At 44.7% G+C, this 115343-nt stretch carries 114 protein-coding genes, 2 pseudogenes, 1 riboswitch and 1 other annotated feature (2 of these 118 running past the window's edge); of the genes and pseudogenes, 85 read left to right on the top strand and 31 right to left on the bottom strand.

Translation table 11 applies throughout. From position 1 onward, the window contains the following. Together glgA and glgP are read left to right on the top strand one after the other, a co-directional pair. On the top strand, positions 1-536 hold the 3' end of the coding sequence (gene glgA / locus ACFVP7_RS16965; protein WP_396582547.1) for a glycogen synthase GlgA. Its footprint begins 919 nt before the window's first position; only the last 536 of its 1455 coding nucleotides appear in the window; its start codon lies off the left edge, out of view; its stop codon occupies positions 534-536. Further along, positions 523-2919, top strand: a complete 2397-nt coding sequence (glgP, locus tag ACFVP7_RS16960; protein WP_283933697.1) for a glycogen phosphorylase GlgP — start codon at positions 523-525, stop codon at positions 2917-2919. Before glgA ends, glgP begins: the two co-directional genes overlap by 14 nt. 30 nt (positions 2920-2949) lie before the next feature. Here the strand turns inward: glgP and ACFVP7_RS16955 are convergent, their stop codons facing one another. Together ACFVP7_RS16955 and ACFVP7_RS16950 are read right to left on the bottom strand one after the other, a co-directional pair. Beyond that, the gene (locus ACFVP7_RS16955; RefSeq protein WP_070547679.1) at positions 2950-3417 is read right to left on the bottom strand and encodes a TspO/MBR family protein; all 468 of its coding nucleotides are present in this window, start codon (positions 3415-3417) and stop codon (positions 2950-2952) included. Positions 3418-3496: 79 nt separating this feature from the next. After that, positions 3497-3691, bottom strand: a pseudogene (locus tag ACFVP7_RS16950) (CotS family spore coat protein); the annotation flags it as partial. Between the two features lie 43 nt (positions 3692-3734). On the opposite strand from ACFVP7_RS16950, the pseudogene ACFVP7_RS16945 reads away from it, so the two are divergent. Then, a pseudogene (locus ACFVP7_RS16945) lies at positions 3735-4554 on the top strand (UTP--glucose-1-phosphate uridylyltransferase). A gap of 8 nt (positions 4555-4562) precedes the next feature. Here the strand turns inward: ACFVP7_RS16945 and ACFVP7_RS16940 are convergent. Then, positions 4563-5282, bottom strand: coding sequence for a yteA family sporulation protein (locus tag ACFVP7_RS16940; RefSeq protein WP_003229046.1), 720 nt, complete (start codon positions 5280-5282; stop codon positions 4563-4565). A gap of 289 nt (positions 5283-5571) precedes the next feature. On the opposite strand from ACFVP7_RS16940, the gene ACFVP7_RS16935 reads away from it, so the two are divergent. The 10 genes from ACFVP7_RS16935 (at position 5572) to mntD (ending at position 17212) form a co-directional block, all read left to right on the top strand. Further along, entirely contained in the window at positions 5572-6987 is a 1416-nt protein-coding gene (locus tag ACFVP7_RS16935; RefSeq protein ID WP_338730727.1) for an isochorismate synthase MenF, read from the top strand. Beyond that, on the top strand, positions 6984-8726 hold the full coding sequence (gene menD / locus ACFVP7_RS16930) for a 2-succinyl-5-enolpyruvyl-6-hydroxy-3-cyclohexene-1-carboxylic-acid synthase (protein ID WP_338730726.1): 1743 nt from the start codon (positions 6984-6986) through the stop codon (positions 8724-8726). The genes ACFVP7_RS16935 and menD overlap by 4 nt, the downstream gene beginning before the upstream one ends. After that, a complete protein-coding gene (gene menH / locus ACFVP7_RS16925) occupies positions 8714-9538 on the top strand; it encodes a 2-succinyl-6-hydroxy-2,4-cyclohexadiene-1-carboxylate synthase (RefSeq protein WP_396582543.1) in 825 nt (274 codons plus the stop codon). Before menD ends, menH begins: the two co-directional genes overlap by 13 nt. Before the next feature lie 34 nt (positions 9539-9572). Then, positions 9573-10388: a 1,4-dihydroxy-2-naphthoyl-CoA synthase gene (gene menB / locus ACFVP7_RS16920; protein WP_396582541.1), complete on the top strand. Its 816-nt coding sequence runs from the start codon at positions 9573-9575 to the stop codon at positions 10386-10388. Positions 10389-10478: 90 nt separating this feature from the next. Further along, complete coding sequence (locus ACFVP7_RS16915; protein ID WP_396582539.1) at positions 10479-11939, top strand: o-succinylbenzoate--CoA ligase; 1461 nt, start codon at positions 10479-10481, stop codon at positions 11937-11939. Next, positions 11936-13051 carry an o-succinylbenzoate synthase gene (gene menC, locus ACFVP7_RS16910; RefSeq protein WP_338730724.1) on the top strand — a complete coding sequence of 372 codons (1116 nt, stop codon included), beginning with the start codon at positions 11936-11938 and terminating at the stop codon, positions 13049-13051. The genes ACFVP7_RS16915 and menC overlap by 4 nt, the downstream gene beginning before the upstream one ends. Before the next feature lie 279 nt (positions 13052-13330). Beyond that, positions 13331-14251 carry a manganese ABC transporter substrate-binding protein/adhesin MntA gene (gene mntA, locus ACFVP7_RS16905; RefSeq protein WP_024572069.1) on the top strand — a complete coding sequence of 307 codons (921 nt, stop codon included), beginning with the start codon at positions 13331-13333 and terminating at the stop codon, positions 14249-14251. Positions 14252-14269: 18 nt separating this feature from the next. Continuing rightward, positions 14270-15022, top strand: a complete 753-nt coding sequence (gene mntB, locus ACFVP7_RS16900; protein WP_014480635.1) for a manganese ABC transporter ATP-binding protein MntB — start codon at positions 14270-14272, stop codon at positions 15020-15022. Between the two features lie 5 nt (positions 15023-15027). Beyond that, complete coding sequence (mntC, locus tag ACFVP7_RS16895; RefSeq protein WP_338730723.1) at positions 15028-16335, top strand: manganese ABC transporter permease MntC; 1308 nt, start codon at positions 15028-15030, stop codon at positions 16333-16335. Then, positions 16325-17212, top strand: coding sequence for a manganese ABC transporter permease MntD (mntD, locus tag ACFVP7_RS16890; RefSeq protein WP_338730722.1), 888 nt, complete (start codon positions 16325-16327; stop codon positions 17210-17212). Before mntC ends, mntD begins: the two co-directional genes overlap by 11 nt. A gap of 18 nt (positions 17213-17230) precedes the next feature. On the opposite strand, the gene ACFVP7_RS16885 is transcribed toward mntD, so the two are convergent. The 3 genes from ACFVP7_RS16885 to ACFVP7_RS16875 are packed head-to-tail and all read right to left on the bottom strand — an operon-like array spanning position 17231 to position 19858. Further along, positions 17231-17389 carry a DUF1540 domain-containing protein gene (locus ACFVP7_RS16885; RefSeq protein WP_003229069.1) on the bottom strand — a complete coding sequence of 53 codons (159 nt, stop codon included), beginning with the start codon at positions 17387-17389 and terminating at the stop codon, positions 17231-17233. Between the two features lie 53 nt (positions 17390-17442). After that, positions 17443-18483, bottom strand: coding sequence for a cytochrome d ubiquinol oxidase subunit II (locus ACFVP7_RS16880; protein WP_014480631.1), 1041 nt, complete (start codon positions 18481-18483; stop codon positions 17443-17445). 43 nt (positions 18484-18526) lie between these two features. Next, the gene (locus tag ACFVP7_RS16875) at positions 18527-19858 is read right to left on the bottom strand and encodes a cytochrome ubiquinol oxidase subunit I (RefSeq protein ID WP_187953827.1); all 1332 of its coding nucleotides are present in this window, start codon (positions 19856-19858) and stop codon (positions 18527-18529) included. 205 nt (positions 19859-20063) lie between these two features. On the opposite strand from ACFVP7_RS16875, the gene ACFVP7_RS16870 reads away from it, so the two are divergent. Continuing rightward, the gene (locus ACFVP7_RS16870; protein WP_003219346.1) at positions 20064-20312 is read left to right on the top strand and encodes a type B 50S ribosomal protein L31; all 249 of its coding nucleotides are present in this window, start codon (positions 20064-20066) and stop codon (positions 20310-20312) included. Positions 20313-20405: 93 nt separating this feature from the next. Beyond that, entirely contained in the window at positions 20406-20969 is a 564-nt protein-coding gene (locus ACFVP7_RS16865) for a carbonic anhydrase (protein WP_014477744.1), read from the top strand. Here the strand turns inward: ACFVP7_RS16865 and yidD are convergent. Continuing rightward, positions 20966-21193, bottom strand: a complete 228-nt coding sequence (gene yidD / locus ACFVP7_RS16860) for a membrane protein insertion efficiency factor YidD (protein WP_003229076.1) — start codon at positions 21191-21193, stop codon at positions 20966-20968. The genes ACFVP7_RS16865 and yidD overlap by 4 nt on opposite strands. A gap of 128 nt (positions 21194-21321) precedes the next feature. On the opposite strand from yidD, the gene ACFVP7_RS16855 reads away from it, so the two are divergent. Next, positions 21322-21795 carry an S-ribosylhomocysteine lyase gene (locus ACFVP7_RS16855; protein ID WP_003219361.1) on the top strand — a complete coding sequence of 158 codons (474 nt, stop codon included), beginning with the start codon at positions 21322-21324 and terminating at the stop codon, positions 21793-21795. Between the two features lie 119 nt (positions 21796-21914). After that, complete coding sequence (locus tag ACFVP7_RS16850) at positions 21915-22352, top strand: FixH family protein (RefSeq protein WP_014477743.1); 438 nt, start codon at positions 21915-21917, stop codon at positions 22350-22352. Here the strand turns inward: ACFVP7_RS16850 and ytzI are convergent. Continuing rightward, on the bottom strand, positions 22346-22486 hold the full coding sequence (ytzI, locus tag ACFVP7_RS16845) for a YtzI protein (RefSeq protein WP_003229081.1): 141 nt from the start codon (positions 22484-22486) through the stop codon (positions 22346-22348). The genes ACFVP7_RS16850 and ytzI overlap by 7 nt on opposite strands. 128 nt (positions 22487-22614) lie before the next feature. Between ytzI and ACFVP7_RS16840 the strand changes: the two genes are divergently transcribed. The 3 genes from ACFVP7_RS16840 to ytkD all read left to right on the top strand — a co-directional run bounded on the left by ACFVP7_RS16840 (position 22615) and on the right by ytkD (position 24307). Next, positions 22615-23052 carry a Dps family protein gene (locus ACFVP7_RS16840; protein WP_003229083.1) on the top strand — a complete coding sequence of 146 codons (438 nt, stop codon included), beginning with the start codon at positions 22615-22617 and terminating at the stop codon, positions 23050-23052. Between the two features lie 165 nt (positions 23053-23217). Then, complete coding sequence (locus ACFVP7_RS16835; RefSeq protein ID WP_128738150.1) at positions 23218-23622, top strand: holin family protein; 405 nt, start codon at positions 23218-23220, stop codon at positions 23620-23622. 208 nt (positions 23623-23830) lie between these two features. Then, positions 23831-24307, top strand: coding sequence for an RNA deprotection pyrophosphohydrolase (gene ytkD / locus ACFVP7_RS16830; protein WP_003229087.1), 477 nt, complete (start codon positions 23831-23833; stop codon positions 24305-24307). Positions 24308-24333: 26 nt separating this feature from the next. On the opposite strand, the gene ACFVP7_RS16825 is transcribed toward ytkD, so the two are convergent. The 3 genes from ACFVP7_RS16825 to ACFVP7_RS16815 are packed head-to-tail and all read right to left on the bottom strand — an operon-like array spanning position 24334 to position 26920. Beyond that, positions 24334-25146, bottom strand: coding sequence for an ABC transporter permease (locus ACFVP7_RS16825; RefSeq protein WP_014477740.1), 813 nt, complete (start codon positions 25144-25146; stop codon positions 24334-24336). Beyond that, complete coding sequence (locus tag ACFVP7_RS16820; protein WP_003229092.1) at positions 25121-25903, bottom strand: ABC transporter ATP-binding protein; 783 nt, start codon at positions 25901-25903, stop codon at positions 25121-25123. The genes ACFVP7_RS16825 and ACFVP7_RS16820 overlap by 26 nt, the downstream gene beginning before the upstream one ends. Before the next feature lie 12 nt (positions 25904-25915). Beyond that, a complete protein-coding gene (locus ACFVP7_RS16815; protein WP_338730721.1) occupies positions 25916-26920 on the bottom strand; it encodes an ABC transporter substrate-binding protein in 1005 nt (334 codons plus the stop codon). Positions 26921-27071: 151 nt separating this feature from the next. Between ACFVP7_RS16815 and ACFVP7_RS16810 the strand changes: the two genes are divergently transcribed. Beyond that, the gene (locus ACFVP7_RS16810; RefSeq protein WP_029318292.1) at positions 27072-27845 is read left to right on the top strand and encodes a S9 family peptidase; all 774 of its coding nucleotides are present in this window, start codon (positions 27072-27074) and stop codon (positions 27843-27845) included. Between the two features lie 51 nt (positions 27846-27896). After that, entirely contained in the window at positions 27897-28139 is a 243-nt protein-coding gene (locus ACFVP7_RS16805) for a DUF2584 domain-containing protein (RefSeq protein WP_004398611.1), read from the top strand. A 38-nt stretch (positions 28140-28177) separates the two neighbouring features. On the opposite strand, the gene pckA is transcribed toward ACFVP7_RS16805, so the two are convergent. After that, positions 28178-29761 carry a phosphoenolpyruvate carboxykinase (ATP) gene (gene pckA, locus ACFVP7_RS16800; protein WP_014480627.1) on the bottom strand — a complete coding sequence of 528 codons (1584 nt, stop codon included), beginning with the start codon at positions 29759-29761 and terminating at the stop codon, positions 28178-28180. A 196-nt stretch (positions 29762-29957) separates the two neighbouring features. Next, positions 29958-30096, top strand: a riboswitch (SAM riboswitch). A 167-nt stretch (positions 30097-30263) separates the two neighbouring features. Here pckA and metK point away from each other — a divergent pair. From metK to alaP, 3 genes are all read left to right on the top strand, one after another. Further along, positions 30264-31466 (top strand): methionine adenosyltransferase, encoded by a 1203-nt coding sequence (gene metK / locus ACFVP7_RS16795; protein WP_041352286.1) that lies wholly within the window; start codon positions 30264-30266, stop codon positions 31464-31466. A gap of 149 nt (positions 31467-31615) precedes the next feature. Next, positions 31616-33514, top strand: a complete 1899-nt coding sequence (gene asnB, locus ACFVP7_RS16790) for an asparagine synthase (glutamine-hydrolyzing) (RefSeq protein WP_338730720.1) — start codon at positions 31616-31618, stop codon at positions 33512-33514. Positions 33515-33649: 135 nt separating this feature from the next. Next, a complete protein-coding gene (gene alaP / locus ACFVP7_RS16785; RefSeq protein ID WP_003229105.1) occupies positions 33650-35041 on the top strand; it encodes an alanine permease AlaP in 1392 nt (463 codons plus the stop codon). Between the two features lie 246 nt (positions 35042-35287). Here the strand turns inward: alaP and ACFVP7_RS16780 are convergent, their stop codons facing one another. Further along, on the bottom strand, positions 35288-35803 hold the full coding sequence (locus tag ACFVP7_RS16780; RefSeq protein ID WP_338730719.1) for a gamma carbonic anhydrase family protein: 516 nt from the start codon (positions 35801-35803) through the stop codon (positions 35288-35290). A 48-nt stretch (positions 35804-35851) separates the two neighbouring features. Here ACFVP7_RS16780 and ytpA point away from each other — a divergent pair, with 48 nt between their 5' ends. Further along, positions 35852-36631 (top strand): phospholipase YtpA, encoded by a 780-nt coding sequence (gene ytpA, locus ACFVP7_RS16775; protein ID WP_088326802.1) that lies wholly within the window; start codon positions 35852-35854, stop codon positions 36629-36631. A 20-nt stretch (positions 36632-36651) separates the two neighbouring features. Further along, entirely contained in the window at positions 36652-37755 is a 1104-nt protein-coding gene (gene tbcS / locus ACFVP7_RS16770) for a tetraprenyl-beta-curcumene synthase (protein WP_338730718.1), read from the top strand. Here the strand turns inward: tbcS and ACFVP7_RS16765 are convergent. Together ACFVP7_RS16765 and ACFVP7_RS16760 are read right to left on the bottom strand one after the other, a co-directional pair. After that, a complete protein-coding gene (locus ACFVP7_RS16765) occupies positions 37745-38329 on the bottom strand; it encodes a class I SAM-dependent methyltransferase (RefSeq protein ID WP_014480625.1) in 585 nt (194 codons plus the stop codon). The genes tbcS and ACFVP7_RS16765 overlap by 11 nt on opposite strands. Beyond that, entirely contained in the window at positions 38326-39294 is a 969-nt protein-coding gene (locus ACFVP7_RS16760; protein WP_024572829.1) for a TIGR01212 family radical SAM protein, read from the bottom strand. Before ACFVP7_RS16760 ends, ACFVP7_RS16765 begins: the two co-directional genes overlap by 4 nt. Positions 39295-39455: 161 nt before the next feature. Between ACFVP7_RS16760 and ACFVP7_RS16755 the strand changes: the two genes are divergently transcribed. The 12 genes from ACFVP7_RS16755 to bceB all read left to right on the top strand — a co-directional run bounded on the left by ACFVP7_RS16755 (position 39456) and on the right by bceB (position 49900). After that, a complete protein-coding gene (locus tag ACFVP7_RS16755; protein ID WP_003229117.1) occupies positions 39456-39728 on the top strand; it encodes a YtzC family protein in 273 nt (90 codons plus the stop codon). Between the two features lie 155 nt (positions 39729-39883). Next, positions 39884-40021 (top strand): hypothetical protein, encoded by a 138-nt coding sequence (locus ACFVP7_RS16750; RefSeq protein WP_338730717.1) that lies wholly within the window; start codon positions 39884-39886, stop codon positions 40019-40021. 33 nt (positions 40022-40054) lie between these two features. Next, complete coding sequence (gene ytrA, locus ACFVP7_RS16745) at positions 40055-40444, top strand: GntR family transcriptional regulator YtrA (protein WP_100506420.1); 390 nt, start codon at positions 40055-40057, stop codon at positions 40442-40444. Next, a complete protein-coding gene (gene ytrB / locus ACFVP7_RS16740; protein WP_003229123.1) occupies positions 40441-41319 on the top strand; it encodes an ABC transporter ATP-binding protein YtrB in 879 nt (292 codons plus the stop codon). Before ytrA ends, ytrB begins: the two co-directional genes overlap by 4 nt. Then, positions 41313-42299, top strand: coding sequence for an ABC transporter permease subunit (locus tag ACFVP7_RS16735; RefSeq protein ID WP_338730716.1), 987 nt, complete (start codon positions 41313-41315; stop codon positions 42297-42299). The genes ytrB and ACFVP7_RS16735 overlap by 7 nt, the downstream gene beginning before the upstream one ends. Before the next feature lie 31 nt (positions 42300-42330). After that, the gene (gene ytrD, locus ACFVP7_RS16730; protein ID WP_338730715.1) at positions 42331-43308 is read left to right on the top strand and encodes an ABC transporter permease YtrD; all 978 of its coding nucleotides are present in this window, start codon (positions 42331-42333) and stop codon (positions 43306-43308) included. A 14-nt stretch (positions 43309-43322) separates the two neighbouring features. After that, positions 43323-44018, top strand: coding sequence for an ABC transporter ATP-binding protein YtrE (gene ytrE, locus ACFVP7_RS16725; RefSeq protein WP_014477726.1), 696 nt, complete (start codon positions 43323-43325; stop codon positions 44016-44018). Next, a complete protein-coding gene (gene ytrF, locus ACFVP7_RS16720; RefSeq protein WP_338730714.1) occupies positions 44008-45318 on the top strand; it encodes an ABC transporter permease YtrF in 1311 nt (436 codons plus the stop codon). Before ytrE ends, ytrF begins: the two co-directional genes overlap by 11 nt. Positions 45319-45414: 96 nt before the next feature. Beyond that, positions 45415-46110 carry a two-component response regulator BceR gene (gene bceR / locus ACFVP7_RS16715; protein ID WP_015483587.1) on the top strand — a complete coding sequence of 232 codons (696 nt, stop codon included), beginning with the start codon at positions 45415-45417 and terminating at the stop codon, positions 46108-46110. Then, positions 46103-47107, top strand: coding sequence for a two-component sensor histidine kinase BceS (bceS, locus tag ACFVP7_RS16710; RefSeq protein ID WP_123372868.1), 1005 nt, complete (start codon positions 46103-46105; stop codon positions 47105-47107). The genes bceR and bceS overlap by 8 nt, the downstream gene beginning before the upstream one ends. A gap of 101 nt (positions 47108-47208) precedes the next feature. Continuing rightward, complete coding sequence (bceA, locus tag ACFVP7_RS16705) at positions 47209-47970, top strand: bacitracin ABC transporter ATP-binding protein BceA (protein WP_003229137.1); 762 nt, start codon at positions 47209-47211, stop codon at positions 47968-47970. After that, positions 47960-49900 (top strand): bacitracin ABC transporter permease BceB, encoded by a 1941-nt coding sequence (gene bceB / locus ACFVP7_RS16700; protein WP_338730713.1) that lies wholly within the window; start codon positions 47960-47962, stop codon positions 49898-49900. Before bceA ends, bceB begins: the two co-directional genes overlap by 11 nt. 36 nt (positions 49901-49936) lie before the next feature. Here the strand turns inward: bceB and ACFVP7_RS16695 are convergent, their stop codons facing one another. Continuing rightward, a complete protein-coding gene (locus ACFVP7_RS16695) occupies positions 49937-50683 on the bottom strand; it encodes an LMBR1 domain-containing protein (RefSeq protein WP_326132425.1) in 747 nt (248 codons plus the stop codon). A 188-nt stretch (positions 50684-50871) separates the two neighbouring features. On the opposite strand from ACFVP7_RS16695, the gene ACFVP7_RS16690 reads away from it, so the two are divergent. After that, positions 50872-52065, top strand: a complete 1194-nt coding sequence (locus ACFVP7_RS16690; RefSeq protein WP_338730712.1) for an MFS transporter — start codon at positions 50872-50874, stop codon at positions 52063-52065. A 292-nt stretch (positions 52066-52357) separates the two neighbouring features. Here the strand turns inward: ACFVP7_RS16690 and ACFVP7_RS16685 are convergent, their stop codons facing one another. After that, positions 52358-53143 (bottom strand): blue-light photoreceptor, encoded by a 786-nt coding sequence (locus ACFVP7_RS16685; protein ID WP_338730711.1) that lies wholly within the window; start codon positions 53141-53143, stop codon positions 52358-52360. Positions 53144-53547: 404 nt separating this feature from the next. On the opposite strand from ACFVP7_RS16685, the gene ACFVP7_RS16680 reads away from it, so the two are divergent. From ACFVP7_RS16680 to ACFVP7_RS16670, 3 genes are all read left to right on the top strand, one after another. After that, on the top strand, positions 53548-53883 hold the full coding sequence (locus tag ACFVP7_RS16680) for a DUF4257 domain-containing protein (RefSeq protein ID WP_003246114.1): 336 nt from the start codon (positions 53548-53550) through the stop codon (positions 53881-53883). A gap of 102 nt (positions 53884-53985) precedes the next feature. After that, positions 53986-54200, top strand: a binding site (T-box leader). A gap of 109 nt (positions 54201-54309) precedes the next feature. Then, complete coding sequence (leuS, locus tag ACFVP7_RS16675) at positions 54310-56724, top strand: leucine--tRNA ligase (RefSeq protein WP_017695459.1); 2415 nt, start codon at positions 54310-54312, stop codon at positions 56722-56724. Positions 56725-56839: 115 nt separating this feature from the next. Next, entirely contained in the window at positions 56840-57151 is a 312-nt protein-coding gene (locus tag ACFVP7_RS16670) for a rhodanese-like domain-containing protein (protein WP_004398993.1), read from the top strand. Positions 57152-57172: 21 nt separating this feature from the next. Here the strand turns inward: ACFVP7_RS16670 and melA are convergent, their stop codons facing one another. Genes melA through ACFVP7_RS16645 form a run of 5 tightly spaced genes read right to left on the bottom strand, consistent with a single transcriptional unit; the run spans position 57173 to position 62570 of the window. Continuing rightward, positions 57173-58471, bottom strand: a complete 1299-nt coding sequence (gene melA, locus ACFVP7_RS16665; protein WP_339232285.1) for an alpha-galactosidase MelA — start codon at positions 58469-58471, stop codon at positions 57173-57175. 19 nt (positions 58472-58490) lie between these two features. Further along, the gene (locus tag ACFVP7_RS16660) at positions 58491-59321 is read right to left on the bottom strand and encodes a carbohydrate ABC transporter permease (RefSeq protein WP_014480612.1); all 831 of its coding nucleotides are present in this window, start codon (positions 59319-59321) and stop codon (positions 58491-58493) included. After that, complete coding sequence (locus ACFVP7_RS16655) at positions 59318-60229, bottom strand: sugar ABC transporter permease (RefSeq protein ID WP_338730708.1); 912 nt, start codon at positions 60227-60229, stop codon at positions 59318-59320. Before ACFVP7_RS16655 ends, ACFVP7_RS16660 begins: the two co-directional genes overlap by 4 nt. After that, positions 60222-61502 (bottom strand): ABC transporter substrate-binding protein, encoded by a 1281-nt coding sequence (locus tag ACFVP7_RS16650; RefSeq protein ID WP_396582525.1) that lies wholly within the window; start codon positions 61500-61502, stop codon positions 60222-60224. Before ACFVP7_RS16650 ends, ACFVP7_RS16655 begins: the two co-directional genes overlap by 8 nt. A 33-nt stretch (positions 61503-61535) precedes the next feature. After that, positions 61536-62570 (bottom strand): LacI family DNA-binding transcriptional regulator, encoded by a 1035-nt coding sequence (locus tag ACFVP7_RS16645; protein WP_029318278.1) that lies wholly within the window; start codon positions 62568-62570, stop codon positions 61536-61538. Positions 62571-62787: 217 nt separating this feature from the next. On the opposite strand from ACFVP7_RS16645, the gene ACFVP7_RS16640 reads away from it, so the two are divergent. The 10 genes from ACFVP7_RS16640 to ACFVP7_RS16595 all read left to right on the top strand — a co-directional run bounded on the left by ACFVP7_RS16640 (position 62788) and on the right by ACFVP7_RS16595 (position 73552). Then, a complete protein-coding gene (locus tag ACFVP7_RS16640; protein ID WP_088467343.1) occupies positions 62788-63687 on the top strand; it encodes a dienelactone hydrolase family protein in 900 nt (299 codons plus the stop codon). 209 nt (positions 63688-63896) lie between these two features. Then, a complete protein-coding gene (gene bioW / locus ACFVP7_RS16635) occupies positions 63897-64673 on the top strand; it encodes a 6-carboxyhexanoate--CoA ligase (RefSeq protein WP_015714551.1) in 777 nt (258 codons plus the stop codon). Further along, a complete protein-coding gene (bioA, locus tag ACFVP7_RS16630; protein ID WP_396582522.1) occupies positions 64663-66009 on the top strand; it encodes an adenosylmethionine--8-amino-7-oxononanoate transaminase in 1347 nt (448 codons plus the stop codon). The genes bioW and bioA overlap by 11 nt, the downstream gene beginning before the upstream one ends. Then, positions 65999-67168, top strand: coding sequence for an 8-amino-7-oxononanoate synthase (bioF, locus tag ACFVP7_RS16625; protein WP_338730703.1), 1170 nt, complete (start codon positions 65999-66001; stop codon positions 67166-67168). The genes bioA and bioF overlap by 11 nt, the downstream gene beginning before the upstream one ends. Continuing rightward, a complete protein-coding gene (gene bioD, locus ACFVP7_RS16620) occupies positions 67165-67860 on the top strand; it encodes a dethiobiotin synthase (RefSeq protein WP_396582520.1) in 696 nt (231 codons plus the stop codon). Before bioF ends, bioD begins: the two co-directional genes overlap by 4 nt. Before the next feature lie 2 nt (positions 67861-67862). Next, the gene (gene bioB / locus ACFVP7_RS16615) at positions 67863-68870 is read left to right on the top strand and encodes a biotin synthase BioB (protein ID WP_024572241.1); all 1008 of its coding nucleotides are present in this window, start codon (positions 67863-67865) and stop codon (positions 68868-68870) included. Between the two features lie 68 nt (positions 68871-68938). Next, positions 68939-70126 (top strand): biotin biosynthesis cytochrome P450, encoded by a 1188-nt coding sequence (gene bioI, locus ACFVP7_RS16610; RefSeq protein ID WP_396582518.1) that lies wholly within the window; start codon positions 68939-68941, stop codon positions 70124-70126. A 76-nt stretch (positions 70127-70202) separates the two neighbouring features. Continuing rightward, on the top strand, positions 70203-70964 hold the full coding sequence (locus ACFVP7_RS16605) for an NAD(P)-dependent oxidoreductase (RefSeq protein ID WP_077671496.1): 762 nt from the start codon (positions 70203-70205) through the stop codon (positions 70962-70964). A 206-nt stretch (positions 70965-71170) separates the two neighbouring features. Further along, positions 71171-72031, top strand: coding sequence for a carbohydrate ABC transporter permease (locus tag ACFVP7_RS16600; protein ID WP_015251420.1), 861 nt, complete (start codon positions 71171-71173; stop codon positions 72029-72031). Between the two features lie 24 nt (positions 72032-72055). Then, positions 72056-73552, top strand: a complete 1497-nt coding sequence (locus ACFVP7_RS16595) for an extracellular solute-binding protein (RefSeq protein ID WP_396582515.1) — start codon at positions 72056-72058, stop codon at positions 73550-73552. 40 nt (positions 73553-73592) lie between these two features. Here ACFVP7_RS16595 and ACFVP7_RS16590 read toward each other — a convergent pair whose 3' ends face one another. Then, a complete protein-coding gene (locus ACFVP7_RS16590; RefSeq protein ID WP_338730698.1) occupies positions 73593-75911 on the bottom strand; it encodes a helix-turn-helix domain-containing protein in 2319 nt (772 codons plus the stop codon). A gap of 214 nt (positions 75912-76125) precedes the next feature. Here ACFVP7_RS16590 and rmgP point away from each other — a divergent pair, with 214 nt between their 5' ends. The 6 genes from rmgP to ACFVP7_RS16560 all read left to right on the top strand — a co-directional run bounded on the left by rmgP (position 76126) and on the right by ACFVP7_RS16560 (position 80949). Then, entirely contained in the window at positions 76126-77091 is a 966-nt protein-coding gene (gene rmgP / locus ACFVP7_RS16585; protein ID WP_338730697.1) for a polygalacturonan/rhamnogalacturonan ABC transporter permease, read from the top strand. 7 nt (positions 77092-77098) lie between these two features. Beyond that, a complete protein-coding gene (rmgQ, locus tag ACFVP7_RS16580) occupies positions 77099-78220 on the top strand; it encodes an unsaturated rhamnogalacturonyl hydrolase (protein WP_338734171.1) in 1122 nt (373 codons plus the stop codon). Next, entirely contained in the window at positions 78217-78720 is a 504-nt protein-coding gene (gene rmgS, locus ACFVP7_RS16575) for a rhamnogalaturonan transport/degradation protein RmgS (protein WP_338730696.1), read from the top strand. The genes rmgQ and rmgS overlap by 4 nt, the downstream gene beginning before the upstream one ends. A gap of 11 nt (positions 78721-78731) precedes the next feature. Next, a complete protein-coding gene (locus ACFVP7_RS16570) occupies positions 78732-80018 on the top strand; it encodes a Gfo/Idh/MocA family protein (RefSeq protein ID WP_128993295.1) in 1287 nt (428 codons plus the stop codon). Positions 80019-80039: 21 nt separating this feature from the next. After that, positions 80040-80699, top strand: a complete 660-nt coding sequence (locus tag ACFVP7_RS16565) for a YesL family protein (protein WP_338730695.1) — start codon at positions 80040-80042, stop codon at positions 80697-80699. A gap of 67 nt (positions 80700-80766) precedes the next feature. Continuing rightward, positions 80767-80949, top strand: coding sequence for a sporulation protein Cse60 (locus ACFVP7_RS16560; RefSeq protein ID WP_003223398.1), 183 nt, complete (start codon positions 80767-80769; stop codon positions 80947-80949). A 36-nt stretch (positions 80950-80985) separates the two neighbouring features. Here ACFVP7_RS16560 and opuD read toward each other — a convergent pair whose 3' ends face one another. After that, on the bottom strand, positions 80986-82524 hold the full coding sequence (opuD, locus tag ACFVP7_RS16555) for a glycine betaine transporter OpuD (protein ID WP_338730694.1): 1539 nt from the start codon (positions 82522-82524) through the stop codon (positions 80986-80988). Positions 82525-82712: 188 nt separating this feature from the next. Beyond that, positions 82713-83975, bottom strand: coding sequence for an NAD(P)/FAD-dependent oxidoreductase (locus ACFVP7_RS16550; protein WP_338734170.1), 1263 nt, complete (start codon positions 83973-83975; stop codon positions 82713-82715). A gap of 202 nt (positions 83976-84177) precedes the next feature. On the opposite strand from ACFVP7_RS16550, the gene murJ reads away from it, so the two are divergent. Next, positions 84178-85812, top strand: coding sequence for a lipid II flippase MurJ (gene murJ, locus ACFVP7_RS16545; protein WP_014480588.1), 1635 nt, complete (start codon positions 84178-84180; stop codon positions 85810-85812). Between the two features lie 68 nt (positions 85813-85880). Beyond that, positions 85881-86600 carry a pseudouridine synthase gene (locus tag ACFVP7_RS16540; protein WP_017695479.1) on the top strand — a complete coding sequence of 240 codons (720 nt, stop codon included), beginning with the start codon at positions 85881-85883 and terminating at the stop codon, positions 86598-86600. A 121-nt stretch (positions 86601-86721) separates the two neighbouring features. On the opposite strand, the gene ACFVP7_RS16535 is transcribed toward ACFVP7_RS16540, so the two are convergent. Then, positions 86722-86943 carry a DeoR family transcriptional regulator gene (locus ACFVP7_RS16535; protein WP_003152337.1) on the bottom strand — a complete coding sequence of 74 codons (222 nt, stop codon included), beginning with the start codon at positions 86941-86943 and terminating at the stop codon, positions 86722-86724. A 289-nt stretch (positions 86944-87232) separates the two neighbouring features. On the opposite strand from ACFVP7_RS16535, the gene ACFVP7_RS16530 reads away from it, so the two are divergent. Both ACFVP7_RS16530 and ACFVP7_RS16525 read left to right on the top strand, forming a co-directional pair. Then, entirely contained in the window at positions 87233-87943 is a 711-nt protein-coding gene (locus ACFVP7_RS16530; protein ID WP_338730693.1) for an ABC transporter ATP-binding protein, read from the top strand. Beyond that, positions 87940-89097 carry an ABC transporter permease gene (locus ACFVP7_RS16525; protein WP_338730692.1) on the top strand — a complete coding sequence of 386 codons (1158 nt, stop codon included), beginning with the start codon at positions 87940-87942 and terminating at the stop codon, positions 89095-89097. The genes ACFVP7_RS16530 and ACFVP7_RS16525 overlap by 4 nt, the downstream gene beginning before the upstream one ends. Positions 89098-89135: 38 nt before the next feature. On the opposite strand, the gene pbuO is transcribed toward ACFVP7_RS16525, so the two are convergent. Beyond that, the gene (gene pbuO, locus ACFVP7_RS16520) at positions 89136-90434 is read right to left on the bottom strand and encodes a hypoxanthine/guanine permease PbuO (RefSeq protein ID WP_014480583.1); all 1299 of its coding nucleotides are present in this window, start codon (positions 90432-90434) and stop codon (positions 89136-89138) included. Between the two features lie 96 nt (positions 90435-90530). Between pbuO and pepV the strand changes: the two genes are divergently transcribed. Continuing rightward, entirely contained in the window at positions 90531-91922 is a 1392-nt protein-coding gene (pepV, locus tag ACFVP7_RS16515; RefSeq protein ID WP_396582510.1) for a dipeptidase PepV, read from the top strand. A 33-nt stretch (positions 91923-91955) separates the two neighbouring features. Here the strand turns inward: pepV and cysK are convergent, their stop codons facing one another. Continuing rightward, positions 91956-92891 carry a cysteine synthase A gene (gene cysK / locus ACFVP7_RS16510; RefSeq protein ID WP_003229237.1) on the bottom strand — a complete coding sequence of 312 codons (936 nt, stop codon included), beginning with the start codon at positions 92889-92891 and terminating at the stop codon, positions 91956-91958. A 148-nt stretch (positions 92892-93039) separates the two neighbouring features. Between cysK and thpR the strand changes: the two genes are divergently transcribed. The 5 genes from thpR to ACFVP7_RS16485 all read left to right on the top strand — a co-directional run bounded on the left by thpR (position 93040) and on the right by ACFVP7_RS16485 (position 98668). Next, positions 93040-93591 carry an RNA 2',3'-cyclic phosphodiesterase gene (gene thpR, locus ACFVP7_RS16505; protein WP_338730690.1) on the top strand — a complete coding sequence of 184 codons (552 nt, stop codon included), beginning with the start codon at positions 93040-93042 and terminating at the stop codon, positions 93589-93591. A 25-nt stretch (positions 93592-93616) separates the two neighbouring features. After that, entirely contained in the window at positions 93617-94531 is a 915-nt protein-coding gene (locus ACFVP7_RS16500; protein ID WP_338730689.1) for a hypothetical protein, read from the top strand. A 48-nt stretch (positions 94532-94579) separates the two neighbouring features. After that, on the top strand, positions 94580-95509 hold the full coding sequence (locus ACFVP7_RS16495) for a diacylglycerol kinase family lipid kinase (RefSeq protein ID WP_003229243.1): 930 nt from the start codon (positions 94580-94582) through the stop codon (positions 95507-95509). A 25-nt stretch (positions 95510-95534) separates the two neighbouring features. Next, entirely contained in the window at positions 95535-97691 is a 2157-nt protein-coding gene (gene pulA, locus ACFVP7_RS16490) for a type I pullulanase (protein WP_396582507.1), read from the top strand. 179 nt (positions 97692-97870) lie between these two features. Beyond that, positions 97871-98668, top strand: a complete 798-nt coding sequence (locus tag ACFVP7_RS16485; protein WP_009967993.1) for a phosphotransferase family protein — start codon at positions 97871-97873, stop codon at positions 98666-98668. Here the strand turns inward: ACFVP7_RS16485 and ACFVP7_RS16480 are convergent, their stop codons facing one another. Next, positions 98669-98947 (bottom strand): YtzH-like family protein, encoded by a 279-nt coding sequence (locus ACFVP7_RS16480; RefSeq protein ID WP_003237926.1) that lies wholly within the window; start codon positions 98945-98947, stop codon positions 98669-98671. 206 nt (positions 98948-99153) lie between these two features. Between ACFVP7_RS16480 and trmB the strand changes: the two genes are divergently transcribed. The 3 genes from trmB (at position 99154) to ACFVP7_RS16465 (ending at position 102493) form a co-directional block, all read left to right on the top strand. Continuing rightward, a complete protein-coding gene (gene trmB, locus ACFVP7_RS16475) occupies positions 99154-99795 on the top strand; it encodes a tRNA (guanosine(46)-N7)-methyltransferase TrmB (protein ID WP_014477684.1) in 642 nt (213 codons plus the stop codon). A 69-nt stretch (positions 99796-99864) separates the two neighbouring features. After that, positions 99865-100710 carry an MBL fold metallo-hydrolase gene (locus ACFVP7_RS16470; protein WP_183163639.1) on the top strand — a complete coding sequence of 282 codons (846 nt, stop codon included), beginning with the start codon at positions 99865-99867 and terminating at the stop codon, positions 100708-100710. 82 nt (positions 100711-100792) lie between these two features. Next, on the top strand, positions 100793-102493 hold the full coding sequence (locus ACFVP7_RS16465) for an NAD-dependent malic enzyme (protein WP_103803267.1): 1701 nt from the start codon (positions 100793-100795) through the stop codon (positions 102491-102493). A 52-nt stretch (positions 102494-102545) separates the two neighbouring features. Here the strand turns inward: ACFVP7_RS16465 and ACFVP7_RS16460 are convergent, their stop codons facing one another. Beyond that, the gene (locus tag ACFVP7_RS16460) at positions 102546-102863 is read right to left on the bottom strand and encodes a PepSY domain-containing protein (protein WP_396582501.1); all 318 of its coding nucleotides are present in this window, start codon (positions 102861-102863) and stop codon (positions 102546-102548) included. 158 nt (positions 102864-103021) lie between these two features. Between ACFVP7_RS16460 and ACFVP7_RS16455 the strand changes: the two genes are divergently transcribed. After that, positions 103022-104095, top strand: coding sequence for a M42 family metallopeptidase (locus tag ACFVP7_RS16455; RefSeq protein WP_338730687.1), 1074 nt, complete (start codon positions 103022-103024; stop codon positions 104093-104095). Positions 104096-104149: 54 nt separating this feature from the next. On the opposite strand, the gene ACFVP7_RS16450 is transcribed toward ACFVP7_RS16455, so the two are convergent. Then, positions 104150-104596 (bottom strand): YtoQ family protein, encoded by a 447-nt coding sequence (locus tag ACFVP7_RS16450; RefSeq protein WP_003229263.1) that lies wholly within the window; start codon positions 104594-104596, stop codon positions 104150-104152. Between the two features lie 79 nt (positions 104597-104675). Between ACFVP7_RS16450 and ACFVP7_RS16445 the strand changes: the two genes are divergently transcribed. From ACFVP7_RS16445 to motP, 12 genes are all read left to right on the top strand, one after another. Continuing rightward, the gene (locus tag ACFVP7_RS16445; protein WP_004399150.1) at positions 104676-104792 is read left to right on the top strand and encodes a hypothetical protein; all 117 of its coding nucleotides are present in this window, start codon (positions 104676-104678) and stop codon (positions 104790-104792) included. Positions 104793-104830: 38 nt separating this feature from the next. After that, entirely contained in the window at positions 104831-105154 is a 324-nt protein-coding gene (locus ACFVP7_RS16440) for a thioredoxin family protein (RefSeq protein ID WP_003229265.1), read from the top strand. 14 nt (positions 105155-105168) lie between these two features. Next, complete coding sequence (locus ACFVP7_RS16435; RefSeq protein ID WP_009967991.1) at positions 105169-105978, top strand: DUF1444 domain-containing protein; 810 nt, start codon at positions 105169-105171, stop codon at positions 105976-105978. Between the two features lie 14 nt (positions 105979-105992). Then, the gene (gene ytpR, locus ACFVP7_RS16430) at positions 105993-106598 is read left to right on the top strand and encodes a YtpR family tRNA-binding protein (RefSeq protein WP_076458270.1); all 606 of its coding nucleotides are present in this window, start codon (positions 105993-105995) and stop codon (positions 106596-106598) included. 159 nt (positions 106599-106757) lie between these two features. After that, positions 106758-109616, top strand: coding sequence for a DNA translocase SftA (sftA, locus tag ACFVP7_RS16425; protein WP_338730686.1), 2859 nt, complete (start codon positions 106758-106760; stop codon positions 109614-109616). 249 nt (positions 109617-109865) lie between these two features. Continuing rightward, complete coding sequence (gene murC, locus ACFVP7_RS16420; protein ID WP_003229274.1) at positions 109866-111164, top strand: UDP-N-acetylmuramate--L-alanine ligase; 1299 nt, start codon at positions 109866-109868, stop codon at positions 111162-111164. A 161-nt stretch (positions 111165-111325) separates the two neighbouring features. Beyond that, positions 111326-111748, top strand: coding sequence for a DUF948 domain-containing protein (locus tag ACFVP7_RS16415; protein ID WP_003229276.1), 423 nt, complete (start codon positions 111326-111328; stop codon positions 111746-111748). A 30-nt stretch (positions 111749-111778) separates the two neighbouring features. Beyond that, positions 111779-112234, top strand: a complete 456-nt coding sequence (locus ACFVP7_RS16410; RefSeq protein WP_004398549.1) for a YtxH domain-containing protein — start codon at positions 111779-111781, stop codon at positions 112232-112234. 23 nt (positions 112235-112257) lie between these two features. Further along, the gene (ytxJ, locus tag ACFVP7_RS16405) at positions 112258-112584 is read left to right on the top strand and encodes a bacillithiol system redox-active protein YtxJ (protein ID WP_038429472.1); all 327 of its coding nucleotides are present in this window, start codon (positions 112258-112260) and stop codon (positions 112582-112584) included. Between the two features lie 235 nt (positions 112585-112819). After that, a complete protein-coding gene (locus ACFVP7_RS16400; RefSeq protein WP_003223454.1) occupies positions 112820-113896 on the top strand; it encodes a bifunctional 3-deoxy-7-phosphoheptulonate synthase/chorismate mutase in 1077 nt (358 codons plus the stop codon). A gap of 275 nt (positions 113897-114171) precedes the next feature. Then, positions 114172-115176: a catabolite control protein A gene (gene ccpA / locus ACFVP7_RS16395; RefSeq protein ID WP_017695488.1), complete on the top strand. Its 1005-nt coding sequence runs from the start codon at positions 114172-114174 to the stop codon at positions 115174-115176. Positions 115177-115238: 62 nt separating this feature from the next. Continuing rightward, positions 115239-115343, top strand: the 5' portion of a protein-coding gene (motP, locus tag ACFVP7_RS16390) for a flagellar motor protein MotP (protein ID WP_015714528.1). Its footprint extends 714 nt past the window's final position; the window shows 105 of its 819 coding nt (coding positions 1-105); the start codon lies at positions 115239-115241; its stop codon lies beyond the right edge, outside the window.

Raw genomic sequence — 115343 nt, 5'->3', positions numbered from 1 at the left:
GACTTGATCTTGTCCGCAGAATTATGCACGAACTTCTTGAGGAGCAAGACATACAGCTGGTTGTGCTAGGCACAGGAGAACGTGAATTTGAAGATTATTTCCGGTATGCAGAATTTGCTTTTCATGAGAAGTGCCGAGCTTATATCGGGTTTGATGAGCCGCTAGCCCATCAAATTTATGCGGGCTCTGATATGTTTTTAATGCCGTCGAAATTTGAGCCGTGCGGTTTGGGGCAGCTCATTGCTCTTCAATATGGCGCCATTCCGATTGTCAGGGAAACGGGCGGTCTTTACGACACTGTTCGTGCCTATCAGGAGGAAGAGGGAACGGGCAATGGCTTTACGTTTTCCGCCTTTAATGCGCATGATCTGAAATTTACGATAGAAAGGGCGCTGTCGTTTTATCGCCAACAGGATGTATGGAAGAGCATCGTGAAGACCGCAATGAATGCAGATTACAGCTGGGGGAAGTCGGCTAAAGAGTATCAGCGTATTTTTGAGCAGGTGACAAGGAGTGGACGGGATGTTCTCGAGTAAAGAACGCTTTGCAGACTTATTTTTAAAGCGTCTGGAAATGACGTGCGGAAAAAGCTTTAAAGATTCTGCCAAGCTGGATCAATATAAAACGTTGGGCAATATGGTCAGAGAGTATATCAGCGCTGATTGGATCGAAACGAATGAAAAAAGCAGATCAAATTCCGGGAAGCAGACATATTATTTATCAATCGAATTTCTGCTCGGTCAGCTCCTTGAGCAAAACTTAATGAATCTTGGTGTTCGTGATGTTGTAGAAGCTGGTTTAAAGGAAATCGGCATCAATTTAGAGGAGATCCTTCAGATAGAGAACGATGCAGGTCTCGGCAACGGCGGGCTTGGCCGCTTGGCCGCATGCTTTTTAGATTCTCTTGCTTCGTTGAACCTGCCGGGGCACGGGATGGGCATCCGTTATAAGCATGGCTTGTTTGAGCAAAAAATTGTAGACGGACATCAGGTGGAGCTGCCTGAGCAATGGCTGAAAAACGGGAACGTATGGGAAGTAAGGAATGCAGATCAAGCAGTGGACGTGCCGTTTTGGGGCGAGGTGCATATGACAGAAAAAAGCGGGCGCCTGCATTTTCGCCACGAACAAGCGACAATTGTTACCGCTGTTCCTTATGATATCCCGATCATCGGCTATGAAACGGGCACTGTCAATACGTTAAGGCTTTGGAACGCCGAGCCCTATGCGCATTATCACGGCGGTAATATTTTGTCTTATAAGCGAGAAACAGAAGCGGTTTCTGAATTCTTATATCCCGATGACACCCATGATGAGGGGAAAATTTTACGTCTGAAGCAGCAGTATTTTTTGGTATGCGCAAGCTTAAAAAGCATTGTGAACAATTACCGAAAAACACATAAATCGTTATCCGGCCTGCATAAAAAAGTGAGCATTCATATTAATGACACTCACCCTGCGCTAGCGGTGCCTGAGCTGATGCGTATTTTGCTCGATGAAGAGAACATGAGCTGGGAAGAAGCTTGGCATATCACTGTACATACGATTTCTTATACGAATCATACAACATTGTCAGAAGCGCTTGAGAAATGGCCGATTCATTTGTTTAGGCCGCTGCTTCCTCGCATGTATATGATTATTGAAGAGATCAATGAAAGGTTTTGCCGCGCAGTTTGGGAAAAGTATCCGGGAGACTGGAAAAGGATAGAGGACATGGCGATTACAGCGCATGGTGTTGTCAAAATGGCTCATCTGGCCATAGTAGGCAGCTACAGTGTAAATGGCGTTGCAAAAATACATTCCGATATATTAAAGGAAAGGGAGATGCGCGACTTTCACCTGCTGTTCCCGAATCGTTTTAACAATAAGACGAATGGAATTGCCCACAGGCGCTGGCTGTTAAAAGCGAATCCAGGCTTGTCTGCCATCATTACAGAGGCGATCGGTGATGAATGGGTCAAGCAGCCAGAATCGCTGATCCGTTTAGAACCGTACGCCACTGATCCTGCATTTATTGAACAGTTTCAAAACAACAAAAGCAAGAAAAAACAAGAGCTTGCCGATTTGATTTTTTGCACGGCCGGGGTGGTTGTGAACCCTGAGAGCATATTCGACGTACAGGTGAAACGGCTTCATGCATATAAACGGCAGCTGCTGAATGTTCTTCACATTATGTATTTGTATAACCGCCTCAAGGAGGATTCGGGGTTTTCAATCTACCCGCAAACCTTTATTTTCGGGGCAAAGGCTTCACCAAGCTATTATTATGCCAAGAAAATCATTAAGCTGATCCATTCTGTCGCAGAAAAAGTCAATTATGATCCAGCGGTCAAACAGCTGATCAAAGTTGTTTTTTTAGAAAATTATAGAGTTTCTATGGCTGAGCGAATTTTTCCGGCATCAGATGTAAGTGAGCAAATTTCAACCGCAAGCAAGGAAGCGTCTGGTACAGGGAATATGAAGTTTATGATGAACGGGGCTTTGACGATCGGCACGCATGACGGCGCAAATATCGAGATCCTTGAGCGGGTGGGCCCTGACTGTATTTACACGTTCGGCTTAAAGGCGGATGAGGTTCTATCGTATCAGGAAAACGGCGGCTATAGATCGAGGGAATATTATCAGCATGACAGGAGAATCAGGCAGGTAGCGGATCAGCTGATCAATGGTTTTTTTGAAGGAGAAGCAGATGAATTTGAATCGATCTTTGACTCGCTGCTTCCGCATAATGATGAGTATTTTGTGCTGAAGGATTTCAGCTCATATGCAGATGCGCAGGAGCGAATTCAAGCTGATTATCGAGAGCGAAGGAAATGGTCTGAGCGTTCGATTGTAAACATTGCTCATTCTGGATATTTCTCCAGCGACCGCACGATCCGGGAATATGCGAAGGACATTTGGGGCATCAAGCCGATGATGTGAAAAAGCCGCTGTATAAGCGGCTTTTTTTGTTCACAGATTCATTGAATTGATTGTAAAGGATAAGAACGTCGCAAATGCACTCCATAAAAAATAAGGCAAAAGAAGATAGCTTGCGGCTCTGCTGTATTTTTTGGCAATGATCAGTAATACGATTGCTGTGATGGCGACAAGCAGGCAGTCAAGCGATGCAGCCAGCAGATTTTTTTGTGTAAACTGGAAATAGCTGAAGGCTTGATTGAGCACGTAATTTATCAAAAGTGTAAACCAAAAGCTTTTCGCACCATTAAATGAAAACGCAGCATATACAATGGCTGCTGAAAGGGAGATCAGGGCAAACAGGATGGCCCAAATGATGCCGATCGCAGTTCCGCTTGGCGTCCAGTCCGGTTTTTTCAATGAATTGTACCATTCTTGGTCCACAGGAAACAGGTAGCCTGCGGCTGAAAACAGCGCATATGTAATCACAAAAACGGCTAAAGCGCCGACAATCTTTTTCATATTTGCAACCTCCGCATGTATTTATTTACCCTTTATCTTATAAAGATCAAACCCCCGATATGCGGGGGAAATGATGGTCTTAAATAAGCTGCTGCAATGCGTTTGCTTTAATGCGTTCATATTCAAAAGCTGATTCTAATTCTTCCTTCGGTAAAGCAGACTTGCGGACGTATTTTTCGCGAATGACATCGTAAAGCTCGTAAGGAAACAGCATATCAATAAACATGACTTGTTTTTGTTCTTCAGTTAATTGGGCTCTGGATTCGTATGCGCTCTTGGAATATCATGTAATAAACATGAGCTGAGGGGAAAATAACATGATAAAAAAAGCGATCATTCCTGCAGGCGGATTCGGCACGAGAAATTTGCCGGTGACGAAGGTGATTCCGAAAGAAATGTTTCCGGTAGGATCTAAGCCTGTGATTCATTATCTTGTTGAAGAATTAAAGGAGTCAGGCATTGAGGACATTTTGATGGTTGTATCGAGCCATAAAAATCTGATTGTCGACTATTTTGATTCCTCTTTGGCACTTGAGGCCTTTTTTGGCCTCTAAGAATAAACTGCATTTGCTTAGTGAGCATCCCATTCCGGATATACGGATTCACTATGTGCGCCAGCCTTATGCAAAGGGTCTTGGCGACGCCATTTCTTTCGGAAAGCAATTTGCAGGCAAAGAGCCTTTTGCCGTCGTTTTGCCTGATGATCTGATTTTTTCCGCCAGTCAGCCGGCTTTGGGGCAGCTGATTGAAGCGTATACGAAATATCAGTCCAGTGTGATCGGCTTAAAAGAAACAAAAACGGAGGATTTACATCATTACGGGGTGATAAAAGGGGAGCCTGTTGAAAAAGGGCTTTATCGCATACAGGATATTGTGGAAAAGCCTAAACAAAACCCTCCGTCTCATTTTGCCGCAGCAGGGCGTTATATTTTCACACCGGATATTTTTAATGAGCTGGAGGCATTAGAAGCTGACAGCGGAGGAGAAGTGCAGGTAACGGATGCGATAAAAGCTTCGCTCGGGGCATGTACCGTATACGGGAAATTGCTAGAGGGCGAGCGGTATGACATCGGCCTGCAAAAGGATTATCTGAAGCTGATTTACGATATGCTGAAAACGGAAAAGAACCCCCAATAATCGGGGGTTCAATCAGCGTGGAGATCGCCGAATGTGGTCATGATTCCCTCTTCGTCAAGTTCTTCTTCATAGCGCTCATGGGCTCTGCTTTGATAAACGGTAATTTCTTTTCCAGTGATATCTGTAGCGATGAAATTTTCGTAAGACTCCGTATTGCCGATATTCTCTTCGGCATTCATCGTCATATCATCATAGCTGAGCGGAGGGTTTTCCATATCCTGCGGCGTTTGTGAGTTACCATATTTTTCGACATCCTGATAGGAATCCTCACTGTCATATGGCGCTCTGATTTCTTCATCATCATCAAATTCAAATTGCCCGAATGGTGTTTCTTCTTCAATCGGACGGTCTTTGGAAACCACGTCCTGTGACGAATACTCCGCGAGGGTTGTGGCAGTCGGAAGCGCTTCAAGTCGTTCGAAAGGGATTTCCTTTCCGCTGACTTCACAAATGCCATACGTACCGTTTTCTATCGCCTTCAATGAATGCTCAATGTCCCGAAGGTGCTCTCTCTCATGCAAGTCTAGAGCGATGTCTTTCTCACGCTCGTAAAGTTCTGTCGCCTGATCGCCGGGATGGTTGTCGTATGCCGAAAGCTCACCCCACGAATCATAAGGAAAGGCTGAGTTAAGCTGAAAATGGTCATTGTCTTTGAAACGGTTTAAGATATCTTTTTTCGTTTGTTCCAGTTCATTTTTTAAATGCTGAAGCTGTTCTTTCGTAAGCAATGTGATCGCCTCGTTTCTCTGTGATGCATACCTTTAGTATGAACAGATCGCCTGAGAACTTTCATAAATGGCGGGTGGAGGAATATAGGAGGTTTTCCTTTTATGGTAAGCGGATACAACCTTTGCTATCAGTGGAGAAAGAAATTTAAGCTTTGTTTCTTTTTCATTTCTGAAATTAGGTTTATAATAGGTAAGGCAGGCCATTTGGACTGCATGATCTGTGTTTGACACAAAGGAGACACAGGTGTATGGTATTAAAAGCATTTTAAGGATTATGGAGGAATGTCTCATGGTGACAACGGTGCAGCGTACGTTCCGAAAGGAAGTTCTACATGCATTACATAAAGCCAAAGAAGTCAACCATGCTGTCTTAATAAGCTATTCGAGACAAATCGAGTCTCTTGACCCTCTATCATTTTTCAATTACGGAGCAAAAAAATATACAGGCAATCGATTTTTTTGGTCAGATCCTGAAAGTGAATTGACAATAGTCGGTCTTGGCAAAGAAGCGGTTTTCCAGACAAATCAAAAAAACAGCGAGCGGTATCGTGAGGTTTTTGAACAATGGGAGCGCTTTAAAAAGACGGCTTTTCATATTTATGAAGAAGAAAAGCTGCAGCATTCTGCAGTGGGACCTGTGTTATTCGGAGGATTTTCTTTTGACCCTTGCGAAGAAAGAGGTTCACAATGGGACCATTTCTCGGAAGGGGATTTCTTTGTGCCTGCGCTTATGCTGACGATGACTGCTGAAGGCCCGTTCTTAACAGTTAACAAATGGGTAAGCGGAGGAGAAGACGCAGAAGCTGTTTTAGAAGGCTTAAAAGCTTTTGCGGCGGAATTTATGGTTCCCGATTTCAAGCAAGAAGATCAGGCTGTGATTGCAGCAGCCGAAGAGCTGGATAAGGAAGATTGGCTGAAAGCAATCGAAACGGCCACAAGCCAAATTAAAGAGAAACAATATGATAAGGTTGTTCTTGCCCGAGAGCTGCTGCTCACGTTTGACGGTCCAATCCAAATTGAACCGGTGCTTAAGACGCTTCTGGACGATCAGCAGACAAGCTATGTTTTTGCAATTGAACAAGAAGGCAAAACTTTTGTCGGCGCGTCTCCGGAAAGACTGATCAAAAGAGACGGCGGCACTGTCATGTCTTCCTGTCTGGCAGGCTCCATTAAACGAGGCGTGAATGAAGAAGACGACCGCCGGATAGGCCTTGAATTATTAAACGATGAGAAAAACCTGCTTGAGCATGATATTGTGGTAGGTATGATTCATAATGCTTTTGTATCAAGCTGTTCAGAGGTTGAAAAGCCTGATGGACCTGTTTTGTACAAAACAAAAAGCGTTCAGCACCTGTTTACGCCGATTGTCGGACAGCTGCGCGAGTCTGCATCGATTTTTGACTTAATTGAGAAGCTGCACCCCACTCCGGCGCTCGGGGGAGCACCTCAGGAAAAAGCTGTTGACGTGATCAGGGAGATTGAACCGATGTCTCGCGGCTGGTATGCGGCCCCTATCGGCTGGATTGACAGCCAGGATAACGGGGAATTCGCGGTAGCCATTCGTTCAGGGCTTATCGAAGGAAGCACAGCAAGGCTGTTTGCCGGGTGCGGTATTGTGGAAGACTCGGAACCAATCTCGGAATATGAAGAAACACAGATTAAATTAAAGCCGATGATCTCTGCATTAGGAGGTGAGAGGCGTTGACAGTCAACCCGATTACTCATTACATCGGAAGTTTTATTGATGAATTCGCCCTTTCCGGAATTACCGACGCCGTCGTTTGTCCGGGCTCAAGATCTACACCGCTGGCTGTTCTTTGTGCCGCGCATCCCGATATCAGCGTCCATGTCCAAATTGATGAAAGATCTGCCGGATTTTTTGCCTTAGGTTTGGCAAAAGCGAAGCAGCGTCCCGTACTATTGATCTGCACATCTGGAACAGCCGCGGCCAACTTTTATCCGGCTGTGGTTGAAGCCCATTATTCAAGGGTGCCTATTATTGTGTTAACTGCTGATCGGCCTCATGAGCTGCGCGAAGTAGGCGCACCGCAGGCTATTAATCAGCACTTCTTATTCGGTAACTTTGTTAAGTTTTTCACAGACTCTGCTCTTCCTGAAGAGTCTCCGCAAATGCTGAGATACATCCGAACGCTGGCAAGCCGCGCTGCCGGAGAAGCTCAAAAGCGCCCGATGGGGCCTGTCCATGTGAATGTGCCGCTGCGCGAGCCGCTGATGCCGGATCTTTCAGATGAGCCGTTTGGAAGAATGAGAACAGGCCGTCATGTGTCTGTGAAAACGGGTACGCAGTCTGTTGACCGAGAGTCCCTGTCTGATGTGGCTGAGATGCTCGCAGAGGCTGAAAAAGGAATGATCGTCTGCGGAGAGCTCCATAGTGATGCGGATAAGGAAAACATTATTGCGCTGTCAAAAGCGCTTCAGTATCCAATTTTAGCGGATCCGCTGTCTAATCTGCGGAATGGTGTTCATGATAAAAGCACTGTTATTGATGCGTATGATTCGTTTTTAAAAGATGATGAGCTGAAGCGGAAACTTCGTCCTGATGTTGTCATTCGGTTTGGACCGATGCCTGTTTCAAAACCGGTTTTTTTATGGCTTAAGGATGATCCGGCGATTCAGCAAATCGTGATTGACGAGGATGGAGGGTGGAGAGACCCGACACAGGCAAGCGCGCATATGATTCATTGTAATGCGTCTGTTTTTGCTGAGGAGATCATGGCAGGCCTTACTGCTGCCACCAGATCCTCAGAGTGGCTGGAAAAGTGGCAGTTTGTCAATGGGCGGTTCCGCGAGCATCTGCAAACAATCAGCAGTGAAGATGTTTCGTTTGAAGGCAATCTCTATCGAATCCTTCAGCATCTTGTGCCTGAAAACAGCTCGCTGTTTGTGGGAAACAGCATGCCGATCAGGGATGTTGATACGTTTTTTGAAAAGCAGGACCGCCCTTTCCTGATTTATTCAAACCGGGGAGCAAACGGGATAGACGGTGTTGTCTCCTCTGCCATGGGGGTATGTGAAGGAACAAAAGCGCCTGTTACCCTTGTGATTGGAGATTTATCTTTTTATCACGATTTAAACGGCCTGCTGGCGGCCAAAAAGCTTGGTATTCCTCTTACTGTGATTCTTGTCAATAATGACGGAGGAGGGATTTTCTCCTTTTTGCCGCAGGCTTCTGAAAAGACACACTTTGAAGATTTGTTCGGCACACCGACAGGGCTCGATTTCAAGCATGCGGCTGCACTTTACGGCGGAACGTATTCATGCCCGGCTTCTTGGGATGAATTCAAAACAGCTTACGCGCCGCAGGCAGACAAGCCCGGACTCCATTTGATTGAAATCAAAACGGATCGCCAATCAAGAGTCCAGCTGCATCGCGATATGCTGAATGAGGCTGTGCGGGAAGTGAAAAAACAATGGGAACTGTAAACATAACGGTATCGGATGGTGTCCGATATGCAGTGGCAGACGAGGGACCGAATGCTTCCGAAGCCGTCGTCTGTCTGCATGGGTTTACCGGCAGCAAACAATCATGGACTTTTCTTGATGAGATGCTGCCTGATTCCAGCTTGATCAAAATTGATTGTTTAGGACATGGGGAAACCGATGCCCCGCTGAATGGGAAAAGATACAGCACAAGCCGGCAAGTTTCTGACCTTGCCGAGATTTTTGATCAATTAAAACTTCACAAAGTGAAATTGATTGGGTATTCTATGGGAGGAAGGCTTGCTTACTCTTTTGCGATGACATATCCCGAGCGGGTATCGGCACTTGTGCTTGAAAGCACGACGCCGGGGCTCAAAACACTTGGGGAACGGCGGGAACGAATTATGCGGGACCGGAAGCTTGCTGATTTTATTTTAAGAGACGGGCTCAAAGCGTTTGTTGCGTATTGGGAGAATATCCCTTTGTTTTCATCTCAGCAGAGGCTGGCTGAAGATATTCGGCACAGGATACGATCGGGCCGTCTGCGGAACAATAAGATTGGGCTTGCGAACAGTTTAACCGGCATGGGCACCGGTTCACAGCCTTCCTTGTGGAGCCGTGTAGAGAAAATAGATGTTCCTGTGCTTCTGATCTGCGGGGAGTGGGACGAAAAATTTTGCGCCATCAATCAAGAGGTGCATAAGATGCTTCCTTCTAGTAGAATAGAGATTGTTCCAAAAGCAGGACATACGGTCCATGTGGAACAGCCGCGATTGTTTGGTAAAATAGTGAGTGAGTTTTTGACAAGCATCTGACTCATTCACATAGAGAATAAAAGGAGGTCATCATATGGCTGAATGGAAAACAAAACGGACATACGATGAGATATTGTATGAAACGTATAATGGCATTGCAAAAATAACAATCAACCGACCTGAGGTACATAATGCGTTTACCCCTAAAACGGTTTCTGAAATGATTGATGCGTTTGCTGACGCAAGAGACGACCAAAACGTTGGGGTTATCGTGCTTGCCGGTGCAGGGGACAAGGCATTTTGTTCTGGCGGAGACCAAAAAGTGCGCGGCCACGGTGGATATGTAGGAGACGACCAGATCCCGCGTCTTAACGTATTGGATCTTCAGCGTTTAATCCGCGTCATCCCGAAACCGGTTGTTGCAATGGTGTCCGGATATGCGATCGGCGGAGGCCATGTGCTTCACATCGTATGCGACTTGACAATTGCTGCGGACAACGCAATTTTTGGACAAACAGGCCCTAAAGTGGGAAGCTTCGATGCAGGTTACGGTTCTGGCTACCTGGCTCGAATTGTAGGGCATAAAAAAGCACGTGAAATCTGGTACCTATGCCGTCAGTACAACGCACAGGAAGCACTGGACATGGGTCTTGTCAACACAGTCGTTCCTTTGGAACAGCTTGAAGAAGAAACGATTAAATGGTGTGAAGAAATGCTTGAAAAAAGCCCGACCGCACTGCGCTTTCTTAAAGCTGCGTTTAACGCGGACACAGACGGACTTGCTGGAATTCAGCAGTTTGCAGGGGATGCTACCCTTCTTTACTACACAACAGATGAAGCAAAAGAAGGCCGTGATTCCTTTAAGGAAAAACGCAAACCTGATTTCGGACAGTTCCCTCGTTTCCCGTGATCAGCAATACTTAGTAAACCAACAGCTTGAGACTTTGCGGTCCAAGCTGTTTTCTTTTCAATACAGACATTTTACCTCGGAGATGATGACATGCTGACAGAACAGCCTAACTGGCTCATGCAGCGGGCACAGCTGACACCTGAGAGAATCGCTCTCATTTATAGAGACCAAACCGTGACATTTGCAGAATTATTTGCCGCGTCTAAGCGAATGGCGGCACAGCTTGCCGCTCATTCGGTTCGGAAAGGGGATACTGCGGCTATTTTGCTCCAAAACCGTGCAGAAATGGTATACGCCGTTCACGCTTGTTTTTTGCTTGGTGTTAAGGCAGTGCTTTTGAATACGAAGCTGTCAACACATGAAAGGCTGTTTCAGCTGGAGGATTCCGGATCCGGCTTTTTACTGACAGATTCAAGCTTTGACAAGAAAGAGTATGAACACGTCGTTCAAACGATTGATGTGGATGAATTGATGAAAGAAGCAGCAGAGGAAATTGAGATCCAAGCTTATATGCAAATGGATGCAACGGCAACGCTGATGTATACGTCGGGTACGACAGGAAAGCCCAAGGGAGTTCAGCAAACGTTCGGAAACCATTATTTCAGTGCGGTGTCGTCCGCGCTTAATTTGGGTATAACAGAACAAGACCGCTGGCTTATCGCATTGCCGCTCTTTCATATCAGCGGCTTGTCCGCATTATTTAAATCTGTGATCTATGGAATGTCTGTCGTGCTTCACCAGCGTTTTTCCGTAAGCGATGTGCTGGATTCTATCAACAGGCATGAAGTGACAATGATATCTGCGGTGCAGACTATGCTGGCCAGTCTTTTGGAAGAAACAAACCGCTGCCCTGAATCCATCAGATGCATTCTTCTCGGCGGCGGTCCTGCACCGCTGCCATTGCTTGAGGAATGCCGTGAGAAAGGATTCCCTGTCTTTCAGTCATATGGAATGACAGAAACATGCTCGCAAATTGTTACCCTGTCGCCGGAATTCAGTATGGAAAAGCTCGGATCTGCGGGGAAACCGCTGTTTTCATGTGAAATCAAAATAGAGCGGGACGGACAGGTATGTGAACCGTTTGAACACGGTGAAATCATGGTCAAAGGCCCGAATGTCATGAAAAGCTATTTTAACCGGGAGAGCGCAAACGAAGCCTCCTTTCAAAATGGCTGGCTGAAAACAGGTGATCTTGGTTATTTGGACAGCGAAGGCTTTTTATATGTATTAGACAGACGTTCAGATCTGATCATATCCGGCGGAGAAAACATTTATCCGGCCGAAGTGGAGTCAGTGCTGCTTTCACACCCCGCTGTGGCCGAAGCCGGGGTTTCAGGGGCTGAGGACAAAAAATGGGGGAAAGTGCCTCACGCCTATCTTGTCCTTCACAAGCCTGTGAGCGCAGAAGAATTGACTGCCTACTGCAAAGAACGCTTGGCGAAGTATAAAATTCCGGCAAAATTCTTTGTGCTTGACCGCCTGCCGCGCAATGCGTCTAATAAGCTCTTGCGAAATCAGCTGAAGGATGCGCGTAAAGGAGAACTGCTATGATCGAAATAGAAAAAATCACGCTTTATCATTTGAGCATGAACTTAAAGAAACCGTTTAAAAACAGTATCGAAACGCTTCAAGAGCGTAAATTTCTGATCGTGGAAGCTATTGATACATCAGGTGTCACAGGCTGGGGAGAAGTTTCCGCTTTCTCTTCGCCTTGGTACACCGAGGAAACCATTGGAACATGTTTGCATATGCTAAAAGATTTTTTTATCCCAAATGTCGTCGGCCGTGAATTCAATCACCCTTCAGAAGTGCCGGACAGCCTGGCGCGTTATAAAGGAAACCGGATGGCAAAAGCGGGACTTGAATCGGCTGTATGGGATATCTATGCCAAAAAGAAGGGCGTATCCCTTGCTGAGGCATTGGGCGGAACAAGAGATAAAGTCCCTGCCGGCGTGGTAGTCGGCCTGGCGCCTCTTGACGATATGCTGCAGGAAATTGAGAGCTATCAAAAAGAAGGTTATCAAAGAATAAAAATTAAAATTCAGCCTGGGCAGGATGTGGAATTGGTCAAGGCCATCCGCAGCCGATTCCCAAACATCCCGCTTATGGCCGATGCCAATTCCTCTTACGAACTGAAGGATATCAGCCGCTTAAAGGAGCTTGATGACTACCATTTAATGATGATTGAGCAGCCCCTTCAATCCGACGATATCGTTGATCACCGCCACCTGCAGAAACATTTGAAAACGGCCATTTGCCTTGATGAGAGCATTTGTTCAGTTGATGATGCGAGACGGGCGATTGAGCTAGGAAGCTGCAAAATTATTAATATAAAACCTTCTCGTGTCGGCGGCTTAACAGAAGCCTTAAAAATTCATGATTTATGCAAAGAGCATCATATGCAGGTTTGGTGCGGCGGAATGCTGGAAACAGGCATATCAAGAGCGCAGAACGTGGCGCTTGCTTCACTGCCTCAATTCACAATACCTGGCGATATATCTTCATCCTCACGCTATTGGGATGAAGATATTGTAACTCCTGATATTCGTATTGATAATGGATTTATTTCTGTGTCAAAACAGCCTGGTTTAGGGGTTGAGGTAAACCAAGACATTATGCGAAAATATGTGACCAAAATGGATGTTTTCACACAGCATGGTTAAGAAAAAAGCATTTTGCTATTTTGAATAAATGACACTGTGCTGTTACAGTAAAAGTGTTCGTTGAATACATCCCTTCTCGTTTGGACCGGCTGCTGACCCAGCCGGTTTTTTTATGTAAATCAGCTTGACAAAAATGGCCAAACGCGATAATTTTGCACAAAGGAAACTTTTTGTCCTGTTTGAATAAAACATGCTTTTGGCTAATTAAATGTCACATGTCTAAGAACTGACAACATAAGATAAAACAATCGGACATTGATGGCAAAGAGGAGGAGAAATATGAGACGAGGGCTGATGGCAGCAGTACTTTTTGCGACCTTTGCTTTAACGGGATGCGGAACGGATTCAGCCGGGAAAAGCGCTGATCAGCAATTACAAGTGACAGCGACAACATCTCAAATTGCCGATGCAGCAGAAAACATCGGAGGTAAGCATGTAAAAGTCACCTCTTTAATGGGACCGGGAGTTGATCCGCACCTTTACAAAGCTTCCCAAGGTGACACGAAAAAATTAATGTCTGCCGATGTTGTTCTGTACAGCGGGTTGCATTTGGAAGGGAAAATGGAGGATGTCCTCCAAAAAATCGGCGAACAAAAACAATCGGCGGCAGTAGCTGAGGCCATTCCGAAAAATAAGCTTATTCCCGCGGGGGAAGGCAAGACGTTTGATCCCCACGTCTGGTTCAGCATTCCGTTATGGATCTATGCGGTGGATGAAATTGAAGCGCAATTCAGCAAAGCAATGCCTCAGCACGCAGATGCCTTTCGGAAAAATGCCAAAGAGTACAAAGAAGATTTGCAATATTTAGATAAGTGGTCGCGTAAGGAGATCGCACATATTCCGGAGAAAAGCCGTGTGCTTGTGACTGCTCATGATGCGTTTGCGTACTTTGGGAATGAGTATGGATTTAAGGTAAAAGGCCTGCAGGGACTCAGCACAGATTCGGACTATGGATTAAGGGATGTTCAGGAGCTGGTTGATCTTCTGACAGACAAACAAATAAAAGCTGTGTTCGTAGAAAGCAGTGTATCTGAAAAATCAATCAATGCAGTGGTGGAAGGCGCTAAAGAAAAAGGCCATACAGTCACAATCGGCGGTCAGCTTTATTCGGATGCCATGGGTGAAAAGGGCACAAAAGAAGGCACATACGAAGGAATGTTCCGCCACAATATCAACACGATTACTAAAGCGCTTAAATAAAGAAAAGAGGTGGAGGATATGTTCCCTGTTGAGCTTGATAATGTGACGGTTGCTTATCATAAAAAGCCTGTACTGCAGGACATTTCGCTGCAGGTGCCTGAAGGAAAACTTATTGGCATTATCGGCCCAAACGGCGCGGGAAAATCAACCTTGATCAAAACGATTCTCGGTCTTGTGCCCCGAGCTTCCGGAGACATCTCTATTTACGGCAAAGACTATAAGGATCAACGGACCAGAATCGGATATGTTCCGCAGCGCGGCTCGGTTGACTGGGATTTCCCCACAAGCGCGCTCGATGTCGTCCTAATGGGAAGATACGGGAGAATCGGTTTATTAAAGAGGCCAAAGAAAGCGGATGTGGAGATGGCGAAGGCAGCATTAGCAAAAGTCGGGATGCTTGATTATGCGAAGAGGCAAATCAGCCAGCTGTCAGGCGGACAGCAGCAGCGGGTGTTTCTTGCCCGGGCACTCTGCCAGAACGCTGACATTTATTTTATGGATGAACCGTTTGCAGGTGTCGATGCAGCGACGGAGCGCGCGATTATGACGCTGTTGGCAGAACTCAAAGAAAAAGGAAAAACCGTGCTTGTCGTCCATCATGATCTGCAGACCGCCGAGGATTATTTCGATTGGATCTTACTGCTTCATTTAAGAAAAATCGCTTTCGGACCGGCGGAAAACGTTTTTACGATCGAAAACCTGCAAAAAACATATGGAGGAAGGCTTACGTTTTTAAAAGATAAAGTGCTGGCAGAAGGACATAAGGAGTGAGCGCAATGTTTGAAAGTTTGTGGCTGCAGCTCCAGCATCCGAATACACAGTGGGTGCTGGCCGGTACGCTTTTGCTCGGGACGGCAAGCGGTGTTTTGGGCAGCTTTGTGCTGCTGAGAAAGCAAAGTTTAATCGGCGATGCGATGGCCCATTCAGCTCTGCCGGGAGTGTGTCTCGCTTTTCTGTTCACTGGGCAAAAATCACTGCCTTTCTTTTTGCTGGGTGCGGCGCTCGCCGGACTGCTCGGAACATTTTGTATTCAACTGATTCCTCGGCTTTCAAAAACAAAGGAGGACTCGGCGATCGGGATTGTTCTTTCTGTGTTTTTTGGTGTCGGGATCATTCTGCTGACATATATTCAGCAACAGGGGGCGGGAAGCCAAAGCGGGCTTGATTCTTTTTTATTCGGCCAGGCTGCTTCATTGGTCAGGCAGGATATCATCCTTATTGCAGGAATATCCGCTGCTCTGCTGCTCCTATGTATTGTTTTCTTTAAGGAATTTACATTGATTACTTTTGATCTCGCGTTTGCAAAGGGATTAGGAATGCCGGTGCGTTTTTTAAACGGGCTTTTGGCTTGTCTGATTGTCTGTGCTGTCGTCATTGGGCTTCAGACTGTTGGTGTGATACTAATGGCGGCTATGCTGATTACACCTGCCATAGCTGCGAGATATTGGACCGAACGATTAACCGGGATGATCGTCATTGCCGGGATTACAGGCGGGGTCAGCGGCGTGGCCGGAACCCTGCTTAGCACCACGATGAAGGGAATGGCGACAGGGCCATTAATGATCCTATCTGCAACGATGCTCTTTCTTTTTTCAATGATTTGCGCGCCTAAGCGGGGATTGGCTGCTAAAGCCATAAGGCTGATGAGGCTGCGGCGCAGAACAAGCAGGAAGCAAGTGCTTTTGGAGATTTATGAACAGTATGAAAAGAATAATCTTTGTGTAACTGTTGAAAGTGTAAGAAAGAAAAGACGCCTATCCCCTTCATTATGCCTTAAGGCATTAAATGACTTGGAACAAGAGAGGTGCATTGAGCGTATCGAAAATGGGATTTGGCAAATCACAAGCAAAGGGATAGAAAAAGGCTATCACACAGCTTTGAAGCAGCGGATGTATGAAGTGTATCTCATGCATGAAATGGAACTTGCCAATATAGAATCCGATCAGGACTACTTTGACCCAGACCGTTTACCGAGAGAAACGAGAGAGCGGCTTTATTCACTCTTAAAGCTGTATGGACGGATGCCTGAGCGTCGAAAAGCGTCTCATGATGCCGAGAAGGGACAGATCGCAAATGAGTTTTGAAGCATGGATTATAGCTACCGGTGTATTAGTCGGTGTAAGCTGCGGATTGATCGGCACATTTCTTGTGCTGAGAAGCATGGCGATGCTGGCCGACGCAATCAGTCATACAGTGTTGCTTGGCATTGTCGGCGCTTTTCTAGTGACGGGAAGTCTTGATGGGATTTCTATGTTTATTGGCGCAGCCGCAACCGGTCTGTTAACGGCTTTCTTGGTTCAGCTTCTTCATAGCAAGGGGGTTCAATCAGATGCTGCCATAGGAGTTGTGTTTACATCCTTATTTGCAATCGGGGTTATTTTGCTTTCTGTATATGGAGCGAATGTCCATCTCGATATTGAGCACTCGTTAATGGGAGAAATCGCTTTTGTGCCGTGGAATACGGTGACGGTATTGGGGGTTGATATTGGGCCGAAAGCGTTTTGGATGCTGGCATCTGTTCTGGTTTTAAACGTAGTGTTGATCAGTGTGTGCTATAAGGAGTTTAAAATCGCTTCGTTTGATCCTCAAATGGCCTTAGCCTTGGGAATACCGGTTTTGCTCATTCATTACGTGCAAATGGGCATGCTGTCCATGACGACTGTTGCTTCCTTTGATTCGGTGGGGGCCGTATTGGTTGTGGCCATGCTGATTGTTCCGCCGGCTGCGGCACATTTGCTGACAGACCGGCTTCTTTATATGCTGATTCTCAGCGCGTTGATTGGCGGGCTGTCGGCGGTCATGGGCTATTTCTTCGCAACATGGCTTAATGTTTCGATTTCAGGAGCGATGGCGGCCATGACAGGTGTATGTTATGCAAGCGCCTTTTTGTTTTCACCTGCAAACGGGGTCATAACTAAAAAGCTGAGAACACTCAACATGCAAAAAGAAAGAGCTGGCTGACGCAGCTCTTTCTTTTAATTACAAATCATGCGGCTTAAACGTTTTGCAGTCTGTTTCCCGGCTGTTTTCAGCCGTTTCACCAGTATGGCTGACAACATAAATGGCATCAGCGGTGCATTTGTTACCTTTGCCCCAATAAGAACAGTTGTTGACCTCACATAGAATTTTCTGCTCCATGCCATCCCCTCCTTATAAAGGTTCTGGATTAGTATAGCCGGCTGGCTTGCCCTCTATTCCTCCTGGCGGATATAGCGTTTATCTCGCATAAACATTTTCCAGAAGAAAAAGAAGCCCGGAAATAGAATGATAAATGCAACGATATACGTTGCAAACAGCGCTCTGAACGTTGCTGGCTCTGTGAAGCCTGACATGACTGTCACATCGGGATAAATCATATACGGAAGATGCGCCCGCCCGTAAGCGTAGCTTGCGAGAAAATACTGTATCCCAATCGCAACAAGTGCGAGACGCGGTTTTCCGATGTTTTGCCCAAAGCTCTTATTAGGCAGAAAAAGGGCGATTCCAGCAATGACAAATGTAATGAACGATGCAATAATCCAAGTAAAATCATTCATCATTCCGCTGTACAGCCAGTTTGCTTCATTCCGCATTGTCACCATGATGCATACAGCAAACAACAGTGAAATCGGGCCGGTAATCAGGGCGCTTTTTCTGTAGGCTCGGTACGCATCCTGTTCCTCTGCCACATTTGAAACATCTGCAAGCAGCAGCGAGGACAAAAATAAGGTGCTTAAAATCGCAAACCCGATAAATGAATAGGCGTTGGGGCTTGAAAAGATTTTAGACATATTTAAGTTATAGATTCCATCCGTTTTTTCTATAAACCCTCCGTGTGTCACAGGAAGCACCAAAATTAAAATAGCAGGAATGATAAAGCCGGAGATGCCGGAAATATATCTTAGCGTTTTCCGCTCCTTTGCTGTATTTGAAAAAACGAGAAATCCGCTTCGAATCGCTAAAAGCAGCAAAATCATGCTTCCGGGAATTAATAAAACGGTTCCGAGCACAAATGTCGCGCCGGGGAAAAAACTGAAAAGCGCCACGACGATGGCCACAATAAAGACGTTTGTGACCTCCCAAGTCGGGGACAAAAAGCGATTTGCAATATCGGTGGCCTTCATATGCTCCTTGTTTAAATAGATCATAGACCAAAATCCCGCTCCAAAATCCATTGTCGCCATGACGGCGTAAATAAACACAAAGCCCCAGATAATTGAGATGGCGATCAGAGCGTCAGTTGAAATCTCCATTTGTACGATCTTCCTTCCATTTGGTTTCCTGTTTGCGGAGCCATTACGACTCCGCTGTATTTAAATCTTCGTCAACAGGGTGCTTGCGGAAATAATAAAGAAGCACGTAGACGACAGCTGCACCTAACACGGCATAAACAAATGTGAAAAATAAGAACAGCACCCCGATCGAGCCAGTCGTTGTTACGACATCTGACGTTTTCAGCAGATGATAGATGACCCAAGGCTGCCTCCCCGTACATGCGAAAATCCAGCCGAATTCAATGCCGATGAGACTAAAAGGGCCTGCTGTCATGAAAATGACCAAAAGCCACGTTGGGAAACGGTCTTTCTTGAGCACCTTTCTCCAGACCACACCGATAATGGAATAAAGAATAAGCAGCATGCCTACACCGACCATCGCATTAAACAGCGTGTGAATGAAAAGCGGCGGCCATTCGTCTTTCGGAAATGCATTTAATCCTTTTACAACAGTGTCAAAACGGTTCGCTGCCAAAAAGCTTAAAGCCCATGGAATCTCGATTGCCCATTTTACTTTTTCTTCATTCGGGTCGGTAAAACCGCCGATAGCGAGCGGGGCGTGGGATCTTGTTTCAAACAGGCCTTCCGCACCGGCTAATTTTTCGGGCTGGTATTCGTACAGCATCTGTGCAGATTCGTGTCCGTTCAAAGCGGTCAGCAATGAAAAAATACCGCCGATCGTCAGTGCGAGCAAAAGGGCTTTCCGGTGAAAGCGATAGACCTTTTCCTTTTTCCTCGTCCGGATCATTTTATACGCCGCAACAGAAGCCACGATAAACGCACCGGTCATAAACGCGGACAGCACGACATGGCCGGCAGTGATAAAAAAGCTAGGATTAAAAAACGCAGCCCACGGGTCAACATCTGTAATTTTTCCGTTTAAAATTTTAAAACCGGCGGGTGTACCTTCAAAAGCGTGAACATTCGTAATCAGAACAGCTGATGCTGCTGCCCCGACTAACACAAAGAAAACAGCAACAATCCTCATTGCAGGTGACAAACGGTCTGCAGCGTATACATAAATCGACATGAATAGGGCTTCAACAAAAAAAGCATAGATTTCAATTTGAAATGGCAGGGACATCACCCGGCCGATGACTTCCATAAATCCCGGCCATAAAAGCGCGAGCTGAGTGCCCGCGATCGTTCCGGTCGGTATGGCGACCCCCAGCAATACGGCTTGTGCTTTCGTCCATCTTTTCGCCATGATCGCATAATGGTCATCTTTCGTTTTTTGATAGATCAATTCCGCCACTAAAATCATGAGCGGGAGACCGACTCCAAGCGTTGCGAAAATGATATGAAAGCCCATTGTCGTGCCAAAAAGGCTTCTGGCCAAAACTAAATCATCCACAATCGTAAACCACCTTTCTAAAAAGACGTTCTGTATGTATTTTGGGTTTATTATTTGCTTCCTCGGTTAGATTATTCTTCCTATTCTTAAATGTCATGAGGTTTACGATGTGAAAACAGAGGGAAGGATATAAGAAGATTGACAAAACGTTTGTAAGGTTATAAAATAAAACGTAATTATTACGATTTATTGAAAGGAGATACACATGAAAGAAGGAATTCATCCGAAGAACCACAAAGTGATATTTCAGGATGTCAACAGCGGCTACCGTTTTCTCAGCACCTCTACGAAAACATCTAATGAAACAGCAGAGTGGGAAGACGGCAACACATATCCTGTCATTAAAGTAGAGGTAAGTTCTGACACGCATCCGTTTTATACAGGCCGCCAGAAATTCAATGAAAAAGGCGGACGAGTTGAGCAGTTCAAAAAACGCTATAACATGGGGAAATAAGGCAGACCAGAGGGTTTGTCTTTTTTTATTATGACGAATAAACAAGGGTTGTGATATATTGAAGAGTAAAAAGAATAGAAAGGGACAACGAACATGAGTCTTCTAAATGATATTCTTGAATTTAACAAGACATTTACTGAACAAAGAGAGTATGAAAAGTATCAAACATCAAAATTTCCAGATAAAAAAATGGCGATTCTTTCTTGCATGGACACTCGTCTGGTTGAACTGCTGCCGCATGCGATGAATTTGCGAAACGGTGATGTGAAAATCATTAAAAGTGCCGGTGCGCTTGTGACACACCCATTCGGAAGCATCATGAGAAGTTTACTCGTCGCAGTGTACGAGCTGAATGCAGATGAGGTGTGTGTGATCGGGCATCACGATTGCGGCATGAGCAAAATCAGCAGCAAAAGCATGCTTGAAAAAATCAAAGCAAGAGGGATTCCGGAAGAACGCATCGAAACAATAAAGTACTCCGGTGTAGACTTTGATCAATGGTTTAAAAGCTTTGATTCAGTGGAAGCGAGTGTGAAAGACAGCGTAGACGTTATAAAACATCACCCGCTGTTCCCTGAAAACGTTCCGGTCCATGGCTTAGTCATTGATCCTAAAACAGGAAAACTGGATCTTATCGTAAACGGCTATAACAATTAATGTTTTTGTTTTTTTTCAGGAACGGGATCGACTCCTCCCGGATGGAACGGGTGGCATTTCAAAATCCGTTTGATTGTCAGCCATCCGCCTTTTAAAGCGCCGTGCGTTTTAATCGCTTCGATTCCATATTGGGAACAGGTCGGATAAAAGCGGCATGTTGGCGGCGTCAGGGGTGAGATGAATTTTTGATATCCTCTGATCAAAGCGATGAATAGGGTTTTCATATTTCTTCAGCAACCTTTCTGATGCAAGTATAAGAAAAAAAACACAGATTGAAAAGTTAATCAATAATTCTTATCGGAAAAGTATGTTATAATAAAATTACATTTTTAAAAAAGGGGAGAGTGCCATTATGCCTTCAGTAGAAAGTTTTGAGCTTGATCATAATGCGGTTGTTGCTCCATATGTAAGACATTGCGGCGTGCATAAAGTGGGAACAGACGGCGTTGTAAATAAATTTGACATTCGTTTTTGCCAGCCAAATAAACAGGCGATGAAGCCTGACACCATTCACACACTCGAGCATTTGCTCGCGTTTACGATTCGTTCTCACGCTGAGAAATACGATCATTTTGATATCATTGATATTTCTCCAATGGGCTGCCAGACAGGCTATTATCTAGTTGTGAGCGGAGAGCCGACATCAGCGGAAATCGTTGATCTGCTTGAAGACACAATGAAGGAAGCGGTAGAGATTACAGAAATACCAGCTGCGAATGAAAAGCAGTGCGGCCAAGCGAAGCTTCATGATCTGGAAGGCGCTAAACGTTTAATGCGTTTCTGGCTTTCACAGGATAAAGAAGAATTGCTAAAAGTATTTGGCTAAAATAGAAAGGACCTTTTTGCGCTTAAGCAAAAAGGTCTTTTTTGTGACGTCTCATATTTTGTGTACCATTTGCTGTAAGCGTTTGCTACTATTTAGGTAAACGATGAAAGGGTGATGGCATGAAAAAGATGTTGGTTGTTCTGCTTTTTTCTGCTTTATTGCTTAATGGATGCGGATCTGGTGAAAGCAAAGCAAATACAGCTGAGACGCCCGAGGTTTTGGATGTCAAGCTGACCGGGCCTGAAAAAGTAAATCCCGGAGAAAGCGCTGCTTATGAAGCAGCCGTATCATATGGTGATGAAGCTGTGACGGATGCCGATGAAGTAGAGTTTGAAGTATGGAAAGAAGGGGAAAAAGACGCAAGCCAAATGTTTAAGGCGAAACAAGAAAAAGGCGTATACCGATTGGAAACGACGTTTAAGGAAGATGGTGTATACACTGTCCAATCCCATGTCACAGCAAAAAAACAGCATAGCATGCCGACCTTAAAAGTCCAAGTCGGAGACGCCGATGCTGCCAGCAATCAGTCAGAAGAGGAGCATTCACATCATCATTGATTGTGTGAATCAGAGTGATTTTCTTGTGGTGGATCAATGGTATGCTTTACATTATAGGCTTTTACAGTCGTCCAAATGGTTACAAGCAAAACAGCCAGCACAATCAAAATACTTATCGTAATGAGAAGCGTCATGACATTCCACCTCCCGTTTTTTAACAATTGTAGCATAATAGAAGAAATCGTGACAGATAAGGGTAAAAAAGAGGTTTTAGCGTACGATATTAAGGGTATACATAGTCATATAACAAGGAGGAGATACCATGTCAGAACAATTGATTCAAGCAGTGAACAAACAAGTAGCCAACTGGACGGTCATGTATGTGAAACTACATAATTATCACTGGTATGTGAAAGGAAAAGATTTCTTCACTCTTCATGAAAAGTTTGAGGAGCTGTACAATGAAACGGCAACTTATATTGATGACTTAGCAGAGCGTCTTTTGGCGCTGAACGGAAAACCGATTGCAACAATGAAGGAATCCTTAGAAACAGCTTCTGTCAAAGAAGCGGCTGGAAATGAAACAGCTGAACAAATGGTTCAAAGCGTATATGATGATTTCACAGTCATCGCGGAAGAGCTGAAAAACGGCATGGATTTAGCTGATGAAGTCGGTGACGAAACAACAGGGGACATGCTTCTTGCGATCCATCAAAATATTGAAAAACATAACTGGATGCTAAAAGCTTACCTAGGTTAAGTTCAAAAATAGAACGGCCGGATGTCTTAAAAAAGACGTCCGGCTTTTCTTTTTGTATCTGAAAAATAGGCGACAACCAGTCCATTTTTCTGAAAAATCCAATCCGTTCGGCTTGTTTTCCATAGAATATCGTAAGGCCGTTTCTGTGAAAGGATGTTGGGATAAATGGATAGAGACTTTGGCATCTTTTCGTTTTTAGCAGTCAGCGTTTCAGCAGCGGGTTTTTTCTTTGGAGGTTTTCAGTATTCATTTCTGATTTTGCTCTCTCTTATGGCAATTGAATTTATCAGTACGACTTTGAAGGAAACGATTATTCACAAACTGTCGTTTAAGAAGATATTTGCCCGGCTTGTCAAAAAATTAGTCACGCTGGCTCTGATCTCTGTATGCCACTTTTTTGATCAGCTGCTGAATACAGAGGGATCAATTCGTGACTTGGCTATTATGTTTTATATTCTTTATGAATCTGTGCAAATTGTTGTGACAGCCAGCTCTCTTGGCATACCGGTTCCTCAGATGCTTGTCGATCTTTTAGAAACGTTAAAAAATAAATTTAAGCGCAAACCGTAACTTTTCCCTGTTCGCGGGTCATAATAAAGCCCAGAGCGTCGGTCGCACTTTTCGGCAAAAGCTATCGCAAAAAACTGTACGAGCTAGTCTGCATGCAGAACCTGACGGCGTGCTGGGTTTCCCTTATTTTTTGATAAAAGGCTTCCGAAGAAACGTAACTGTGGTATGATGTATGGAAGATAGCTAGGAACGGATTTGAGGGATAAACATGTACGAGTTTAAAGATTATTATCAGAATACTGTTCAGCTTTCCTTTGACGATCAGCCTTTCTCGGACAGCCCGAAGCATGTCTGGGTGATTTGCCGTTTTGGCGGCAAATGGCTTTTAACAGAACATGAGGACAGAGGCTATGAGTTTCCAGGCGGGAAAGTAGAGCCGATGGAGTGCGCAGAAGAGGCTGCGCTCCGGGAAGTAAAGGAAGAGACGGGCGCGAGAGTCAAAAGCCTCAAGTATCTCGGACAGTATAAAGTTCTCGGAAAAGAAAAAGTGATTGTGAAAAATATATATTTTGCAGATATAGAAAAGCTTGAAAAGCAAGCTGATTACTTTGAAACGAAAGGCCCGGTTTTGTTTCACGAGCTTCCGGAGAACCTTTCCCGCAATAAAAAATTCAGCTTTATTATGAAGGATTCCGTACTTCCGATCAGCTTGAAAAAACTGAAGGAATCTGGATGGATTGAATAAAAAACCCGGCATATATGCCGGGTTTTTTATGTCCTCCCCTTCGTCCATTTCTTTTCCAGCAGCTCGACGCCCTGATACATCAGAGTGGCGAAGATGGCGATGATCAGCAGGCTTAAGAAGACGAGTGTAAAATTGAAGACTTGGAATCCGTAAATAATCATATATCCTAATCCGACCTTCGAAACGAGGAATTCCCCTACAATGACGCCAACCCATGATAAACCGACGTTCACTTTTAGTGTTGAAATAATCGCGGGGGAGGATGCAGGCAGTATGACTTCTTTAAAAATAACCCACTTTTTTGCGCCGAATGTTTTCATGACTTTCGTATAGTTTTCGTCGACCTCTTGGAAGGCGGTGTAGACAACGATGGTTGTGATAATGACGCTGATGATGGCTCCCATCGCAATGATGCTGATAAAACTGGGACCGAGCGCGACAATCAGGATCGGGCCCAGGGCCACTTTCGGCATTGCATTCAAAATCACAAGATACGGATCTAAAATTCTGGCAAGTCGGTTAGACCACCATAACAAAGCGGCGAGGCACGTGCCCATAAACGTCCCAAGCAAAAAGCCAAGCACCGTTTCAAATAAAGTGACGCCGATGTGTGACAGTAAAGAACCGTCACCAAGTTTCTCCAGCAATAATCGCCACACAGCTGATGGAGAGCTGAAGATCAGCGGATCGATCCAGCCCTGCCTGCTGGAGGTTTCCCAGCCCGAGAAAAAGAGAATAAATATGGCAAGCTGAAAGGAATGGACCTTCCACTTTTCCTTTTTCTGTTTGAATTGATACTGCTCGTGAAGCAGATCAATGGTTTCTTTGCTGTTTCTCAAGAGAATTCAGCTCCTTCCATATCGTTTGAAACAGTGTCTGGAAGGAAGGTTCCTGACGGGCGTCAAAAGGCAACATCGCGGCCAATTCCTTAGGAATGGTAAAAATCTGATGGATGGTGCCCGGCTGATTTGAAAATAAAAAGATCGTATCGCTCATCGCTATCGCTTCCCCTATATCATGAGTGACAAGCACTGCTGTTTTTTGATATTCCTTTAATGTGCGGAATACCAGGTTTTCCAAAGACAGCTTTGTCTGAAAATCAAGCGCGGAAAATGGCTCATCCAGCAAAAGCAGACTAGGGTTAGGCGCAAGTGTTCTTGCAAGCGCAGCCCGTTGGCGCATCCCGCCTGACAGCTCTTTCGGATATTTTTTCTCCACATCTATGAGGCCGAACTCCGGCAATAGACCGAGTGCAGCGGCTTTGCTTTCTTCTGTCAGCGTGTCGGCGATTTTTAAACCGAGAAGCACATTTTCCTCGATAGATTTCCAGGGAAATAAGTAATCCTGCTGAAGCATATAGCCAATATTATGTTCTTTTTGATTCGGCTCACGGCCTTCAATCAGAACTCTGCCTTCTGATGGCTCAATCAAACCGGCAATAATGGAAAGCAGTGTTGTTTTTCCGCAGCCGCTTGGGCCGAGAAATGAGATGAAATCACCTTTTTCGGCATCGAAATGAATATCCCGCACAGCCGTTGTTTTTTCTTTAATAGAAAAATAAGTATGGGTTACATGGTCGACATGTAAGAAAGACATAGATGGCGCCTCCTATTTCTCCGAGGTGACTTTTTCAGCAATTTCTTTATTTACAAGCTGATTGTATGGAATGTGTTTCGGCAGTTCTCCAGATTGATCCATAATGGTTTGGAGAAGCTCCCATTCTTTTTTGTTAAGCAGAGGGTCTGGCGAATATGAATGCTGTTTTTTATAGCGTTCAATGGATGTTTCGATGACGTCTGGGTCGGTATCATCAAATTCATCTTTAATGGCATCTGTGATGTCCTTCGCAGAATGATTTTCAACCCACTGCTGCGCCTTATAAATGGCTTTTGTAAACTTGACGGCTGTGTCTTCATTTTTCTTCAAATAGCTTTTTTTCGCCATAAAAGTCGTATAAGGAACCTCTCCTGATTCTTCTCCGAATGAAGCCACGATATGGCCGATGCCTTTTTTCTCAAAGAGAGAAGCCTGCGGTTCAAAGAGCTGTACATACTCACCGGTTCCAGAAGCAAACGCATTGGCAATATTGGCGAAGTCTATGTTCTGGATGAGGTCTATATCCTTATGCGGGTCAATCTTATGTTTGTTCAGTACATACTCGCCGACCATTTGCGGCATGCCGCCTTTTCGCTGACCGAGAAACGTTTTTCCTTTCAGCTGATCCCAGTCGAAGTGTTCAACATCTTCTCTCGCGACAAGAAACGTTCCGTCTGTCTGAGTCAGCTGGGCGAAATTAATGACGGGATCTTTAGCCCCTTGCGCTTCGACATAAATAGATGTTTCTGACCCGACAAGCGCGATGTCAGAGCCGTTGGAAAGAAGCGATGTCATCGTTTTGTCTCCGCCCCAGGTCGTATTCACATCGACATCAAGCCCTTCTTCTTTAAAAAACCCTTTAGACTCAGCAACATATAAAGGTGCGTAAAAAATTGAATGGGTCACTTCAGCTACCTTGACTTTTGTGAGCGTTTCTTCCTGCTTGCAAGCCGCCAGGGCGAACATCAGAAAGATACTGCCGACACAGGCGAAGCCCAGCCTTAACCATCTGTTCACATAGACAACCTCCTTATTTCGCATCAAGTTAATATCCTTTTTTGCTTTACATATCGTATGATGGGTATAAAAATGTGTGAATGCCTAACCAGGTTCTCCGGATGTAATTTTGGAGTAAGGAAAGCATATAGAAAAAAAGGAGGCGGCTGTTTTGATTGTAGAGAAAAGAAGATTTCCGTCGCCAAGCCAGCATGTGCGTTTGTATACGATCTGCTATCTGTCAAATGGATTACGGGTTAAGGGGCTTCTGGCTGAGCCGGCGGAACCGGGACAATATGACGGATTTTTATATTTGCGCGGCGGGATTAAAAGCGTGGGCATGGTTCGGCCGGGCCGGATTATCCAGTTTGCATCCCAAGGGTTTGTGGTGTTTGCTCCTTTTTACAGAGGAAATCAAGGAGGAGAAGGCAATGAGGATTTTGCAGGAGAAGACAGGGAGGATGCATTTTCTGCTTTTCGCCTGCTTCAGCAGCACCCAAATGTCAAGAAGGATAGAATCCACATCTTCGGTTTTTCCCGCGGCGGAATTATGGGAATGCTCACTGCGATCGAAATGGGCGGGCAGGCAGCTTCATTTGTTTCCTGGGGAGGCGTCAGTGATATGATTCTTACATACGAGGAGCGGCAGGATTTGCGGCGAATGATGAAAAGAGTCATCGGCGGAACACCGAAAAAGGTGCCTGAGGAATATCAATGGAGGACACCGTTTGACCAAGTAAATAAAATTCAGGCACCCGTGCTGTTAATCCATGGAGAAAAAGACCAAAATGTTTCGATTCAGCATTCCTATTTATTTGAAGAGAAGCTAAAACAACTGCATAAGCCGGTGGAGACGTGGTACTACAGTACATTCACACATTATTTCCCGCCAAAAGAAAACCGGCGTATCGTGCGGCAGCTCACACAATGGATGAAAAACCGCTGACAGTGAAATATGTTATGATAAAGAAAAAAGAGAACGAAAGGGGATTTCACTTTGGGAATGCCTGTTGAATTTAATACACTGATTGTGACAAAAGGAAAAGAAGTTCGCATAGATGAAAATATATTCACGTTAGAGAAGGACGGATACCGAGTATATCCGATGGAGATTCCAATGGATGTACGCAAAACAAAGTTTGGCGAAAAGTCAGGCACAGCTGAAGTGCAGAAGCTTCAATGGGAAGAAGGCCGGACCATCATTACATACAAGCTGACTTCTTTGCATTCTGTCAATTAAAACAAGCCAAGAGCATAATTGCTCTTGGCTTTTGTTTTTTATACGAGAGGGCCGCCTGCCTGGGCGATGGCATCGGTATGTGCGAACTTTTTAAAGTTCTCTTTGAATTCATTTGCAAGGTAGACTGCCTTTTCTTTGTATTCTTCCTTGTTGGTCCACGTGTTTTCAGGCTGAAGGATATGATCAGGAACGCCAGGAACATGGGCCGGAATGTGCAGGCCGAAAATATCGTCAGTTATCATTTCAGCATCCTCTAATTTACCTTCAATCGCTGCTTTGACCATTGCTCTAGTGTAAGAAAGCTTCATTCGTTCGCCTGTGCCGTAGCCGCCCCCGGTCCAGCCGGTATTGACTAAGAAAACGTCTGCCCCGTGTTCATCGATCTTTTTGCCGAGCATTTCAGCATAGACGTGAGCAGGAAGCGGCAGGAACGGTGAGCCGAAGCATGTAGAGAACGTCGTTTCAGGAGACGTGACACCACGTTCGGTTCCGGCAAGCTTACTCGTGTAACCGCTCAAGAAATGGTACATCGCCTGCTCCTTCGTTAGTTTGCTGATCGGAGGCAGGACTCCGAAGGCATCAGCCGTCAAAAATACAATTGCTGACGGATGGCCGGCCATGCTTGGAGTCACGATGTTGTCAATCATATGAATCGGGTAAGCTGCCCGCGTGTTTTCAGTATAGAAGGAATCATCATAATTGGCTTCGCGTGTATCTTCATCAACAACGACATTTTCGAGAACAGACCCGAAGCGGATCGCGTTAAAGATTTGCGGCTCCTTTTCCTCGCTTAAATGAATACACTTAGCGTAGCATCCGCCTTCAATATTAAAGACGCCTGTATCAGACCAGCCATGTTCATCGTCACCGATCAGCTTGCGGTCAGCATCTGCCGACAGGGTGGTCTTTCCTGTTCCTGACAGTCCGAAGAAAAGGGCGACATCGCCTTTTTCACCGACATTGGCGGAGCAGTGCATAGATAAAATATCTCTTTCAGGCAGCAGGAAATTCATAATGGAGAAAATGGACTTCTTCATTTCACCGGCATACTCAGTTCCGCCGATTAAAATTGTCCGCTTTTCGAAAGAGACAATAATAAACGTTTCGGAATGAGTGCCGTCTGTTTTTGGATCCGCTTTGAAATGCGGAGCAGAAAGAATGGTGAACGGCTGCTCAACTGTTTTCTTATCATTTCCTTCCGGACGGATAAACAGCTGCCGCGCAAATAAATTGTGCCATGCGAACTCATTTACGACAGTGATCGGCAGCCTGTATTTCTCGTCTGCTCCGGCAAATCCTTCGAAAACAAACAGTTCATCTCGCTCCTTTAAATAGCTGACAACTTTCGTATACAGACGCTCAAACGCTTCTTCTGAAATCGGCTGATTCACCGGGCCCCAATCGATCTTATTTTTCGTGCTTTCTTCCTCCACGATGAATTTATCTTTAGGTGAGCGTCCTGTGTAAGCGCCTGTTGTCGCGCGAACAGCACCTGTGGATGTTAAAATGCCTTCGTTACGGGAAAGTACTTTTTCTGTTAGCTGTGCTGCTGATAAATTATGACGCACATTTGGACATGTTAATAAGGCTTGTAAATCAGCGGTCAAATCAACTGAGTTCATATGAAACCTTCCTTTATCGTTTTTTGTGTTTTGCTAATTGTGAATTAGTATAACATATATTTTCAAATAGTCTATACTATTTATTATTTTTTGTGTGTGCATTTCCATTGTTTTCCCTCAATATAGGTGCCTATTTCTTCTGAATCATATTGACATTGCAAACCCTTTTACGATAAGATATTTCATTGAGCGGATACTCTTATCCCGAGCTGGCGGAGGGACAGGCCCTATGAAGCCCAGCAACCGGTTTCTCTGTTATTTATTATGTTCAACTGAGTGAGACAACCAAGGTGCTAACCTGTTGCAAGGTTGTATGATTCCTTGAGCGATAAGAGTGAAAGGCACAAAGACCAAACCCTTTCCTCGATGGAAAAGGTTTTTTTATTTCATAAATATGCCAATTAACATTCTCTAATATAACTGTACATTGTATAAGAGGGAGCGAGTTCCGTATCATATATACAAGGTCTTTCGGGAGGCCTTGTGCAGGAGGAAGCAAATCATGAGTAAAAATCGTCGTTTATTTACATCAGAATCTGTTACGGAGGGGCATCCGGATAAAATCTGTGACCAGATTTCTGACAGCATTTTAGATGAAATTTTAAAGAAAGACCCTAACGCGCGTGTTGCTTGTGAAACATCTGTGACAACAGGTTTGGTTCTTGTAAGCGGAGAGATCACAACTTCTACGTATGTTGACATTCCGAAAACGGTTCGCCAAACCATTAAAGAAATCGGATACACACGTGCAAAATACGGATTTGATGCGGAAACTTGTGCGGTTTTAACATCAATTGATGAGCAGTCTGCTGATATCGCGATGGGCGTAGACCAAGCGCTTGAAGCCCGTGAAGGCACAATGAGCGACGAAGAAATTGAAGCGATTGGTGCGGGTGACCAAGGATTAATGTTCGGTTATGCGTGCAACGAAACGAAAGAGCTTATGCCTCTTCCAATTTCACTTGCCCATAAATTAGCCCGCCGCCTAAGTGAAGTCCGTAAAGAAGATATTCTTCCGTACCTTCGCCCTGACGGCAAAACACAGGTAACGGTTGAGTACGATGAAAATAACAAACCAGTCCGCATTGACGCGATTGTGATTTCAACTCAGCATCACCCTGAAATTACACTTGAGCAAATTCAGCGCAACATTAAAGAATATGTGATCAATCCGGTTGTTCCTAAAGAGCTGATTGATGAAGAAACAAAATATTTCATCAACCCTACAGGACGTTTCGTAATCGGAGGCCCTCAAGGCGATGCGGGACTTACAGGACGCAAAATCATCGTTGATACGTACGGCGGCTATGCACGCCACGGCGGAGGCGCGTTCTCAGGTAAGGACGCGACGAAGGTAGACCGTTCTGCAGCTTATGCGGCAAGATACGTTGCGAAAAACATCGTTGCGGCTGAGCTTGCTGATTCTTGCGAAGTACAGCTTGCTTACGCGATCGGTGTTGCACAGCCTGTGTCAATCTCAATCAACACATTCGGTTCCGGAAAAGCTTCTGAGGAAAAACTGATTGAAGTTGTTCGCAATAACTTTGATTTACGACCTGCCGGCATTATCAAAATGCTTGATTTGCGCCGTCCGATCTACAAACAAACTGCTGCGTACGGCCACTTTGGACGTCACGATGTTGACCTTCCATGGGAGCGCACAGACAAAGCGGAGCAGCTGCGTAAAGAAGCGTTAGGAGAATAATTTTATAGCCGCTTACTGGTTAAGCGGCTTTCCCTTTTTTATCGTTGTATTCATGTTTATTTTTTTACATAACTGTGAAACCAAATACTATTCACAGCGTCTATAAATAGGGGTTCAATGATGACAATTTTAATTATGGAGGCAATACTATGTGTGGATTTGTCGGGGTTTTTAACAAGCATCCGTTAGCTCAAACCGCTGATCAAGAAGAACTAATCAAACAAATGAACCAAATGATCGTTCACCGCGGTCCTGACAGTGATGGATATTTCCATGATGAGCACGTCGGCTTCGGATTCAGACGGCTCAGCATTATTGATGTAGAAAATGGCGGACAGCCTTTATCATATGAAGATGAAACATATTGGATTATCTTTAACGGAGAAATCTATAACTATATTGAACTGAGAGAAGAACTTGAAGCAAAGGGGTACACATTCAACACGGATTCGGACACAGAGGTTCTTCTTGCGACTTACCGTCACTATAAAGAAGAAGCGGCGTCCAAACTGCGCGGTATGTTTGCCTTTCTGATTTGGAATAAAAACGATCATGTGCTTTATGGGGCAAGAGATCCATTCGGCATTAAACCGTTGTACTACACAACAATCAATGATCAGGTTTATTTTGCCTCAGAGAGAAAAAGTTTAATGGTTGCTCAGAATGATATTGAAATAGATAAAGAGGCATTGCAGCAGTACATGTCTTTCCAATTTGTTCCTGAACCAAGCACGCTTGATGCCCATGTGAAAAAAGTAGAGCCGGGTTCACAGTTCACAATCCGCCCGGACGGCGATATCACATTCAAAACGTATTTCAAAGCGAACTTCAAGCCGGTTCAGACTGAAGAAGACAAGCTTGTGAAAGAAGTCCGAGACGCGATCTATGACTCTGTAAACGTTCATATGAGAAGTGACGTTCCTGTCGGTTCATTCCTGTCTGGCGGGATTGATTCTTCCTTTATTGTGTCTGTTGCGAAGGAATTTCATCCAAGCTTAAAAACATTCTCTGTCGGCTTTGAACAGCAGGGCTTCAGTGAGGTTGATGTAGCGAAAGAAACTGCAGCGGCGCTGGGCATCGAAAATATCAGCAAAGTCATTTCGCCTGAGGAATACATGAATGAGCTTCCGAAGATCGTTTGGCATTTTGATGACCCACTTGCTGATCCGGCAGCGATTCCGTTGTACTTTGTTGCAAAAGAAGCGAAAAAACATGTAACGGTTGCTTTATCAGGTGAAGGAGCGGATGAGCTCTTCGGCGGATATAACATTTACCGTGAGCCGCTTTCGCTTAAACCGTTTGAACGGATTCCGTCCGGCCTGAAAAAGATGCTTCTGCACGTTGCTGCCGTTATGCCTGAAGGTATGAGAGGGAAGAGCCTGCTTGAGCGCGGCTGTACTCCGCTTCAGGATCGTTATATCGGTAACGCGAAAATCTTTGAAGAGTCTGTCAAAAAGCAGCTGTTGAAGCATTATAATCCGAACCTTTCATATCGCGATGTGACGAAGACTTACTTTACAGAAAGCAGCTCGTACAGCGATATCAACAAAATGCAGTATGTCGATATCCACACTTGGATGCGCGGCGACATTTTGTTAAAGGCGGATAAAATGACGATGGCGAATTCTTTGGAACTGCGTGTGCCGTTCTTGGATAAAGTCGTATTCGACGTCGCTTCAAAAATTCCTGATGAGCTGAAAACGAAGAACGGCACAACGAAGTATCTTCTTCGCAAAGCCGCTGAAGGGATTGTGCCTGAGCACGTATTAAACCGCAAAAAGCTTGGTTTCCCTGTACCGATCCGTCATTGGCTGAAAAACGAAATGAACGAATGGGTGCGGAATATTATTCAGGAAAGCCAAACGGATGCTTATATCCATAAGGGTTATGTCCTTCAGCTTCTTGAAGACCATTGTGCGGACAAGGCTGATAACAGCCGTAAAATCTGGACTGTACTGATCTTTATGATCTGGCACAGCATCAATATTGAAAAACGGTATATGCCTGAAGAGCTGAGCCATCAGCCTAAAGAAGTCATCTTTGTGTAACAGACAACAAGGCTTTCGAGTAGTCGAAAGCCTTGTTGTTATCCTTTTATTTCTCCATCATCATTGATTTACCCAATCCGTACGGAATATTCAGAAAAATGATATAATGATATTTTTTTCTAGGGGAGAAGAAGCATGCAAAAACAAAAACAAGAGCTGCACCGCGGACTCGAAGAAAGGCATATTTCTTTAATGTCTTTAGGAGCTGCTATAGGAGTAGGGTTGTTCCTCGGCTCCGCATCAGCTATTCAATTAGCAGGGCCTGGTATTTTGGTAGCGTATGCCGCAAGCGGCCTGGTCATGTTTTTTATTATGAGAGCGCTTGGGGAAATGGCCATTCAAAAACCGGTCGCAGGCTCCTTCAGCAGGTATGCGCGTGATTATTTGGGACCGCTTGCAGGCTATTTAACAGGGTGGAACTACTGGTTTTTATGGGTTGTCACCTGTATGGCCGAAATTACTGCTGTCGGTATCTATATGGGGTTCTGGTTTCCTGACGTGCCAAACTGGATTTGGGCATTATCGGCGCTGGTCATTATGACGGGTGTTAATTTCCTGGCTGTCAAAGCTTACGGTGAGTTGGAATTTTGGTTCGCATTGATTAAAATTGTTGCGATCTTATCCATGATTGCTGTCGGTTTATTGATGATTATTGCAGGAGTCGGCAATGGGGGCATTGCCACTGGAATCAGCAATTTGTGGAACAACGGAGGATTTTTCCCTCATGGTTTAAAAGGGGTTCTATTGTCTCTTCAAATGGTCATGTTCGCCTATTTAGGGATTGAAATGATCGGGGTGACGGCTGGCGAAGTGAAAAACCCGCAAAAATCGTTAGCCAAAGCAATCGATACAGTATTTTGGCGGATTTTGATTTTTTATGTAGGCGCTTTATTTGTCATTATGTCTATTTATCCGTGGCAGGAAATTGGCTCTCAAGGAAGTCCATTTGTTCTCACATTTCAAAAAGTGGGCATTCCATCGGCAGCAGGTATCATTAACTTTGTCGTGTTGACTGCCGCGCTGTCTTCATGCAACAGCGGTATTTTCAGCACAGGGCGGATGCTGTTTAACTTGGCGGAACAGAAAGAGGCGCCACAAGCATACGGTCAGCTGACGAAAGGCGGCATCCCGGGTAAAGCTGTTCTGGCTTCAGCGGGGGCTTTATTAGTCGGAGTGCTGTTAAACTATGTTGTACCTGCGAAGGTATTTACTTGGGTTACAAGTATTGCGACGTTCGGAGCGATTTGGACGTGGGCAATCATTTTGCTTTCTCAAATAAAATATAGGAAAAGTTTGAAGCCGGAAGAAAAGAAACAATTAAAGTACAAAATGCCTTTATTTCCGTTTACGTCTTATGTGTCATTGGCATTTCTAGCATTCGTCGTCATTCTTATGGCTTACAGCCCTGATACAAGAGTAGCCGTGATTATCGGGCCGATATGGTTTCTAATCTTGCTGGCTGTGTACTATGGAAAAGGGTTTCATAAAAAAAATGCGGCTGCTGCCAGCGAACGAAATATCAGCTGACAAAAAGAGCTCCCAGTGGGCTCTTTTTGTGTGTGCTCATAGAAAAAAGAGAACAGGAAAGAATAGGTATGTGTGTTTGCAGAGGCTGTTTACAGTTTTGTGATAAGATAAAAGTCATACGTTTGGATGCTATATGTGAACGTTTTATGGAAAAGTCGAAACCCGAACTGTGATGACGTCCGGGTTAACGATGGTTATTGCTTTCAAATATAATTTGAAAAATGGTAAAGTAAGACGAAGCAGGTCTTATGTTTGTTGAAGAAATTTATAATATTGGCCCTTTTCTACATATTCTGACCGTATTCTTTGCATATCTTTTCGGTCTTCTTCCGTCAAAGGGCGGATGACTTTTGCAGGGCGGCCAAAGGCGAGATGGCCAGGCGGAATGATTTTTCCGGACGGGACAAGACTGCCAGCACCAATAAAAGCGCCTTCGCCAATTTCGGCTCCGTCTAAAATGATTGAGCCCATGCCGATTAAGGCGTTCTTGCGGATAACGGCGCTATGAAGTGTAACCTGATGGCCTATCGTGGCGTCATCTTCAATGAGTAGCGTCTTGTTCGGGCTTTGATGGAGGCAGCTTAAATCCTGAATATTGACTCTGTTTCCGATTCTGGTCGGCGCAACATCTCCCCTTATGACAACAGAAAACCAAATGCTGGACTGTTCTCCGATAACGACATCACCGGTAATTGTTGCATTATCAGCTATAAAGGCTGTTGGGTGGATATCTGGCTTGTGTTCCTTATAAGGGTAGATCATAAGATTCATCCTTCTTTCTCTATTTAAATTTCGTATGAGGTGAAGAACATGTGGACCTGGAAAGCAGACAGACCTGTTGCCGTGATTGTAATCATACACGGGGCAAGTGAATATCACGGACGATATAAATGGCTGATTGAAATGTGGCGGTCCTCGGGTTATCACGTTGTCATGGGCGATTTGCCTGGACAGGGAACAACGACAAGAGCGAGAGGGCATATTCGCTCGTTTCAAGAATACATTGATGAAGTAGATGCTTGGATAGATAAAGCGCGAACCTTTGATCTGCCGGTTTTTCTTCTAGGTCACAGCATGGGCGGTCTGGTCGCGATTGAATGGGTTAAACAGCAAAGAAATCCCCGGATTACGGGAATTATTTTATCATCACCGTGTCTCGGACTGCAAATTAAAGTCAATAAAGCGCTTGATCTTGCATCAAGAGGCCTGAATGTCATCGCTCCGTCACTTAAGGTTGATTCGGGATTATCAATTGATATGGCGACGCGCAATGAGGACGTCATCGAAGCTGACCAAAATGATTCGTTATACGTCAGGAAAGTTTCTGTCAGATGGTACAGAGAGCTTTTAAAGACAATTGAATCGGCAATGGTGCCGACAGAGGCATTTTTGAAAGTTCCGCTTCTTGTGATGCAAGCCGGTGATGACAAGCTTGTTGACAAAACGATGGTCATTAAGTGGTTTAATGGTGTTGCTTCTCATAATAAAGCATACAGAGAGTGGGAAGGGCTTTACCATGAGATCTTCAATGAACCCGAGAGAGAAGATGTTTTTAAAGCAGCAAGAGCGTTTACTGATCAATATATTTGAACTAGTAGGGGGTGCATGTGTTGACAGTACCGGAACATCCTTTTGGATTGATGGCAAAGGTATATCGAGATATTTTTCCGCTCGTTCATCAAGAGCTGGACATATGGAAGCAAAAATCAGAATCGATTCATAACAGTGAATTGAAAGCACAGGCAACCGCAAGTATTCGGGACAAAACGTTTCACTGTGAAGGCGGCGGCATACTGGCCTTATTGTCAGGCAGCCAAAAGCAGAAATGTGTCGAGTTTATCATCGCGTATCAAACGATTAGTGATTATTTGGACAATCTGTGTGACCGCAGCACCTCGCTGGACCCGCAGGATTTTCGGATGCTCCATGCCTCAATGCAGGACGCGCTGACAGTGGGGGCGGAACTGCAAAACTATTATCAATTCAGAGAAGAACAGGATGACAGCGGATATCTGCACGAACTGGTCAAAACGTGCCAGCGTGTCCTTGGTTCCATTGAGCACTATGACATGATTAAACCTTATCTGCTTGAACTGTGCGGCTATTATTGCGATTTGCAGGTGCATAAGCACGTTATTGAGCATGAGCGTGTTCCGCGGCTTGAAAAGTGGTTTACTCAATTTGAATCAGAGCTGCCTGAGATGGAATGGTATGAATTTTCAGCCTGTGCAGGCTCAACGTTAGGCATTTTCTGTCTGGTTGCGTATTCGTTCCAGCCTGATTTCACAGAAAGCACCGCTAAAAAAATTCGCGACAGTTATTTTCCTTACATACAGGGTCTTCATATTCTTCTTGATTATTTGATTGATCAAGAGGAGGACTTGCTGGAAGGAGACTTGAATTTCTGCTCATATTATCAGTCTCATGAAGAGATGATGAATCGGCTTGAACACTTTATCCATAAAGCCGACGAGCATTTACAAGGCATTCCGCATGAAAACTTCCATCGTTTAATCAATCGCGGCTTGCTTGGTGTTTATTTGTCAGATGATAAAGTGGCAGGCCAAAAGGAAATGGGCCGGCTCGCAAAGAAGCTGATCAAAGCCAGCGGAAAAACCTCCCTTTTCTTTTATATCAACGGCAGAGCCTACCGGAAATTTCAAAAAATGTCCTGGATGAAAAACTCAAAGAAAAAAGCTCAAATCATTTGCTGATCTGAGCTTTTTTTTCGATGGCGACAATAAATGGCGGGTCATTTTGCTGATTGATAAATCCGTATGTTAATACACGGGCTGATTGCTGGTCCAAGTCCCGGCAAAACTCAAGCACGTCGTTTTTTTCAGCTTTGCCTTCCGGATGGCCATGATAGACGACAAGAACAATCAGACCTTCGTCTTTCATGATGCTGAGAAGCTGTTCAATTGCTTTGATCGTAGAACTGCCGTTTGTCGTAATTGATTTGTCCCCGCCCGGCAAATAGCCGAGGTTAAATACCGCGGCCGCCACTTTGCCATGTGTTTCAGGCGGGAGGGATTCAGCGATTTTATCATGGCTTTTGTGAAATAACGTTGTTCGCGCTTGATACATGTCACCGAGCCGTTCCTTTGTATTGGCCACGGCTGATTCTTGGATGTCGAATGCGTACACATGGCCGTTTTCACCAACAAGCTCCGCTAAAAACTGTGTATCATGTCCGTTGCCCATTGTCGCATCTACGACAATATCTCCTTCTCCCGCGGCCATTTTCAGCAGTTCTTTGCTGTAAGGAAGAATTTTCTTCAAAATCATAGCGCTGATTCCTCCTCAAGCCGTTGAAAGAACTTTCCTTGATAGCTGCCTCGATTTTCTAGCTCTTTATTAATGGCGCCAAGCACTTCCCATTTGTTGACGCTCCACATTGGCCCGATCATCAACTCAATCGGTCCGTCACCTGTAATCCGGTGGACGATCATTTCAGGCGGAATGATCTCAAGCTGATCGCAGACGAGCTGCACATAATCATCTTGTGAAAGAAATTCCAGCTTTCCCTTTTCATATTGCTTGACCATCGGCGTGCCTTTCAGTAGGTGAAGCAGATGGATTTTAATGCCCTGGACATCCAAATCTGCGACGGCCTTTGCCGTTTCCATCATCATGTCCCGGTCTTCCAAAGGCAGCCCGTTGATAATATGCGAGCAGACACGTATGCCGTGTTTTCTTAATTTATTGACGCCTTCCACATAGCAGTTAAAATCATGTGCGCGGTTGATCAGAAGTGCAGTCCGTTCATGAACTGTTTGAAGCCCAAGCTCCACCCACAAATACGTGCGTTCATTCAGCTCTGCCAAGTAATCAACGACATCATCAGGCAGACAGTCCGGGCGTGTGGCGATCGAAATGCCGACCACATCATCTAAAGCGAGGACGGATTCGAATTTCTCACGAAGCACCTCAACCGGGGCGTGAGTGTTTGTGAAAGCCTGAAAATAAGCGATGTACTTGCCGTCCTTCCATTTTTCGTGCATGCGGTTTTTGATGTCATGGAATTGCGTAATTAAATCATCGGCCCGGTTCCCGGCAAAATCGCCGGAGCCTGCTGCGCTGCAAAACGTACAGCCTCCGTGGGCTACGGTGCCGTCCCGATTCGGACAGTCAAAACCGCCGTCAAGCGCTACTTTAAACACCTTATGGCCGAAATGTTCTCTGAGATGATAATTCAATGTATGATAGCGTTTTTCCGTATTTGAATAAGGAAAAGGATTGTTCTGCATCACAATTCATGTGCCTCCTTGCGTACGATTGCATCCTAAAATTGTAGCACGCATTTCACAAGAGAACAAATCAATATCGACCATAAATTACTTTATTGAATAAAGTCAGATGAGGCTACAATATGAATGATGGATGATTTCCATTACCAAGAGGAGGGGTTACTGTGGCAACAAGACAATCAGTAGATGAACATCTCCAGCAATGTATGCAGGCCTATGATTATGCTGAAGAACAGCTGAAAATCGCTTCTAAACAAGAGCATTATAACGATCAAGAATATAGTGATGCACAAATGCAGCTAGAAGATGCGGTAAATGCCTTGAATAAACTATGGCTGTCGTCAAATGATCAGCAGAGAGAACAGCTGTACAGAATGAGACTTCAGCTTCAATCTTTGCAAAATAATATGATCCTGCAGCACCCTCTTGATGTGTAGGAAAACGGACCCTTTTAAAAGGGTCCGTTTTTTTTGTAAAAAAAGGATTGACTTTGTGAGTCAAAGTATTTATTGTATTAAGTGTACTAATTGAAGTAATACACTATAGACACTAATATAAAATCATTTATATATTGACATTAAGGGAGGCAGTTATGAAACGTAAAAATCGAAACAAACGTAACGTGCCAATGCTGATTGCGGCATCTGTAATCGCTTGTTCTTTTTTTCTTGTTCTCGTGATGATCGGTTTTGAATGGCAAAAAAGTCTAATTGATCATTTTTATCTATAAAAGGTTCAGATCGTATAGAAAGTAGGGAAGTAAATGATTCAAATCGATCCAAGAAGCTCAACACCCATTTACGAACAAATTATTCAGCAAATGAAAGAGCTTTGTTTGAAAGGGATCATGAAGCCTGGTGATAAGCTTCCTTCTGTCAGAGAATTGGCAACGATCATTATTGCGAATCCGAACACTGTCAGCAAAGCGTATAAAGAGCTTGAGCGAGAGGGGATTATTGAGACGCTGCGGGGCAGAGGGACCTATATATCGGAGAATGCAAAAACGACACTGGTTGAAGGGAAGATGACGATGATTAAAGAGCAACTCAAACAGCTCATCATCGATGCACACTATGCAGGGGTTGAGCTGGAAAAACTGCACGAATGGATAAAGGAAATCAGCGCTGATGTGAAGGGAGGCAAAAAAAAATGATTGAACTACGGCAGCTGTCAAAAGCGATTGACGGCAATCAAGTATTAAAAGATGTTTCATTAACAATCGAAAAAGGAGAAATCTTTGGATTGCTTGGACGCAATGGATCGGGCAAAACGACGATGCTTCGCTTAATCCAGCAAATCATTTTCGCTGACAGCGGAACGATTTTATTTGACGGCGTAGAAATCAAAAAGCACCCGAAGGTCAAACAAAATATCATCTACATGCCTGTTCAAAATCCTTTTTACGACAAGTATACATACAAGCAGCTTGTCGATATCCTGAGAAGAATATATCCGAAATTTGATGTCACGTACGCGAATGAACTAATGAACAGATACGAAATTCCAGAAACGAAAAAATACCGTGAGCTGTCGACAGGCTTGAAAAAACAGCTGTCGCTCGTTCTGTCGTTTGCGGCGAGACCGGCGCTGATCCTCCTTGATGAGCCGACGGATGGAATAGACGCGGTGACAAGGCATGATGTGCTGCAGCTGATGGTCGATGAAGTGGCAGAGCGTGATACGAGTATTCTGATTACGTCCCACCGGCTTGAAGACATAGAGCGGATGTGCAACCGAATTGGCTTTCTTGAAGATAACAGGCTGACCAACGTCATGGATCTTGATGAATTAAAAGAAGAATACATCAAAATACAAATGGCGTTTGACACAGATGTCAATCTGGCGATCAGAGAGCAAAACATTCCGATGCTTGATCAGGCCGGCGTGTTTTACACAGTGCTGATTCCGAAAAGCGATGAGGAGAAAAAGAGCTTTTTGAGAGAGCTGAAGCCAAAAGTATGGAATGAGCTTCCTGTCAACCTGGAAGAAGTGTTCATTGCGAAGTTTGGAGGGAAGCGGAGATGGTAGACCGAGGTCTCCTCTATCGAGAGTGGAAACAGAATCAAGTGGTGATTTTGTTAAGTATCGCGTTTTTAGTGTTGGCAAATCCTTTAACGATTTATCACTCATATTCTTTAAACGAGGCATGCCTAGCACATTCAGATCCGAAATTTTGTACATTTTTTGTAGATTACCACATAGACAGCTTGATTCAAATCAATTGGGTGATAGGGATTATATTGGCAGTATGTTTGATCGGGCTTGAACGTTCGAGAGGTACGATGGACTTTTTGTTAGGTCTTCCATATAAAAGAAGCCAAATTTTCCAAACGAAATTTTGGTTAGGCGCCGTTGTTATTGTGTTTTCGCAATTAGTCGGATTTTTTTTGGCATGGCTGCTGATTCTTTTCTTAAAACCTGAACAAGTAAACTTTTTTGAACATGGAAGCATTGGTGTTATGATCACTAGCATTATGTTTTACTCATTAGTAATGGCCGCTGGGTCGTTAGCTGGAAACACTTTTGCTCAGTTGTTGACAGCTTTTGCAACTTCGGTATTGCCGTATTTGATTATCGTTTTGCCATTTTCTAATATAGAGATTATCTCAGGGGTTCAAATTTGGAAACTCTTCCCTAACATTGAATATTACTTCGATTTTGAAAATAATTTGATGGACTTTTCTCCAATTGCTTATGTGGATTCAAGTTGGGTGGCGGAAAGTAAATATTTATTACTTATCCCTGCAGTGATGAGTATTCTCTTTTATTTCATTGGATATATCAGTTTTATAAAACATCATAATGAGCGTAATGGATACTTTTTCTTATGGAAAACATTAGATCGGCCTATCCAAATCCTTGTCATCGTGTTAGGAATCCTGGGTTTTGGTATAGTGGGGCATTCTGCGGGTGAATCCATAGCGGGTTACATTATCGGAATGATTATCGGAGGAATTGTAGGATTTTTGATCAGTTATTTTTCCATCTTTAAAAAAGTAAGACATTAAGATAACGGTTTATAGTTCGGAGGGAAGTAAAATGCCGGATTCCGGTCTGCTTTATAAGGAGTGGAAACAAAATAAAGTCGCCTTAGTTATCACCATTTTGGTTTTTATACTAGGTAATCCTTTATCGATTTTCAATATGTATCTTACCTATCAAGGCTGTGTCACCGGAAAGGAAAATTGGGTTGGTCCCTGCGTATTCAGTGTTGATTATTTAAACGGCACATTTATCTCATTTTTTTGGATTTGGGGAGTCGTTTTAGCGGTCAGCCAGCTTGGGATTGAACGAAGCAAGGGCTACTTTGACTTTACATTAAGCCTTCCTTATACACGAGGGCAGATATTTAATGCGAAGTTCTTTACTGGTGGAATGGTGATTGTGATACCGCAACTCATAGGTTATGTTTTATCTGTTTTGCTCATTTTGTTTTTGAAGCCTGATCAGGCCGTTTATTTTCACCACTACAGCTTGGGAATGATCATTGTTAGCATGCTGGCTTATTCTTTGGTTATGGCTGGAGGGACTTTGACAGGCAATATTTTCGCACAGCTTTTAGTCTCATTTACCGTGGCCATTTCGCCGTTTTTACTCATCAGCCTGCCTGCGATTAACATCGAGATCCTTTTGGGCGTGTCAATCGATTTTATCCATGGTCCAGTACCCAAATGGGCACAGTATTTCATTCCAATAATTTATATAGACTCTAAATGGGTTGAGGATTCTCCAAATTATTTAGTGATTCCGGCCATCATGACTATCATCTTCTACGTCATCGCCTATATTAGCTTTGTCAAACTGTCTAATGAAAGAAACGGATATTTCTTCTTATGGAAGCCGCTTGACCGCCCAGTGCAGATCATCGTCATTATCATAGGAATCATGGGCTTTGGCTATTTTGGATTTTCTGCCAGCGAGAGCTTTGCAGGCTATCTCATTGGCATGGGTACAGGTGGGGTAATCGGTTTCTTAATTAGCTATTTTGCGATTTATAAAAAAATGAAACTTTTGTAAGGGAGAGAGAACATATGATAGATGTTCAGCATATCGACCATTCTTTCACGATCGGAAAAAAGGGCCGTGAGAATGAAGTTCCAGTATTGAAGGATGTTTCATTACGTGTGGCGAAAGGGGAAATCGCCTGTATTGTCGGACGAAGCGGCTCAGGGAAATCAACGCTTTTGAATTTGATTTCCGGCTACATATCGCCGACAAAAGGGCGGATTGTCATTAATGGCACTGATGTTACGGGATTTAATGAAAAGGAATGGGCGCAATTTCGGCTTGACCATTTCGGGTTTATTTTCCAAAGCTTTCAGCTCATCCCGGGTTTAACGACGTATGAGAATGTTGAAATGCCGCTGGCGTTAAAAGGAATCAAGCCATCTGAGCGGAAGCAAAAGGTGCAGGACATGCTGAAACGCGTCGGTCTGGAAAACCACGCCGCTCATTATCCGAATGAACTGTCAGGCGGCCAGCAGCAGCGTGTCAGTATTGCTCGAGCATTGATTTTAAATCCTTCGATTATCTTAGCGGATGAGCCGACGGGAAGCCTTGATTCAGAAACGGAACATGAAGTGCTGGAATTGATCCAGCAGCTGAATCGTGAGCGTGGCATTACATTTGTGATCATTACTCACGATGATGAAGTCGCTTCTATCGGACATTCAAAATTTCAGCTTCATGATGGTGTGCTAAAAGGAGGAATTACCGTTGAGGTTTAAGGATCAGGTTCATTTTATCAGAAGAAATATGAAGAAAAACAGGCTTCGCGTCTTTATGACGATTCTTGCGACAACAATGGCGTGTGCGTTTTTGGTTGTGCTGTCGTCCGTTGGATTTGGGATTCAAAAGACAATTACAGATATGACAATGAGCCAGCAGATTGTAACGAAAGTCAGTGTAATGGGCAAGGAAGGAGACAAGCCTATTAAAAAAGCTGATTTAGAGAAGTATGATCACGTAAGGTCAGTTGTAGAAAGAACGCAAGTGTATGAACCAAACAAAGCTACTTTAGGCAATCGTACAAATGAAAGCTCTAATCTCATTTTTACTAATATGAATGATGAATTAAAGGCCAATATGGAATTGGAAAAGGGAAGAGTCGCAAAGTCGGAAAATGAAATCGTAGTAGGATACGACTTCGCAAAGAGATTATTAACGAAAAAAGAATCGGAAGAATATAACAAAAAAATCGAGGAAGCAAAAGGAAATCCAGAAGATATAAAAGAACCAAAGGGCTATACGAAAGATATTCTGAACAAAACAATTGAACTAAGTGTATCGAAGACAGATCCTAAAACAGGGGATGTTACAAAAACAAAAACATATGACTTTAAAATTGTCGGTATTACAAAAAAACCATCTCAAGACTGGATGGAGGACTCAAACATTTTTATCAGTGATCAATTCAAAAAAGATTTTTCGGAATTCTTAGATTTCAAAGGCGGAAATGTTGAAACGAGCATTGGTGTTTTTGCTGATAAGTTTGAGAATGTGGAACAGCTGACAAATGATCTCACAGATGACGGGTACTATGTCACATCAGTAACTACCGAACTTGAGGGAGCCAATACCTTCTTCATGGTCTTCAAAATCGGACTGATCTTTGTCGGATGTATCGCAGTTATCATTTCAGCGATCGGCATTTTTAACACGATGACGATGGCGGTGACAGAGAGAACGCAAGAGATTGGCATTATGAAAGCGATTGGGGCGAGCCCGTCAATCATTCGCCGAATGTTCTTGATGGAAAGCGCGTATATCGGAATTTTAGGCTGTGTGATTGGGATTATCATTTCTTACGGCGTGAGCTACCTTGTCAACCTGGCCGTTCCGATGATTCTTGCGGCCACAAGCGGAGGCGATGCGGGCGATTTGAATTATACATTCTCCTACATCCCGGCGAGTCTTGTAATCATTGCCGTTGTGATTTGCGGAGGGGTCGCAGTCATTTCCGGAATGAATCCGGCGAGAAAAGCAACCAAAACCAACGTGCTGACAGCGTTGAGAAGAGAATTATAATGCGAACGAGCCGGCTGAGACAGCCGGCTTTTTCTATAGCGCATGCGGGCGTTTTGCTATACACTTGATAAAAAAGGAAAAAGTGCGGTGAGTCGATTGTTTAAACTTTTGCTGATTGAAGATGATGAATCGCTGTTTCATGAAATCAAGGATCGTTTAACGGGATGGTCCTATGATGTATACGGCATTCAGGATTTCAGTCAGGTGCTGCAGGAATTTGCGGCGGTTAATCCTGATTGTGTCATTATTGATGTACAGCTGCCTAAATTTGACGGCTTTCATTGGTGCCGGCTGATCCGCTCCCGGTCAAATGTTCCGATTCTCTTTTTATCCTCCCGGGATCATCCTGCTGATATGGTGATGTCCATGCAGCTCGGGGCAGATGACTTTATTCAAAAGCCATTTCATTTTGATGTGCTGATCGCGAAAATCCAAGCGATGTTCCGGCGTGTGCACCATTATAATACGGAGCCGAATACGATTAAAACGTGGTGCGGCGCTGCTGTAGACGCGGAGCAGAACCTCGTCAGCAATGACAAAGGATCTGTTGAACTGACCAAAAATGAAATGTTCATTCTAAAACAATTAATAGAGCAAAAAAACAAGATCGTCAGCCGGGAAGAGCTGATCAGAAGCTTGTGGAACGATGAGCGTTTTGTTAGTGATAATACGCTGACCGTCAATGTCAATCGCCTGCGAAAAAAACTGGACGTCCTGCAGCTTGGTGCATATATCGAGACAAAGGTGGGCCAGGGCTACATCGCGAAGGAAGAGGACAAGTTCTATGATTAAAGCATTCCTTATCGAAAGGCGGAGCTGGATTGCCGCGTTTTTGTTTCAGCAGGCTTTGATGCTGTTCATTGCTTTTGTCGATCCTTCCATATCATTCGGGAATGTACTTTATATGGTGTATTTGTGCATCTTGTTTTTTATCATATTCCTTTGGTTCCGCTATCGGAAAGAAACAGCGTTTTATAAAAGCTTGAAAACATGGGAGAACAATCTCGATGTGACAGCCATAAATGAACCGGAAACGCCGTTTGAAGCAATGGTTGAAAGAAGCATTGCCGGGCAAACAGAACACTTGAAGCAGACCGCAGCACGGCATCGCTTAGCATTGGAAAATGAAAAAGATGAGCTGATGGCATGGATCCATGAGGTCAAAACCCCATTAACAGCGATGCATTTAATCATTGATAGAATGGAAGAAAAAGCACTGAAATCCCAGCTGTCATATGAATGGCTGCGTATTCACCTGCTTCTTGATCAGCAGCTTCATCAAAAACGCATTTCATTTATTGAAAACGATCTGTCAGTAGAATTCATTCAGCTTCAGCCTTTAATCTTTAAAGAAATCAAAGATTTACAATCGTGGTGTATCCAAAAAGGGATCGGTTTTGACATACAGCTCGAGGCCAAAGAAGTGCTGAGCGATGCAAAATGGCTGGCGTTTATCATCAGGCAGCTGCTGACAAACGCGGTGAAATACAGCGAAGCCTCTGAAATTGAGATCAAAAGCTTTCGAAAAGGGGAACAGACGCAGCTCCAAGTGAAAGACTGTGGCAGGGGCATTGATCCAAAAGATGTACCGCGTATTTTTGATAAAGGGTTTACATCCACAACGGATCACCATGATCAAGCGTCAACTGGCATGGGCCTGTACTTGGCAAAAAAAGCAGCGGCGCCGTTATTGATCCTTATTGATGTTGAGTCGGAGTTTGGTGCGGGAACAGTTTTTACATTAACCTTTCCAATACGGAATCAATTTGAACATGTCATAAGCGTGTGACGAAAATGTCACATGCTTTTCTTTTTTGTTCGCCGTATCGAAGGAAAAGCCCGGCATTCCTTTTTATAATGAGATTATCCAATATAAAGGAGACTGCGTAAATGGTGATTTTAGAAGCGAATAAAATTCGAAAAAGTTATGGAAACAAGCTGAATAAACAGGAAGTGCTGAAGGGCATCGATATTCACATTGAAAAGGGCGAATTCGTCAGTATTATGGGTGCTTCCGGGTCGGGAAAAACCACTTTGCTCAACGTTCTTTCCTCAATCGATCAGGTCAGTCACGGAACCATTCATATTAATGGAAATGACATGACGGCTATGAAGGAAAAGCAGCTGGCTGAATTTAGAAAACAGCATTTAGGCTTTATCTTTCAGGATTACAATTTGTTAGACACATTGACAGTGAAAGAGAATATCCTTCTTCCTTTATCGATCACGAAACTATCAAAAAAGGAAGCCAATCGCAAGTTTGAGGAAGTTGCAAAGGAACTGGGAATATATGAATTACGGGATAAATACCCGAATGAAATTTCCGGCGGCCAGAAGCAGAGAACATCCGCTGGAAGAGCGTTTATTCATGACCCGAGCATTATTTTCGCTGATGAACCGACCGGCGCGCTTGATTCGAAATCGGCCTCCGATCTATTAAATAAGCTGAGCCAGCTCAATCAAAAACGCAACGCCACAATTATTATGGTTACCCATGATCCCGTCGCTGCCAGCTACTGCGGCAGAGTCATTTTTATTAAGGACGGGCAAATGTATACACAGCTGAATAAAGGGGGCCAGGACAGGCAGACGTTTTTCCAGGATATTATGAAAACGCAAGGCGTGTTAGGCGGGGTGCAGCATGAACATTAATCAGCTCATCCTGCGAAATTTGAAAAAGAATCTTCGTAATTACTATCTGTATGTGTTTGCGCTCATCTTTAGCGTGGCGCTTTATTTCGCCTTTGTCACGCTGCAGTATGATCCAGCAATTAACGAAGTGAAGGCTTCAATCAAGGGAGCTGCGGCTATTAAAACCGCTTCGATTTTGCTTGTGGCCGTGGTGGCGATCTTCATTTTATATGCCAATACGATTTTTATTAAGAGACGGAGCAAAGAAATCGGGCTGTTTCAATTAATTGGAATGACGAAGCATAAAATTTTTCGCATCTTAAGTGCAGAAAATGTCATGCTGTATTTCGGTTCATTAGCGATCGGGGTAGCGGCCGGGTTTTCGATATCGAAGCTTGTCTTGATGATTCTGTTCAAAATTGTCGATGTCAAAGCGGATGCGAAACTGCATTTTTCAGAGCAGGCCTTGGTCCAAACGGTCATTGTGTTCTGCGGCATTTACCTTTTGATCATGATCATGAATTATACGTTTATCAAAAAACAGAGTATTTTATCTTTGTTTAAAGTAACGTCCTCCACTGAAGACAAAGTGAAGAAAATATCATTTTTCCAAATGCTGATCGGCGCTTTAGGGATCGTGTTGATTTTGACAGGATACTATGTGTCCTCTGAGCTGTTTGGCGGAAAATTTAAGACCATTAATGAACTGTTTGGTGCGATGAGCTTCATTCTGGGGAGCGTCATTATCGGGACGTTTTTGTTTTATAAAGGATCAGTTACGTTTATCTCGAATATCATTCGAAAAAGCAAGGGCGGCTACTTAAATATTTCCGAGGTCCTGTCACTGTCATCGATCATGTTCAGAATGAAATCGAATGCGCTGCTGCTGACGATTATTACAACCGTTTCAGCGCTCGCCATCGGGCTGTTATCTCTTGCTTACATCTCGTATTACTCATCGGAAAAGACCGCTGAACAAAATGTGGCGGCTGATTTTTCATTCATGAATGAGAAAGATGCCACGTTATTTGAAAACAGTTTGAGGGAAAGCAACATCTCGTTTGTAAAAAAGGCAACACCTGTCCTGCAAGCAAATGTTGACATTGCAAATATTATGGATGGAACTCCGAAAGAGATGCAGGGCGATCCTAGCAATATGCAGCTTGCTGTTGTTAGCGACAAAGATGTAAAAGGAGTCGATGTGGCGGCTGGAGAAGCCGTTTTCTCAGGATACACCGACTTGCTGCAAAAAATAATGGTTTTCAAGGACTCTGGTGTTATTAAAGTAAAAAGTAAGCATGAGGCGCAGCCATTAAAATATAAAGGATTAAGAGAAGAGTTTCTTGTATCCTACACGTTTACAAGCGGGGGCATGCCCGCTGTCATTGTGGATGACAGCCTGTTTAAACAGCTGGACAAGGATAAAGACCCCCGCATTCAGCTGGCGCAATCTACATTTATCGGCGTCAATGTGAAACATGACGATCAAATGGAAAAAGCAAATGAGCTTTTTCAACAGGTGAACAAGAAAAACGAGCATTTATCAAGACTAGATACAAGCGCTGCGCAAAAATCACTGTTTGGTATGGTGATGTTCATCGTCGGCTTCTTAGGGTTAACGTTCCTGATTACATCAGGTTGTATCCTTTATTTTAAACAAATGGGTGAAAGTGAAGATGAAAAACCGAGCTATACGATTTTAAGAAAACTCGGTTTTACGCAGGGCGACCTGATAAAGGGGATACGCATCAAACAAATGTACAACTTCGGCATTCCGCTCGTTGTCGGCCTCTTCCACAGTTACTTTGCCGTCCAATCCGGCTGGTTCTTATTCGGATCAGAGGTATGGGCGCCTATGATTATGGTGATGGTGTTATATACTGCGCTCTACTCCATTTTTGGTTTTCTGTCAGTTCTTTATTATAAGAAGGTCATTAAATCGTCGTTGTGAAACAGAAAAAGCTCCAGACATTCTGGAGCTTTTTGTTTATCGTTTTGGCGCCCGATAACCGGCGGCTTCAGCTTCTTCAACTGAGCAAAACATTTCAGCCGGATCGGTTGTCCGGTCGTAGTATGTACTGCCTGGCGTGTGGTAGATGCCGTTTTTGCTTCCTTTGATATTACAGCCTTCTGCTTTGTCAGCTGTTTTGGTTTCATCACTTTTACTCGTATTGTTTGAAGAACTTCCAGTGTCTTCATGAGAACTGGCAGTTTGGCTTTCCGTCTCTTTTAATTGATTTTCAAGCTTTGTTTTATCTTGTCGGAGTGTTTCATTTTCAGCCTTTGCCGTTTTTGCATCTTCTTTGAGCTGCTTTTGATTTTCTTGAAGCTCTTTAATCTCAGCTTTTAATGATTTCTGAGTCTTTTTTAGATCGCTATTTTCGTTTTTAAGCTTTTCAAGCTTGTCTTGATCTTCTTTGTTGTCTTTTAATTTCTTTGCTTCAGAGCTGACAGATTTATATTCTTTCTCAAGTTCTTCGTGCTCTTTTGTGAGGTTTTTATATTCGGCGTTTAGCGCTGAATATTTTTTCTCGGCATTTGCTGCGGAAGTGTCAGGTTCTGCCAATGCTGCCCCGGTAAAGAGCAGTACAAGGCCTCCAATGAAAAGCGGCCAAAAAAGTCTCTTGGAGAAACGTTTTTCCTTTTTCAGTACATATCTGACAAGGTGATATAATCCATAGCCCAGTGCAATGAGACATGCCAGAAAACCTAAGAATGCTAATGCCATTTCCATAATATGACCCCTTTTTCTATTTATTTTACATTTTTCAAACAATATTTGTTAGATTTTTTCACGCTCATCAGTTGAAAAATGTGAGAGAGACAGATAGAATGAATGTGCTATGATAACTGGATTCGTACGGAGCCGTTTTAGGTTTCGTTTTTTTCATGAGCTTTTTTAGGTAAGAAAGGGGGATGAGTATGCCGCGTGCTCTTAAAATTTTAGTCATTGGAATGTTTATCAATGTGACGGGTGCTTCTTTTTTATGGCCGCTGAATACGATTTATATCCATAATCATTTAGGAAAGTCGTTAACAGTAGCCGGACTTGTCCTGATGCTGAATTCCGGCGCCAGTGTGGCTGGTAATTTATGCGGAGGTTTTTTGTTTGATAAAATCGGCGGTTTTAAATCGATTATGCTTGGGATAGCCATTACGTTAGCAAGCCTGATGGGCCTTGTCTTTTTTCATGATTGGCCGGCCTATATTGTGCTGCTGACGATTGTGGGCTTTGGCTCCGGTGTTGTTTTTCCGGCCAGCTACGCAATGGCGGGATCAGTATGGCCTGAAGGGGGAAGGAAGGCATTTAATGCGATATATGTCGCGCAAAACGCGGGTGTGGCCGTCGGTTCAGCGCTTGGTGGTGTCGTGGCATCTTTCTCGTTTTCATATGTATTTTTGGCGAATGCCGCGCTGTATCTGGTCTTTTTCTTTATTGTATATTTCGGATTTCGAAATATTCAGACGGGAGATGCGTCCCAAACGTCTGTGCTTGATTATGATGCTGTGAACAGCAAAGCAAAATTTGCAGCACTGATCATTTTAAGCGGAGGCTATGTACTCGGATGGCTGGCTTATTCTCAATGGTCCACCACAATTGCTTCATACACACAAAGCATTGGAATATCTCTTTCCTTATACAGCGTGCTCTGGACAGTTAACGGAATTCTCATTGTGCTCGGCCAGCCGCTCGTCAGTTTTGTGGTGAAAAAATGGGCCGAGTCGCTAAAAGCGCAAATGGTCATCGGCTTTATCATTTTTATTGTGTCTTTCAGCATGCTGCTGACTGCAAAGCAATTTCCGTTGTTTCTCGCTGCGATGGTGATCCTGACGATCGGAGAAATGCTTGTTTGGCCTGCTGTGCCGACAATTGCCAATCAGCTTGCCCCTAAAGGGAAAGAAGGCTTTTATCAAGGCTTTGTCAACAGTGCGGCGACAGGCGGCAGAATGATTGGTCCCCTGTTCGGAGGAGTGCTTGTCGATCATTACGGCATTAAGGCCCTTGTTTTATCTCTGTTGGTATTGCTGCTGATCAGTATTGCCACAACGCTTCTATATGACAAACGGCTAAAATCAGCTAAAGAAACAAATAAGCAGGCATCAATCTCTTCATAAATAAAAGATCCCGCTGGGTGAGCGGGATCTTTCAGCGTGTCGACAAACCCTCGCATTCGTTGTCAGGCCTGCGCTTCGGTGCTCAATGCGAAGTGGATCAACGGCTAAATTCTCAGGCGTCCTGCCTAAACGCCGTCGTCATCACATCCTGTGAATGTCCGCTCCTATGCTCGTCCTTCCTAGACTTCAAGGGTTTTCAATCACGCTGAAAAGATGACAAAATCCTAAAATGAAAACCATTTTAGGATTTTGTCAACAATCTGAAAGATCCCGCCGGATGAGCGGGATCTTTTTACATAATCGGAAGCACTTTAACGGCATCCTTTACATTTGAATATGTTTTCAGCGATGAAAAATTGGCATCCAATTTATTCATTTTCATAGCCAATTCAGGTTTAATGCCGGTAATGATTAACTCAGTTCCGGTCAATTTCAGCAAATGGCTCAGCTTGAAAATTTGGTCGGCCGTTTGTTCGTTCACTTGGGCCAATCCGGATAAATCAATGATCAAATAATCATCTTTGGATGTTGATAAGATATTCGTCAATGTGCAAACGATGGAATTAAATCGCTCCTCTGTCAGGTTTCCGACTAGCGGAAGAGCCGAAATGCCATTGCGAATCGGGACAATAGGAGTTGAAAGTGCAGTAATTTCCGTGAGGGAATCCTCGAGAAGCTTTTCATATTCTTTTTGCTTGGTGATATCATTCTGAATTCCGACAAAATACGTTTTATCCTCTATTTCCATTGGATCAATATTTAATTCATTCCAGAACATCGTTCCGTCTTTTTTGTAGTTTTGGATCTGAACGGTGACCGGTTCTTTATTTTGTAAAGCGGTTCTGATGTTGTCCACTTCAGCGGAGTCTGTGTGTCTCCCCTGTAAGAAGCGGCAATTCTTTCCTAAAATTTCCTCGGCCTCGTAGCCGGTCATTTGAACAAAACCTTGGTTTACGTAGACAATAGGATTATCTTCAAGTGCAGGATCTGTAATTACCACACCGACTCGCGCGTGATCAAGCGCTTTTTTGATGACTTCCAGCTGTCCTGGTATCCCAAATGATTGAAAACTAGCCATATAAATCCCCCTTAGGCCGTCAGCTTGCTATGCGAAAGCCTGATATTCCCCTTTTTAAAAATGAATTCTACAGTAACCGTAGCACAACACATGTTCTGATTCAAGCAAGTGCAGTTTGTTGTTTGTCATTAGGGCTTGTCCTCGTATACACTAAAAATAAGAACAGAATATGAACATATGAACGGAAAGGTTTTCTACATGCTAAATAGGTGACTAGGTCAATGTCACTGGGTGAAAAATGAATCCAATGCATCAAGCTTACCGATCATGTGTTCACATATAATGGAAGAAACAAGCTTTTTACAGATTTGCCGGTATGTAGATATCGAAAATCATCGGAATCGTTTAAGGGGGCTGGATGGCCTGAAGTCGCTTTACGAAATAAGGGCTTTAGGAAGGTGATGATGAAGATGCTGCATCAGGTACTCATTGCTTGTGTAATTGGAGGAATCATGGGGATTCTCGGTCATGTGAAAAAGAGAGGCAGGCTGGAGAAGCCCAGAATGACGAAGCGGTTTATCTACCTTGGATTTTTGGAAGATTGGTTTATCGGAATGACAGCTTCCATTTTACTTGTTTTATCCGCTGACCCCGATTCAGGAATTCAACTTGTCATCTTATCCATTATCTCAGGCTACGGCGGTGAAGCTGTTCTCAGAAGTTTTGACTTTGTGAGAGAACTGAACAGCGGCGGCGAACCGGCCGAGTCCAAACGTCAAACCAAAACTCCACCCGAATAATTGTCCTCAATCTTCGCCCGTTCAGGGTACATTCCCATTGTATACAAACCTGCTTGCACTTATGAACAGAATTCTATAAAATACAGTTAGATTACGGTTGCGATAAGAACAATGAAGAGGAGCAGTAAGAAACAGATATTGTTGCAGAGAGTTGACGGCTGGTGAAAGTCAATCAAGTTTGTTTCCGAACTCACCTCAGAGTTGCAGCGGTGAAAAGCCGCTGACGCATAACTGCGTTAAAAGTATCAAGTGAGTGCGGCGTATGCCGCGCTAACGAGGGTGGTACCGCGGGAAAACGAAAGTCTCTCGTCCCTTTTTGGGATGAGGGAGTTTTTTTTAGTTTGGGAATATTCTGAATATAATCCTCTCCTTCCCGTCAATACTTGAACCATACACGCCGTATTCAATCAGAAGGAGGTTTTTACTTTGAGTTTTCAGCACAAAGAGATAGAAAAGAAATGGCAAACATATTGGCTTGAAAACAAAACATTTGCCACTCTTGATAATAATGAAAAACAAAAATTTTACGCTCTGGACATGTTTCCTTATCCGTCTGGAGCTGGGTTGCACGTCGGCCATCCTGAAGGATACACAGCTACGGATATTCTGTCCCGCATGAAGCGCATGCAGGGCTATGATGTCCTTCATCCAATGGGCTGGGACGCATTCGGCCTGCCAGCTGAACAATACGCCCTTGACACAGGGAACGACCCTGCTGTGTTTACGAAGCAGAATATTGATAACTTCCGCCGCCAAATTCAAGCGCTTGGCTTCTCATATGACTGGGATCGCGAAATCAATACGACTGACCCTGAATACTATAAATGGACGCAATGGATTTTCTTAAAGCTATACGAAAAAGGCCTTGCTTACGTTGACGAAGTGCCTGTAAACTGGTGCCCCGCGCTCGGTACTGTTCTTGCCAACGAAGAAGTCATTGACGGCAAGAGCGAACGCGGCGGCCATCCGGTAGAGAGACGCCCAATGAAGCAGTGGATGCTGAAAATCACCGCTTATGCGGACAGGCTCCTTGAGGATTTGGAAGAGCTTGATTGGCCGGAAAGCATTAAAGATATGCAGCGCAACTGGATCGGCCGTTCGGAAGGCGCTCACGTTCATTTTGCAATAGATGGACATGATGATTCCTTTACGGTGTTTACAACAAGACCAGATACGCTGTTTGGCGCTACATACACTGTCCTTGCCCCGGAACACGCATTGGTGGAAAACATCACAACGGCTGAGCAAAAAGAAGCTGTTGAAGCTTATATCAAAGAAATTCAATCAAAGAGTGACCTTGAACGCACAGATCTTGCGAAAACAAAGACAGGCGTATTCACAGGAGCGTATGCGATCAATCCTGTAAACGGAGAAAAACTGCCGATTTGGATTGCGGATTATGTTCTTGCATCATACGGAACAGGTGCTGTCATGGCAGTTCCTGGCCACGACGAGCGTGATTTTGAATTCGCCAAAACATTTGGCCTTCCGGTGAAGGAAGTCGTAAAAGGCGGGAACGTTGAGGAAGCAGCTTATACTGGCGACGGCGAGCACGTGAACTCTGATTTCCTGAACGGCCTTCACAAACAGGAAGCGATTGAGAAAGTGATCGCTTGGCTGGAAGAAACGAAAAACGGTGAGAAGAAAGTGACGTACCGTCTTCGTGACTGGCTCTTCAGCCGCCAGCGTTATTGGGGCGAGCCGATTCCGGTCATTCATTGGGAAGACGGAACGTCAACAGCTGTCCCAGAAGAGGAGCTGCCGCTGATTTTGCCGAAAACGGATGAAATCAAACCGAGCGGAACGGGCGAATCACCGCTTGCGAACATTAAAGAGTGGGTGGAAGTCACAGACCCTGAGACAGGGAAAAAAGGAAGAAGAGAAACGAATACAATGCCGCAATGGGCGGGAAGCTGCTGGTATTTCTTGCGCTATATTGATCCGCACAATCCGGATCAGCTGGCATCACCAGAAAAATTGGAAAAATGGCTTCCGGTCGATATGTATATCGGCGGTGCAGAGCATGCCGTGCTTCACCTTCTGTATGCCCGCTTCTGGCATAAGTTCCTTTATGATATCGGCGTAGTGCCGACGAAAGAACCGTTCCAAAAGCTGTACAACCAAGGAATGATTCTCGGTGAAAATAACGAAAAAATGAGTAAATCTAAAGGAAACGTTGTCAACCCTGACGAAATCGTGTCCTCTCACGGTGCTGATACGCTGAGATTGTACGAAATGTTCATGGGACCTCTTGATGCTTCAATCGCCTGGTCTGAATCAGGATTAGACGGTGCGCGCCGTTTCCTTGACCGTGTATGGCGCCTGTTTATTGAAGACAGCGGTGAGCTTAATGGCAAAATCGTTGAAGGCGCGGGTGAAACATTGGAGCGCGTCTATCATGAAACGGTCATGAAAGTCACAGACCATTATGAAGGCCTTCGTTTCAACACGGGTATTTCCCAGCTGATGGTCTTTATTAATGAAGCGTATAAAGCAACAGAACTGCCGAAAGAATATATGGAAGGCTTCGTGAAGCTTCTTTCTCCTGTCGCGCCACACTTAGCGGAAGAGCTATGGGAGAAGCTTGGCCATTCCGGCACAATTGCCTACGAAGCTTGGCCTGTATATGATGAAACAAAACTTGTGGATGATGAAGTTGAAATCGTTGTTCAGCTGAACGGAAAAGTAAAAGCGAAATTACAGGTTCCTGCCGATGCAACGAAAGAACAGCTGGAACAGCTTGCTCAAGCAGATGAAAAGGTAAAAGAGCAGCTTGAAGGCAAAACGATTCGGAAAATCATCGCGGTGCCTGGCAAGCTTGTCAATATTGTGGCAAACTAAGCCTAGAAAAAATCCCCTTTGCCAAAAGGGGATTTTTTTCATCAGTCTCAGAATAGCAATCGTTCAGCTGACTTTGATATACTGAACATGATCACTGTGAATAGGAGTGTTTTCTTTGGAAATAAAAGAAATCAGCACAGCCGCTTTGAAAGAAAAAATTGAGGCGGACGAAGAATTATATTTAATTGATGTCAGAGAAGATGAAGAGGTAGCGGAAGGCATGATCCCGCAAGCCGTTCATATTCGCATGGGGGATATTCCTGAAAAAATGGAAACCCTTGATAAAGACAAAGAGTACGTATTTATCTGCCGCTCAGGAATGCGCAGCATGAACGTCTGCAAGTACCTGGATGAGCAAGGCTTTAAAACAGTCAATGTTGAAGGCGGCATGATGGCCTGGGAAGGCGAAACAAAACCAAAAAACTAGGGGAGAGCGGTCCCCTAGTTTTTATTTGTATTCCGGAAGCCAATCGCCGTGTGCTGCAAATAAATCGTCACACATGGAGATGATGTCCTTCAAGGAAAGCTCCGCGCTTGTATGCGGATCAAGCATTGCAGCTTGGTAAACCGCTTCTTTTTTTCGTGTGACAGCCGCTTCGATTGTCATCAGCTGTGTATTAATATTCGTCCGGTTTAAGGCTGCAAGCTGCTCAGGCAGTTCTCCGGCGAAGCACGGTGTAATTTTTTTTCTGTCGGCGACGCATGTCACTTCCACAACCGCTTTTGGAGGAAGGTTGGGAATCAGCCCTGTATTCAAGACGTTTCCTCCGAAGGTGAATGGTTCGTTTGTTTCCATTGCTTCTATAATTCTTGAACCATATTCCTTTGAGCGTTCGTGCGTAAGGTTTTTATTATTGACGATATCATCCCGCATTTTCTCCCAATTTTCAATTTGCTTGACGCACCTTCTCGGATATTCGTCGAGCGGGATTTGCAGCTCGCTGATCAGTTCAGGGTAATTCCGTTTAATAAAGTATGGGTGATACTCTGCGTTATGTTCGGACGATTCCGTGACATAATAGCCGAACTTATCCATTAATTCAAACCGCACCATATCATGATGCTTTGTTTTTTGTTTTTCTTTCGCTCTCCTTTTGATTTCTGGATATAAATCTGTGCCGTCTTTTTTGACTTCCAAAAGCCAAGCCATATGATTAATGCCCGCAATGCGTTCCTCAATTCCGTCATGCTCCATTCCGAGAGCTTTAAATAAATCCTTCGTGCACACTTGAACACTGTGGCAGAGCCCGATTGTTTTGATATTGGTATAGCGGAGCATGGCGCCTGTAAGAGTGGCCATTGGATTTGTATAGTTTAAGAACCATGCGTCAGGGCACATTTCCTCCATATCTTTTGCGATATCAAATAAGACCGGGATTGTTCTGAGAGATCTGAATATCCCGCCGATGCCGACTGTATCGGCGATCGTCTGGCGCAGCCCATACCGTTTAGGAATCTCGAAATCGATGACTGTGCTCGGTTTGTATCCTCCAACCTGAATCGCATTGATGACATAGCCTGCGTTTTGCAAGGCGAGTTTTCTGTCATCATAGCTGTTGATGGCCACACTTGGGTTATAACGGTCTCTTAGATTTTCGAGCATGAGCTGGGATTCCTGCAGGCGTTTGGGATCAATGTCATAAAGCGCGAACTCAAATCCATTCAGTGCCTCTGTTAACAGGCAGTCTCCCAAAACATTTTTGGCGAAAATCGTGCTCCCTGCACCGATAAATGTAATCTTTTTCATATTGCTTCCTCCTTTAATGTTAACCCTTTACCGCTCCGGAAGACAGGCCGGCAATAAAGTATTTTTGCAGCGCCAAAAACAGAACAACCATCGGCAGCATTGCCATAAGTGCCGCTGCGGCAACTAAATGCAGGTTGTTTGCGTTTTCTCCAAAAAAACCTGCCATGGCTACTGTTAATGTCTGAACCTTTTGATCTTGTAAAAAGAAAATGGCAAATTGATAGTCGTTCCAAATAAAGACACAAGAAATAATACAGATGGTCGCAGTGATCGGCTTCAGCAGAGGAAACACAATCGTAAAAAAGATTTTCAGCATGCCTGCGCCGTCAATTCTTGCGGCTTCTTCAAGCTCTTTTGGAATGGTCGATCGGATAAAGCCTGAATATAAGAATACGGTTAAAGGCATGTAAGCCGCTGTATTGATGAAAATGGCGATTGCGTGTGTATTGACCATTCCGGCGTCCACGACCATTCGGTACAAAGGAACCATGGACGTTAACGGAGGGATGATCATAATGGAAATCAGCAAGGCAAAAACGGCTTTATTCAGTTTCGTTTCCCGCCGGGCAAGCGGGTAGGCGGCAAGTGAGCCGAATATAATTAATAACAAGGCAGAAAAACCTGTGATGATCATGGTGTTTATAAAAGAGTTACCTAGCGAAGCGCGCTCCCAAGCCTCTGAAAAATTATGAAAGGAGATGTCGGCTGGAAATATCCATTTCGAACTGTAGTCTCCTTTTGCTTTCAATGAAGTGGTCAGCAGGATATAAAAAGGAATAAAATGCGCACAGGCCACAATGGCTGCAAGAAGCGTAATGATCCGCATGCTTTTTGTACGGGCGGCTCTCATGACATTTCCGTCTCCTTTCTTTTAAAGTACGCAAGCGCGCAAAAGCTGATGATCAAAATGACAAATGCCATAAATATGCCTTGCGTTGCGGCATAGCCGGCATCCTGCCGTTTGAAATACAAATCATACATAAACGTGGACATGGATTGTGACGCATTTCCGGGGCCGCCAGCGGTGAGTGCAATGATGACGTCAAACAGCTTTAAGCCTCCGATAATGTTGATGACCATATTAATGGTAATGGAGGGCATTAACAGCGGCAGCGTGATGGTAAAAAACTGCTGGCCTTGTTTCGCGCCATCCATTTGCGCCGCTTCATAGTAGTCTTTCGGAATGCTTTGCAGACCGGCTAAGTAGACAACCATAGCGATCCCGACATATTGATAGGTGTTAATCATGACAATGATCCATGGATTGAGCGAGGGACTGGCGAGCGCATTAATAGGGCTGATGCCGAAGACCCCGAGCAAATCGTTGAGCGCGCCTCCGTCATAGGAGAAGAAAAAGTACCAAATGTAGCCCATAATGAGCGGGCTGATCATCACCGGCAAATACACAATTGTTCTTGTTACCGCTTTCGCTTTAATGCTTTGATTTAAGAGCAGAGCGTACAGAAGCCCGACCACATTTTGAAAAAAGGTGCTGCCAAGCCCGTAAAGCAGAGTGTTTTTTAAGATATGCCAAGTGTCAGGATCAGAAAACAGCCTTTCATATTGCGCGAATCCAACCCATTGGTAAACTTGTGAAAAGCCGTTCCAGTTTGTAAAGGTAATCAATGTGCCTTTCACAAACGGGTAAATCATAAAGACCAGAACGGAGAGCAAAGCAGGAATGTACATCCACCAAAGTGAGGACTGCTTTTTTGGCTTAACCTGTTTCACATGAACGTCCCTTGCGATCTCACTCATTGTTTTCAGCTCCCTGTGTTTCCGATTGCTCCCGGAGTCGTTTATATTCTCTTCCCAGCTTCTGCGAAATGTCTTGAGGCGTCAAAATGTCAGCCGCCAGCTCCTGCCCAACCGTGCCCAGGACATCCCACATTCCGTTTGGCAAATATAAACGGTCGAAGTAAGGCTCGACTTTGACATCTTGATAATGCTCATAATCGTTTGCGTAGAAAATATCAGCTTTCACATTGGTCAGCCCTGAAGGAAGTGATGTGGCTTCAGCCATTTGTTTGGCATTGGCCGGGCGGGCCATAAATGCGATAAATTCTTTTGCCTCTTTTAATTGAGGCGAATCTTTCCATGCTGCAAGCGTGTAGCGTTCACCGCCGATCCATATCGGGTCATCACCGGGATGGATGGCAGGTGTCGGGATAATTCCGACCTTGACGTTCGGATTGATCTGGGCAACGTCTTGGCCGAGTGTGCCGCCTTGCATTGTAAAGGCGATTTTGTTTTGGGCCATTAATTCAATGAGCTGTGATTTTTTTGCCGTGACGGCGTCGATGTTAATCAATTTTTCTTTCTGCATTTGTTTGAGGATTTCTGATAAATAAGTGAATTTACTCCATTGAAAAGTGCCGTTGATGAGCTGTTTTTTTTCATTATGGGCAGGGTCTGTGATGAGAAGAGGTGTAGCGAATTGGTCGTAATATTGAGCGAATGAGCTTTTGTCATATCCGGCAAACCAGAAGGGAACAATGCTTCCCTTGCTCTTTTCTTTAATCGTTCTCAGTGCTTTGATAAAGTCATCCATGGTTTCCGGCGGAGAAATGCCGTAACGGTCTAAAATATTGCGATTATACGCCAGCCCGTCTTTTGCCTGATTGATCGGATAGGCATACACCTTTCCGCTTTTATTTTTGAGGATGCTGTTTAAATTGGGATCAAGATCTTGAGTCCATTCCATATCCCGGAGATCTGCTGTATATTCTCCGTACCTGATTTTCCCCCAGCCATGTGTATCGAATAGATCTGGCAAATCATTGGCCGCCATTCTGACACGCATCATATTTTCATAGTCATTGCCTGGGAAATGAAGGCTGACATGAATGTCACTGTGTTCCTTTTCGAATGCTGCCGCTAGTTTTCTGAACGTATCTCTTTCACTGTCGGTTGACATTGTAGAATAAATGGTTAACGTCTTTTTTGCGGTATCTGCTGAGCTTTTCTCTGCTGAACACCCGGGCAGAACAAGCAGAATAAGAGAGAGAAATAAAACAAAAGTGTGTTTCATCTTTTCCTCCTTATCATCGTGATGAATCTTTGCTTATGTCACCTCCTTTGCTGTACATCCGCAGCTTTGTCTTACGATTAATGTTGTAGGCAGGGTGACATGGTGAGGAAGCGTTCGGCCATTGAGACGGTCAAGCAGCAGTTTTACGCCTGTCCGGCCCATTTCCTCTGTGTATACCTTCACCGTCGTTAAAGGCGTGCTGGCAAATTCAGCTTCCTCAATGCCGTTAAAGCTGACGATTGCGGTATCCCGCGGCACTTGCAGTCCGGCTTCCTGCAGCGCTTTTAATGCGCCGATCGCCATAGAATCGCTGGCAATAAAGAATGCTTCCGGCAGATGGCCTTGATCGATTGCTTTCTTCATCAGGCGATAGCCCTCACGCATGCTGTATTCTCCGATCAGCACATGCTCAGGCTGGGGGGCGGCTGACTCCAAAAAAGCGGTCAGGCGTTTGTCTTCAATCGTTCTGCGAATGCTTTGGCCGTCCTTCAGCGTATGCTCTTTTTCTTGTCCGCCAATGTAGCCTAACCGTTTGTAGCCTAAGTCGAAAAGGTGATCAATCGCCTGGCGTGAAGCCGATTCAAAATCGATTCCAATCGAATCGTATGCTTGCGGATCTGGTGAATGATTGATAAATACGGCATGCTCCAGCCTCCCGCTGATATGCTTAACCGCTTCATCATGAACACGGCCGATGACAATGACACCATCCAATTCCCGAAAGATATGTTCCTGAAAGGAGCCGAGATGAATCGAATTTGTAATGAAAATTTCCTGTTCAAAGCATTCCTTTTCAATCCCTTTCCGAATGGAAGAAAAATAAGGGTCCTGCCTTTCCTGATCAGGGGACAGACAGCTCAACACACCGATCAGCGGCTGAGCCCGCTGTTTTTGCCCGCGGGATTTTCGGCGTTTGGCAACGGTTTGATAACCAAGCTCTTCAGCGATGTTGATGACTCTTTGTCTCGTTTCGCCCGCAACAGAAAGCGACTCATCTTCATTTAAAATTCTGGACACAGTTGCGCTGGAAACTTTAGCTTTCAAGGCGATATCTTTAATACGAACCATGGGTATCCCTCTCATCTATTTAGTAAAATATTAACTCATCTGTTTTTGATAAATTGATACTATCATATAAAAGTAAGCGGTTACAATAATTGTTTTCGGAATATTTCGTTATATTTACTAAATATTTAGTAAATGATGTGATTTATGTTGGAAAAATAAAGGGGAACCCAGATCTGTCTCGTAAATGTGAAGTAAGCGAATAAGGAAGGGTGATGGGATGAGAGCCGAAAGAAGAAAGCAACTGTTTCGATTGCTTGGAGATTTGCCTGATCGGAGGCCAATCAGTGTTGAGACATTACGTATTGAAGAAAGAGAAGAAAATATTGTTGAAACGCTCCTGCTCGATTTAAATGGACATGAAAAGGTGCCCGCTTATTTTGTGAAGCCGAAGAAAACAGAAGGACCGTGCCCAGCCGTATTGTTTCAGCATTCGCATGGGGGCCAGTATGATAGGGGAAAAAGTGAGCTGATTGAGGGAGCGGATTATTTGAAAACGCCTTCTTTTTCTGATGAGCTTACTTCACTCGGATACGGCGTTCTTGCGATTGATCATTGGGGATTTGGAGATCGGCGGGGAAAAGCGGAAAGCGAGATATTTAAAGAAATGCTTCTCACCGGAAAAGTGATGTGGGGGATGATGATTTATGACAGTTTAAGTGCGTTGGACTATATGCAGTCACGTTCTGATGTTCAGCCTGACAGGATCGGAACCATCGGCATGTCTATGGGAGGTTTGCTGGCGTGGTGGACAGCGGCGCTCGATGACCGGATTAAGGTGTGTGTGGATTTGTGCAGCCAGGTGGATCATCACGTGCTGATCAAAACACAGAATCTTGACAGGCACGGCTTTTATTATTACGTCCCATCGCTTGCAAAGCATTTTTCCGCATCGGAGATCCAAAGCCTGATCGCGCCGCGCCCGCACCTTAGTCTTGTTGGTGTACACGACCGGTTAACGCCGGCTGAGGGCGTGGACAAAATCGAAAAAGAATTGACAGCTGTCTATGCTGGACAGGGAGCTGCTGATTGCTACCGAGTGGTCCGTTCTGCTTCGGGACATTTCGAAACAGCAGTTATGAGGCATGAAGCTGTCCGGTTTTTGCAAAAGTGGCTGTGACTGTTAAAAGAAATCGAAAAAGACCGTTTTATGTGAAAACGGTCTTTTTGTTTCCTTTTAACCAACTGCCATAAATCGATGCTTTCTTCTATTGACAGAAACAGGAGAGAATAATATATTCTAATTGTTAACCTTAAAATATAATTGGTTAACAATTAGAATGAGAAGCACTGCACGTTCTTCAGTTATCAGTGAAAGGGCGAGAAATGATGCAAGAAGAAACTTTTTATAGTGTCAGAATGAGGGCTTCTATGAATGGATCTCATGAAGACGGCGGAAAGCATATATCCGGCGGAGAACGGCTTATTCCTTTCCATGAGATGAAGCATACAGTCAATGCTTTATTAGAAAAAGGGTTATCCCATTCAAGAGGAAAACCTGATTTTATGCAAATTCAATTTGAAGAGGTATATGAATCGATAAAAACCATTCAGCCATTGCCTGTGCATACGAATGAAGTGAGCTGCCCGGAAGAAGGGCAAAAGCTGGCCCGATTGTTATTGGAAAAAGAAGGCGTTTCACGAGACGTGATTGAAAAAGCATATGAACAAATCCCTGAATGGTCAGATGTCAGGGGTGCGGTGTTGTTTGATATTCATACAGGAAAGCGAATGGATCAAACAAAAGAAAAAGGGGTGCGGGTCTCCAGAATGGATTGGCCGGACGCTAATTTTGAAAAATGGGCGCTTCACAGTCACGTGCCAGCTCATTCAAGAATAAAAGAGGCCCTTGCGCTCGCTTCAAAGGTAAGCTGGCACCCGGCAGCCGTTGCAGAATTATGCTGGTCGGACGATCCGGATTACATAACAGGCTATGTTGCGGGTAAGAAAATGGGCTATCAGCGTATTACAGCAATGAAAGAATACGGGACTGAAGAGGGCTGCCGAGTCTTTTTTATTGATGGATCCAATGATGTAAACACGTACATACATGATCTGGAGAAGCAGCCTATTTTAATCGAGTGGGAGGAAGACCATGACTCATGATTTGATAGAAAAAAGTAAAAAGCACCTCTGGCTGCCATTTACCCAAATGAAAGATTATGATGAAAACCCCTTAATCATCGAAAGCGGGACTGGAATCAAAGTCAAAGACATAAATGGCAAGGAATACTATGACGGTTTTTCATCAGTTTGGCTTAATGTCCACGGACACCGCAAAAAAGAACTAGATAATGCCATAAAAAAACAGCTCGGAAAAATTGCGCACTCCACGTTATTGGGCATGACCAATGTTCCAGCAACCCAGCTTGCCGAAACATTAATCGACATCAGCCCAAAAAAGCTCACGCGGGTCTTTTATTCAGACAGCGGCGCAGAGGCGATGGAAATAGCCCTAAAAATGGCGTTTCAGTATTGGAAGAACATCGGGAAGCCCGAGAAACAAAAATTTATCGCAATGAAAAACGGGTATCACGGTGATACGATTGGCGCCGTCAGTGTCGGTTCAATTGAGCTTTTTCACCACGTATACGGCCCGTTGATGTTCGAGAGTTACAAGGCACCGATTCCTTATGTGTATCGCTCTGAAAGCGGTGATCCTGATGAGTGCCGTGATCAGTGCCTCCGAGAGCTTGAACAGCTGCTTGAGGAACATCATGAGGAAATTGCCGCGCTTTCCATTGAATCAATGGTACAAGGCGCGTCCGGTATGATCGTGATGCCGGAAGGATATTTGGCAGGCGTGCGCGAGCTATGTACAACATACGATGTCTTAATGATCGTTGATGAAGTCGCTACAGGCTTTGGCCGTACAGGAAAAATGTTTGCGTGCGAGCACGAGAATGTCCAGCCTGATCTGATGGCTGCCGGTAAAGGCATTACAGGAGGCTATTTGCCAATTGCCGTTACGTTTGCCACTGAAGACATCTATAAGGCATTCTATGATGATTATGAAAACCTAAAAACCTTTTTCCATGGCCATTCCTATACAGGCAATCAGCTTGGCTGTGCGGTTGCGCTTGAAAATCTGGCATTATTTGAATCTGAAAACATTGTGGAACAAGTAGCGGAAAAAAGTAAAAAGCTCCATTTTCTTCTTCAAGATCTGCACGCTCTTCCTCATATTGGGGATATTCGGCAGCTTGGCTTTATGTGCGGTGCAGAGCTTGTCCGGTCAAAGGAAACCAAAGAACCTTACCCGGCTGATCGGCGGATTGGATACAAAGTTTCCTTAAAAATGAGAGAGCTTGGAATGCTGACAAGGCCGCTTGGGGACGTGATTGCATTTCTGCCTCCTCTCGCCAGTACTGCTGAAGAGCTCACGGAAATGGTGGCCATTATGAAACAAGCGATCCACGAGGTTACGAGCCTTGAAGATTGATTCTTGGTTAAACGAGCGGTTAGACAGAGTAAAGGAAGCGGGCGTACACCGTAACCTGCGGTCAATGAATGGGGCACCGGTTCCAGAGAGGAACATTGATGGCAAGAATCAAACCGTCTGGTCTTCAAACAACTATTTAGGGCTCGCAAGCCATAGACGCTTGATCGATGCAGCCCAAACAGCATTGCAGCAATTTGGGACAGGAAGCAGCGGTTCACGTTTAACGACAGGCAATTCGGTCTGGCATGAAAAGCTAGAAAAGAAGATTGCCAGCTTTAAGCGGACAGAAGCGGCCCTGCTGTTTTCGAGCGGTTACTTGGCCAATGTCGGTGTCCTTTCATCCTTGCCAGAAAAGGAAGATGTCATTTTAAGTGACCAGCTCAATCATGCAAGTATTATCGACGGCTGCCGACTTTCTAAGGCTGATACAGTTGTTTATCGGCATATTGATATGAATGATCTTGAAAACAAGCTGAATGAAACACAGCGTTATCAGCGCCGTTTTATCGTAACAGACGGGGTATTCAGCATGGATGGCACAATCGCCCCTCTTGATCAGATCATCTCACTTGCGAAACGCTATCATGCCTTCGTGGTCGTTGATGACGCCCATGCAACAGGAGTTTTGGGTGATTCGGGACGAGGAACGAGTGAATACTTTGGTGTTTGTCCTGACATTGTGATCGGCACCTTAAGCAAGGCTGTTGGCGCGGAAGGAGGTTTTGCGGCAGGATCAGCGGTCTTCATCGACTTTTTGCTGAACCATGCCAGAACATTTATCTTTCAAACCGCTATTCCGCCAGCCAGCTGTGCGGCTGCTCACGAGGCTTTCAACATCATTGAAGCCAGCAGGGAAAAACGACAGCTTTTATTTTCTTATATCAGTATGATCAGAACCAGTCTGAAGAATATGGGTTATGTCGTGAAAGGAGATCACACACCGATTATTCCTGTAGTCATTGGCGATGCCCATAAAACGGTCCTATTTGCTGAAAAACTGCAGGGCAAGGGCATTTATGCTCCTGCCATTCGGCCGCCGACCGTTGCGCCAGGTGAAAGCCGGATTCGAATCACAATCACGTCGGATCACAGTACGGGTGATATTGATCATTTGCTGCAAACATTTCATTCAATCGGAAAGGAGCTGCACATCATTTGAGGGGTTTTTTTGTGACAGGAACAGATACAGAAGTGGGGAAAACGGTTATATCCAGCGGAATCGCCGCTTTATTGCGAGAACATAACAAAGATGTCGGGGTGTATAAACCATTTTTAAGCGGGATATCGCGTCATCATCCAGATAGTGATACAAGTCTGCTGAAAGACATGTCGCAGACCGGTCTTTCTCATGAAGACATTACGCCTTTTGCCTTCAAAGCGCCGCTTGCACCATACGTTGCAGGGAAACTTGAGGGAAAGACTGTCACCATGGAAGAGGTTTTAAGCCATTGGGGACGGATTAGAGAAAAACATGAATGCTTTATTGTAGAAGGTGCGGGCGGTATTTCTGTGCCATTGGGAGAGGATTATTTGGTCAGTCATGTCATAAAAGCGTTGCAGCTTCCCATGATTATTGTGGCACGTCCTCACCTTGGAACCATTAATCATACCTTTTTAACTGTCAAATATGCAGAAAGCATGGGGCTTCCAATCGCCGGAATTATCATCAATGGAATCAGTGACTCTCCTGATGAAGATGAAAAAACCAATCCTGAGATGATTGAACGCTTATGCGGTGTGCCGGTTTTAGGGGTTACGCCAAAGCTTGCCAACGTTACGAAAGAAACGGTTCTACATATGGTAAAAGACCATATCAATCTATCATTACTGATGAATCAAGTGGGGGTATGAGAATGAATCAATGGATGGAACTCGCAGACCGGGTGCTGGCTGGAGCAGAAGTGACTGACGAAGAGGCGCTTTCAATATTACATTGTCCTGATGAAGATATTTTGCTATTAATGCATGGAGCTTTTCACATCAGAAAACACTTTTATGGAAAAAAAGTAAAGCTCAATATGATTATGAATGCGAAATCCGGGCTCTGCCCGGAAAACTGCGGCTATTGTTCACAGTCTGCGATTTCGAAAGCGCCGATTGAGTCTTACCGGATGGTGAATAAGGAAACGCTGCTTGAAGGCGCGAAGCGGGCGCACGATCTGAATATCGGCACATATTGTATCGTGGCAAGCGGCAGAGGGCCGTCTAACAGAGAAGTGGATCAGGTCGTAGATGCGGTTCAGGAAATTAAAGAGACGTATGGACTGAAGATTTGTGCGTGTCTCGGACTGTTGAAGCCAGAGCAGGCGAAGCGGCTCAAAGATGCCGGAGTAGACCGCTATAATCATAATTTGAATACGTCACAGAGAAACCATTCAAACATCACGACCTCACATACATACGATGACAGAGTCAGTACGGTTGAAATCGCAAAAGAATCGGGGCTGTCTCCGTGTTCAGGCGCCATTATCGGGATGAAGGAGACGAAACAGGATGTCATTGACATCGCCAAAAGCTTGAAGGCTCTTGACGCGGATTCCATTCCTGTGAATTTTTTGCATGCAATTGATGGCACGCCGTTAGAAGGCGTCAACGAATTAAACCCGCTGTATTGTTTAAAAGTGCTGGCGCTGTTCCGTTTTATCAATCCATCAAAAGAAATTCGCATTTCCGGGGGAAGAGAGGTCAATCTCCGCTCGTTGCAGCCATTAGGGCTTTACGCCGCAAACTCCATTTTTGTCGGAGATTACTTAACAACTGCCGGGCAAGAGGAGACGGAGGATCATAAAATGCTGAGTGATTTAGGCTTTGAAGTTGAATCAGTCGAAGAAATGAAGGCCAGTTTAAGTGCGAAAAGCTGAAAGAATCAATAAAAGCAATCGGTATGATGTCGATTGCTTTTATTTTTGAACAGAAAGGAGAAAATCACGTGACAATTGCATCGTCAACTGCATCTTCTGAGTTTTTGAAAAACCCATATTCTTTTTACGACACATTGCGAGCTGTTCATCCTATCTATAAAGGGAGTTTCTTAAAATATCCGGGCTGGTATGTCACAGGATATGAAGAAACGGCTGCTATTTTGAAAGATGCGAGATTCAAAGTCCGCACCCCGCTGCCTGAGAGCTCAACCAAATATCAGGACCTTTCACATGTGCAAAATCAAATGATGTTGTTTCAGAACCAGCCTGATCATAGACGATTGCGGACGCTTGCCAGCGGAGCGTTTACGCCGAGAGCGACAGAGAGTTATCAGCCGTATATCATTGAAACTGTCCATCATTTGCTTGATCAAGTGCAAGGTAAAAAAAAGATGGAGGTCATTTCGGACTTTGCTTTTCCTTTAGCAAGCTTTGTCATAGCTAACATTATAGGTGTACCGGAGGAAGATAGGGAGCAATTAAAGGAGTGGGCTGCGAGTCTCATTCAAACGATTGATTTTACCCGGTCAAGAAAGGCATTAATAGAGGGCAATCATATGGCTGTGCAGGCTATGGCATATTTCAAAGAGCTGATTCAAAAGCGAAAACGCCACCCTCAACAGGATATGATCAGCATGCTCTTGAAGGGGAAAGAAAATGATAAGCTGACGGAAGAGGAGGCGGCATCTACGTGCATATTGCTGGCGATCGCCGGACATGAGACAACGGTTAATCTCATCAGCAATTCAGTCCTTTGTCTGCTGCAGCATCCAGAACAGCTTTTGAAACTGAGAGAAAATCCAGATCTTATTGGTACCGCAGTCGAGGAATGTTTACGCTATGAAAGCCCCACGCAAATGACAGCCAGAGTTGCGTCAGAGGATATTGACATCTGCGGGGTGACGATCCGTCAAGGAGAGCAAGTCTATCTTTTGTTAGGAGCGGCTAATCGAGACCCTAGCATATTCACGAACCCCGATGTCTTCGATATTACGAGAAGTCCTAATCCGCACCTTTCATTCGGGCATGGCCATCATGTTTGCTTAGGGTCCTCGCTGGCACGATTAGAAGCGCAAATTGCGATTAACACCCTTCTGCAGCGAATGCCCAGCCTTAATCTTGCGGATTTTGAATGGCGGTATCGGCCGCTTTTTGGATTTCGGGCGCTTGAGGAGCTGCCGGTGACTTTTGAATAAGCCTAAGAATGTGAGTGCCAAAAAAGTGTCAGCCCCGCCGAAAATGGGCAATCTATAAAAAAGGGGAGTGAACATAGTGAAAAAAGTGCTGATCGCCGGCGGAAATGGTGTGATTGGGAGACTGCTTGCTGAAGGGCTGATTTCAGACTATGAAGTGACTGTGCTTGATAAAGATCATTTCGATGGTAAAGCCTCTTCCATTCAGGCTGACGCGGCAAATTATGAGGAGCTGTTGAAGAAGATTCCAAAAGATACGGATGCCATCTTGAATTTACTCGCTGTTAAAATCAAATACGATATTATGGACATCGCTGAGTTTGAAAAAATGACGGATGTTTTCTATAGGGCAAGCTATTATCTGTGCCGTGCGGCAGCGGAGATCGGCATTCAAAAGCTCGTGTTCGCCAGCAGCAATCATGTCACAGATGTATACGAAAAAGACGGGCGCTCGCTCTTAGGACGGGAAATCACAACAAGCGATTATCCGCTGTCAAAAAACTTGTACGGTGTATTAAAGCTGACCTCTGAACAGATCGGCCATTTGTTTTATTTGGAAAATAAGCTATCAGTAATCAACCTTCGAATCGGAACAGTCGTGACTGATGAAATGGATACGCTGCATGAAAAAGAACGGACGAAAAAGACACTGCTTTCTCACCCCGATCTGCTGTCGATTTTCAAAGCCGCTATTGAGACCAATATCCGGTACGGCACTTATTACGCCGTCTCTGATAATCCGGGCCGGCCATGGTCCATTGAATCTGCCGTGAATGAACTTGGGTTTTCGCCACAAATCAATACGGCCGAACTTCTGAACGGGGAGGAGAACGGAGCATAATCATTTTCTAAGATTATGCTCTTTTTCTTTTGTTATCGGTCTCAATTCGCGGAAGCCCCCGCCCGGCCGGGGACTCTGTTCAAATGATTATAGACATGGCAATCACAGATTTGCTACATTTTAGACACGATATCGTCACATGCTGAGCTCGGTTTTCAAAAATATGATAACGCTTACAAAGAGAGGTGGGAGCTATCGCACATTCACTGAAAAACCGTCTGTTTGATATGTTGATTTATGGTTTCTTGCTGATGTTCGCTTTAATATGCGTACTTCCGTTCATTCATGTCATCGCAGCATCCTTTGCCACAGTAGAAGAAGTCGTGTCGAAAACATTTATTTTAATACCGACCACTTTTTCGCTAGATGCTTATCGCTACATTTTTTCAACAGATATTATTTATAAGAGTTTGCTTGTTTCTGTGTTTGTGACAGTGATAGGCACTGCGGTCAGCATGTTTCTTTCATCACTGATGGCTTACGGGTTATCCCGCCGTGATTTAATCGGCCGGCAGCCGCTCATGTTTCTCGTCGTATTTACGATGCTGTTTAGCGGCGGCATGATTCCGACTTTCCTTGTGGTCAAATCGCTTGGATTGCTCGATTCTTACTGGGCGCTTATTTTGCCGACTGCCATTAATGCCTTTAACCTGATCATTCTGAAAAACTTCTTTCAAAATATCCCGTCAAGCTTGGAAGAGTCCGCGAAAATTGACGGGTGCAATGACCTGGGCATATTCTTTAAAATTGTGCTGCCGCTGTCTCTTCCTGCGATCGCAACGATTTCACTATTTTATGCGGTCACGTATTGGAACACGTATATGACAGCGATCTTGTACTTAAATGATTCAGCAAAATGGCCGATTCAGGTGCTCCTGCGCCAAATCGTCATTGTATCAAGCGGTATGCAGGGGGATATGTCTGAAATGGGGTCGGGCAGCCCGCCGCCTGAGCAAACCATTAAAATGGCGGTCATAGTGGTGGCGACCATCCCGGTTCTGCTTGTCTATCCGTTTATACAAAAGCATTTTGCAAAAGGAGCTTTGCTGGGATCTGTCAAAGGATAAAGAAATATGAAACGGAGGGGTACGATGGGAAACAAATGGAGGGTGCTTTTGATTGTGCTTGTACTAGTACTCGGCGGAGTGCTGGCGGGCTGTAAAGGGGCTGATCAGTCTTCGGCTGAAGGCAAAGCTGGCCCGGATTCAAAGGTAAAGCTATCTTGGATGGCGATTTTGTATCACCAGCAGCCGCCGAAAGACAGGGCGATTAAAGAAATTGAAAAGCTGACAAATACAGAACTCGACATCACCTGGGTTCCAGACGCGGTGAAAGAAGACAGGCTGAATGCAGCGCTTGCAGCCGGCAATCTTCCGCAAATCGTGACCATCCAGGATATTAAAAATTCGTCAGTCATGAATGCCTTCCGGTCAGGAATGTTTTGGGAAATCGGCGATTATATCAAGGATTATCCCAACTTAAACAAAATGAACAAACTCATTAATAAAAATGTGACAATTGACGGCAAGCTCTACGGGATATACAGAGAGCGCCCGCTTTCCAGACAGGGGATCGTCATTCGGAAGGACTGGCTGGACAATTTAAATTTGAAAACCCCGAAAACGTTGGATGAACTTTATGAAGTGGCCAAAGCATTTACGGAGGACGACCCGGACAAGGATGGGGAAGATAATACGATCGGGCTGACAGACCGTAATGACTTGATTTACGGTGCGTTTAAAACGATTGGCTCGTATGAAGGCATGCCGACAGATTGGAAGGAATCGGGCGGCAAATTCACGCCTGATTTCATGACACAGGAATACAAAGACACGATGAACTATATGAAAAAGCTGCGTGATAACGGGTATATGAATAAGGATTTTCCCGTCACAAGCAAAACCCAGCAGCAGGAGCTGTTTTCGCAAGGAAAAGCCGGAATTTATATTGGCAATATGGTAGATGCGGTCAATCTGCGCGACCATGCTTCTGATAAATCGATGAAGCTCGAGATCGTCAACCGCATAAAAGGCCCAGATGGGAAAGAGCGGGTATGGGCATCAGGAGGCCATAACGGCGTGTTTGCTTTCCCGAAAACGAGTGTGAAAACGGAAGCTGAGCTTAAACGGATCTTGGCTTTTTTTGACCGAATTGCCGAAGAAGATGTCTATAGCCTGATGACTTATGGCATTGACGGCGTTCATTACAACAAAGGTGAGGACAAAACGTTCACACGCAAAGAAAGCCAGGTAAAAGACTGGCAGACTGATATTCAGCCGCTGTCCGCTTTAATTGCCATTGATAAAGCCTACTTAAAAAACACTGGAGATCCGCTTCGGACGGCGTACGAGGAGCTGACCGAGGACAATAAAAAGATTATCGTCTCAAACCCGGCTGAAAGCCTTTATTCCGCATCGGAGTCGGAACGGGGGGATGAACTGAAGAAAATCATTGACGATGCGACTTATAAATATATGATTGGAGACATCACAGAAAGCCAGTTCGATAAAGAAGTGGAAAAATGGGAGTCAAGCGGAGGAAAACAAATTATTCAGGAATACGAAGAAGCATTTAAACAAACAAAATAATGTTGGAAAAACCCAAAACGCGCAAGCGGTTTTGGGTTTTTTACATGCTTCTTTTTTGCTGGCGGTAGTTTCCCGGTGTAATCCCTTCCAGCTTTTTAAATGATCTGATAAAATTTTGCGAGTTTTTATATTTCAGCTTTTCGGCAATGTCCTTGACCGCCATGTCGGTTTCGGCAAGCCAGCTTTTCGCCATATGGTGTCGGTAGCTTGAGACATACTCGCTGAATGAAATTCCCATTTCTTTTTTGAAAATGCTGCTTAAATAATTTGGGTTGTAATGCAGTCTGCGTGCGATTTCGTCCAGTGTCAATTCGGATTCAAACTCATGATGGATGATATGAATGATGTTGTCGGAAATATTTTTGTACTGGGCATCCGCGCGGGCGTTCACTTTGTCTGTCATCGGATCAATAAACTCATTCTTTAGCCAGTTTTCGGTATCCTCGAACGTTTTCAGCTCAAAAATTTGGTCATACAGCATTTTGTTTTCTTCAAGCTCAAACAATTCGATCCCGAGCACATGCATCAGCTCAATCACATGGTTCAAAAAACGGGCGATGGCGATTTGAAATTGATACGGGTTGGTGTTCTGGGTGAAGATGGCTTGCAAAATCGCGTGCAGGCATTTATCCGCTTTCTCCTTGTCTCCTGCTTTAACGGCATCGAACAGCTCATGCTGAAGCTGCTTTGGAAAATGGGTTTTGAAGGTTTTTTTCTGGTCAAGGTCTTCGTAAAAGATGATCGACTTGTTTTCCGCTTTAAGCCGGTATTTCAACGCTTCTGAGCCTTCCGCATAGGCTGTTTTCGCTTTTGTCAGCACATCAAACGGCTGGCTGATGCCGATGCTGACAGACAGCTGCAGCTCAGCTTCCGCTTTTTCCTGAATCATCCTTGCAGTCTCATTCAGCTCAGCTATGAATTCTTCTTTTGTCCCGCTTTGGTTGATCAAAATCGTCGCCTGCTGTTTGTCAACTACGGCGGGGGCAAGATGTTTGTCCGTCGGGATGCTGCGCTCAATCAGGCTGTTGACGGCAAACAAAAGCAGATCCATATCTTTTTTCTCATAAGGCGTATGATTCAGTGTGTCAATTTGGAGCACAAGCAGGGCAAGGTGCCGCCAATTTTGCTTTAAGCCGAGGCTTTTAAAGCGGTTATCAACCTCCTCATCCGTCAGTTTTCCAAGCATAAGCCTGACCATAAAATATTGCTGCAGATGAGTGGCCTGCTGCTTCATCGTTTCCTCAAGGTCGTCATTTCGGTCCTTCAGCTGCTTAAAGCTCTGTTCAATTAACTCAAATTCATTCTGAGGAGGCTGTTGCTTCTCTTGTATGGCTCCATGTCTTGCGAATGATTCGTAAAGCACCCTGATCGGCTTGTAAAAATGGCGGGAGCCCAGCCAAGAGAACAATAATGAAAGCGTTAACAAAATAAGGCATACTGCAAAAGTGATCCAGCCGATTGATTTGGCTTCTTTTTTTAGCTCAGGCAGGGAAACGAGAGAAAAATAAGTCCATGTATTATAGTCAGATTTTTGATAGGTGACTTTATAATGAATCCGGTCAATCACTGTTTCAAACTGTCCGCTATTGGCGTTTTGCGCCAGCACTTTTTGGACAAAGCCGTCGTTATGAAGAGATTCACCAACGTCAGACATATTGTTATGAAGGATGATGCGGCCTTTTTCATCGATGATAAACAGGTTGTTGGCGTTTGAATAGCCAGGCATATTTTTGACAAGCGAACAGCTCGGAATGCTTGCGGCGGCCAATCCTTTTGTATTTGTGCTGTTCAAAGGAAGCTGCTTAATTAAATTGATATTGTAGCGGCAGTTTTCTGCTGTGCCTTCTTTGGTTGAAATCAAATGATTGTTTTCCTCAAGCGTCCAATAGGAGCGGCTCGCTTTGTGTTTCGTGTACGCTGAGGCTGCTTCATGAAGAGTGTCTGTATTCAAACGGTACAAACCGGAATTGTTCATGTACCATTTTTTCGTATAACTGACTAACGTCATGTTGGACAGATCGGTATCAAAGCTTTGCAGATAATTGAGCTCTTGGTTCACTTGGTTATAGATTTGAAATTGGTCTGAGTGCAAAGGCTCGGACAATGTGCGAAGGAGAGGCGGCGAACTCACATAGTGGGTTAAAGAGTGATCGACGGTTTTCAATATATGCTCGATGCTTTGCTGGGTCTGCTGGAGTGTGTCGAATTTTTCCTCCGAAACGTTGGAAATAGCCGTTTTCTGAGAGTGCTCGTACGAAAACAATCCGACCAAAATAACCGGAATGGTGCTGAGCAGGCAGAAAAACGTGATCAGTTTGTAGTAAAACTTGTATTGGCTTCTTTTCATAAAACCCCCCATTTCATAACATCCACTTCACCTTAATACAATTAATCCAAAGATTGATAGATATTGTCAATAATCATTTTCTAATATCGGTGTCTTTTTTTCAGGTGGACCGGCTGAACCCTTGATTATAAAGGGATAAAACAGGATGTGATCATATGATTGTAGACGGACTTTTTCCTCTGCGCTACAGTGAATGCAAGAACCCGTGAAAGGAGGCTAGGAAAAAATGAAAACAGCAGCAGCGCAAGCGCCGGCTGTTGATACAGTCATTTTTAAAAAAGAAAAAAGAAAGCGCTTACTAAGTAAGCTGATTCAGCAAAAATATTTGTACTTGATGATTTTGCCGGGGTGTATTTATTTTTTGCTTTTTAAGTATGTCCCGATGTGGGGAATTGTGATTGCGTTTCAGGATTATCAGCCGTTCCTCGGCATTTTGGGCAGTGAGTGGGTGGGGCTGAAGCATTTTATCAGGCTGTTTACTGAGCCTACATTTTTTCTCTTGTTAAAAAACACGCTCGTGTTATTTGCTTTGAACCTGGCCATATTTTTCCCGGTGCCGATACTGCTGGCGCTTCTATTGAACGAAGTGCGGATTGCTCTCTTTAAAAAATTTGTTCAGACGCTGATTTATATCCCGCATTTTATGTCTTGGGTCATTGTTGTATCGCTTTCGTTTGTGCTTTTAACGGTAGACGGAGGCTTGATTAATGAACTGATTGTGTTTTTTGGCGGTGAAAAAATCAATTTTCTGCTGAACGAAGAATGGTTCCGGCCCCTGTATATTCTGCAGGTTATCTGGAGGGAAGCGGGCTGGTCGACGATCATTTATCTGGCGGCCATTACAGCGGTTGACCCCCAGCTGTATGAAGCGGCGAAAATGGACGGAGCGGGACGGCTGCGGCAAATGTGGCATATTACGCTGCCCGCCATTAAAAGCGTTATCGTCGTTTTGCTGATTTTGAAAATCGGAGACACGCTGGAGCTTGGCTTCGAGCATGTGTATTTGCTGCTAAATGCGACAAACAGGGAAGTGGCGGAAATTTTTGATACGTACGTTTATACTGCAGGGCTGAAACAGGGACAATTCAGCTACAGTACAGCAGTCGGTGTATTTAAAGCGGCGGTCGGGCTGATTTTGGTCATGCTTGCGAATCGTTTGGCGAAGAAATTTGGCGAGGAAGGAATTTATTAGGAAAGGGATGGGATCAATGGATCAATCAATCGCTGTAAAATCACCTCTTACGTACGCGGAGGCATTGGCAAAAACCATTATGAATACGTACACAGTCGAGGAGCTGCCTCCTGCAAACCGCTGGCACTACCATCAGGGTGTTTTCTTATGCGGTGTATTGCGGCTGTGGGAAGCAACCGGGGAAAAGCGGTATTTTGAGTATGCGAAGGCCTATGCAGATCTCTTAATCGATGATTATGGCAATCTATTATTTAGAAGAGATGAACTGGACGCCATTCAAGCGGGTCTCATTCTTTTTCCATTATACGAGCAGACGAAGGATGAACGGTATGTCAAAGCGGCAAAAAGGCTGCGCGGCTTATATGGAACACTGAACCGGACGTCTGAGGGCGGTTTTTGGCACAAAGACGGTTATCCATACCAAATGTGGCTTGACGGCTTATACATGGGGGGGCCGTTTGCACTGAAATATGCCAATCTGAAGCAGGAGCCGGAGCTGTTTGATCAGGTCGTGCTGCAGGAGTCATTGATGAGAAAGCATACGAAGGATGCAAAAACCGGACTCTTTTATCACGCCTGGGATGAAGCGAAAAAAATGCCTTGGGCCAATGAAGAGACAGGCTGTTCACCGGAATTTTGGGCACGTTCCATCGGCTGGTACGTCATGTCTCTTGCTGACATGATTGAAGAGCTTCCGAAGAAGCATCCAAACCGTCATGTGTGGAAAAACACGCTGCGGGACATGATGGAAAGCATCTGCCGCTATCAAGACAAAGAGACGGGGTTATGGTATCAGATCGTTGATAAGGGAGACAGGTCCGATAACTGGCTGGAAAGCTCAGGATCCTGCCTGTACATGTACGCAATCGCAAAAGGAATCAATAAAGGCTATTTAGACAGAGCTTACGAAACAACACTACTAAAAGCGTATCAAGGCTTGATTCAGCATAAAACCGAAACATCAGAAGACGGCGCGTTTCTCGTCAAAGATATATGTGTCGGAACGTCAGCCGGTTTCTATGACTATTATGTCAGCCGCGAAAGAAGCACAAACGATCTGCACGGAGCCGGCGCGTTTATTTTAGCTATGACAGAGCTGGAGACTCTTTTTAGGTCAGCTGGGAAATGACAAGAAGGATACGTACGGCTTTGTGTGTGATCGTCTCAGTGCTCTTTTTGGCATCATGCTCAAGCAGGCCGGACGGAATGCATGTCATCCTCTTTTCTGATATGCAGGCTGGCGTACAGGAAAAAATAAAAAAGGCCGTCGAGCAGAATGCCGGGAAGGTCGATATCTTTCCAGCTTTTCAAGAAAAACTGCTGACTGAAATTACCGCCCATGAGGGAGATGTTTTCATCGTGCCTGAAGACATGTTTCAAGCTTACGATGATCCGGAAAATTTTCAGCCGTTAAACGGATTGCCTCCTAAAAAAACATCTCCTTATACAACTGTTAATAAAAAAACAGGAGAAAAAACGATCTATGCCTTTCAGATCGAAAAAGGGAAAAAACAGCTGAACGGCTATTCTTTTCGATTGAATCGCAATATGGCGGCGTTTATTCCTGTGTATGCTGAAAAAACAGAGGAAGCGCTGCAGCTGATTTCTCAACTAACTGAAGCCCGATAGAGGTGAGGATATTGAAGAACATCGTCTTTTGCGGATTGAGCAGCAGAGCATTCAGTATGTTTATCAAACCGCTGTTGGAGCGGTTTTCAACTCATTATGAGATTACGGGATTGCTGGATGCCGATCCGAAACGTTTTGCTGTTTGCAAGAAGAAATTTCCCGAGCTGGCCCACGTGCCCGAGTTTAGCGAAGATGCTTTTGACGAGATGATGCGCGTGTCAAAGCCTGATATCGTCATTGTGGCAGGCAGGGACGATACGCATGTCACATATATTGTAAAAAGCCTTCAGTGGAATACAGATGTAATTACTGAAAAACCAATGGTGACAACAGTGCAGGATGCGAATCGGGTGCTTGAAGCGGAGGCCAAAAGCGAAGGAAAAGTCACCGTCGCGTTTAACTATCGCTACAGCCCGTTTCATCGGAAAATAAAAGAAATGATTCTGGACGGAAAAATAGGCAGGGTCACCTCCGTTGATTTAAATTGGTATATTGATACGTATCATGGCGCCAGCTATTTTAAACGCTGGAACAGGTCGAGACAGTTTTCCGGGGGTCTTTCTGTCCATAAATCAACACATCACTTTGATCTCGTCAATTGGTGGCTCGGGCAAAATCCGGAAGAGGTATTTGCTTATGGCGCCTTGAATTACTATGGGCCGGACAGTGAGTGGAACCCCTTGCCGGAAGAAGACGGGCGTTTTTGCGGGACGTGCCGGGTCAAAGAAAAATGCCACTACTATTCAAGGTGGCATCCCCGTTCCTCTAAAGCCTCTATAAAGGATGATCATCTCGAAGCAGGAGACCAGTCCAGCTTATATACTGCATACAGGCCTGACGCGTGTATTTTTGACGAGGAAATTGACATCGAGGATACGTACGTGGCGGCAGTCAAATATGATGGCGGCGCACTGTTAAGCTACTCGATTATTTTTTCGGCCCCGTATGAAGGCTACCGGCTGACGATCAACGGCACAAAAGGGCGTATTGAATCAAATGAATTTCACGAACCTTCCAGAATTCCGTTTGCTTTTCCTGAGCAGACAATTGAATACTATCCGCTTTTTGAATCAAAGCAGACGATACAAGTGGTCAAAAATGAAGGGGGGCATGGCGGAGGTGATCCGCTTTTGCTTGAGGATCTTTTTTTAGGGAAAGACCCGCTGCGCCGCTATGATATTTTAGCCGGGGCTGAAGCTGGAGCCTACTCCATCGCAGTTGGTGAGGGAATGTGGCGCTCGGTTGCCGAAAAGAAGCCGATCGGCATGAAAGAGCTTTTTCAGATGCAGAATGTATAATGCAAAAAAAGGAGGGGCGCCATGGAACATGATGGCTCACTGGGACGGATGCTGCGCTTTTGCGAATGGATCATGAGATTTGCGTATACAAACTTGCTGTGGCTGTTTTTTACGTTGCTCGGTCTCGGTGTGTTTGGCATCATGCCCGCGACCGCGGCTTTATTCGCTGTCATGCGGAAGTGGATCCAGGGGCAGGACAACGTTCCGGTGCTCAAAACGTTTTGGCAGGAATACAAGGGTGAATTTTTTCGTTCAAATCTGCTCGGCGCTGTACTGGCGCTCATCGGAGTGATCATTTATATTGATTTGGCCTTCATTTATCCAAGTCATTTCCTTCTGCACATCCTGCGCTTCGCCATTATGATATTTGGCTTTTTGTTCGTATCCATGCTTTTTTATGTGTTTCCGCTGCTTGTCCATTTTGACTGGAAAAAACGTCTGTATGTGAAATTTTCGCTCTTGCTCAGTGTGGCGTATTTGCAATATACGCTTGCTATGCTTGCGCTGACTGTTGCTCTCTTTTTCTTGCTTGCTTACCTGCCCGGCATTGTCCCTTTTTTCAGCGTCAGCCTTATCAGCTACTGCCATATGCGAATTGTTTATGCCGTGCTGCTGAAAGTGGAGCAGCAAGGCGGCGAGCCACAGAGGGAATCGAAAGCCTTTTATCCGGAAACGAGATAATCATCATTTCTCTATCATAACGCTGTTCCAAACGGAATAGATTGATAGAGAAAGGAGAGCGGATAAAATGCTGAAGGTAGCGGTATTTGATGAAGAGCATGAAAAAGACTTACAGACGGAAATCAATTCATTTTTAAAAGGGATATCGGAGGAGCAGCTGATTGATATCAAATATACGGTTTCGGCAGCGTGCGACCCAGACGGCGAGCAGCTTTACTGTTTTTCCGCCCTTATTTTATATCGCAAATAAAAAGATCTTCCCGCAGGCGCGGAAAGATCTTTTTTGTTAATATGCTTTTTTCACTCTTGGACTTCTCGGTTTATCGAGTTTCTCCGCTTTTTTGATCTCTCTTCTTTCTTTTGAGAGCGATTGATAGAGAGAGGCAATCATCAGCAGGATAACGATAGAAAACGGCAGCGCTGCCAGAATCGCTGTGTTCTGCAAAGCGGCAAGCCCTCCGGAATATAGGAGCACAGCGGCCATGGCGGACTGAATGATACCCCAGCTGAGTTTCACAGAATTCGCCGGATTTAAAGAACCGTACGACGTCTGCATGCCCAGCACGAATGTAGCTGAATCAGCTGACGTGATAAAGAATACTGCGATCAGAATCAATGCAAGGATCGATGTCACCATTGTCAGCGGATAGTGATCAAGTGTTCCGAACAGCATCGTTTCAGTGGACTGCTTTGCTACATTGAACGTGCCTTTTTGCTGGAGATCCATGGCTGATACGCCGAAAATGGAGAACCATAGAAATGTCAAAATACAAGGTGTCACCAAGACGCCGATTAAAAATTCGCGGATCGTCCGGCCTCTGGATACACGGGCGATGAAAATGCCGACAAATGGAGACCAGGAAATCCACCATGCCCAATAGAAAATCGTCCAGCTATTAATCCATTCGCGTTTTTCAGGATCATTCGGTGTCAGTCTGAAGCTCATTTGAACGATATTTTGAATGTATTGTCCGATAGAATCTGTAAATGAGTTCATGATCAGCACTGTAGGCCCGACAACGAGCATAAACAACATTAACAATCCGGCCAATACCATGTTTGTGTTGCTTAAATACTTAATTCCTTTTCCGAGTCCGCTCCACGCAGAAAGTAAAAAGAGCACTGTCACAATAATGATTAAAACCAATTGGACGATAAACGCATTCGGAATGCCGAACAGGTAATTCAAACCGCCGTTAATTTGGGTTGCGCCAAGACCAAGACTTGTTGACACCCCGACAACAGTGGCGAAAACTGCAATACAGTCAATGGCCTTTCCGATCGGTCCGTTTACTTTATCCCCGAGAATCGGTGACAGTGTGCTGCTGATTAACCCGGGTGCCCCTTTGCGGAATTGAAAATAGGCAATGCATAATGCCACAATGGCATAAATGGCCCAAGCGTGCAAACCCCAGTGGAAAAACGTATAGCGGAGTGCATCTCTGAAGGCTTGGGGGGTTTCTGTTTCACCTGATGGAGAGCTAATTGCGTAATGGCTGATCGGTTCAGCCGCACCGTAGAATACTAAGCCGATTCCCATGCCTGCGCTGAACAGCATGGCAAACCATGATAATAACCCGAATTCCGGTTTTTCATCAGGCTTTCCGAGTTTGATTTTTCCGATCGGGCTGAAAATCAAAAAGAGACAAAACCCGACAAACAAAGAGACAACTAAAAGATAATACCAACCAAATGAATCGGTAATAAATGCTTGTCCCGATTGAGACACATTTTGCAGGCTGTCAGGAGAAATAACACCCCATAATACAGCTGCAGCTGTGATTGCAATCACAATCCAAAATACACTAGATATATGTTTCAACATTTCTCACCCTCTAATTTTTTGTGTACGCCTATATCTTGCTCGCAGGCTTAGTATGGTCGTACGATGGCAGCTCATTCCTCTCTTAAAATTACCCCGCAATCAGGTGAAACAAAACAAGTCTCACCCTAACATGAATGCGGGGAATGTTCAAATGTGAGTTTGGCGGCAAGAGATTTAAAGAGTAATGATTAAGAACGGGCGTATTGCCCGGCATTTAGCCCTGCAAGCCTGCCTGTGACAAGGGCGGAGGTAATGTTGTATCCGCCTGTGTAGCCGTGGATATCCAGAATTTCACCGCAAAAATAAAGCCCCTCCATTTTTTTAGAAGCCATTTTTTTCGGGTCAATTTCTTTTACAGATACCCCGCCTCCCGTGACAAATGCCTTATCAAGCGACAGTGTGCCATTTGCGAGGACAGTAAACTGCTTGCAGTCCCTTACAAATTGTCTGAAAGGATCCTTCGGCAGCTCAGAAAACGATACGTTCGGAGAGATGCCGTTTTTTTCGAGCAGGAATAGGAGATAGCGCTCCTGCATCCAAGGCTTCAGCACGTTTTTAATGGTTTTTTTCGGTGCTTCCTTCAGTTCTTTATACATCTTTTGGAAAAGCGTTTCTTCATTGATATCCGGATACAAGTCGATTCTGATCGGCACTTGAGGCTCTTTTTTCAGCTCTTTTACGACAAATTGGCTGCATCTGAGAATGGCAGGTCCTGAGAGGCCGAAATGGGTAAACAGCATGTCCATTTTATGTGTGATAATCGGTTTGCCTTTTTTATTTAACACACTGACGGCTACATCTCTTAGTGATAAGCCCTGAAGTGTTTTTTGCTTAATGAACGGTTCGCCAGAAGTGACGGGAACCTCTGTCGGAAACAGCTCTGTTATGGTATGACCCGCGGCTTCAGCCCATTCATAGCCGTCTCCCGTGCTTCCGGTATGAGGCACGCTTTTACCGCCTACAGCGATAATGACTGCCTGGCTATGGATCATTTCGCCATTATTCGTCACAATCCCTGCTGCCTGTCCATCTTCATATAAAACAGATTTAATTTTCTCGTTCGTTCTGATTGTTACGCGGAGCTGCTTCAGCCTGTTTAACAGCGCGTCAACGACACTTTGGGCTTTGTCGGTCACAGGAAACATCCGGCCGTGATCCTCTTCCTTCAATTGAATGCCGAGGTTTTCAAAAAACTTGATAATGTCCTCATTATTAAATTCAGAAAACGCGCTGTATAAAAAACGCCCGTTGCCGGGGATGTGCTTGATAATTTCTTCCACAGGAAGGCGGTTCGTCACATTACAGCGGCCGCCCCCGGAAATCGCGAGTTTCCGTCCTAATTTATTTCCTTTATCTATCAGCAACACGCCAGCGCCCTGTTCTCCTGCTGCAATCGCAGCCATCAAGCCTGAAGGGCCTCCGCCGATTACGATTACGTCATATTGTTTCATCTTTATCATCAACTTTCTTTTCATTTCGTGTGCGGACACCCCGTCCGCAGTACTATTATAGCGAAAGAAAGCCGCTCCTTAAACGTCTTTTGCCGCGGACATGAATGTTCACAGGATTGCTTTTGTATTTATTACCGTCTAAATGCCCAGTTGTGGTAAAATAGAAAAGTTGAATCTTCGTAGAAAATGGTGATGAAGAAACATGTCAAGCAAACTTTTAAGAGGCACGTTTGTATTAACGCTCGGTACATATATATCGCGGATTCTGGGGATGGTCTATTTAATTCCCTTCAGCATTATGGTCGGGGCGACAGGCGGTGCATTATTTCAATACGGATACAACCAATACACTTTATTTTTGAATATTGCTACGATGGGCTTTCCGGCCGCTGTTTCTAAATTTGTTTCCAAATATAATTCAAAAGGGGATTATGAGACAAGCAGGAAAATGCTCAAGGCGGGCATGTCGGTTATGCTCGTCACAGGAATGATAGCCTTTTTCATTCTGTATCTATCGGCTCCGATGTTTGCGGAAATATCGCTGGGAGGCAAGGATAATAACGGCCTGACAATTGATCATGTCGTTTATGTCATCCGCATGGTCAGCTTAGCGCTTTTGGTCGTACCGATTATGAGCCTTGTCCGTGGATTCTTTCAAGGACACCAAATGATGGGTCCGACAGCTGTTTCCCAAGTCGTTGAACAGATTGTCCGCATCATCTTTCTATTGAGTGCGACATTCTTGATTTTGAAGGTTTTCAACGGCGGCCTTGTCATCGCTGTGGGCTATGCAACCTTCGCAGCGCTGATCGGTGCCTTCGGAGGGCTGGTCGTGCTTTATATTTATTGGAACAAACGGAAGGGCAGCCTGCTGGCGATGATGCCGAATACGGGTCCGACAGCAAACCTAAGCTACAAAAAAATGTTTTTCGAGCTGTTCAGCTATGCTGCTCCGTACGTTTTTGTCGGACTAGCCATCCCTTTGTATAACTATATTGATACAAATACGTTTAACAAAGCGATGATTGAAGCCGGTCATCAAGCCATCAGCCAAGACATGCTTGCGATTCTAACCCTATATGTTCAGAAGCTCGTGATGATCCCGGTTTCCCTAGCAACTGCTTTCGGACTGACATTAATTCCAACGATTACTGAATCGTTTACAAGCGGAAACTATAAGCTGTTAAATCAGCAGATTAATCAAACGATGCAGACGATCCTGTTTTTAATTATTCCGGCTGTTGTCGGGATCTCTCTATTGTCAGGACCGACGTATACGTTCTTTTACGGGTCAGAGAGCCTTCACCCTGAACTGGGGGCAAACATTTTGCTATGGTATTCGCCAGTCGCAATTCTGTTCTCTTTGTTTACAGTCAACGCAGCCATTCTGCAGGGCATCAATAAGCAAAAATTTGCGGTTGTCAGCCTTGTGATCGGCGTCGTGATCAAGCTTGTGCTGAATGTTCCGCTGATCAAGCTGATGCAGGCTGACGGAGCGATTTTAGCGACGGCGCTTGGATATATCGCTTCCCTTTTATATGGGTTTATCATGATTAAGCGCCATGCAGGCTATTCGTATAAGATACTAGTTAAACGAACTGTTTTGATGCTTGTCTTATCAGCCATTATGGGTATTGCCGTGAAAATCGTGCAGTGGGTATTAGGCTTCTTTATTTCCTATCAGGATGGCCAGCTGCAAGCTGCGATTGTTGTGGTGATCGCGGCCGCTGTTGGCGGAGCTGTCTACCTGTATTGCGGCTACCGATTAGGATTTTTGCAGAAAATTTTAGGCCGCCGTTTGCCAGGTTTCTTAAGGAAAGGCAGACATGCAGGCTGATGAACTAGATATGATGAAACTGAGGGCTCGCATGCTGCGGGCTTTCTTTTATAAAGGAGAGATTGGGAATGAGACTTGATAAGCTGCTTGCCAACAGCGGGTATGGTTCCAGAAAAGAAGTCAAAGCCGTTGTGAAGGCTGGAGCCGTGATGATCGACGGCAAACCTGCCAAAGATGTAAAGGCGCACGTTGATCCTGATACGCAGGAGGTGACCGTATACGGGGAACCGGTTGATTATCGAGAGTTCATTTATCTTATGATGAATAAACCGCAGGGCGTGCTGTCAGCGACTGAGGACAGCCGGCAGCAAACAGTGGTCGACCTGCTGACGCCGGAGGAGATGAGATTTGAGCCATTTCCAGCCGGCAGGCTTGATAAAGATACAGAGGGCTTTTTGCTGCTCACAAATGACGGGCAGCTCGCACATCGGCTCCTTTCTCCTAAAAAGCATGTTCCAAAAACGTATGAAGTCCATTTAAAATCACAGATTTCTCGGGAAGACATCTCCGATTTGGAAACGGGTGTCTACATAGAGGGCGGCTATAAAACAAAGCCGGCAAAAGCGGAAATCAAAACAAACGACAGTGGCAATACCGTGATATACCTGACAATTACAGAAGGAAAATACCATCAGGTCAAGCAAATGGCAAAGGCAGTTGGCAATGAAGTGGTTTATCTGAAACGGCTTTCGATGGGACGCGTTTCCCTAGATCCCGCTCTGGCACCCGGAGAATACCGTGAGCTGACAGAGGAAGAGCTTCATTTGCTCAATGAGCCGCAAGCATGACAAAAACCCCGCATACCGAATGCGGGGTTTTATTTATAAGCACACAAAAACAAGGCTCAGTAGTTTCTTCGCCCTATTATCTATCGGGCCGCTCTCAGGCGGCCCTATGTAATTTTTCAATTTATGAGGTAATCTTTACTTTCTTTCTCGTTGTCTCCCACTTGCCACGGCTTGGACTATGAACAAGATCATTATATGCCAACACATTTAAGTCTCTTTGAATCGTTCTAGGTGTAATGCCGAATTCGTCAACCAGTTCCTGTGTTGTCACAAGACCTTTTTCTTGGATAAACATGTAAACTGATTTGATTCGAGTTAGCATACGGTTTGTTGAAGGTTTCAAAAAACCACTCCCTATCATAAGATCGGATGGACTTGACTAACCACAACTCACGACTATCAACTGCGTACGAAATAGCAACAAAGGCAGACATCTGTAATTGTTAAAATAATTCGCCCTCATTATACACGATATTGCAGTGATGAATCTAGGGATAACTCCTATTAATTTTTTCCAATTTTAGTTGGGCAGCCATCCTTGTTGGATTACTATGTATTTCGGCTCAATATTATTATGGTTAAAGAAACTTTTTTTATTCTGTTTCGTAGTAAATTTTGGAGGTGGGTGAGATTTGACAAAATTACTTGAGGCTTCGATAGAGCAGGCCGGGTATACAAGCCGAAAAAAAGTGCTCACCGATGTTTTTCTGGAAGTCAGAAAAGGGGAACTAGTTGGACTGATCGGAGCTAACGGCGCCGGAAAAAGCACCGCAATCAAGGCGATACTCGGCCTTTCAGAAGATTTTAAAGGGCGTATTGCCTGGAACGACTGTTCATTTGCATATATTCCGGAGCATCCGTCCTTCTACGAAGAACTGACGCTGTGGGAGCATTGGGATCTGATCAACACACTTCACGGCATTGAAGAGAGGGAATTTGCGCATCGGGCCCAAAGCCTGCTGCAGACGTTTTCGCTTGATCATGTCAAACATGAGCTTCCTGTCACCTTTTCGAAGGGCATGCAGCAAAAACTAATGCTTATCCAGGCCTTTCTCTCTAAGCCGGATATGTATGTGATTGATGAACCGTTTATCGGCCTTGATCCGATATCGACGAAACGCTTTGTGGACATGCTTAAGGCTGAAAAAGAACGTGGAGCCGGAATTCTTATGTGCACGCATGTACTCGATACCGCGGAAAAAATCTGTGACCGGTTTTATATGATTGAGAAAGGTTCATTATTTCTCCAAGGCACGTTAAAAGATATTCAGGACAAGACCGGATTAGAGGGGCAGTCATTGCTTGACTGTTTTTATAAGGCAGTTCAAGGTGATCGGCCATGAACGGGCGTACGCTCTTTTTTCGAAGGCTGTTTGACTATTACAAGTATCAGTTTAAAGTGTTGCATGCGGTCATTGACTGGACAGTCGCTCTCTATATTGTTTTGCCGGCGATGGCTTTTGTCATCTATCAGTATATTGATTTGATGAATGGAAGAGGCCTTCTTTATGAGTGGTCTGAAGTGGCGGAGTGGAGATGGCTGTACGCTGTGTGTGGGCTGATCATGTTTACAGGCTCGATTCGTACATTTTTAATGGAAGCGGACAAAGTGTTTTTGCTGCAAAAGAAAGAAATCATCTATGAGCTCAAACGGTACGCGCTTTTGTATTCTTTTCTGGTCACGATGGCAAAATGGCTGCTTCTCTTTTTTATTGTCCTTCCCTTGATCAGTCATTCTGTTCACATCACATTCGCAGAAAGCACTGCTCTATTGTGTTATTTGTTTGGCCTTCATATATTCTTTTTATCCTTAAAGCAAGACAGGATCAGAAAGCCGCGCTCTATTTCGAGATGGATTGGCGATATCCTTGTCAGAGCTATTCTTTTTGCTGGTTCTGCTATCCTGATTGTTTTTACTGAGCGGCATTTGCTTGCGCTTTTTGGCATTTTATTTTTGCTTTTCTCAGTTATCCGCAGTTTGAAAAAGACGGCTTCGTTCACGGCTTTTGAAGCTGAGGTGACTGAAGAGAAAAAAAACAGGCTTGCCCTTGCAGGACTTGTGATGATGATGAGTCAGGAGGCGGGAATGCCAAAAGTAAAAGACAGGATGAGAAGAAAACCGTTATTATACCGAAATTCAAAAAGGATATTTAAAAGGCGAACGATCTGCACAGGCTATAAGGAATTGTTTTTTAAAGTCATGCTGAGGAATGGCGAGTATGCGAGGCAGATGTACATGCTATTGTCAGCTTTCACCGTTCTCATATTTGTTTCCCCAATTTGGCTGAAGGTGATTGCGCTGCTGGTATATACAGGGGTTTGCCGTTATATCCTGATGCTTATTTTTGACAAGGTCATGGATGCCCCTTTTTTAATTGGCACCGATAAGGAAAGTGATGAATATTATCGGGCCAGAAAAAGCTGTATCAATATCCTGCACTATACGTTTGCCGCCTGTTGTTTTTTAGCGGCCGCTGTCTCTTTATTGTTTACATAAAAAACCCAAACGGCGACGTTTGGGTTTTTCTGTATGCATTATAAAATAAACAGCTGGATGAAAAACAGAATGGCGAAAACGATGACGAGCGGATGAATCTCTCTCCATTTTCCCCGCGCTGCTTTTACGATCGGATACGAAATAAAGCCAAGCGCGATTCCTGTAGAAATGCTCGAGGTCAAAGGCATGGCTAGAATGACGAGAAACGCAGGAAATGCCTCGTCCATCTCTTTCCAATTCATATTGGAAACTGAGCCCATCATCAGGCTGCCGACGATAATCAAAGCAGGAGAAGTGATGGCGGCTATACCGGACAAGGCGCTGACAAGCGGACTGAAAAACATTGAAGCCGCAAACATCACCGCGACAGTCAAAGCCGTAAGCCCCGTTCTTCCCCCGGCTGCGACACCGGCGGAAGATTCGATAAATGCGGTCGTCGGACTTGTGCCGAAAACAGCTCCTACTGTCGTCGCGGTTGAATCAGCAAGCAGCGCTTTTCGCACGTTCGGCAGCTTGTTGTTTTTCATCAGCCCGGCTTGCTCGGCAACTCCGATCATCGTGCCTGTCGTATCAAAAATGGTGACTAATAGAAAAGAAAAGACGACAGCGTACAGGCCGTGATGAATGACATCGCCAAAAGCGGTAAATGGATTTGAGATCATCAATCCTTCCGGCAAATGAGGAAGCGACATAAATCCCTTTGGAAAATGGAGCTGACCGGTGAAAAAGGCGATCAAAGCGGTAGCTGCCATTCCGATAAATAAAGCGCCGCTTACATTCAGCACCATCAGGACCACGCTGATCAAAAGGCCAACCAGCGTTAAGATAACACCAGGTGAATGCAGATTGCCGAGAGTGACCAGGTTTGACTCATCAGCTGCCACAATGCCCGCTTGACGCAAACCGATAAAAGCAATAAACAGCCCGATCCCTGTTGTGATCCCGTATTTTAAATTGTTTGGAATCGCTTCTATAAGTTGTTTTCTTAAAGGCGTTAACGATAGAATAATGAAGAGAACCCCTGCTGTAAATACTGCGCTGAAAGCTGTTGCGTACGTGATGCCGCCATCGCTTGCGCTTACGACATGAAAGGCTAAATAAGCGTTCAAGCCCATGCCGGGCGCAATAGCAATCGGATAATTTGCTGCCAGGGCCATCCACAGCGTTCCGACAATGGAGGCAATAATCGTTGCGGTGAACACCTGGTCGAAAGGAACCCCGGCGTTAGCCAGAATGACCGGATTGACCACGACGATATAGACCATTGTGAAAAAGGTCGTCAGCCCTGCTATGATTTCTTGCTTTATGGATGTTTGCTGCTCTTTTAGATGAAACATAGTATCCTCCAATTACGAACGTTTTAACAAAACACCATTAATATTATTCGTTTTATTTGGTTTTTGCAAGTCATTTCTTGCGGAAAGGGGATCATTATGAACTGGGAAGTTGAAGTGATCAGAAAAAAAGAGGATTTAATTCGTGATACGCAGGAATTTTTGAGAATCAACAGTGTCATGGACGAAACAACCGCCGGACCCGGTAAACCGTTTGGAGAAGGGGTAAACGCCAGCCTGACTTCATTGCTGGAGCTTGGAGAAAAAGAAGGATTTATAACAAAAAATCTTGATGGCTTCGCAGGTCATATTGAATGGGGAGAGGGCGATGACATTATCGGCGTACTTTGCCATGTTGACGTCGTGCCGCCGGGAGATGGATGGACGAGTGATCCATTTTCAGCTGAAATCCGCAACGGACGGATTTATGCAAGGGGCGCCATTGATGACAAAGGCCCGACAATGGCGGCATTCTACGCGCTGAAAATCGTGAAAGACATGAATTTGCCCCTGTCCAAGCGAGTCAGAATGATTATCGGAACAGATGAAGAAAGTGATTGGAGATGCGTAGAGCATTATTTCAAGCATGAAGAAATGCCAACAATGGGCTTTGCGCCTGACGCCGATTTTCCAATCATTAATGCGGAAAAAGGGATCATCGATGCTTCTTTACTTATACCGCACCGCCCAAATCAAGCAGAACCAAAGGCAGTGCTTGTCTCGTTTCAATCAGGCCTTCGCTTAAACATGGTGCCCGACGCTGCGGAAGCTGTCATTGAAGGGCCGAAAAAAGAAGAGATTCTGTCTTCATTTAAAGACATGCTCCGCACGACGGATCAAAAAGGGGAAGCTGCAATAGAGAACGGACAGCTCATTTTGCGTATGTACGGTCTTTCCTGCCATGCAATGGAACCGAACAATGGGATCAATGCCGGCATTTTATTGTGCGAATTTCTCCAGCAAACTGAGCTTGACGATGCAGGAAAGCAGTTTGTGCAAGTTGTGACAGATAAGTTCTCAGGTGATACAAGAGGAAAGAAACTGGACATCGACTGTGAGGATGAAATCAGCGGTGAGCTGACATTAAATGTCGGAACACTGCGCTATAAAGAAGGGCAAGGAGGCGAGCTCGGGATCAATATTCGCTATCCTGTGACAGCGGAAAGCAAAGTGATCCGCGATGCATTCGAAAGCGCATCTGAATTTGAGCTGGGAGAATTCAAAGACAGCAAGCCGCATCACGTGTCCGCAGATCATCCGTTAGTCAAAACCCTGCAAAAGGTTTACGAAGGCCAGCTGGGTAAAAAAGCTGACTTAATCTCAATCGGCGGGGGGACATATGCGAGATCCTTAAAAGCCGGTGTCGCGTTCGGCCCGCTGTTCCCCGGACGCCCTGACAGCGCACACCAAAAGGATGAATATATCGAAATTGATGACCTGCTGAGATCGACAGCGTTATATGCTCAGGCCATTTACGAGCTTGCAAAATAAAAGGACCGGCTTCTGCTGAAGCCAGTCCTATTTTTAAATAAATGACCATAAATCAGTTGATAAGTACCGTTCTCCTGTATCAGCTGTCATGCAGACCACAACTTTGTCAGGAGAGAGGCGTTTCGCTGTTTCGATTGCCGCGAAGCAGGCAGCGCCTGATGAAGGACCGACAAGAATTCCTTCTTCAGCAGCAAGCCGTCTTGTCGTTGTATACGCGTCTTCATCGGAGATTTTGATAATTTCATCATAAACGTCTTCATTTAAAATCGGCGGTATAAAGCCTGGGCTCGTTCCTACTAGTTTATGCGCGCCAGGTTTTCCGCCGGATAATACAGGCGAACCCGCTGGCTCAACAACATGAACCGTGATATCCGGAAAAAGCTCTTTGAGCGCCTCACCTGTTCCGGTAATGGTTCCGCCCGTTCCAGAGGAGGCGACAAAAGCGCCGAGCGGTTTTCCGATTTCCTCTATTGCCCGGGCGATTTCAGGCGCTGTTGTTTTCCGGTGCGCATCAGGATTGGCAGTGTTATCGAACTGCATTGGAATATAGCTGTTCGGAATTTGTTCGGCAAGCTCCTTCGCTTTTTTGATGCTGCCCGGCATTCTTTCCTCTCCGGGAGTTAATACAACCTCTGCACCGTAAGCTTTAAGCAGGTTGATCCGTTCCTTCGTCATCGTATCAGGCATCACTAAGATTGCTTTATATCCGCGTGCTGCCGCATTCATGGCGAGCCCGATTCCGGTATTTCCGCTTGTCGGCTCTATAATAACTGATCCCGGCTTGAGTAAACCGTTTTGTTCAGCTTCTATGATCATTTGATAAGCGGCTCTGTCTTTCACACTGCCGCTCGGATTGAAAAATTCAAGCTTTAAATAGACTTGTGCCGCATTTTCCGGCTGAAGCCGATTCAATCTCACTAGCGGTGTGTCTCCTATCAGATCAGCTGTGTTTGCAACGATTTTCAACATTGTCATTCCTTTCTGAATAAAACAAGTGTCATATAATATCCTAACATAATAAACGTTTGTGCGAGAGTGTTTTCATACACTGTTCCTCTATCCGCACAGCCTCTTTATTGATAAAATAATAGCTGTCAAAGAAGGGAGTGTCAGACGGATGCCAGATATACGGCCTCATTATTTCATCGGCGTTCCCATACCTGAGGGAATTGCAAATCCGATCTACCAGGCTGCGAAAAACGAACCGGTATTGACGTTTCAAAAATGGGTGCACCCGCTTGACTATCATATCACGTTAATTTTTCTCGGAGCGGCGGATGAGACACAAATAAAGAAGCTTGAAGGTTCGCTAGCAGAGATTGCTTCAGAAATTGACCCATTTTCAATTGAGTTTGGCAAGATAGATGTATTCGGCGACCGCAGAAGGCCGCGCGTTTTACATCTGGAGCCAAAGAAAAACAAAACGCTTGAAAGACTGCGGGAACATACGAAGCAGGCTGTACTTCAGGCCGGCTTTCAAGTGGAAAAAAGACCGTATCATCCTCATATGACGCTGGCAAGAAAATGGACAGGCGAAGATGGATTTCCAGCTCATGTTCCGTTTGAAAGCGGCGAGGTTTCGATGATGGCTGAACGATTTTCGCTCTTTCAAATACACTTGAACCAATCACCAAAATACGAGGAAATATTCAAATTTCAATTATCTTAATTCATTGCGGAGTGGAGAAACAAACATGGCACAAATCATCAAAATTCATGATTATATATCGAGATATGAGCTTGATCCGTACCATTATATCAACCAGTTTGTACGTCTGAAAAAAGAGCGCTGGCTTTCACTAGTAGAAGCAGCGGAGCGCCAGCATGAAGAAAGGCAAGCTAGTGCTGAAGAACCGGAACCGGTGCAGAAACGAAAAAAATTTTCATTGAAAAGAAGAAAAGAAGAGATAAAAGCCGATATACAAGAAGAGAGACACCAATGGTTTGAGGACGAAGAAGATATTCATGTAAGGCTCCCGAAGAGCAGGGTGGCGCTTGCTTCTTTTTATAAAAGACATTTATATGATTTTCAGCTCAAATGGGCAAGCTCTACTCTTTCAGAAATATCTCAACTCTCAAACCAGGTGAAGCAGGACCGCATTTTGCGTTATCTGACCCAGCAGCTGCCTGATTCTTATTTTATTATGTATAAGCCTGTGCTGAAAATTCAGCAGGCGGCGGTTGAATTAAGCATTGTGATTATTTCTCCTCTGGAAATTTATTGCGTTTCTTTTTTAGAGGCTGAGGAAGACAGTGTCTACATAGGGTCTAAAAATCGTTTTTGGGACAAGAAAACAGCCTCTCAGACTGCATCAGTGTTAAATCCAGGGCTTAACCTGTTTCGTACGGACTCGGTTGTGTCGAAGATCGTAAAGGAAAAACAGGCTGAGATTCCGGTTCGAAAATTGCTTCTGAGCAGAACGTCGTACATCGATTACCCGGAGCCGCCATACGGCTTAGAAATAGCGGATAAGCGGAGCGCGGAAGAATGGATTGAGCGGCAGAAGAAAAACACTGCTCCGATCAAACATCATCAGGTAAAGGCTGCAAAGGCTCTATTGTCTTACTGCATGTCTGACTCCTATCGCAGACAGGAGTGGCTGGAGTAAAAGAGAACGATTTGAGCGGTTTTCTCATAACATAAGCAGGTGAGAAAGATGAGCCATTGGTTTTTTATTATTAACCCGACAGCAGGACATCGAAACGGCCTGCGTGTTTGGAAGTCCATTCAAAAAGAATTGATCAAACGAAAGGTTGAGCACCGTTCATTTTTAACTGAACATCCGGGACACGCCGAGGTGCTCGCCAGACAGATTTCAACGATACAAGAATATAAGCTGAAGCGCCTGATCGTCATTGGCGGAGACGGAACCATGCATGAAGTTGTCAACGGGCTGAAAGATGTTGACGATATTGAGCTGAGCTTTGTGCCGGCGGGCGCGTATAATGATTTTTCGCGAGGATTCTCTATTAAAAAAATCGATCTGATACAGGAAATCAAGAAGGTAAAGCGCCCGTTAACAAGAACCTTTCATTTAGGGAGCGTCAATTTCCTTCAGGATAAATCACAGATTCTTTATTTTATGAATCATATCGGGATCGGGTTTGACGCATATGTCAATAAAAAGGCGATGGAATTTCCGTTGAGACGGGTTTTTCTTTTTCTCCGCCTTCGATTTCTGGTGTATCCGCTTTCTCATTTGCACGCTTCGGCAACCTTTAAGCCGTTTACGTTAGCTTGTACGACGGAAGACGAGACGCGCGAATTTCATGATGTCTGGTTTGCCGTTGTATCCAACCATCCGTTTTACGGGGGAGGCATGAAGGCGGCGCCCCTAGCAAATCCGCGCGAGAAGACATTTGATATCGTAATCGTTGAAAACCAGCCGTTTTTGAAAAAATATTGGCTTTTATGTCTCATGGCATTTGGAAAACATACAAAGATGGATGGCGTTACGATGTTTAAAGCGAAGGACATTACGTTTTACACGAAGGACAAAATCCCGTTCCATGCTGACGGTGAAATCATGGGCACTACCCCGTTTCGTCTGGCATCTAGTCCTTCACCCCTAAGAATCAAAACATAAACGTGTTTGGAGGAGAGAGCTTCCGATGGTCAGCATTCGCCGCAGCTTCGAAGCGTATGTCGATGACATGAATATCATTACTGTTCTGATTCCTGCTGAACAAAAGGAAATCATGACACCGCCGTTTCGGCTTGAGACAGAAACAACAGTTTTTCCTCTGGCTGTCAGGGAGGAATACTCCCTTGAAGCAAAATACAAGTACATCTGCGTATCCGACCATCCTGTGACATTTGGAAAAATCCATTGCGTCAGAGCATCCAGCGGCCACAAAACGGATCTCCAAATTGGCGCGGTCATCCGGACGTCTGCGTTTGATGACGAATTTTATTATGACGGAGAGCTGGGCGCCGTTTATACCGCGGATCATACCGTATTTAAAGTATGGGCGCCTGCTGCAACCTCAGCTGCTGTCAAGCTTTCACACCCCAATAAAAGCGGGCGCACATTCCAAATGACTCGGTTGGAAAAAGGCGTCTATGCCGTTACGGTCACAGGTGACCTTCACGGATATGAGTATTTGTTTTGCATCTGCAACAATTCAGAATGGATGGAAACCGTTGACCCGTATGCAAAGGCTGTGACTGTAAATGGAGAGAAGGGCGTCGTCTTGCGCCCGGATCAAATGAAATGGACTGCTCCTCTTAAACCATTCTCACACCCTGTGGATGCCGTCATCTATGAGACGCATCTTCGCGACTTCTCCATCCATGAAAACAGCGGCATGATAAACAAGGGAAAATACTTAGCGCTGACGGAAACTGATACACAAACCGCAAATGGCAGTTCTTCGGGACTGGCGTATGTAAAAGAGCTTGGTGTTACACATGTGGAGCTTCTGCCGGTGAATGATTTTGCCGGAGTTGATGAAGAGAAGCCGCTTGATTCATACAATTGGGGATATAACCCGCTTCATTTCTTTGCCCCGGAGGGAAGCTATGCCTCAAACCCTCATGATCCTCAAACGAGAAAAACAGAGCTGAAACAAATGATCAATACCCTGCATCAGCACGGTCTGCGAGTCATTCTGGATGTTGTTTTTAACCATGTGTATAAGAGGGAGAATTCCCCCTTTGAAAAGACAGTGCCAGGTTATTTTTTCCGGCACGACGAATGTGGGATGCCATCAAACGGCACCGGCGTTGGCAATGATATTGCATCAGAAAGAAGGATGGCAAGAAAATTCATTGCGGATTGCGTGGTCTATTGGCTTGAAGAATACAATGTTGACGGCTTCCGCTTTGATCTCCTCGGCATTTTAGATATTGACACCGTGCTTTATATGAAAGAGAAAGCAACTAAGGCAAAGCCTGGCATCCTACTTTTTGGAGAAGGATGGGATCTGTCTACACCGCTGCCGCATGAACAGAAAGCTGCTTTGGCGAACGCGCCAAGAATGCCGGGCATCGGTTTTTTTAATGATATGTTTCGTGACGCTGTAAAAGGGAACACCTTTCACCTTATGGCAGCAGGGTTTGCGCTCGGCAGCAGTGAATCAGCACAAGCTGTGATGCATGGAATTGCCGGGTCTTCCGGATGGAAGGCATTAGCACCGATTGTTCCGGAACCAAGCCAGTCCATCAATTATGTCGAATCACACGACAATCACACCTTTTGGGATAAAATGAGCTTCGCGCTTCCTCAAGAAAATGACAGCCGAAAGCGAAGCAGGCAAAGGCTTGCAGCCGCAATTATTTTGCTTGCCCAAGGGGTGCCGTTTATTCACAGCGGTCAGGAATTTTTCCGGACGAAGCAGGGAGTGGAAAACAGCTATCAATCCAGTGACAGCATCAACCAGATCGACTGGGATCGCCGTGAAACATTCAAAGAAGATGTTCACTATATCCGCAGGCTGATCTCGCTGAGAAAAGCGCATCCTGCATTCCGTCTTAGGTCCGCTGCAGACATCCGGCGCCATCTTGAATGCTTGACGCTAAAAGAACACCTTATCGCATACAGGCTTTATGATCTTGACGAGGTTGACGAATGGAAAGATATCATTGTTATCCATCACGCGAGTCCAGACTCCGTCGAGTGGAGGCTGCCAAACGACATACCTTATCGGCTTTTATGTGATCCATCAGGATTTCAGGAAGACCCGGCAGAAATCAAGAAAACGGTTGCAGTAAACGGCATCGGAACGGTTATCTTATATTTAGCATCAGATCTTAAGAGTTTTGCTTGACGAAGTTTGTGCTATAGCGCTAAAATTTAAAGGACGGCTATTGATTAGCATATGAGACTCTCAATAGCTGTCTTTTTTATTTTCATACGATTCGTACGAAAAAGGCATTCGCTGGATAGACTAGAAACGATTAGCCTTAATTCTAAAATATTTTAAGAAATGATGGGTTGAACATTGATATGAACTGGTTGGGACAATTACTAGGTAGCGATTGGGAGATCTTCCCCGCCGGAGGAGCTACAGGAGATGCATATTATGCGAAACATAACGGGCAGCAGCTTTTTTTAAAACGTAATAGCTCACCTTTTTTAGCTGTTTTATCCGCCGAAGGCATTGTTCCGAAGCTGGTTTGGACAAAACGGATGGAAAATGGGGACGTCATTACGGCCCAGCACTGGATGACCGGCAGAGAGCTGAAGCCTAAAGACATGAGCGGACGGCCCGTTGCTGAATTGCTTCGTAAAATACACACATCAAAAGCCTTGCTGGACATGCTGAAGAGACTTGGAAAAGAACCGCTGAACCCGGGGGCTCTTTTGTCTCAGCTGAAGCAGGCTGTATTTGCTGTGCAGCAATCTTCGCCGCTGATTCAAGAAGGGATCAAGTATTTGGAAGAACACCTGCATGAAGTGCATTTCGGTGAGAAAGTCGTTTGCCATTGTGATGTCAATCATAATAACTGGCTATTGTCTGAAGACAACCAGCTGTATTTAATTGACTGGGACGGCGCCATGATCGCTGATCCGGCGATGGACCTCGGGCCTTTGCTGTACCACTACGTCGAAAAGCCAGCTTGGGAGAGCTGGCTGAGCATGTACGGCATAGAGCTGACAGAAAGCCTTCGGTTGCGAATGGCTTGGTATGTGTTATCTGAAACAATTACTTTCATTGCCTGGCATAAAGCAAAAGGCAATGACAAGGAATTTCATGATGCAATGGAAGAGCTGCATATCCTTATGAAACGAATTGTTGATTAATCAGGAATACGAATCCATTTGCTCTACCCATTGAGACAGGCTGTTCTGATGCTCTTGTATGTGTGAGTCGATGGATTTGGACGATATTCCTGATTGGCTGTAGCGGTAAACATCTTCAAGCACGTTTTTGAAATTTGAATCAAGCTCGGTGTTTGCCATCAGTGATTTAATCACACGCTCAAGCTGCTCGTACTCTGCGACTGTTCCGCAGCAGTCCAATTGATGGTCAGTCAATATATCCTTCAATAAATGAACTTGATGCTCATAATGTAAACCCATAACGGTACACATCCCTTCAGTATCATACGGGTTAAATTGTTCAAAACAGAGCGTTTTTATACATGTGAAAGGAGTGTTCCAGCAGACGGGACCCTCTTTTTTTATGCGCTCGGCCTTAAGAGAGATACACTGGAAAAACGAGCTTGCGGGTCTTTTTAATTCATGGTATGTTGTTAGTCGAAATAATAGATAGAGGTGTCAATCATATGAGAATGCGCCACAAGCCTTGGGCTGATGACTTTTTGGCTGAAAACGCAGATATTGCCATCAGCAATCCTGCTGATTATAAAGGGAAATGGAACACAGTGTTTGGCAACGACAATCCGATCCATATCGAGGTTGGTACAGGAAAAGGCCAATTTATTTCTGGTATGGCCAAACAAAATCCCGACATCAATTATATTGGTATTGAGTTATTTAAAAGCGTCATCGTGACAGCCGTCCAAAAAGTAAAAGACAGCGAAGCGCAGAATGTAAAGCTTCTGAATATAGATGCGGACACGCTGACGGATGTGTTTGAGCCGGGGGAAGTGAAACGGGTCTACTTGAACTTTTCTGATCCTTGGCCGAAGAAACGGCATGAAAAACGCCGCCTGACATATTCCCACTTCCTCAAAAAATATGAAGATGTAATGGGCAAAGGCGGAGCGATTCATTTTAAAACGGACAACCGAGGTTTGTTTGAGTACTCTTTGAAGAGCTTCTCTGAGTACGGCCTCCTGCTGACATACGTCAGTCTCGATTTGCATAACAGCAATCTGGAAGGCAATATTATGACAGAATATGAAGAAAAATTCTCTGCACTCGGCCAGCCGATCTATCGGGCTGAGGTTGAATGGAGAACGTAAAGACAGACTCTGACAGGAGTCTGTTTTTTTTATGGGCCGTTTGCTACCATGATGACAGGGGGGATGAAAATGGAAACAATGAAAATTGGAAACATCACGTTGACCTGGCTTGACGGAGGCGTGACGCATATGGACGGAGGCGCCATGTTCGGCGTTGTGCCAAAGCCGCTTTGGTCTAAAAAATATCCAGTCAATGAAAAAAACCAGATTGAACTAAGAACAGACCCTATTTTGATTCAAAAGGATGGGCTCAATATCATCGTTGACGCCGGAATTGGGTCCGGCAAGCTGACTGATAAACAAAAACGAAACTATGGCGTGACACAAGAGTCGAATGTGAAACCCTCATTAGCTGCACTCGGATTAACGGTTGCCGATATAGATGTGATCGCAATGACACACCTTCATTTTGATCATGCATGCGGTTTAACGGAATATGAAGGTGAACGGCTCGTCTCTGTCTTTCCGAATGCAGTGATTTATACATCAGCTGTTGAATGGGACGAAATGCGCCATCCGAATATCAGGTCGAAAAATACGTATTGGAAAGAAAATTGGGAGGCTGTAGCTGGCCAAGTCAAAACCTTTGAAGACACCTTAACGATCACAGAGGGTATTACACTGCATCACACCGGAGGCCATAGCGACGGACACAGTGTCCTGATATGCGAGGATGCAGGTGAAACTGCCGTACATATGGCAGATCTGATGCCGACACATGCCCACCGCAATCCGCTATGGGTGCTGGCTTACGATGATTATCCGATGACCTCTATCCCGCAAAAGCAGAAATGGCAGGCGTTCGCAGCAGAAAAAGACGCTTGGTTTATTTTTTATCATGATGCCGAATATCGCGCGCTTCAATGGGATGAGGACGGAAGCATCAAAGATTCAGTCAAGCGAATGAAGCAATAGCATATTTTTATGTTTACCCTGCATGTTTTCCGGCTAATAATGCAAACCTAGTACTAATTATGCTCAGAAAGGAAGAGGCAGGGTGAAACAATTCAAAGTAACAAACGAAGGAGACATTCAAACAACATTAAGAGGCCTTGAAGTGCTCTCTGTTCCTTTTTTGAACAAAGGTGTTGCTTTTACTGAGGAAGAAAGAAAAGAACTTGGTTTAAAAGGCTTTCTGCCGCCCAAGGTATTAACAATTGACGATCAGGCGAAAAGAGCGTATGAACAATATTCCGCACAGCCTGACGATTTGAGCAAAAATGTCTATTTAACTGCGCTGCACGATCGGAATGAAACGCTGTTTTACCGCCTGTTAAATGACCATTTAGGGGAAATGCTCCCGATTGTCTACACACCGACAGTCGGAACGGCAATCCAGAGATACAGCCATGAATACAGAAAACCACGAGGGCTCTATCTGTCAATCGATGACCCGGACGGTATGAAAGAAGCATTTAAACAGTATAAAGATCAAAGCGATACGATCGATTTAATTGTTGCAACTGATGCAGAAGGAATTTTAGGAATCGGTGACTGGGGCGTCGGAGGAATCGCGATTTCTATTGGCAAGCTGGCGGTTTATACAGCGGCTGCGGGCATTGATCCGAGCAGAGTGCTGGCTGTTGTTTTAGATGCGGGGACAAATCAGGAGAGCCTCTTGAACGACCCGCTTTATGTCGGCAACCAGCATTCCAGAGTGCGCGGCGAACGCTATGACCAATTTATTGACGACTACGTTGCGCTGGCGAGAGAAACATTTCCGAATGCATTGCTGCATTGGGAGGATTTCGGGGCGAAAAACGCGCGAAGCATTTTGAAACGCTATAAAGACAAAGTGTGTACCTTCAATGATGATATCCAAGGAACTGGCGCTGTTTCTTTGGCCGCAGTCTTATCCTGTGCAAAAGCGTCTAAAGTTCCGCTGAGAGATCACAGAGTTGTTATATTCGGAGCGGGAACGGCAGGAATCGGAATTGCCGAACAGCTGCGGGAAGCATTGGTGCGCGAGGGACTGAGTGAAGAAGAATCATACAAGCGCTTCTGGTGCATAGACAGGAACGGGCTGTTAACAGATGATATGGATCAGCTTCTTGATTTCCAAAAGCCGTATGCTCGTTCGGCTGATGAAGTGAAGGATTATCAGCGGAACGGAGACGGCGGAGGCATTGATCTTCTTGAAGTGGTCCGGCAGGCGAAACCGACGATCCTGATCGGCACATCTACGGTTTCCGGCGCTTTCACTGAAGAAATTGTAAAAGAAATGGCGTCACATGTAAAACGGCCGGCGATTTTGCCAATGTCAAATCCGACAACTCTTTCTGAAGCAAAGCCGGAGGATTTAATCGAATGGACAGAAGGCCGTGCGCTGATCACGACAGGAAGCCCGTTCCCGCCAGTTGAATATAACGGAGTTACGTATCATATCGGGCAGGCAAACAACGCGCTTGTCTTCCCTGGTCTCGGTCTTGGAACGATTGTTACCAAATCAAAATTAATTACCGACGGCATGTTTGAAGCATGTGCCCGGGCAATCGCAGGTATGGTCAATGTCGGGGTGCCTGGCGCGCCGATGCTTCCGAAAGTTGAAGATTTGCGCACTGTTTCGGCAACCGTTGCGGTTGAAGTCGCAAAAACCGCGATTAAGGAAGGCGTTGCTACGGAAGAGCCTGAAGACATTATACAGGCAGTGCAGGATGCGATGTGGTATCCGGTATACAAACCGATTCGCGCGATATAATTAAAAAGAGCCGCTGCGTTGGCAGCGGCTTCTATTTTTTGCTTGTCCGGTGTTAAGAGGCGATTGTATCAATGACATCAACAATTTCTCCCGTTTTCGCATCCACCATGACTTCATACTGTTCTAATTCTCCGAAAGCTGATCGTGTAATGCCGGTTTTGTATACCTGTACCGTTTCTCCGTTAATATTGTAAGGCTCCGGCTGGGTGTAAATCCATGATCCGTCAATCGGGCCCCGCTGCTTAAAAGCAGATTTTACAATTCGAAGCGCTTTTTCTGAAGAAATATAAGGCTTCATCACACATTGTTTCACAACGACAGCCGTACAAATTCCAAGTCCTGCTCCTAAAAGAAGATGACGCAATTTCAAAATAAAGCACCTCCTGGTTGATCGTACTTTTCATTATACAGAAACAGCCAAATCCTGTTAAGCAATACGCGGCTGATCGAGCAGATTGGGTCAGGGTGCTTGGAAAACTTCATTGTTTCTAATAAAATAAAAGGACTACATAGAAATGAGGGGAAAACATGAATCAAGAAACGAAAGCGCTTTTCCAAACACTGACGCAGCTTCCCGGCGCGCCGGGCAATGAGCATCAGGTTCGTGCTTTTATGAAGCAGGAGCTAGCCAAATATGCCGATGACATCGTTCAGGACAGACTGGGAAGTGTTTTCGGAGTCAGACGAGGCGCAGAGGACGCACCGAGAATTATGGTAGCCGGGCACATGGACGAAGTCGGCTTCATGGTGACATCCATTACAGACAACGGGCTGCTCAGATTCCAGACGCTCGGAGGCTGGTGGAGCCAGGTTTTGCTTGCGCAGCGGGTTGAAATTCAAACAGATAACGGGCCGGTTCCGGGGGTGATTTCAAGCATACCGCCGCATTTATTGACAGATGCGCAGCGAAACCGTCCGATGGATATCAAAAACATGATGATCGACATTGGAGCGGATGATAAGGAAGACGCCATCAAAATCGGCATTAAACCGGGACAGCAGGTTGTGCCTGTTTGTCCGTTTACGACGATGGCGAATGAAAAGAAAATTTTATCAAAAGCATGGGATAACAGATATGGATGCGGCTTAAGCATTGAACTTCTGAAGGAATTACACGGTAAAGAGCTTCCGAATACACTCTATGCGGGTGCAACGGTTCAGGAAGAAGTAGGGCTAAGGGGCGCGCAGACGGCTTCTCATATGATTAAACCGGACTTGTTTTTCGCCCTTGACGCCAGCCCGGCAAACGATATGAGCGGAGACAAAAATGAATTCGGCCAGCTTGGAAAAGGCTTTTTGCTGCGCATTCTTGACAGAACGACAGTCATGCATCGCGGAATGAGGGAATTCGTTCTTGATATGGCTGAAACGCATGATATTCCATATCAATATTTTGTATCCGGCGGGGGAACAGACGCAGGCAAGGTTCATATTTCGAACAGCGGTGTGCCGTCAGCGGTTATCGGAATATGTTCCCGCTATATTCATACAAACGCTTCTATCATTCATATTGATGATTATGCTGCTGCTAAAGAAATGCTCATCAAACTTGTAACAGCCTGCGATAAGCAGACGGTGGATGCGATTAAAGAAAATATGTAGGTTTCATAAAAGCTTGTTGAACGAGCAGTAAGCCCGGATCGACAAGCTTTTTTCTTATTCTGTTTCAAATAGATAGGAAAGGGCCTTAATGGCTTGGTTAACGGTTTCAACCGTAATATTCGCTTTATTGGAAAGCTCTTTTAAAGGATGGTGGAGCGATTCCGGCCGGATGATAATCAGGGGTTTTCCTTTTGCGATCGCATATGATGCATCCATTGCCGTGTTCCACTGTTTGTACTTTTCGCCAAACAGGGCGATCACAAAGTCTGCTTTATTCATCAGGACGGCGGTTCTGAAGTTGTTGATGTCAGAGGCTTTGTCATCCTTTAAAACGGCATTTGGCTGTACGCCCATAATTTCTTCACCAATATTGTCTGAGCGGTCATGATTCTCCATCGGGCCAACAAACGTAATCGGCAGTTTCAGTGATTTTGTTTTCTCTTTGATTTCCTCGCGCCAATTGCTGTGGATTTCTCCTGCTAAATAGACGATAAACTCCATATTAAAAATCCCTCCTTATGTATGTCCATCTGTAAATTTTACCCTCATGTACACGATGTTAAACGAAACGAGCTTGATAATGCAAATAAAATATGATAATGATAATGGGAAAGCCAATCTTACATACTCATTCGTTGCATATAAGTGGTTTTGTCTCAAGCAGTTTGGTATGATCCAAATGGACGAGTATCGATAAAAAACATGTAAGAACATAAACAACTGGAGGGATATGAAATGAAAAAAATTGAATCAACTCAAGAGCTGGAAAAAGCGGTAAAGGATGATTGGTCTGTATTTATGTTTTCAGCCGATTGGTGCCCGGATTGCCGTTTTGTAGAGCCTTTCCTGCCTGAACTGGAAGCGAATTTCCCTGAATTCACTTACTACTACGTAGACCGTGACAAATTCATTGATACATGTGCAGAGTGGGAAATTTACGGAATCCCAAGCTTTGTGGTGTTTAATGAAGGAAAAGAAGTAAATCGTTTTGTGAGCAAAGACCGCAAAACAAAAGAAGAAATTGAACAGTTTTTAACAGACTCTCTCGCTAAAGCGTAAAGGAGGACATCGGTTTGAAAATGACCTCAAGGAAGCTGTCAGATATACTGAAGCAGCGCCTTCAGCACGAGAATCGCTCCTTTCTGTTTGACAGAGAAAAAGACACCCTCCGTGTTGAGGATCAAACGACTAAAAAAGGGATTACACTCGATTTGCCGCCGATTATTGCAAAATGGGAACTGAAAAAAGACGAAGCCATTGATGAGATCGTGTACTATGTCTCCGAAGCGATGACGGCAATGGAAGGGAAGGCTCAGGAAATGACCGGGAAAGAAACTCGCATTTATCCGGTCATCCGCTCGACTTCCTTCCCGGACAAGTCCAGCGAAGATATCCCGCTCATTTATGACGATCATACCGCAGAGACAAGAATTTATTACGCGCTAGATCTCGGGAAAACCTACCGTTTAATTGACCAGCGCATGCTTGAGAAAGAAAACTGGACAAAAGAGCGGATCAGAGAGACGGCCGCATTTAATCTCCGTTCCCTGCCGACGGTTGTCAAAGAGGATACGGTTGCCGGCAATTACTTTTATTTCTTCAGGGCAAACGACGGATACGATGCAAGCCGGATTTTGAACGAAGCGATCTTAAATGAGTATAAGCAGCATGCAGAAGGGGAGCTGGCGATCTCTGTTCCTCATCAGGACGTTTTGATTCTTGCTGACATCCGGAATGAATCGGGGTATGATATTCTAGGACAAATGTCGATGAGCTTCTTTGCAGGCGGCACCGTCCCGATTACCGCCCTATCATTTTTGTACAATGAAGGAAAGCTGGAACCGGTGTTTATCCTGGCAAAAAGCCGTCCGAAAAAGGATTAGAAAGGATTTTACTTATGAACGCTTTTTATAATAAAGAAGGTGTGGGAGACACGCTTCTGATCTCTCTTCAAGATGTGACACGCGAACAATTAGGCTATGAAAAACACGGCGACGTCGTCAAAATTTTCAATAACGAAACAAAAGAAACAACTGGCTTCAACATTTTCAACGCGTCTTCTTACTTGACCATTGATGAAAACGGCCCTGTTGCGCTCTCAGAAACATTCGTGCAAGATGTGAATGAGATTTTAAACAGAAACGGCGTTGAAGAAACATTAGTCGTTGATTTATCTCCGAAGTTTGTTGTGGGGTATGTAGAATCAAAAGAAAAACATCCGAATGCGGATAAATTAAGCGTATGTAAAGTCAACGTAGGAGAAGAAACGCTTCAGATCGTCTGCGGCGCGCCTAACGTTGACAAAGGCCAAAAAGTTGTCGTTGCCAAAGTCGGTGCTGTGATGCCTAGCGGACTTGTCATTAAGGATGCAGAGCTTCGCGGCGTTCCGTCAAGCGGGATGATCTGCTCAGCGAAAGAGCTTGATTTGCCGGATGCCCCTGCTGAAAAAGGAATTCTTGTGTTAGAAGGAGACTATGAGGCGGGAGACGCATTTCAGTTTTAGACTCCCATAAATCCGCTAAAAAAAACGAATCATGTGAAAAGCCGCTAAGCCCTTGTTTAGCGGCTTTGTTTCTGCTGATAGCTTAATCTTTTCTGGGCCGACCAGCAGTGGTATACTAAAAACCGTCCCAGAAAACTATAAGGGAGTTAGAGATAAATTATGAGTTGGCTTCATAAATTTTTTGATTTGTTTTTAGGCGAAAGCGAAGAGGATGCTGAACGGGAGACAAAACCCGCTCAAATTCCGCAGCAACAAGAAGTACATCATCCTGAAGGACAATTAAAAAGATTGGAAGATCCTAAAATATATTATGAATATCCAAAAGGCAAATTTCGTTTTCCAGTCGTGCCTGACGGATACAAAAATCATGACCTGAGAAGGCGCCGCACCCCATCGGACGAACCGAAATCCGCGCCTCGTCCAAGTGCTGCACCTTACAGAGAGCGTCCCAGAAATGAAGAAGAGCAGCATACATATCAAGCATCAGAGCCGGCGAAGAAACCGTTTAAACCGACAAATATCCCTTCGCCTGTCTATGGATTCAATCAAAAACCATCTGTTAAAAAGGATGTGCCGAGAAAGCCTTCTGAAACATTGAACGAACCGGATAAATCGGTAAAAGAGAAGGTAACACTGCTGTCAGAAGAGATCGAACGTGAACGCGGCTATCCTGCTTCAGACACACAGGCGCATTCCAAAAAAGAAAGTCCTTTCTTCCCGGATACCCAATTTGAAAAAAAGCCTTCTGGCGTTTTAAACAGAAAGGATACGGAGCATGATGAGGCGCTGGCGAAACGGCCAGCCGAGCCGTCAGGTAACAAAGTGCCATTTGAGTCAGGCGTTCAACAGCCGGAAAAAGAGGAGCCTTTCTTCCCAGCTGAACATGCCGAAGAGCAAACACCGCCTGAGATGCTCACAGATACGGCGGCTGAAGGGCTTTCAGACAGTGAAGTAGGCCGCGAAGAGCCTGCAACGGCTGAGGAAGAACAAAGGGAGCAGCAGTCAGAGACATTTGAAGAGCCTGTTTTCTCCGCTGAACTTGATGAAGAGCAAACAGCTCCTGAATCTCAGACAGAGGCAGTATCTGAGGATGAAAAAGCAAAAGAGCCGTCAGACAGCCCAGTATACAATCATCATGAAAACGTGGCGGAAGGTGCTGAGTCCCCGTTCGTTCAAGAAGAACAAATGGACATTCGTCAGGAAGAGCCTTTATTTACTGATCATGAGTATTCATCAGAGGCTCTGGCTCCAGCAGAAACTGTGGCAAAAGAATCAGAAGAGCCATCAGACAGCATAATAAATAATCATTATGACATCCTGGGAGAGGCTCAGGAAACGAAGATAGATGTTCAGCCAGACAGCCATACAGAGCTTGAGAAAACTGAACACATGGAGCAGGGTTCCAAATCGTTTTCTGCAACCCTTGAAAATCGGCAGGAAATTCGCGCAGACAAACCTCGTGAAGCTTCAGAAGAGCCGAAAAAAAGGCCTGGTGTACAGGAGAAAAGGACCGAACAAAGCGCATCTTCTCAAAAAGGGCCATCCGTTCCTTTTAATGTGATGATGCTGAAAAGAGATACGCATAAACAGCAAAAAGCAGAGGAGCGCCGCGGCAGCTATGTATTTCCGAATGTTGCACTGCTTGATGTCCCGCCAGCGCAGGTTCAAGATGATACTGCGTGGATCGAAGAACAGCGTCAGCTTCTTGATTTAACCTTGAAAAACTTCAATGTCCGCGCCAATGTGGTCCATGTAACCCAGGGTCCGTCTGTCACGAGATTTGAAGTGCATCCTGAACCGGGTGTAAAGGTGAATAAAATCACCAACTTGTCCGATGATATTAAACTCAGTCTCTCAGCGAGAGATATTCGGATTGAAGCGCCGATTCCGGGGAAAAACACGATCGGAATTGAAGTGCCGAACCGCACGAGCAAGGTGGTTGATTTGCGCCAAATGATTCGCAGCTCAGCTTTCAGGACAAGCAAGTCACCGCTCACAGCTGCGCTGGGATTAGATATTTCAGGAAATCCTGTTGTTATCGACTTGAAGAAAATGCCGCATGGCTTGATTGCCGGCGCTACAGGCTCCGGAAAAAGCGTATGCATCAATACAATATTAGTCAGCCTGCTTTATAAAGCTGACCCGAGTGAGGTAAAGGTGCTGCTGATTGATCCGAAAATGGTAGAGCTGGCCCCTTACAATAAAATTCCTCACCTCGTCAGCCCTGTCATTACTGACGCCAAAGCGGCTACAGCTGCTTTGAAATGGGTCGTTGAGGAAATGGAGCGCCGCTATGAGCTTTTTGCCCATTCAGGTGTCCGCGACATTGACCGCTTTAATCAATTAACCGCTGAACACCAAATGGGTGAAAAGCTGCCATATTTAGTTGTCATTATTGATGAGCTTGCAGATTTGATGATGGTGGCTCCAAACGATGTGGAAGAAAGCATTGCGCGGATCGCCCAAAAAGCCAGAGCGTGCGGTATCCATCTTCTCGTTGCAACTCAGCGTCCGTCAGTCGATGTCATTACAGGTCTGATTAAGGCGAATATCCCAACGAGAATCGCCTTTTCTGTCTCAAGCCAGGTTGATTCCCGAACAATTATTGACATAGCCGGTGCAGAAAAGCTTCTCGGAAAAGGGGATATGCTCTTTTTGGAAAACGGATCGGGAAAACCGGTCCGTCTGCAAGGTAACTTTGTGTCAGACCGGGAAATCGACCGCGTCGTTTCCCACGTCAGAAGCCAAATGCCGCCGACCTATTTATTTGAACAAGAAGAGCTCGTAAGACAAGGATCAGCCCTGAAAGAAGAGGACGAACTGTTTTACGAAGCGTGTGAGTTTGTTGTAGAGCAAAACAGTGCGAGCACTTCAAGCCTGCAAAGAAGATTCAGAATCGGTTACAATCGTGCGGCAAGGCTTATCGACATGATGGAAGCGGAAGGCATGATCTCTGAGGCAAAAGGAAGCAAGCCTCGAGAGGTGCTGATCACAGCAAGTGATTTAATAAACGAATAATATGGGTTCATTTTCACACCAAACATGGTATGATAGTGTTTAGAGCATTTAACAGCTATGCCGCTTTACAGCAGCTGTGCATAGACAAATCTTGATATCTGGGTTTAATCGGAAAGAAATAACCTGATACTAAACATAACAAAACATATAAAATACGCCGCTAAGGGAGGCTTTTCAGCCGCCGCGGTCGCAAATTGAAATGAGCGTCATATACTGGGGAACAGATAGACGTTTGTTGGAGGTACAATTATGACTGTTTATCATTTTGTTGGAATAAAAGGGACCGGTATGAGTCCGCTTGCCCAAATACTTCATGATAATGGATATACTGTCCAAGGATCGGATATCGAAAAATTTATTTTTACGCAAACAGCGCTTGAAAAAAGAAATATTACGATTCTTCCTTTTAGCGCGGAAAATATTAAACCCGGCATGACAGTCATCGCCGGAAACGCATTCCCAGACACGCATCCTGAGATAGAAAAAGCGATGTCTGAGGGAATTCCGGTGATACGTTATCATAAGTTTTTAGGCGACTACATGAAAAAATTCACGAGTGTTGCCGTTACGGGCGCACACGGCAAAACGTCGACTACGGGTCTGCTGGCTCACGTGATCCAAAACGCAAAACCGACGTCTTTCTTAATCGGAGACGGAACAGGCCAGGGAAATGAAAACAGCGAATACTTTGTGTTTGAAGCGTGCGAATACCGCCGCCATTTCTTAAGCTACCAGCCAGATTACGCGATTATGACGAATATTGATTTTGATCACCCTGATTACTTCTCAAGCATTGACGATGTATTTGACGCTTTCCAAGAGATGGCTCTTCAAGTCAACAAAGGCATTATTGCCTGCGGAGACGATGAGCATCTGCCGAAAATCCATGCGAACGTCCCGGTTGTGTATTATGGCACGGGGGAAGAAAATGATTTTCAAGCCAGAAACATCGTAAAAAGCACGGAAGGGACAACTTTTGATGTCTTTGTCCGCAATACGTTCTATGATACGTTTTATATTCCTGCGTACGGCCACCACAATGTATTAAACTCATTGGCGGTCATTGCGTTATGCCATTATGAAGAAATTGATTCCAGCATCATTAAGCATGCTCTCAAATCCTTTGGGGGCGTCAAACGCAGATTCAATGAGAAGCAGCTTGGGGATCAAGTGCTGATCGATGACTATGCTCATCATCCGACAGAAATAAAAGTGACAATTGAGGCGGCAAGACAGAAATATCCTGATCGGGAAATTGTCGCGGTATTCCAGCCTCATACATTTACACGGACGCAGCAGTTCCTTGACGAATTTGCAGAAAGTCTGAGCGGCGCTGACTGTGTGTATTTATGCGATATTTTCGGCTCAGCCCGTGAGAATGCCGGAAAGCTGACGATCGGCGATCTCCAGGGAAAAATTCATAATGCCAAGCTGATTGAAGAAGATGACACATCTGTTTTAAAAGCTCATGATAAAGCCGTTCTCATCTTCATGGGAGCAGGAGATATCCAAAAATATATGAGAGCCTATGAAAACGTCATGGCATAATAAAAAGCAGTGATCTCACTGCTTTTTATTTATCTGATGGGAAAGCTTATTAAAGGATTTTCTTACATAACGGAGAATAGTATGTATACAGCCCAGTATACATGTTTATGATTGAAGAAAACGGGTAAACAGCAGTATATCCTGCAGCAAGGAGGTTTGAGATGATTATTATTCTTTATTTGAGCGTTGCACTCATCGCAGTTGCATTTCTCGTATTAGTGATCTACTTGTCTAAAACATTGAAGTCACTGCAGCTGACACTAAAAAACGTCGCATCCACTCTTGAAGGGCTGGAGGGACAAATGAAGGGCATCACAACTGAAACAGCCGAGCTTTTACATAAGACCAACCGCCTGGCTGAAGATATTCAGGAAAAATCAGAAAAGCTGAATACGGTCGTTCATGCTGTTCAAGGAGTGGGAGCTTCTGTACAGCAGTTCAATACATCCATGAAACAAGCGGCAGGGTCTGTATCGGCATCAGTTAGAGAAAATCAAGATAAGATCAATCAAGTTGTCACATGGAGTCAAGCAGCAATGGAAATTTGGGAGAAATGGAAGCAAAAGAAAAAATCAGCCCTGTAAGAGAAAAAAATACTAAGAGGAGGAATAATGATGAGCAAAGATGGAATTAATAGTAAAGATTTTTTAATCGGAACTTTAATCGGGGGAATCATCGGTGCCACTACAGCTCTTTTTCTAGCGCCTAAATCAGGCAAAGAACTTCGCGACGATCTCGGCAGCCAGGCTGTTGCTTTACGGGACAAAACTGATAAAATGACGGCAGATGCGAAGGAAAAAGGCACGCAATATGTCAGCATCGCAAAAGACAAAACTTCCAACATCACACAGCTTGTAGCGGATCAGTCTGGGCAGATCATGAACAAGGTAAAGGATTTAAGAGACCGTTCCAAATCTGACAAAACGGATTCATCGACTGCAATGCAGGATATGAGGGAAGAAGCGATGCAGGCAGCCGATGAAACAAAAGATCAAGTCCTCCAGACGAAAGAAGATGTAAAAGACGAACTGAAAGATGCACAAAAACAGGCTGAGCAGTTGAATCGCTGAGCAGGGAAGGAAGAGCTTGAGTCATGGCTAAACAGCTTATTCAATCTGAGGAAGAATTTAAACGGATTGCAGAACAGGAAGGCGTTTTCGTCTTCTTTAAACACAGCACCACATGCCCGATCAGCCAGGCAGCATTTCATGAGTTTGATGCCTTTGCAAATCAGCATGAGGATGTGCCGGCTTACTATCTTCAAGTACAAGAAGCCCGGCCGCTGTCAAATTTCATTGCAGAAACATATGAGGTCAAGCATGAAAGCCCTCAAATATTCATCATCCAGAACGGTGAAGTGAAATGGCATACCTCACATTCACAAATTACAGAAGCCGCTATTGAGCAGCATTTGTCATAGAAAAAAGCGTCCAGATATCATCTGGCGCTTTTTTTTGTAAAAAACCCTTGAACATTGCCCTCACATCATGTAGGATAGCTTCATAGATTACTTTATCACTTAAAAGCGTTTGGGTAATAAAGTAGAGTTTTTATAAAATTTTTTGTATTTCAGTATTTCCATTTGGAATTACTTATAGTAAGATGCATGATAACTACAAAATAAAAAATGAATGTGCAGGGAAAGGATGAAAAAAATGAGCAACACAGAGTTAGAGCTTTTAAGGCAGAAAGCAGACGAATTAAACCTACAAATTTTAAAACTAATCAACGAACGCGGAAATGTTGTAAAAGAGATCGGTAAAGCGAAGGAAGCACAGGGTGTCAACCGATTTGACCCTGTCAGAGAACGCACAATGTTAAACAATATCATTGAAAACAATGACGGGCCGTTCGAAAATTCAACCATCCAGCACATTTTTAAAGAGATATTCAAAGCCGGTTTAGAGCTTCAGGAAGAAGATCACAGCAAAGCGCTGCTTGTCTCCCGCAAGAAAAAACCTGAAGATACAATTGTTGATATCAAAGGCGAAAAAATCGGAGACGGCCAGCAAAGATTCATTGTCGGCCCATGTGCGGTAGAGAGCTATGAGCAGGTAGCTGAAGTTGCTGCAGCTGCGAAAAAACAAGGGATTAAAATTTTGCGCGGTGGAGCCTTTAAGCCTCGTACGAGCCCATACGATTTCCAAGGGCTTGGTGTTGAAGGCCTTCAAATTTTAAAACGTGTAGCGGATGAATTTGATCTGGCGGTTATCAGTGAAATCGTAACTCCGGCTCATATCGAAGAAGCGCTGGACTACATTGATGTCATTCAAATCGGAGCGCGCAACATGCAAAACTTCGAATTGCTGAAAGCGGCCGGCGCCGTGAAAAAGCCAGTGCTTCTGAAGCGCGGTCTTGCTGCAACGATCTCTGAATTCATCAATGCTGCTGAATACATCATGTCACAAGGAAATGACCAAATTATCCTTTGTGAGCGCGGAATCAGAACATATGAAACAGCAACGAGAAACACGCTGGATATTTCAGCTGTGCCGATTTTGAAACAAGAAACGCATTTGCCAGTCTTTGTTGATGTTACGCATTCAACAGGCCGCCGTGACCTCTTGCTTCCGACAGCTAAAGCCGCTTTAGCGATCGGTGCAGATGGCGTAATGGCTGAGGTTCACCCTGATCCGTCAGTCGCACTTTCTGACTCTGCTCAGCAAATGGCGATTCCTGAATTCGAAAAATGGCTGAATGAACTGAAGCCAATGGTGAAAGTCAACGCTTAATTGAGCAATCCAAAAGGCCGCGCCTGCGGCCTTTTTTTATGCTTTCTCGTTTATTTAGTTATAAAAACCAAGTATACGTTTTCATCATCTATAAAAACGTGTATAATTTCATGAGAAGTAATTAAATTTGATGAATAATGAAAAATAATGTACACTACTGACTTACGCTTACAAATCATAAACGACATAAATTCGGACATTATGACATTTCTCTACATAAAGTGTTTATGCTATAGATAAGGATAAGTGTATCCAGTAAAAGGAGTGGTTTTAGGATGAGCAATATTACGATCTACGACGTAGCGAGAGAAGCTAATGTAAGCATGGCAACCGTTTCCCGTGTCGTGAACGGCAACCCGAATGTAAAACCGACAACGCGGAAAAAAGTCTTGGAAGCCATTGAACGTCTCGGTTACCGTCCAAACGCGGTGGCAAGAGGACTGGCAAGTAAAAAAACAACAACTGTAGGTGTCATCATTCCCGATATCTCAAGCATTTTCTATTCAGAGCTTGCGCGCGGAATTGAAGATATCGCGACAATGTATAAATACAATATTATTTTGAGCAACTCTGACCAAAACATGGAGAAAGAGCTGCACTTGTTAAACACAATGCTCGGCAAACAAGTGGACGGCATCGTGTTTATGGGCGGAAACATTACGGACGAGCATGTGGCGGAATTTAAGCGTTCCCCAGTGCCGATCGTACTTGCCGCTTCTGTAGAAGAGCAGGAGGAAACACCGTCAGTCGCTATCGATTACGAACAGGCGATTTATGATGCGGTGAAGCTTTTGGTTGATAAAGGACATACAGACATCGCATTTGTTTCCGGACCAATGACAGAACCGATCAACCGTTCAAAAAAACTCCAAGGCTACAAACGTGCGCTTGAAGAAGCGAACCTTCCGTTTAATGAACAATTTGTAGCTGAAGGGGATTACACATATGATTCCGGACTCGAAGCACTGCAGCATCTGATGAGCCTGGATAAAAAACCGACAGCCATTCTTTCTGCAACTGATGAAATGGCACTGGGCATTATCCATGCCGCTCAGGATCAGGGCTTATCCATTCCGGAGGATCTCGACATTATCGGCTTTGATAATACAAGATTAAGCCTCATGGTTCGTCCGCAGCTTTCAACAGTTGTTCAGCCGACATATGATATTGGCGCCGTTGCGATGAGATTGCTGACGAAGCTCATGAATAAAGAGCCGGTTGAAGAGCATATCGTCGAACTGCCGCACCGTATAGAGCTAAGAAAGTCAACCAAGTCATAAGAAAAACAAAGAGCAAGCTTCACCTTTATGGTGAATTCTTGCTTTTTTCATGGGGAGAAATGATGAAACGTTTTGATTATCTTACACCTGTTGGATTTGTGTTAGGAACGATTATTATTGTTATCGGGATTATTTCGGGATCGGGAGTAAGCGGTTTCCGCTCTTTT

The sequence above is a fragment of the Bacillus sp. SG20033 genome (assembly GCF_044570195.1).
GTDB classification, from domain to species: domain Bacteria; phylum Bacillota; class Bacilli; order Bacillales; family Bacillaceae; genus Bacillus; species Bacillus subtilis.
Note: the sequence above shows the minus strand (reverse complement) of the source record. Positions and strands in the feature narration are given on the sequence as shown.

Bases quoted from the DNA above. Each gene is read 5' to 3' on its own strand.
- glgP (WP_283933697.1), top strand. From the start codon at position 523: ATGTTCTCGAGTAAAGAACGCTTTGCAGACTTATTTTTAAAGCGTCTG.
- ACFVP7_RS16955 (WP_070547679.1), bottom strand. From the start codon at position 3,417: ATGAAAAAGATTGTCGGCGCTTTAGCCGTTTTTGTGATTACATATGCG.
- ACFVP7_RS16935 (WP_338730727.1), top strand. From the start codon at position 5,572: ATGGTGACAACGGTGCAGCGTACGTTCCGAAAGGAAGTTCTACATGCA.
- menH (WP_396582543.1), top strand. From the start codon at position 8,714: ATGGGAACTGTAAACATAACGGTATCGGATGGTGTCCGATATGCAGTG.
- menB (WP_396582541.1), top strand. From the start codon at position 9,573: ATGGCTGAATGGAAAACAAAACGGACATACGATGAGATATTGTATGAA.
- ACFVP7_RS16915 (WP_396582539.1), top strand. From the start codon at position 10,479: ATGCTGACAGAACAGCCTAACTGGCTCATGCAGCGGGCACAGCTGACA.
- menC (WP_338730724.1), top strand. From the start codon at position 11,936: ATGATCGAAATAGAAAAAATCACGCTTTATCATTTGAGCATGAACTTA.
- mntA (WP_024572069.1), top strand. From the start codon at position 13,331: ATGAGACGAGGGCTGATGGCAGCAGTACTTTTTGCGACCTTTGCTTTA.
- mntB (WP_014480635.1), top strand. From the start codon at position 14,270: ATGTTCCCTGTTGAGCTTGATAATGTGACGGTTGCTTATCATAAAAAG.
- mntC (WP_338730723.1), top strand. From the start codon at position 15,028: ATGTTTGAAAGTTTGTGGCTGCAGCTCCAGCATCCGAATACACAGTGG.
- mntD (WP_338730722.1), top strand. From the start codon at position 16,325: ATGAGTTTTGAAGCATGGATTATAGCTACCGGTGTATTAGTCGGTGTA.
- ACFVP7_RS16885 (WP_003229069.1), bottom strand. From the start codon at position 17,389: ATGGAGCAGAAAATTCTATGTGAGGTCAACAACTGTTCTTATTGGGGC.
- ACFVP7_RS16880 (WP_014480631.1), bottom strand. From the start codon at position 18,483: ATGGAGATTTCAACTGACGCTCTGATCGCCATCTCAATTATCTGGGGC.
- ACFVP7_RS16870 (WP_003219346.1), top strand. From the start codon at position 20,064: ATGAAAGAAGGAATTCATCCGAAGAACCACAAAGTGATATTTCAGGAT.
- ACFVP7_RS16865 (WP_014477744.1), top strand. From the start codon at position 20,406: ATGAGTCTTCTAAATGATATTCTTGAATTTAACAAGACATTTACTGAA.
- yidD (WP_003229076.1), bottom strand. From the start codon at position 21,193: ATGAAAACCCTATTCATCGCTTTGATCAGAGGATATCAAAAATTCATC.
- ACFVP7_RS16855 (WP_003219361.1), top strand. From the start codon at position 21,322: ATGCCTTCAGTAGAAAGTTTTGAGCTTGATCATAATGCGGTTGTTGCT.
- ACFVP7_RS16850 (WP_014477743.1), top strand. From the start codon at position 21,915: ATGAAAAAGATGTTGGTTGTTCTGCTTTTTTCTGCTTTATTGCTTAAT.
- ytzI (WP_003229081.1), bottom strand. From the start codon at position 22,486: ATGACGCTTCTCATTACGATAAGTATTTTGATTGTGCTGGCTGTTTTG.
- ACFVP7_RS16840 (WP_003229083.1), top strand. From the start codon at position 22,615: ATGTCAGAACAATTGATTCAAGCAGTGAACAAACAAGTAGCCAACTGG.
- ACFVP7_RS16835 (WP_128738150.1), top strand. From the start codon at position 23,218: ATGGATAGAGACTTTGGCATCTTTTCGTTTTTAGCAGTCAGCGTTTCA.
- ytkD (WP_003229087.1), top strand. From the start codon at position 23,831: ATGTACGAGTTTAAAGATTATTATCAGAATACTGTTCAGCTTTCCTTT.
- ACFVP7_RS16820 (WP_003229092.1), bottom strand. From the start codon at position 25,903: ATGTCTTTCTTACATGTCGACCATGTAACCCATACTTATTTTTCTATT.
- pckA (WP_014480627.1), bottom strand. From the start codon at position 29,761: ATGAACTCAGTTGATTTGACCGCTGATTTACAAGCCTTATTAACATGT.
- metK (WP_041352286.1), top strand. From the start codon at position 30,264: ATGAGTAAAAATCGTCGTTTATTTACATCAGAATCTGTTACGGAGGGG.
- asnB (WP_338730720.1), top strand. From the start codon at position 31,616: ATGTGTGGATTTGTCGGGGTTTTTAACAAGCATCCGTTAGCTCAAACC.
- alaP (WP_003229105.1), top strand. From the start codon at position 33,650: ATGCAAAAACAAAAACAAGAGCTGCACCGCGGACTCGAAGAAAGGCAT.
- ACFVP7_RS16780 (WP_338730719.1), bottom strand. From the start codon at position 35,803: ATGATCTACCCTTATAAGGAACACAAGCCAGATATCCACCCAACAGCC.
- ytpA (WP_088326802.1), top strand. From the start codon at position 35,852: ATGTGGACCTGGAAAGCAGACAGACCTGTTGCCGTGATTGTAATCATA.
- ACFVP7_RS16765 (WP_014480625.1), bottom strand. From the start codon at position 38,329: ATGATTTTGAAGAAAATTCTTCCTTACAGCAAAGAACTGCTGAAAATG.
- ACFVP7_RS16750 (WP_338730717.1), top strand. From the start codon at position 39,884: ATGAAACGTAAAAATCGAAACAAACGTAACGTGCCAATGCTGATTGCG.
- ytrA (WP_100506420.1), top strand. From the start codon at position 40,055: ATGATTCAAATCGATCCAAGAAGCTCAACACCCATTTACGAACAAATT.
- ytrB (WP_003229123.1), top strand. From the start codon at position 40,441: ATGATTGAACTACGGCAGCTGTCAAAAGCGATTGACGGCAATCAAGTA.
- ACFVP7_RS16735 (WP_338730716.1), top strand. From the start codon at position 41,313: ATGGTAGACCGAGGTCTCCTCTATCGAGAGTGGAAACAGAATCAAGTG.
- ytrD (WP_338730715.1), top strand. From the start codon at position 42,331: ATGCCGGATTCCGGTCTGCTTTATAAGGAGTGGAAACAAAATAAAGTC.
- ytrE (WP_014477726.1), top strand. From the start codon at position 43,323: ATGATAGATGTTCAGCATATCGACCATTCTTTCACGATCGGAAAAAAG.
- bceS (WP_123372868.1), top strand. From the start codon at position 46,103: ATGATTAAAGCATTCCTTATCGAAAGGCGGAGCTGGATTGCCGCGTTT.
- bceA (WP_003229137.1), top strand. From the start codon at position 47,209: ATGGTGATTTTAGAAGCGAATAAAATTCGAAAAAGTTATGGAAACAAG.
- bceB (WP_338730713.1), top strand. From the start codon at position 47,960: ATGAACATTAATCAGCTCATCCTGCGAAATTTGAAAAAGAATCTTCGT.
- ACFVP7_RS16695 (WP_326132425.1), bottom strand. From the start codon at position 50,683: ATGGAAATGGCATTAGCATTCTTAGGTTTTCTGGCATGTCTCATTGCA.
- ACFVP7_RS16690 (WP_338730712.1), top strand. From the start codon at position 50,872: ATGCCGCGTGCTCTTAAAATTTTAGTCATTGGAATGTTTATCAATGTG.
- ACFVP7_RS16685 (WP_338730711.1), bottom strand. From the start codon at position 53,143: ATGGCTAGTTTTCAATCATTTGGGATACCAGGACAGCTGGAAGTCATC.
- ACFVP7_RS16680 (WP_003246114.1), top strand. From the start codon at position 53,548: ATGAAGATGCTGCATCAGGTACTCATTGCTTGTGTAATTGGAGGAATC.
- melA (WP_339232285.1), bottom strand. From the start codon at position 58,471: ATGAAAAAGATTACATTTATCGGTGCAGGGAGCACGATTTTCGCCAAA.
- ACFVP7_RS16660 (WP_014480612.1), bottom strand. From the start codon at position 59,321: ATGAGAGCCGCCCGTACAAAAAGCATGCGGATCATTACGCTTCTTGCA.
- ACFVP7_RS16655 (WP_338730708.1), bottom strand. From the start codon at position 60,229: ATGAGTGAGATCGCAAGGGACGTTCATGTGAAACAGGTTAAGCCAAAA.
- ACFVP7_RS16650 (WP_396582525.1), bottom strand. From the start codon at position 61,502: ATGAAACACACTTTTGTTTTATTTCTCTCTCTTATTCTGCTTGTTCTG.
- ACFVP7_RS16645 (WP_029318278.1), bottom strand. From the start codon at position 62,570: ATGGTTCGTATTAAAGATATCGCCTTGAAAGCTAAAGTTTCCAGCGCA.
- ACFVP7_RS16640 (WP_088467343.1), top strand. From the start codon at position 62,788: ATGAGAGCCGAAAGAAGAAAGCAACTGTTTCGATTGCTTGGAGATTTG.
- bioW (WP_015714551.1), top strand. From the start codon at position 63,897: ATGCAAGAAGAAACTTTTTATAGTGTCAGAATGAGGGCTTCTATGAAT.
- bioA (WP_396582522.1), top strand. From the start codon at position 64,663: ATGACTCATGATTTGATAGAAAAAAGTAAAAAGCACCTCTGGCTGCCA.
- bioB (WP_024572241.1), top strand. From the start codon at position 67,863: ATGAATCAATGGATGGAACTCGCAGACCGGGTGCTGGCTGGAGCAGAA.
- ACFVP7_RS16595 (WP_396582515.1), top strand. From the start codon at position 72,056: ATGGGAAACAAATGGAGGGTGCTTTTGATTGTGCTTGTACTAGTACTC.
- ACFVP7_RS16590 (WP_338730698.1), bottom strand. From the start codon at position 75,911: ATGGGGGGTTTTATGAAAAGAAGCCAATACAAGTTTTACTACAAACTG.
- rmgP (WP_338730697.1), top strand. From the start codon at position 76,126: ATGAAAACAGCAGCAGCGCAAGCGCCGGCTGTTGATACAGTCATTTTT.
- rmgQ (WP_338734171.1), top strand. From the start codon at position 77,099: ATGGGATCAATGGATCAATCAATCGCTGTAAAATCACCTCTTACGTAC.
- rmgS (WP_338730696.1), top strand. From the start codon at position 78,217: ATGACAAGAAGGATACGTACGGCTTTGTGTGTGATCGTCTCAGTGCTC.
- ACFVP7_RS16565 (WP_338730695.1), top strand. From the start codon at position 80,040: ATGGAACATGATGGCTCACTGGGACGGATGCTGCGCTTTTGCGAATGG.
- ACFVP7_RS16560 (WP_003223398.1), top strand. From the start codon at position 80,767: ATGCTGAAGGTAGCGGTATTTGATGAAGAGCATGAAAAAGACTTACAG.
- opuD (WP_338730694.1), bottom strand. From the start codon at position 82,524: ATGTTGAAACATATATCTAGTGTATTTTGGATTGTGATTGCAATCACA.
- ACFVP7_RS16550 (WP_338734170.1), bottom strand. From the start codon at position 83,975: ATGAAACAATATGACGTAATCGTAATCGGCGGAGGCCCTTCAGGCTTG.
- murJ (WP_014480588.1), top strand. From the start codon at position 84,178: ATGTCAAGCAAACTTTTAAGAGGCACGTTTGTATTAACGCTCGGTACA.
- ACFVP7_RS16540 (WP_017695479.1), top strand. From the start codon at position 85,881: ATGAGACTTGATAAGCTGCTTGCCAACAGCGGGTATGGTTCCAGAAAA.
- ACFVP7_RS16525 (WP_338730692.1), top strand. From the start codon at position 87,940: ATGAACGGGCGTACGCTCTTTTTTCGAAGGCTGTTTGACTATTACAAG.
- pbuO (WP_014480583.1), bottom strand. From the start codon at position 90,434: ATGTTTCATCTAAAAGAGCAGCAAACATCCATAAAGCAAGAAATCATA.
- pepV (WP_396582510.1), top strand. From the start codon at position 90,531: ATGAACTGGGAAGTTGAAGTGATCAGAAAAAAAGAGGATTTAATTCGT.
- cysK (WP_003229237.1), bottom strand. From the start codon at position 92,891: ATGTTGAAAATCGTTGCAAACACAGCTGATCTGATAGGAGACACACCG.
- thpR (WP_338730690.1), top strand. From the start codon at position 93,040: ATGCCAGATATACGGCCTCATTATTTCATCGGCGTTCCCATACCTGAG.
- ACFVP7_RS16500 (WP_338730689.1), top strand. From the start codon at position 93,617: ATGGCACAAATCATCAAAATTCATGATTATATATCGAGATATGAGCTT.
- ACFVP7_RS16495 (WP_003229243.1), top strand. From the start codon at position 94,580: ATGAGCCATTGGTTTTTTATTATTAACCCGACAGCAGGACATCGAAAC.
- pulA (WP_396582507.1), top strand. From the start codon at position 95,535: ATGGTCAGCATTCGCCGCAGCTTCGAAGCGTATGTCGATGACATGAAT.
- ACFVP7_RS16485 (WP_009967993.1), top strand. From the start codon at position 97,871: ATGAACTGGTTGGGACAATTACTAGGTAGCGATTGGGAGATCTTCCCC.
- ACFVP7_RS16480 (WP_003237926.1), bottom strand. From the start codon at position 98,947: ATGGGTTTACATTATGAGCATCAAGTTCATTTATTGAAGGATATATTG.
- trmB (WP_014477684.1), top strand. From the start codon at position 99,154: ATGAGAATGCGCCACAAGCCTTGGGCTGATGACTTTTTGGCTGAAAAC.
- ACFVP7_RS16470 (WP_183163639.1), top strand. From the start codon at position 99,865: ATGGAAACAATGAAAATTGGAAACATCACGTTGACCTGGCTTGACGGA.
- ACFVP7_RS16455 (WP_338730687.1), top strand. From the start codon at position 103,022: ATGAATCAAGAAACGAAAGCGCTTTTCCAAACACTGACGCAGCTTCCC.
- ACFVP7_RS16450 (WP_003229263.1), bottom strand. From the start codon at position 104,596: ATGGAGTTTATCGTCTATTTAGCAGGAGAAATCCACAGCAATTGGCGC.
- ACFVP7_RS16445 (WP_004399150.1), top strand. From the start codon at position 104,676: ATGCAAATAAAATATGATAATGATAATGGGAAAGCCAATCTTACATAC.
- ACFVP7_RS16440 (WP_003229265.1), top strand. From the start codon at position 104,831: ATGAAAAAAATTGAATCAACTCAAGAGCTGGAAAAAGCGGTAAAGGAT.
- ytpR (WP_076458270.1), top strand. From the start codon at position 105,993: ATGAACGCTTTTTATAATAAAGAAGGTGTGGGAGACACGCTTCTGATC.
- sftA (WP_338730686.1), top strand. From the start codon at position 106,758: ATGAGTTGGCTTCATAAATTTTTTGATTTGTTTTTAGGCGAAAGCGAA.
- murC (WP_003229274.1), top strand. From the start codon at position 109,866: ATGACTGTTTATCATTTTGTTGGAATAAAAGGGACCGGTATGAGTCCG.
- ACFVP7_RS16415 (WP_003229276.1), top strand. From the start codon at position 111,326: ATGATTATTATTCTTTATTTGAGCGTTGCACTCATCGCAGTTGCATTT.
- ACFVP7_RS16410 (WP_004398549.1), top strand. From the start codon at position 111,779: ATGAGCAAAGATGGAATTAATAGTAAAGATTTTTTAATCGGAACTTTA.
- ytxJ (WP_038429472.1), top strand. From the start codon at position 112,258: ATGGCTAAACAGCTTATTCAATCTGAGGAAGAATTTAAACGGATTGCA.
- ACFVP7_RS16400 (WP_003223454.1), top strand. From the start codon at position 112,820: ATGAGCAACACAGAGTTAGAGCTTTTAAGGCAGAAAGCAGACGAATTA.
- ccpA (WP_017695488.1), top strand. From the start codon at position 114,172: ATGAGCAATATTACGATCTACGACGTAGCGAGAGAAGCTAATGTAAGC.